At 37.5% G+C, this 115,343-nt stretch carries 115 protein-coding genes, 2 tRNA genes, 1 pseudogene and 1 riboswitch (1 of these 119 running past the window's edge); of the genes and pseudogenes, 57 read left to right on the top strand and 61 right to left on the bottom strand.

Annotated features, from left to right (window positions below; translation table 11 throughout):
- Nucleotides 1-903 carry the start of a PAS domain-containing protein gene (locus GO621_RS11470; protein WP_157567118.1) on the bottom strand. Its footprint begins 1,437 nt before the window's first position, so only the first 903 of its 2,340 coding nucleotides appear in the window; it begins with the start codon at nt 901-903; its stop codon lies off the left edge, out of view.
- A gap of 144 nt (nt 904-1,047) precedes the next feature.
- Here GO621_RS11470 and GO621_RS11465 point away from each other — a divergent pair, with 144 nt between their 5' ends.
- From GO621_RS11465 to GO621_RS11450, 4 genes are all read left to right on the top strand, one after another.
- Nucleotides 1,048-2,550 (top strand): ATP-binding cassette domain-containing protein, encoded by a 1,503-nt coding sequence (locus tag GO621_RS11465; RefSeq protein ID WP_157567116.1) that lies wholly within the window; start codon nt 1,048-1,050, stop codon nt 2,548-2,550.
- A 108-nt stretch (nt 2,551-2,658) separates the two neighbouring features.
- On the top strand, nt 2,659-3,183 hold the full coding sequence (locus GO621_RS11460; RefSeq protein WP_157567114.1) for an acyl-CoA thioesterase: 525 nt from the start codon (nt 2,659-2,661) through the stop codon (nt 3,181-3,183).
- A 138-nt stretch (nt 3,184-3,321) separates the two neighbouring features.
- The gene (locus GO621_RS11455) at nt 3,322-3,840 is read left to right on the top strand and encodes a hypothetical protein (protein WP_157567112.1); all 519 of its coding nucleotides are present in this window, start codon (nt 3,322-3,324) and stop codon (nt 3,838-3,840) included.
- A gap of 161 nt (nt 3,841-4,001) precedes the next feature.
- Nucleotides 4,002-4,208: a hypothetical protein gene (locus GO621_RS11450; protein ID WP_157567110.1), complete on the top strand. Its 207-nt coding sequence runs from the start codon at nt 4,002-4,004 to the stop codon at nt 4,206-4,208.
- A 71-nt stretch (nt 4,209-4,279) separates the two neighbouring features.
- Here the strand turns inward: GO621_RS11450 and GO621_RS11445 are convergent, their stop codons facing one another.
- The 10 genes from GO621_RS11445 to GO621_RS11400 form a co-directional block, all read right to left on the bottom strand.
- The gene (locus GO621_RS11445; RefSeq protein WP_157567108.1) at nt 4,280-5,143 is read right to left on the bottom strand and encodes a nucleoside phosphorylase; all 864 of its coding nucleotides are present in this window, start codon (nt 5,141-5,143) and stop codon (nt 4,280-4,282) included.
- Between the two features lie 156 nt (nt 5,144-5,299).
- Nucleotides 5,300-6,448, bottom strand: a complete 1,149-nt coding sequence (locus GO621_RS11440; RefSeq protein ID WP_157567106.1) for a glycosyltransferase family 4 protein — start codon at nt 6,446-6,448, stop codon at nt 5,300-5,302.
- A 14-nt stretch (nt 6,449-6,462) separates the two neighbouring features.
- Entirely contained in the window at nt 6,463-7,170 is a 708-nt protein-coding gene (locus tag GO621_RS11435) for a polysaccharide deacetylase family protein (RefSeq protein ID WP_157567104.1), read from the bottom strand.
- A gap of 309 nt (nt 7,171-7,479) precedes the next feature.
- Nucleotides 7,480-9,483, bottom strand: a complete 2,004-nt coding sequence (locus tag GO621_RS11430; protein WP_157567102.1) for a M1 family metallopeptidase — start codon at nt 9,481-9,483, stop codon at nt 7,480-7,482.
- A 114-nt stretch (nt 9,484-9,597) separates the two neighbouring features.
- Complete coding sequence (locus tag GO621_RS11425) at nt 9,598-10,923, bottom strand: PQQ-dependent sugar dehydrogenase (protein ID WP_157567100.1); 1,326 nt, start codon at nt 10,921-10,923, stop codon at nt 9,598-9,600.
- Nucleotides 10,924-11,093: 170 nt separating this feature from the next.
- On the bottom strand, nt 11,094-12,296 hold the full coding sequence (locus GO621_RS11420) for a glycosyltransferase family 87 protein (RefSeq protein ID WP_157567099.1): 1,203 nt from the start codon (nt 12,294-12,296) through the stop codon (nt 11,094-11,096).
- A 301-nt stretch (nt 12,297-12,597) separates the two neighbouring features.
- A complete protein-coding gene (locus tag GO621_RS11415; RefSeq protein WP_157567097.1) occupies nt 12,598-14,349 on the bottom strand; it encodes a glycoside hydrolase family 13 protein in 1,752 nt (583 codons plus the stop codon).
- Nucleotides 14,350-14,572: 223 nt separating this feature from the next.
- Nucleotides 14,573-15,457 carry a hypothetical protein gene (locus tag GO621_RS11410; RefSeq protein WP_157567095.1) on the bottom strand — a complete coding sequence of 295 codons (885 nt, stop codon included), beginning with the start codon at nt 15,455-15,457 and terminating at the stop codon, nt 14,573-14,575.
- Between the two features lie 7 nt (nt 15,458-15,464).
- Nucleotides 15,465-16,592: a magnesium/cobalt transporter CorA gene (gene corA, locus GO621_RS11405; protein ID WP_157567093.1), complete on the bottom strand. Its 1,128-nt coding sequence runs from the start codon at nt 16,590-16,592 to the stop codon at nt 15,465-15,467.
- Complete coding sequence (locus tag GO621_RS11400; protein WP_157567091.1) at nt 16,592-17,203, bottom strand: WbqC family protein; 612 nt, start codon at nt 17,201-17,203, stop codon at nt 16,592-16,594. Before GO621_RS11400 ends, corA begins: the two co-directional genes overlap by 1 nt.
- Before the next feature lie 36 nt (nt 17,204-17,239).
- On the opposite strand from GO621_RS11400, the gene GO621_RS11395 reads away from it, so the two are divergent.
- Nucleotides 17,240-18,124 carry a lysophospholipid acyltransferase family protein gene (locus tag GO621_RS11395; RefSeq protein ID WP_157567089.1) on the top strand — a complete coding sequence of 295 codons (885 nt, stop codon included), beginning with the start codon at nt 17,240-17,242 and terminating at the stop codon, nt 18,122-18,124.
- Nucleotides 18,121-19,161: a glycosyltransferase family 2 protein gene (locus tag GO621_RS11390; RefSeq protein WP_157567087.1), complete on the top strand. Its 1,041-nt coding sequence runs from the start codon at nt 18,121-18,123 to the stop codon at nt 19,159-19,161. The genes GO621_RS11395 and GO621_RS11390 overlap by 4 nt, the downstream gene beginning before the upstream one ends.
- Nucleotides 19,162-19,242: 81 nt before the next feature.
- Here GO621_RS11390 and GO621_RS11385 read toward each other — a convergent pair whose 3' ends face one another.
- Together GO621_RS11385 and GO621_RS11380 are read right to left on the bottom strand one after the other, a co-directional pair.
- On the bottom strand, nt 19,243-19,827 hold the full coding sequence (locus GO621_RS11385) for a riboflavin synthase (protein ID WP_157567085.1): 585 nt from the start codon (nt 19,825-19,827) through the stop codon (nt 19,243-19,245).
- A gap of 87 nt (nt 19,828-19,914) precedes the next feature.
- Nucleotides 19,915-20,664 (bottom strand): 3-keto-disaccharide hydrolase, encoded by a 750-nt coding sequence (locus tag GO621_RS11380; RefSeq protein ID WP_157567084.1) that lies wholly within the window; start codon nt 20,662-20,664, stop codon nt 19,915-19,917.
- Nucleotides 20,665-20,855: 191 nt separating this feature from the next.
- On the opposite strand from GO621_RS11380, the gene GO621_RS11375 reads away from it, so the two are divergent.
- The 3 genes from GO621_RS11375 to GO621_RS11365 all read left to right on the top strand — a co-directional run bounded on the left by GO621_RS11375 (nt 20,856) and on the right by GO621_RS11365 (nt 22,450).
- Nucleotides 20,856-21,038: a hypothetical protein gene (locus GO621_RS11375; protein WP_157567082.1), complete on the top strand. Its 183-nt coding sequence runs from the start codon at nt 20,856-20,858 to the stop codon at nt 21,036-21,038.
- 74 nt (nt 21,039-21,112) lie between these two features.
- Nucleotides 21,113-21,274: a hypothetical protein gene (locus tag GO621_RS11370; RefSeq protein ID WP_157567080.1), complete on the top strand. Its 162-nt coding sequence runs from the start codon at nt 21,113-21,115 to the stop codon at nt 21,272-21,274.
- A 561-nt stretch (nt 21,275-21,835) separates the two neighbouring features.
- Nucleotides 21,836-22,450, top strand: coding sequence for a hypothetical protein (locus GO621_RS11365; protein WP_157567078.1), 615 nt, complete (start codon nt 21,836-21,838; stop codon nt 22,448-22,450).
- 112 nt (nt 22,451-22,562) lie between these two features.
- Here GO621_RS11365 and acs read toward each other — a convergent pair whose 3' ends face one another.
- Together acs and GO621_RS11355 are read right to left on the bottom strand one after the other, a co-directional pair.
- Nucleotides 22,563-24,470 carry an acetate--CoA ligase gene (gene acs, locus GO621_RS11360; RefSeq protein ID WP_157567076.1) on the bottom strand — a complete coding sequence of 636 codons (1,908 nt, stop codon included), beginning with the start codon at nt 24,468-24,470 and terminating at the stop codon, nt 22,563-22,565.
- Between the two features lie 75 nt (nt 24,471-24,545).
- Nucleotides 24,546-25,136 carry an acetate uptake transporter gene (locus tag GO621_RS11355; protein WP_157567074.1) on the bottom strand — a complete coding sequence of 197 codons (591 nt, stop codon included), beginning with the start codon at nt 25,134-25,136 and terminating at the stop codon, nt 24,546-24,548.
- A gap of 268 nt (nt 25,137-25,404) precedes the next feature.
- On the opposite strand from GO621_RS11355, the gene rpmB reads away from it, so the two are divergent.
- The 9 genes from rpmB to GO621_RS11310 all read left to right on the top strand — a co-directional run bounded on the left by rpmB (nt 25,405) and on the right by GO621_RS11310 (nt 32,045).
- Nucleotides 25,405-25,638: a 50S ribosomal protein L28 gene (rpmB, locus tag GO621_RS11350; protein ID WP_157567072.1), complete on the top strand. Its 234-nt coding sequence runs from the start codon at nt 25,405-25,407 to the stop codon at nt 25,636-25,638.
- An 87-nt stretch (nt 25,639-25,725) separates the two neighbouring features.
- Complete coding sequence (rpmG, locus tag GO621_RS11345; RefSeq protein ID WP_157567070.1) at nt 25,726-25,908, top strand: 50S ribosomal protein L33; 183 nt, start codon at nt 25,726-25,728, stop codon at nt 25,906-25,908.
- Between the two features lie 92 nt (nt 25,909-26,000).
- Entirely contained in the window at nt 26,001-26,171 is a 171-nt protein-coding gene (locus GO621_RS11340) for a DUF4295 domain-containing protein (RefSeq protein ID WP_157567067.1), read from the top strand.
- A 124-nt stretch (nt 26,172-26,295) separates the two neighbouring features.
- Entirely contained in the window at nt 26,296-27,264 is a 969-nt protein-coding gene (gene ftsY / locus GO621_RS11335) for a signal recognition particle-docking protein FtsY (RefSeq protein ID WP_157567065.1), read from the top strand.
- 87 nt (nt 27,265-27,351) lie between these two features.
- Complete coding sequence (locus GO621_RS11330) at nt 27,352-27,564, top strand: hypothetical protein (RefSeq protein WP_157567063.1); 213 nt, start codon at nt 27,352-27,354, stop codon at nt 27,562-27,564.
- Between the two features lies 1 nt (nt 27,565).
- Nucleotides 27,566-27,838: a type II toxin-antitoxin system RelE family toxin gene (locus tag GO621_RS11325; protein WP_198170224.1), complete on the top strand. Its 273-nt coding sequence runs from the start codon at nt 27,566-27,568 to the stop codon at nt 27,836-27,838.
- 10 nt (nt 27,839-27,848) lie between these two features.
- On the top strand, nt 27,849-29,219 hold the full coding sequence (gene rimO, locus GO621_RS11320; RefSeq protein WP_157567061.1) for a 30S ribosomal protein S12 methylthiotransferase RimO: 1,371 nt from the start codon (nt 27,849-27,851) through the stop codon (nt 29,217-29,219).
- Between the two features lies 1 nt (nt 29,220).
- The gene (gene bshC / locus GO621_RS11315; protein WP_157567059.1) at nt 29,221-30,816 is read left to right on the top strand and encodes a bacillithiol biosynthesis cysteine-adding enzyme BshC; all 1,596 of its coding nucleotides are present in this window, start codon (nt 29,221-29,223) and stop codon (nt 30,814-30,816) included.
- Nucleotides 30,817-30,962: 146 nt separating this feature from the next.
- The gene (locus GO621_RS11310; RefSeq protein ID WP_157567057.1) at nt 30,963-32,045 is read left to right on the top strand and encodes an Ldh family oxidoreductase; all 1,083 of its coding nucleotides are present in this window, start codon (nt 30,963-30,965) and stop codon (nt 32,043-32,045) included.
- 9 nt (nt 32,046-32,054) lie between these two features.
- On the opposite strand, the pseudogene GO621_RS19415 reads toward GO621_RS11310, so the two are convergent.
- Together GO621_RS19415 and GO621_RS11300 are read right to left on the bottom strand one after the other, a co-directional pair.
- Nucleotides 32,055-32,397: pseudogene (locus GO621_RS19415) on the bottom strand (type II toxin-antitoxin system PemK/MazF family toxin).
- Complete coding sequence (locus GO621_RS11300; protein ID WP_157567056.1) at nt 32,384-32,596, bottom strand: hypothetical protein; 213 nt, start codon at nt 32,594-32,596, stop codon at nt 32,384-32,386. The pseudogene GO621_RS19415 and the gene GO621_RS11300 overlap by 14 nt, the downstream one beginning before the upstream one ends.
- 251 nt (nt 32,597-32,847) lie before the next feature.
- On the opposite strand from GO621_RS11300, the gene GO621_RS11295 reads away from it, so the two are divergent.
- Complete coding sequence (locus tag GO621_RS11295) at nt 32,848-33,276, top strand: hypothetical protein (protein ID WP_157567054.1); 429 nt, start codon at nt 32,848-32,850, stop codon at nt 33,274-33,276.
- Nucleotides 33,277-33,386: 110 nt separating this feature from the next.
- Nucleotides 33,387-33,650: a hypothetical protein gene (locus tag GO621_RS11290; protein ID WP_157567052.1), complete on the top strand. Its 264-nt coding sequence runs from the start codon at nt 33,387-33,389 to the stop codon at nt 33,648-33,650.
- Here the strand turns inward: GO621_RS11290 and GO621_RS11285 are convergent.
- The 6 genes from GO621_RS11285 to GO621_RS11260 form a co-directional block, all read right to left on the bottom strand.
- Complete coding sequence (locus GO621_RS11285; protein WP_157567050.1) at nt 33,600-34,721, bottom strand: hypothetical protein; 1,122 nt, start codon at nt 34,719-34,721, stop codon at nt 33,600-33,602. The two genes, GO621_RS11290 and GO621_RS11285, sit on opposite strands and share 51 nt — an antisense overlap.
- Nucleotides 34,722-34,795: 74 nt before the next feature.
- Nucleotides 34,796-35,908: a signal peptidase I gene (lepB, locus tag GO621_RS11280; RefSeq protein ID WP_157567048.1), complete on the bottom strand. Its 1,113-nt coding sequence runs from the start codon at nt 35,906-35,908 to the stop codon at nt 34,796-34,798.
- Nucleotides 35,909-35,940: 32 nt separating this feature from the next.
- Nucleotides 35,941-36,693: a 4-hydroxy-tetrahydrodipicolinate reductase gene (gene dapB / locus GO621_RS11275; RefSeq protein ID WP_157567046.1), complete on the bottom strand. Its 753-nt coding sequence runs from the start codon at nt 36,691-36,693 to the stop codon at nt 35,941-35,943.
- A gap of 115 nt (nt 36,694-36,808) precedes the next feature.
- Nucleotides 36,809-37,456, bottom strand: a complete 648-nt coding sequence (locus tag GO621_RS11270) for a DUF5683 domain-containing protein (RefSeq protein WP_157567045.1) — start codon at nt 37,454-37,456, stop codon at nt 36,809-36,811.
- A 1-nt stretch (nt 37,457) separates the two neighbouring features.
- On the bottom strand, nt 37,458-38,375 hold the full coding sequence (locus GO621_RS11265) for a ParB/RepB/Spo0J family partition protein (RefSeq protein WP_157567043.1): 918 nt from the start codon (nt 38,373-38,375) through the stop codon (nt 37,458-37,460).
- Nucleotides 38,376-39,185 (bottom strand): ParA family protein, encoded by an 810-nt coding sequence (locus GO621_RS11260; RefSeq protein ID WP_157567041.1) that lies wholly within the window; start codon nt 39,183-39,185, stop codon nt 38,376-38,378.
- Between the two features lie 327 nt (nt 39,186-39,512).
- Here GO621_RS11260 and GO621_RS11255 point away from each other — a divergent pair, with 327 nt between their 5' ends.
- The 3 genes from GO621_RS11255 (at nt 39,513) to GO621_RS11245 (ending at nt 40,480) form a co-directional block, all read left to right on the top strand.
- Nucleotides 39,513-39,683 (top strand): hypothetical protein, encoded by a 171-nt coding sequence (locus GO621_RS11255; RefSeq protein WP_157567039.1) that lies wholly within the window; start codon nt 39,513-39,515, stop codon nt 39,681-39,683.
- Between the two features lie 9 nt (nt 39,684-39,692).
- Nucleotides 39,693-39,869 (top strand): hypothetical protein, encoded by a 177-nt coding sequence (locus GO621_RS11250; protein WP_157567037.1) that lies wholly within the window; start codon nt 39,693-39,695, stop codon nt 39,867-39,869.
- Nucleotides 39,870-39,958: 89 nt separating this feature from the next.
- Nucleotides 39,959-40,480, top strand: a complete 522-nt coding sequence (locus GO621_RS11245; protein ID WP_157567035.1) for an NADPH-dependent FMN reductase — start codon at nt 39,959-39,961, stop codon at nt 40,478-40,480.
- A gap of 21 nt (nt 40,481-40,501) precedes the next feature.
- On the opposite strand, the gene GO621_RS11240 is transcribed toward GO621_RS11245, so the two are convergent.
- The gene (locus tag GO621_RS11240) at nt 40,502-41,191 is read right to left on the bottom strand and encodes a VIT1/CCC1 transporter family protein (RefSeq protein WP_157567034.1); all 690 of its coding nucleotides are present in this window, start codon (nt 41,189-41,191) and stop codon (nt 40,502-40,504) included.
- A gap of 145 nt (nt 41,192-41,336) precedes the next feature.
- Between GO621_RS11240 and GO621_RS11235 the strand changes: the two genes are divergently transcribed.
- The gene (locus GO621_RS11235; RefSeq protein ID WP_157567033.1) at nt 41,337-41,891 is read left to right on the top strand and encodes a DUF4142 domain-containing protein; all 555 of its coding nucleotides are present in this window, start codon (nt 41,337-41,339) and stop codon (nt 41,889-41,891) included.
- A gap of 99 nt (nt 41,892-41,990) precedes the next feature.
- On the opposite strand, the gene GO621_RS11230 is transcribed toward GO621_RS11235, so the two are convergent.
- From GO621_RS11230 to GO621_RS11205, 6 genes are all read right to left on the bottom strand, one after another.
- Nucleotides 41,991-42,449: an RES family NAD+ phosphorylase gene (locus tag GO621_RS11230; protein WP_157567032.1), complete on the bottom strand. Its 459-nt coding sequence runs from the start codon at nt 42,447-42,449 to the stop codon at nt 41,991-41,993.
- Between the two features lie 9 nt (nt 42,450-42,458).
- Nucleotides 42,459-43,043 (bottom strand): type II RES/Xre toxin-antitoxin system antitoxin, encoded by a 585-nt coding sequence (gene parS, locus GO621_RS19295; protein WP_198170221.1) that lies wholly within the window; start codon nt 43,041-43,043, stop codon nt 42,459-42,461.
- A gap of 108 nt (nt 43,044-43,151) precedes the next feature.
- Nucleotides 43,152-43,289, bottom strand: a complete 138-nt coding sequence (locus tag GO621_RS11220; protein ID WP_157567031.1) for a hypothetical protein — start codon at nt 43,287-43,289, stop codon at nt 43,152-43,154.
- Nucleotides 43,290-43,393: 104 nt separating this feature from the next.
- A complete protein-coding gene (locus GO621_RS11215; protein ID WP_157567030.1) occupies nt 43,394-43,975 on the bottom strand; it encodes a hypothetical protein in 582 nt (193 codons plus the stop codon).
- The gene (locus GO621_RS11210; protein WP_157567029.1) at nt 43,972-44,310 is read right to left on the bottom strand and encodes a PadR family transcriptional regulator; all 339 of its coding nucleotides are present in this window, start codon (nt 44,308-44,310) and stop codon (nt 43,972-43,974) included. Before GO621_RS11210 ends, GO621_RS11215 begins: the two co-directional genes overlap by 4 nt.
- 310 nt (nt 44,311-44,620) lie before the next feature.
- Complete coding sequence (locus GO621_RS11205; RefSeq protein WP_157567027.1) at nt 44,621-45,517, bottom strand: helix-turn-helix domain-containing protein; 897 nt, start codon at nt 45,515-45,517, stop codon at nt 44,621-44,623.
- A gap of 154 nt (nt 45,518-45,671) precedes the next feature.
- Here GO621_RS11205 and GO621_RS11200 point away from each other — a divergent pair, with 154 nt between their 5' ends.
- A complete protein-coding gene (locus tag GO621_RS11200; protein ID WP_157567025.1) occupies nt 45,672-46,523 on the top strand; it encodes an aldo/keto reductase in 852 nt (283 codons plus the stop codon).
- 119 nt (nt 46,524-46,642) lie between these two features.
- Nucleotides 46,643-47,137 (top strand): nuclear transport factor 2 family protein, encoded by a 495-nt coding sequence (locus GO621_RS11195; protein WP_157567023.1) that lies wholly within the window; start codon nt 46,643-46,645, stop codon nt 47,135-47,137.
- Between the two features lie 268 nt (nt 47,138-47,405).
- On the opposite strand, the gene GO621_RS11190 is transcribed toward GO621_RS11195, so the two are convergent.
- From GO621_RS11190 to GO621_RS11180, 3 genes are read right to left on the bottom strand one after another with little or no spacing between them, the layout of a single operon-like run.
- Nucleotides 47,406-47,648 (bottom strand): hypothetical protein, encoded by a 243-nt coding sequence (locus GO621_RS11190; protein ID WP_157567021.1) that lies wholly within the window; start codon nt 47,646-47,648, stop codon nt 47,406-47,408.
- Nucleotides 47,649-47,694: 46 nt separating this feature from the next.
- Nucleotides 47,695-48,378, bottom strand: a complete 684-nt coding sequence (locus tag GO621_RS11185) for a lipid-binding SYLF domain-containing protein (protein WP_157567019.1) — start codon at nt 48,376-48,378, stop codon at nt 47,695-47,697.
- Between the two features lie 53 nt (nt 48,379-48,431).
- Nucleotides 48,432-49,178, bottom strand: coding sequence for an MBL fold metallo-hydrolase (locus GO621_RS11180; protein ID WP_157567017.1), 747 nt, complete (start codon nt 49,176-49,178; stop codon nt 48,432-48,434).
- Between the two features lie 252 nt (nt 49,179-49,430).
- On the opposite strand from GO621_RS11180, the gene GO621_RS11175 reads away from it, so the two are divergent.
- From GO621_RS11175 to GO621_RS11165, 3 genes are all read left to right on the top strand, one after another.
- Nucleotides 49,431-49,503 (top strand) — tRNA-Lys (locus GO621_RS11175).
- Nucleotides 49,504-49,974: 471 nt separating this feature from the next.
- Entirely contained in the window at nt 49,975-52,737 is a 2,763-nt protein-coding gene (locus GO621_RS11170) for a PAS domain-containing hybrid sensor histidine kinase/response regulator (RefSeq protein ID WP_157567015.1), read from the top strand.
- Between the two features lie 63 nt (nt 52,738-52,800).
- Nucleotides 52,801-52,947: a hypothetical protein gene (locus GO621_RS11165; protein ID WP_157567013.1), complete on the top strand. Its 147-nt coding sequence runs from the start codon at nt 52,801-52,803 to the stop codon at nt 52,945-52,947.
- A 53-nt stretch (nt 52,948-53,000) separates the two neighbouring features.
- Here GO621_RS11165 and GO621_RS11160 read toward each other — a convergent pair whose 3' ends face one another.
- The gene (locus GO621_RS11160; RefSeq protein ID WP_157567011.1) at nt 53,001-54,509 is read right to left on the bottom strand and encodes a DUF6600 domain-containing protein; all 1,509 of its coding nucleotides are present in this window, start codon (nt 54,507-54,509) and stop codon (nt 53,001-53,003) included.
- 199 nt (nt 54,510-54,708) lie between these two features.
- Between GO621_RS11160 and GO621_RS11155 the strand changes: the two genes are divergently transcribed.
- The 4 genes from GO621_RS11155 to GO621_RS11140 all read left to right on the top strand — a co-directional run bounded on the left by GO621_RS11155 (nt 54,709) and on the right by GO621_RS11140 (nt 57,845).
- Nucleotides 54,709-55,671: an isopenicillin N synthase family dioxygenase gene (locus GO621_RS11155; protein ID WP_157567009.1), complete on the top strand. Its 963-nt coding sequence runs from the start codon at nt 54,709-54,711 to the stop codon at nt 55,669-55,671.
- A gap of 99 nt (nt 55,672-55,770) precedes the next feature.
- The gene (locus GO621_RS11150) at nt 55,771-55,992 is read left to right on the top strand and encodes a hypothetical protein (RefSeq protein ID WP_157567007.1); all 222 of its coding nucleotides are present in this window, start codon (nt 55,771-55,773) and stop codon (nt 55,990-55,992) included.
- Complete coding sequence (locus GO621_RS11145) at nt 55,992-56,276, top strand: type II toxin-antitoxin system RelE/ParE family toxin (protein ID WP_157567005.1); 285 nt, start codon at nt 55,992-55,994, stop codon at nt 56,274-56,276. The genes GO621_RS11150 and GO621_RS11145 overlap by 1 nt, the downstream gene beginning before the upstream one ends.
- 87 nt (nt 56,277-56,363) lie before the next feature.
- Nucleotides 56,364-57,845, top strand: coding sequence for a glycosyltransferase family 39 protein (locus GO621_RS11140; protein ID WP_157567003.1), 1,482 nt, complete (start codon nt 56,364-56,366; stop codon nt 57,843-57,845).
- A gap of 137 nt (nt 57,846-57,982) precedes the next feature.
- Here the strand turns inward: GO621_RS11140 and GO621_RS11135 are convergent, their stop codons facing one another.
- The 10 genes from GO621_RS11135 to GO621_RS11090 form a co-directional block, all read right to left on the bottom strand.
- Complete coding sequence (locus GO621_RS11135) at nt 57,983-58,450, bottom strand: PIN domain-containing protein (protein WP_317163436.1); 468 nt, start codon at nt 58,448-58,450, stop codon at nt 57,983-57,985.
- 171 nt (nt 58,451-58,621) lie between these two features.
- Complete coding sequence (locus tag GO621_RS11130; protein ID WP_157567001.1) at nt 58,622-59,089, bottom strand: RrF2 family transcriptional regulator; 468 nt, start codon at nt 59,087-59,089, stop codon at nt 58,622-58,624.
- A gap of 59 nt (nt 59,090-59,148) precedes the next feature.
- A complete protein-coding gene (locus GO621_RS11125; RefSeq protein WP_157566999.1) occupies nt 59,149-60,654 on the bottom strand; it encodes a TSUP family transporter in 1,506 nt (501 codons plus the stop codon).
- 17 nt (nt 60,655-60,671) lie between these two features.
- Entirely contained in the window at nt 60,672-62,780 is a 2,109-nt protein-coding gene (locus GO621_RS11120; protein WP_157566997.1) for a HEPN domain-containing protein, read from the bottom strand.
- A 95-nt stretch (nt 62,781-62,875) separates the two neighbouring features.
- Nucleotides 62,876-64,072 (bottom strand): trans-sulfuration enzyme family protein, encoded by a 1,197-nt coding sequence (locus GO621_RS11115; RefSeq protein WP_157566995.1) that lies wholly within the window; start codon nt 64,070-64,072, stop codon nt 62,876-62,878.
- 5 nt (nt 64,073-64,077) lie between these two features.
- On the bottom strand, nt 64,078-64,539 hold the full coding sequence (locus tag GO621_RS11110) for an OsmC family protein (protein ID WP_232335636.1): 462 nt from the start codon (nt 64,537-64,539) through the stop codon (nt 64,078-64,080).
- Between the two features lie 55 nt (nt 64,540-64,594).
- On the bottom strand, nt 64,595-65,158 hold the full coding sequence (fic, locus tag GO621_RS11105; RefSeq protein WP_157566993.1) for a protein adenylyltransferase Fic: 564 nt from the start codon (nt 65,156-65,158) through the stop codon (nt 64,595-64,597).
- Nucleotides 65,159-65,372: 214 nt separating this feature from the next.
- Complete coding sequence (locus GO621_RS11100; RefSeq protein ID WP_157566991.1) at nt 65,373-66,620, bottom strand: sulfate adenylyltransferase subunit 1; 1,248 nt, start codon at nt 66,618-66,620, stop codon at nt 65,373-65,375.
- Between the two features lie 222 nt (nt 66,621-66,842).
- A complete protein-coding gene (gene cysD, locus GO621_RS11095; RefSeq protein ID WP_157566989.1) occupies nt 66,843-67,739 on the bottom strand; it encodes a sulfate adenylyltransferase subunit CysD in 897 nt (298 codons plus the stop codon).
- A 2-nt stretch (nt 67,740-67,741) separates the two neighbouring features.
- Complete coding sequence (locus GO621_RS11090) at nt 67,742-68,497, bottom strand: phosphoadenylyl-sulfate reductase (RefSeq protein ID WP_157566987.1); 756 nt, start codon at nt 68,495-68,497, stop codon at nt 67,742-67,744.
- Between the two features lie 153 nt (nt 68,498-68,650).
- A riboswitch (SAM riboswitch) is annotated at nt 68,651-68,758 on the bottom strand.
- Nucleotides 68,759-69,036: 278 nt separating this feature from the next.
- Between GO621_RS11090 and GO621_RS11085 the strand changes: the two genes are divergently transcribed.
- From GO621_RS11085 to GO621_RS11070, 4 genes are read left to right on the top strand one after another with little or no spacing between them, the layout of a single operon-like run.
- Nucleotides 69,037-70,413 carry a TolC family protein gene (locus GO621_RS11085; protein WP_157566985.1) on the top strand — a complete coding sequence of 459 codons (1,377 nt, stop codon included), beginning with the start codon at nt 69,037-69,039 and terminating at the stop codon, nt 70,411-70,413.
- A gap of 8 nt (nt 70,414-70,421) precedes the next feature.
- Nucleotides 70,422-71,630, top strand: coding sequence for an efflux RND transporter periplasmic adaptor subunit (locus GO621_RS11080; protein ID WP_198170220.1), 1,209 nt, complete (start codon nt 70,422-70,424; stop codon nt 71,628-71,630).
- A gap of 55 nt (nt 71,631-71,685) precedes the next feature.
- Entirely contained in the window at nt 71,686-74,946 is a 3,261-nt protein-coding gene (locus GO621_RS11075) for an efflux RND transporter permease subunit (RefSeq protein WP_157566983.1), read from the top strand.
- Complete coding sequence (locus GO621_RS11070) at nt 74,943-78,230, top strand: efflux RND transporter permease subunit (protein WP_157566981.1); 3,288 nt, start codon at nt 74,943-74,945, stop codon at nt 78,228-78,230. Before GO621_RS11075 ends, GO621_RS11070 begins: the two co-directional genes overlap by 4 nt.
- A gap of 61 nt (nt 78,231-78,291) precedes the next feature.
- On the opposite strand, the gene GO621_RS11065 is transcribed toward GO621_RS11070, so the two are convergent.
- The 3 genes from GO621_RS11065 to tilS are packed head-to-tail and all read right to left on the bottom strand — an operon-like array spanning nt 78,292 to nt 80,375.
- Nucleotides 78,292-78,501 carry a hypothetical protein gene (locus tag GO621_RS11065; protein WP_157566979.1) on the bottom strand — a complete coding sequence of 70 codons (210 nt, stop codon included), beginning with the start codon at nt 78,499-78,501 and terminating at the stop codon, nt 78,292-78,294.
- 48 nt (nt 78,502-78,549) lie between these two features.
- On the bottom strand, nt 78,550-79,038 hold the full coding sequence (locus GO621_RS11060) for a hypothetical protein (RefSeq protein WP_157566977.1): 489 nt from the start codon (nt 79,036-79,038) through the stop codon (nt 78,550-78,552).
- On the bottom strand, nt 79,035-80,375 hold the full coding sequence (tilS, locus tag GO621_RS11055) for a tRNA lysidine(34) synthetase TilS (protein ID WP_157566975.1): 1,341 nt from the start codon (nt 80,373-80,375) through the stop codon (nt 79,035-79,037). Before tilS ends, GO621_RS11060 begins: the two co-directional genes overlap by 4 nt.
- A gap of 98 nt (nt 80,376-80,473) precedes the next feature.
- Between tilS and GO621_RS11050 the strand changes: the two genes are divergently transcribed.
- Together GO621_RS11050 and GO621_RS11045 are read left to right on the top strand one after the other, a co-directional pair.
- Complete coding sequence (locus GO621_RS11050) at nt 80,474-82,585, top strand: OstA-like protein (protein WP_157566973.1); 2,112 nt, start codon at nt 80,474-80,476, stop codon at nt 82,583-82,585.
- A 64-nt stretch (nt 82,586-82,649) separates the two neighbouring features.
- Nucleotides 82,650-83,927, top strand: a complete 1,278-nt coding sequence (locus tag GO621_RS11045) for an MFS transporter (RefSeq protein ID WP_157566971.1) — start codon at nt 82,650-82,652, stop codon at nt 83,925-83,927.
- Here GO621_RS11045 and GO621_RS11040 read toward each other — a convergent pair.
- The 4 genes from GO621_RS11040 to GO621_RS11025 all read right to left on the bottom strand — a co-directional run bounded on the left by GO621_RS11040 (nt 83,887) and on the right by GO621_RS11025 (nt 86,234).
- Nucleotides 83,887-84,987, bottom strand: coding sequence for an SPL family radical SAM protein (locus GO621_RS11040; RefSeq protein ID WP_198170219.1), 1,101 nt, complete (start codon nt 84,985-84,987; stop codon nt 83,887-83,889). The two genes, GO621_RS11045 and GO621_RS11040, sit on opposite strands and share 41 nt — an antisense overlap.
- 103 nt (nt 84,988-85,090) lie before the next feature.
- Entirely contained in the window at nt 85,091-85,567 is a 477-nt protein-coding gene (locus GO621_RS11035; protein WP_157566969.1) for a DUF4126 family protein, read from the bottom strand.
- A gap of 28 nt (nt 85,568-85,595) precedes the next feature.
- Entirely contained in the window at nt 85,596-85,991 is a 396-nt protein-coding gene (locus GO621_RS11030; protein WP_157566967.1) for a response regulator, read from the bottom strand.
- Between the two features lie 69 nt (nt 85,992-86,060).
- Nucleotides 86,061-86,234 carry a hypothetical protein gene (locus tag GO621_RS11025; RefSeq protein ID WP_157566965.1) on the bottom strand — a complete coding sequence of 58 codons (174 nt, stop codon included), beginning with the start codon at nt 86,232-86,234 and terminating at the stop codon, nt 86,061-86,063.
- 166 nt (nt 86,235-86,400) lie between these two features.
- On the opposite strand from GO621_RS11025, the gene GO621_RS11020 reads away from it, so the two are divergent.
- A complete protein-coding gene (locus GO621_RS11020) occupies nt 86,401-87,987 on the top strand; it encodes a peptide chain release factor 3 (RefSeq protein ID WP_157566963.1) in 1,587 nt (528 codons plus the stop codon).
- A 136-nt stretch (nt 87,988-88,123) separates the two neighbouring features.
- On the opposite strand, the gene GO621_RS11015 is transcribed toward GO621_RS11020, so the two are convergent.
- Both GO621_RS11015 and GO621_RS11010 read right to left on the bottom strand, forming a co-directional pair.
- A complete protein-coding gene (locus GO621_RS11015) occupies nt 88,124-88,357 on the bottom strand; it encodes a DUF2442 domain-containing protein (protein WP_157566961.1) in 234 nt (77 codons plus the stop codon).
- Nucleotides 88,354-88,608, bottom strand: coding sequence for a DUF4160 domain-containing protein (locus GO621_RS11010; protein WP_157566959.1), 255 nt, complete (start codon nt 88,606-88,608; stop codon nt 88,354-88,356). Before GO621_RS11010 ends, GO621_RS11015 begins: the two co-directional genes overlap by 4 nt.
- 143 nt (nt 88,609-88,751) lie before the next feature.
- On the opposite strand from GO621_RS11010, the gene GO621_RS11005 reads away from it, so the two are divergent.
- Nucleotides 88,752-88,895, top strand: coding sequence for a hypothetical protein (locus GO621_RS11005; protein ID WP_157566957.1), 144 nt, complete (start codon nt 88,752-88,754; stop codon nt 88,893-88,895).
- Nucleotides 88,896-89,218: 323 nt separating this feature from the next.
- Here the strand turns inward: GO621_RS11005 and GO621_RS10995 are convergent, their stop codons facing one another.
- From GO621_RS10995 to GO621_RS10985, 3 genes are all read right to left on the bottom strand, one after another.
- Complete coding sequence (locus tag GO621_RS10995; RefSeq protein ID WP_157566955.1) at nt 89,219-89,755, bottom strand: REP-associated tyrosine transposase; 537 nt, start codon at nt 89,753-89,755, stop codon at nt 89,219-89,221.
- Between the two features lie 265 nt (nt 89,756-90,020).
- The gene (locus tag GO621_RS10990) at nt 90,021-90,335 is read right to left on the bottom strand and encodes a ferritin family protein (protein WP_157566953.1); all 315 of its coding nucleotides are present in this window, start codon (nt 90,333-90,335) and stop codon (nt 90,021-90,023) included.
- A 63-nt stretch (nt 90,336-90,398) separates the two neighbouring features.
- The gene (locus GO621_RS10985; RefSeq protein WP_157566951.1) at nt 90,399-91,712 is read right to left on the bottom strand and encodes a gluconate:H+ symporter; all 1,314 of its coding nucleotides are present in this window, start codon (nt 91,710-91,712) and stop codon (nt 90,399-90,401) included.
- Nucleotides 91,713-92,301: 589 nt separating this feature from the next.
- Between GO621_RS10985 and GO621_RS10980 the strand changes: the two genes are divergently transcribed.
- The gene (locus GO621_RS10980; protein ID WP_157566949.1) at nt 92,302-93,123 is read left to right on the top strand and encodes a murein L,D-transpeptidase catalytic domain family protein; all 822 of its coding nucleotides are present in this window, start codon (nt 92,302-92,304) and stop codon (nt 93,121-93,123) included.
- A 9-nt stretch (nt 93,124-93,132) separates the two neighbouring features.
- On the opposite strand, the gene GO621_RS10975 is transcribed toward GO621_RS10980, so the two are convergent.
- From GO621_RS10975 to GO621_RS10965, 3 genes are all read right to left on the bottom strand, one after another.
- A complete protein-coding gene (locus tag GO621_RS10975) occupies nt 93,133-94,665 on the bottom strand; it encodes a L,D-transpeptidase scaffold domain-containing protein (RefSeq protein ID WP_157566947.1) in 1,533 nt (510 codons plus the stop codon).
- Nucleotides 94,666-94,820: 155 nt separating this feature from the next.
- Nucleotides 94,821-96,275 carry a DNA/RNA non-specific endonuclease gene (locus GO621_RS10970; RefSeq protein WP_157566945.1) on the bottom strand — a complete coding sequence of 485 codons (1,455 nt, stop codon included), beginning with the start codon at nt 96,273-96,275 and terminating at the stop codon, nt 94,821-94,823.
- Nucleotides 96,276-96,345: 70 nt separating this feature from the next.
- Nucleotides 96,346-96,522: a hypothetical protein gene (locus GO621_RS10965; protein ID WP_157566943.1), complete on the bottom strand. Its 177-nt coding sequence runs from the start codon at nt 96,520-96,522 to the stop codon at nt 96,346-96,348.
- A 263-nt stretch (nt 96,523-96,785) separates the two neighbouring features.
- On the opposite strand from GO621_RS10965, the gene GO621_RS10960 reads away from it, so the two are divergent.
- Nucleotides 96,786-96,859: transfer RNA gene (locus GO621_RS10960), tRNA-Ala, on the top strand.
- A 127-nt stretch (nt 96,860-96,986) separates the two neighbouring features.
- Here the strand turns inward: GO621_RS10960 and GO621_RS10955 are convergent.
- The gene (locus GO621_RS10955; protein WP_198170218.1) at nt 96,987-98,018 is read right to left on the bottom strand and encodes a PDDEXK nuclease domain-containing protein; all 1,032 of its coding nucleotides are present in this window, start codon (nt 98,016-98,018) and stop codon (nt 96,987-96,989) included.
- Nucleotides 98,019-98,416: 398 nt separating this feature from the next.
- Here GO621_RS10955 and GO621_RS10950 point away from each other — a divergent pair, with 398 nt between their 5' ends.
- The 14 genes from GO621_RS10950 to GO621_RS10885 all read left to right on the top strand — a co-directional run bounded on the left by GO621_RS10950 (nt 98,417) and on the right by GO621_RS10885 (nt 114,120).
- Nucleotides 98,417-99,196, top strand: coding sequence for a polysaccharide biosynthesis/export family protein (locus GO621_RS10950; RefSeq protein ID WP_157566941.1), 780 nt, complete (start codon nt 98,417-98,419; stop codon nt 99,194-99,196).
- 5 nt (nt 99,197-99,201) lie between these two features.
- Entirely contained in the window at nt 99,202-101,565 is a 2,364-nt protein-coding gene (locus tag GO621_RS10945; RefSeq protein ID WP_157566939.1) for a GumC family protein, read from the top strand.
- A 290-nt stretch (nt 101,566-101,855) separates the two neighbouring features.
- The gene (locus GO621_RS10940) at nt 101,856-103,298 is read left to right on the top strand and encodes a flippase (RefSeq protein WP_157566937.1); all 1,443 of its coding nucleotides are present in this window, start codon (nt 101,856-101,858) and stop codon (nt 103,296-103,298) included.
- Nucleotides 103,299-103,489: 191 nt separating this feature from the next.
- Nucleotides 103,490-104,581, top strand: coding sequence for a glycosyltransferase WbsX family protein (locus tag GO621_RS10935; protein ID WP_157566935.1), 1,092 nt, complete (start codon nt 103,490-103,492; stop codon nt 104,579-104,581).
- A gap of 19 nt (nt 104,582-104,600) precedes the next feature.
- Entirely contained in the window at nt 104,601-105,833 is a 1,233-nt protein-coding gene (locus tag GO621_RS10930) for a hypothetical protein (protein ID WP_157566933.1), read from the top strand.
- A 16-nt stretch (nt 105,834-105,849) separates the two neighbouring features.
- Nucleotides 105,850-107,025: an acyltransferase family protein gene (locus GO621_RS10925; protein ID WP_157566931.1), complete on the top strand. Its 1,176-nt coding sequence runs from the start codon at nt 105,850-105,852 to the stop codon at nt 107,023-107,025.
- A gap of 3 nt (nt 107,026-107,028) precedes the next feature.
- Complete coding sequence (locus GO621_RS10920; RefSeq protein ID WP_157566930.1) at nt 107,029-107,997, top strand: glycosyltransferase; 969 nt, start codon at nt 107,029-107,031, stop codon at nt 107,995-107,997.
- A 175-nt stretch (nt 107,998-108,172) separates the two neighbouring features.
- A complete protein-coding gene (locus GO621_RS10915) occupies nt 108,173-109,153 on the top strand; it encodes a glycosyltransferase (RefSeq protein WP_157566928.1) in 981 nt (326 codons plus the stop codon).
- 123 nt (nt 109,154-109,276) lie between these two features.
- Nucleotides 109,277-110,650 carry an MBOAT family O-acyltransferase gene (locus GO621_RS10910; RefSeq protein WP_198170217.1) on the top strand — a complete coding sequence of 458 codons (1,374 nt, stop codon included), beginning with the start codon at nt 109,277-109,279 and terminating at the stop codon, nt 110,648-110,650.
- Between the two features lie 17 nt (nt 110,651-110,667).
- Nucleotides 110,668-111,609 carry a hypothetical protein gene (locus GO621_RS10905; RefSeq protein ID WP_157566924.1) on the top strand — a complete coding sequence of 314 codons (942 nt, stop codon included), beginning with the start codon at nt 110,668-110,670 and terminating at the stop codon, nt 111,607-111,609.
- A gap of 44 nt (nt 111,610-111,653) precedes the next feature.
- Entirely contained in the window at nt 111,654-112,604 is a 951-nt protein-coding gene (locus GO621_RS10900; RefSeq protein WP_157566922.1) for a glycosyltransferase family 4 protein, read from the top strand.
- On the top strand, nt 112,601-113,110 hold the full coding sequence (locus tag GO621_RS19475) for an acyltransferase (protein ID WP_157566920.1): 510 nt from the start codon (nt 112,601-112,603) through the stop codon (nt 113,108-113,110). Before GO621_RS10900 ends, GO621_RS19475 begins: the two co-directional genes overlap by 4 nt.
- A gap of 90 nt (nt 113,111-113,200) precedes the next feature.
- Nucleotides 113,201-113,644, top strand: a complete 444-nt coding sequence (locus tag GO621_RS10890) for a glycosyltransferase family protein (RefSeq protein ID WP_157566918.1) — start codon at nt 113,201-113,203, stop codon at nt 113,642-113,644.
- Nucleotides 113,641-114,120: a glycosyltransferase gene (locus tag GO621_RS10885; protein WP_157566917.1), complete on the top strand. Its 480-nt coding sequence runs from the start codon at nt 113,641-113,643 to the stop codon at nt 114,118-114,120. The genes GO621_RS10890 and GO621_RS10885 overlap by 4 nt, the downstream gene beginning before the upstream one ends.
- Nucleotides 114,121-114,196: 76 nt before the next feature.
- Here the strand turns inward: GO621_RS10885 and GO621_RS10880 are convergent, their stop codons facing one another.
- Nucleotides 114,197-115,111: a polysaccharide deacetylase family protein gene (locus tag GO621_RS10880; protein ID WP_157566915.1), complete on the bottom strand. Its 915-nt coding sequence runs from the start codon at nt 115,109-115,111 to the stop codon at nt 114,197-114,199.
- Nucleotides 115,112-115,343: the final 232 nt, after the last annotated feature.

Genomic DNA, 115,343 nt, shown 5'->3' with positions numbered 1-115,343 from the left:
CAGCATCTTGCCCAAAACTTTAACATATTTAATACTGCCCGTTTTGGTAACAAAACGAAACCCGGTATCTAAATCTTTTCCGTGTTTTAATATGTTTTCTATAGCTTCGTTATAAAGCTGCAAGTCTTCAAAATGTATTGCTTTTAAAATTAAACTGTAATCTACTTTTTCTCCTTCGCGTTCAATATCAAAAATCCGGTACAACTCATCTGCCCATATCAATGTGCCGTCTTCAACATAATATTCCCAGCCAGATACTTTGGCCAGTTTTTCTGTTTCCTGCAGCTTTTGCTTTTCTTCATTTAAGCGTTGGTTAATCAGCTTCAGTTCCTGTTCATATTCTATTCTTTCTGTTGTATCGGTAGCAAATACAATTGCGCACTCTTTTTTTTGATAACGTATTTTTTCCGAAGTAATATTTACATAAATTAACGAACCATCCTTTTTTAAGTGCTGCCAGACACTTGATACATTTTGCTCTTTTTTAACGCTTTTTACATAATTTACAATTTTTTCATGATCTTCCTGCTTGCGGATATCTTTAATCGTCATGCTTAAAAATTCCTCTCTGCTGTAACCGTAAGCTTTAATAGCTGCTTCGTTTACCGTTAGAAATTTTAAGGTTTCCGGTTCATAAATCCAAAAAGGGTTTGGGTTGGCATGATATAACCTTAAAGCATCTTCTTCTTTTTGCGCTATTATTTTATTGTTGAGTTTAACTAATTTAATAATGATTATGCAGTTAATTAAAACAAAGCAAAGCGTTTTAATTAAAACCCATGGCACTTTAGCTTCTGCGCTTAACTGATCTTCTAAGAATATCCCAAAACCAGTATTCAGCAAAAACCAGATTATCCAGAACAACATATAACATGCAATAATTTTAAAAGCGTTCAACTTCATTTCAAGTCCTTTTTTAGCTTTTGCTCTGGCTGATAAAAAAATAGTCTTCTGTTAAAAAGCTTTGTCTGGTCATTTTATTCAATTGTTTTAGGTTGATATAAGTATTATTTAAAGAACTTTGGCACTAATAATTATTACATCATAATGCCGATAAAAGCTATTTTAACACTTGATCATGTTCAGGTCCGTCAAACCACTCATACGTTATTTCAAAATCTAAGTTTTAATATTAATCAGGGCGAAAACTGGGCGCTTGTAGGCGAAAGCGGTTCTGGTAAAAGCGCTTTGCTGCAAACCATTACCGGGCATCTTCCAATTTCGGCTGGCAAAATTATTTACCATTTTTACGAAGAAGTTAAGCAGCAACATACCGGCGATGCTTCTTTTACCGCACAAAAATTGATGGCGATGGTGGCATCCAAACATCATTTCCGTAATTTATCCAACACTAAAGATTTTTACTACCAGCAGCGTTACAACTCCTCGGATAGTGAAGATGCGCCAACCGTTGAAAGTTATCTTCATAAAATCAATCTTAATGCAATTGAAAATCCAATTTGGACTTATGAGAAAACAATTAATGAGCTGAAATTAGAACCGTTGTTGGATAAACAATTGATTAAACTTTCTAACGGCGAAACCAAAAGGCTTTTAATTGCCGCTGCCTTGCTCAAACATCCGGCTTTATTACTGTTGGATAACCCGCTTACAGGTTTAGATGTACAAGCCAGGGCAGCATTTAACCAACTGCTAACAGCAATTACCGAAAGCGGAATTACGGTTGTTATGGCAACTTCCCCGCACGAAATTCCGGACGCTATTACGCATGTTGCCATTCTGCATCAGCAAAAAATAGAAAAAACAGTGCTAAAAGAAGCATTTAAACCGGATGAAATTAAGCAGCAGCAAGTTCCGGTTGATTTAGATGAACTGAAAGCATTGCTGCACTTAACGCCAAATGCTTCTTTTAGCAGTATTATTTCGATGGAAAATGTAAACATTCGTTATGGTGATAAACAGGTTTTAAACAACATTAACTGGAAGGTTTTACCTGGAGAAAGATGGGCTTTGTTAGGGCCAAACGGGGCCGGAAAATCGACTTTGCTAAGTTTGGTCAATGGCGATAACCCGCAAGCTTATGCCAACCACATCATACTTTTTGACCGTAAAAGAGGCACCGGCGAAAGTATCTGGGATATTAAAAAGAAGATCGGTTTTGTTTCGCCAGAATTGCACCAGTATTTCCCGGCAGAAAGTTTTTGCCTGCAAGTTATTGAGTCTGGGTTTTATGATACATTGGGTTTGTTCCGGCCATCCAATCCGCAAAAAGCTGCCATTGCTTTACGTTGGATGAAGCTGTTGCAGATAGAAAATATCGCCCAAACTTTGCTTAAAAATGTAACTGCAAGTACGCAACGTTTATGCTTACTGGCTCGAGCCTTAGTTAAAAATCCGCCTTTGTTAATTTTTGATGAGCCTTGCCAGGGTTTAGACGAACAGCAGCAAAACCATTTTAAGCATCTGCTGGAACTGATTTGCGAAAACAGCAACACCACCTTGATTTACGTTACGCATTATCAGCAGGAAATCCCTGATGTAGTTACAAAGGTTTTAAGGCTGGAGAAAGGAAATGTAGCTGATGGTTAATAGTTGATGGTTTATAGTTCTTTGCTGTTGGTTCATTGCTGCTATCAACCATCAACCAATATCTATCAACCCTAAACACCTATCCTAAATGAATCTTATCTTTGCGATATGAAAGCCAAAAGAGCCTGCGAATCGCACACGATTATGAACGAGCTGATCCTGCCGAACGATACCAATATGTTAAATAACCTGATGGGCGGCCGGATGCTGCACTGGATGGATATTGCGGCGGCAATATCTGCACAAAAGCATTGCAATTGTCTGGCTGTTACCGCTTCTGTGGATAGTGTTTCTTTTAAACACGCTGTAAAACTGGGCGATGTAATTAGCATTGAAGCCCAGGTTACACGTGCTTTTAATACTTCTGTAGAAGTACGGCTGGTGGTATCGGCACAAAACATCCCTTCGGGCACTACTATTAAAAGTAACGAAGCTTTTTACACTTTTGTAGCCATTGATGCCAATAACAAGCCACAGCAAGTACCAGAACTGATAGCCGAAACAGAAGAAGAGATTGCGCTATATGAGGGCGCTATGCAACGCCGGCAACTGCGTTTAATTTTAAGCGGAAAAATGAAAATACACGACGCAACAGAATTAAAAGATTTTTTTTATGGCGTTGGATCGCATTAAACCAATGGCAGTACAATTAGTCTTTACTTGTTAAATTGTGTTAAAGTGCTGCTGCAAATAGTGTTTTAAACCTATAGAAGCTTTATTTTGATACTGATTTAATTTTGGCCACTAAACGCTGTTTTTACCATTTTAGTTATGACTACTTTCCGCTTCCTGGGTTTGTTACTATTCCTTTTTTTTGCCGGTAAAAACAGCATAGCCCAAACACTTAAAACGTATAAAGATGCCACTAATCATTTTGAAATCAGTATTCCTGCCAATTGGTCGGTCACAAAATCTAACCCTCGTTTAAAGTTTATTGCTATCCGCCCGCAAACAGAAGAATATACTTCAGTCCCGGAAAACATCAACCTTAATTTTATCGAAGCGCCTGATGTTAACCTGGATGCTGCTTACGCCATGTCGATAGAATCTAACAGTGCTTTAGACGGGTTTATAGCCGTTACCAAAAAAGGTACAGCAGCAGATGGCCGTTACAAATGGTATGTAAATACACACAAAGACCTGCAAAATAACCTAACCTTGCAAACAATTGTATTTGTATATTATTACAAGCAAAAAGCAATATTGTTAACCTGCACTGCTTTGCCCGAAAGTTTTGAAAAATACAACCCTGTTTTTTTTAAAATTGCAAACTCACTAAAGTTGCAATAAAAGCTGATGCTTCTTTTAGCACCTAAAAATCTATACCAACTTTTCAATCCGTTACTCTTTTTAAAACAAAAGGTTTAATCAAAAAAAGTATATATTTTTTATTTAAACTAACTTGTAAAACACCTACTCTAAAAATCATAATTCAATTAAAAATACAGATTATGAAAATGCTTAGAGTAACCCTGCTTGTATTGCTAACCGTAATTACTTTTGATGCCGCGAATGCGGCTTCTTTCCGCAACTTTGACAGGCGCGACCGTGAAAGACGCCGCCACGAACGTTGGGAAAGACGCCATCACCGCGATCATTTTTACAGAGATCATGGCCCGAGAGATTATCACTACCGGGATTATCGCGGAGGATACTAATTTTATCCAATAAAAAAACCTGCTGAAATTGCAGGTTTTTTTATTTTACTTGGATTGTTTACAAATCCAATTTACAATCGTTCTAAAACCAATTGAATGGCAGCATCCACTGTTTTCTGCGGATTTTTACTAAACTTTAATGCTGCCCGGCTGGCTAAAATTGCATTGACAGATAAAGCTTCGTGTCCTAATACTTTTGCCAAAGCATAAATTCCGGCAGTTTCCATTTCCAGGTTTGTAATCCTTTGATCCTGATATTCAAAAGTTTGCAGCAGATTTAAGAAATCAGGGATTGCATTTTTTGCCCGGACTTGTCGGCCTTGCGGCGCATAAAAACCCGGAGCGGTAGCAGTAATCCCATGAGGCAAACCATAACCAATCTTTGCAATTAAAGCCTTACTCCCGGCAGTTAAATACGGTGATACTGTTTTTATGGCAGAAAAATGTGTGCCCACAATTGTTTTCAATTCCTGTTCAATTGGATCAGGGTGATGCGTATAGTAATTCATCAAAGCATCGAAACCCAAAGCATAATCAGAAACCAAAATGGAATCCATCGGAATATCAGCGTGCAACGAACCAGAAGTTCCAATGCGGATAATATTTAAACTGGTTAGTTTTTCTTTGATTAAACGTGTTTCAAAATCAATATTGACCAAGGCATCCAATTCATTCAAAACTATATCAATATTATCTGTGCCGATACCTGTTGAAATTACGGTAACCCTTTTATTGCCAATCCAACCTGCATGCGTAATAAATTCCCGTTTGCCTTTTTTTAAATCGATGCGGTCAAAGTATTTGCTTACTTCTCCTACCCGATCAGGATCACCAACTGTAATGATGGTTTCAGCTATATCTTCTGGCAGCAGGTTTAGGTGATAAATACTATTATCGGGATTTAGGATGAGATCGGTTTCAGGGATAGGTTGCATTAAACAGCTGTTGTTATTTCTAAAACGAAGTTATATTTTATTTACAGCAATTTTTATAACCGGTTATAGAAGAAATTAAACCAATAATTTTTTTAATTCCCGTTTCAAAATCAAGTATTTAGTTAAAATACTAACCACTCTTACTTAAATACTCTATTATAAAATTACCTTCTGATATATTTTGAGCATTTTATCGGCACTAATTTCAGATGAATACTTTTTCTGATAAGTATTGTATGCGTTCTTGTAATAGTGGTTTTTATCTTCTTCGTCCATGGTTATCCAAAGTTTAATTTTTGTTACCAGATCATGAGAATTGCCTGGTGAAAAAAGCATGCCATTATATTGATCCTGGATGATGGAAGGAATACTTCCTAACGAAGATGCAATAACCGGCGTGCCATTAGCCAGGGCTTCTAAAATTGTCATTGGCATTCCTTCAAAAGATTTAGACGGAAACAACAAAGCACTGGAAGATTTTAAAGCTTCCTGAACCACAAGCCGGTCTTGAAAGCCTAAATATTTTACGCAGTTATTACGGGCAGTAAAATCATCCACTTCTTTTTGCAAGGGCCCGCTGCCAATAATAATCAGATTAAAAGAAAATTTTTCAAACGCCTGAATAATGGTATCGATACCTTTTTCCTCGCTTAAACGGCCAACATAAATAAAATTATTCTTTTTTATGGCGGCATTACTTTCATGGTTATTAACAAAGTTTGCTTTTACAATCATTTGTTTTTCCAAAATGCCAATATCGGACTGAAGGAATATTTTTTTTGAAAACTCGGTTAACAAAATAAATTTTTCTACTTTTTTCCAGGTCCCTAATGCTTTATGCAAACGAATGCTGCATGCAAGCCAGAATGATAATAAAAAAGAATCTTTATATACTTTTTTTATGACTGCTTTCCATGGAAACCCACCTTTTAAACTATCTAAAAACAATTCTCCATTATGGTACAAAATTGCCGAGGGACAAATTAACCGGTAATTATGTAAGGTCATTACAACCGGAACTTTGCAGAAAACTGCAGCCCAGACAACAGCGGGAGAAGCCGCAAAATGTAAATTGTGGATATGAATTAAATCCGGTTTAAAAAGCTTAATTTTTCTAATGATACGATAGTAGGATAACAGGTTGAAGGGCTGGAGGATAATTTTAAACAAAGAATACCGGGCATTATTAAACAAAACTGATGCTACCGTTATGCCATTTAACTGCATTTTAACTTTTTCTGTCTCAAATACTACATCCTCGCCGCCTTTTTCAGTATAATAAGTATGTATGTATAAAACTTTCATTCGTAAAGTTTAAGTCAGATCAGGTCTTTGTTTTGCAGGTATTTAAATTTGCTGATGTTAGATATACGGTTAAAAACCATTTCAAGCTTTTGCCATAAATTATATTTTTCAATTTCCCAGGAATGCCCCCAGAGATGAAAACAACCATCGTTTTTCATCACTCTGTTTATATAAATATCAGTTAATTTTAAAATATCAGTAGTACAAGAAGTTGTTAGCCAGGCAATCAAATTTTTATATTGACTTCTTTTAATTGTATTTTTTAAATAAGCTACTCTTGGATGCTCGAAAACTTGTAAAGTTGTGGGCGATAAATTATAAGTTGAAGCAACGGCGGTAGAAAGAAGCTCTGTTGTTCGGATCATTTTAAACCCTGAATTGTAAACTGCATTGATGGAAGCTTTGTTTAAAACGCCTCCCGGGAAACAGAAAGATGTTGGATTGTAACCTTGTAAGTCTTTTATCCAATTGTAACAACCTTGGATTTCATTTTCTAAAAGCCCTGCCTGCATGTTGCTGTAAAGCCGTACATGGTTTAATGTATGCCCGCCAAGTTCAAATCTTTTTGATAGTGCAACAATTGTTTTTTCATCCATTACAACATGTTCCTGGTTTGTTTTCGGGATATAAAATGTGGCTGGCAAATTGTATTTGTCTAATAAGTCTGCAAGCTTTAAATCCTGCGGGTAACCATCATCCCAACTTGTTGTAATTATTTTCATACGTTTTACAGCTTCTATAAATAAGGTCACCAACGGTAATAATGGTTTTTGAATATTATCTATTAATAGTTTCGTTGATAAATGCTGCTATTAGAGTTTAGCATGAGATGTGTTTGATAAATGGGTATTATTAAAAATTTAAATTGTAACCTTTCAGCTTCTTTTGCTTTCAAATGCAAGTAAGATTTCTTTGAGCCAGGCTTCTGCTTCACATTTATTTCTTACATACGCATCAATCGTAGGTAAATTATCTGTAAAAAAATATTGTATCTCGAATTTATTAAAGATCGGTTCCATTTTAATCTTTGTTTACCTCACCTTAAACAAATTATTCCCCCGATCCATATCCGGCAAAGCACCATCAGGATCAACCTGAACTTGTACCACATCCTGCGTAACTTGCATATCAAAAGTAATCGCTTTGTTTTGCAACCAGGTTTCTACCGGGAAACTTTGGCGTTGTTTGCTGCCATCTTTCAACTTAATTTCTACTGCAAAAGGCATAGCCATTTTTTCCAGGTTGACAACTGTAATCCTGATGCTTCTTTTATCACCTGTTTTTATGTATTGTGCATCATGAACGGCTAAATCTAATCTCCAGTTGTTGTAAAACCAGCCTTTCCAAAACCAAGATAAATCCTCTCCTGCGCCGTTTTCCATCGAACGGAAAAAATCATCAGGCCGCGGATGTTTGTAAGCCCAGTTATGAATGTACTGACGGAAAGCATAATCAAAACGGTCTTTCCCTAAAATCTGCTCGCGTAGTAAAATCATCCCGAAAGCAGGTTTAAAATAAGCAATCGGATGCCGATATTTTTCTTTAATCGCATCCGCAGCAGTCATGATGACTGGCGCATTAGGATCGAGAATGGTAGGCACAATTTCATCTGCCGGATTGCCTCCGCCCGGCGCATATTCGCCATCCCGTTTTGGTGCAAACTCTCCTTTGTTAAAAACATCCGAAGCGTAAACATCAATAAAAGTGTTAAAACCTTCGTCCATCCAGGCAAAACGGCGTTCGTTGCTGCCTACAATCATCGGGAACCAGTTGTGGCCAATTTCATGCGCCGTAACCCAAAACAGTTCCTTGCCTTTATCGGTAATCCCATCAAATACAATTCCCGGATATTCCATTCCGCCTGCTGTTCCAGCTTCGTTTATGGCAACCGGCCACGGATAAACAAACCATTGCTTGGAGAAGTATTCGATGGAACCTTTTAAATATTCTGTTGCCCGCCCCCAAGCTTCATTTCCTGCACTTTCTATTGGATAGACCGACATCGACATGCATTTTTTTCCTTCGGGGAGATTAACACGCGCCGCATCCCAGATATAAGCATTGGAAGCACCAAAAGCAACATCACGTGTATTTTTCATCAAAAAATGCCAGGTTAAAGTTCCTTTTTGAACCGGACGGGAAGATGGATCTTTGAGTTCTGCTGCTGAACGGACCATGATTGTTTGATCACTATTCCTCGCTTTTTCCAGCAAACTGATTTGTTTAGCCGTTAAAACTTCTTTAGGATTTTGCAATTCGCCGGAACCAGCAACGATCATATCCCATGGAACATTTACTTTATAATCTATATCTCCGTATTCCAAATAAAACTCACCTGCACCTAAAAAAGGCAAAGTATCCCAGCCGGTAGAATCATCATAAACACAAAGGCGCGGAAACCATTGCGCAATTTCATAGATCTTGCCGTTCTTGGTTTGCGTATAATCTGTTCTTCCGCCAAAATCACCTGGAATTTGATAATGATATTTGATGAATACATTAATTTTTCCACCGTTTGCTGACAAAGCTTTTGGTAGCCGGATTTGCATCCGCGTATCATTCACCAAATAGTTTACTGTTTGAGCTTTACCATTTACAACTATTTCTACCGATTCAAACTCGTATCCTTTGGTATGTTCGGCAGCAGCGCGGCCAGTTACAAAGTTGGAACGTGCTTCTTTTTTATACGTATTCTGGTCTAACTGCAACCAGAGATAAGGCAAAGCATCAGGACTGTTATTGGTGTAAGTAATATTTTCTGTAGCAGATAAAGTTTTGCTAACCGTATCAATTTTAGCGTTTAACTGGTAATCTACTTTGTTTTGCCAGTATTTTGGCCCGGGCGCTCCGTTTGCTGCATGAAATTCGTTTCCTTTTTCGGTATAAAAAGCCGGAGAAAAAAGTTCTGCCGGATTGTAATTGGAAGCAATAGTATCGTTTGGATTGCTTGCGCGCCGCCTTTGTGCAAATAGGGAAGCGGCCAACAACATGGTTAAAGCTACGGCAGCGGCAAAAGAAGTATAAAACTTGTTCATGGGGGTAAGTACTTGAACAAGCAATATAAGATGTAATATTTAAAGATGCTTCTTTTATGGCATAAAAAAAGCGGCATGTTATTGCCGCTACTTACAAAATAGTTATCGTTGATTTTATTTTGATGCACTTACCCTCCAGATTTTACTGGCGCCATCATCTGCAACCAGTAATGATCCATCCGGCATTTCTTCTACCGCAACCGGCCGCCCGTAAACCTCATTTTTACTTTCATCTGCAATAAACCCGGTTAAAAAATCTTCTATTTTACCAGGTTTGCCATTATCAAAAGGAACAAAAACAACTTTATAACCGGAGAAAACAGAGCGGTTCCAGGAACCATGCTGGCCAACAAAAGCGCCATTATGATATTTTGCCGGAAAAGCATTTTTAGTATAAAAAGTAAGTCCGAGAGAAGCAGTATGCGGCCCTAACGCAACATCTGGCGTGATCGTTTTTTTAACCATTTCAGGGTTTTCACCTTTATGGTTCGGATCTTCATGCTGACCAAAATAAGCGTAAGGCCAGCCGTAAAAACCGCCTTCTTTTACACTGGTCAAGTAATCAGGAACTAAATTATCGCCCAATTCATCGCGTTCGTTTACTGCTGCCCACAAAGTTTTATGATCCGGCGCAAAAGCAATTCCGGCAGGGTTACGCAAACCGCTTGCATAAATTTTTTCGCCTGAACCATCAGGATTGATTTGCAATATATCGGCGCGCCTTTTTTCATTGTCTTTCCCATGCTCGCCATCATTACTGCCCGAACCTACGGAAACATATATTTTAGAACCATCCGTACTGGCAATAATTTTACGTGTCCAATGGTTATTATAACCTCCTGCTGGCAAGTCTAAAATCTTTTGTCCTTTTTCGGTAATAGCCGTTTGTCCGGTTTTATAAGGATAACGCCAAATGCCGTCTGTATTGGCAACATAAAAATAGTTGTTTAAAACCAGCATTCCATACGGCTCTTTTAACCCGCTTAAAAATATCTTTTGCAGTTCCGGTTTACCATCATGGTTTGCATCTCTCAATATTGTAATCCGGTTGGCGCTTGGCCCGTCGTATCCGGATTGTGATTTTCCACTAACTTCATTTGCAACCTTTTTAACACCTTTTGCTTCTGTATTAGCTTCAGAAATAAAAATATCGCCATTAGGGCCGATGTAAATATTACGCGGGCTTTTTAAGTTGGTAGCATACATTTGCACGGTAAAACCTGCTGGTGCAACTGGCTTTTTACCATTTGGCCAGCCAATTATTTTACTAAATTTTTTTACCGATTTGGTAGCATAAGGTGCCGGTAAATTAACCTGCTGGCTATCTGTTGTAGCAATTACATCAGCTTTATCTTTATTTTCTTCTTTCTTTTTTTCTTGGGACTGACATCCGGCAAAGGCAACTGCAAGGGCAGCAATAGTTAAAAGTTTATTTTTCATGAGGGAAATTAGGTTTCATCATCAAAAAATAAACAGCTTTTCTAATTGCTTTGTTTGTAAATAATGAGCTTACAAAACCGGATTATTACGATACTTCTTTTACCACTTAAAAAACAACATCATTTTAGTGGAAGGATTAGCCTTATCAGCATGAGTTAGAAAATGCCTGGTTAGCTTACTAATACCGGAAGCGGGTCCTGGAAATATTTTTCATCCTGAAGTTCTTCTGTAGTAAAATCCTTTAATATTAATTCATAGGAGATCCTCGCCCAAACAAAAATACAAGGCCATGCTTTCATTACATACTTTACTACCCATTCTTCTCTTAAATATTTAGGGCAAGCGTCCGTTAAGCCTAAACCTGTAATTAAAACCAGTAAAACAAGGTAAATGACATTTGCATTTGTAAAAGGCTGCGGTTGCATAAATACCCAGATTACTGCCCCGGTTACAGCAATAATGTAGGTTGGATGTTCTGAACCTGTACTAAACAGCACCACCATTAGCAGCGCAGAACATAAAACCTGCATCCTGAATTTTAAGGAAACATACTGGTTTTTGCGTAACAAAGCAGCGCCAAAGATCAATACAGCCCCGCCTAAAAAAGGAAGATTGGGAAGATCGGGATTATGAAACAATGCCCTGAATACGCCCATTACAGACATATCCTGAGCAGAATTTAAAACCTCATTCATCTGGTTCTTCTCATGCAATGAGATATACCAGTCTTTATAACTCTGCATAATAAAACCACTGCTGGAAATGAGCATGGGCAGTGTTAAAAATATTACCGTCCAAAAAACAGTTGAAAGAATAAATTTTGGTTTATTCTTAGAAAAAAGATAAAAGGTTAACCCTGCTATCGGATACAGTTTTACCAAAGTGCCAAGTACAATAAAAAGCGTTGCCCAGCCGTCCTGCTTTTTTTCTATGAGGATAAAACTTAGTAAAATAAATGCAGTAATAATCGGGTTAAATTGTATATAATGTTCTGCATTGGCAAACTCCATAACACAAAACAAAAGGATTAGCATCTTTCGATTTTCTGCCAATGGTAAAAGATGAATTACCCAAACCAATACAATTGCGTTAACAATGCTCCACAAAAAAAAGCCCCAACTATCAGGTAGAACAGCAAAAGGCGCAACAATTAAACTAAAAACCGGTCCATAATGATTAGAATCGCCATATTCCTTTGGATAATAAGCATAAAGGTTTGTTTGGGCCTTGGTATGATAATAAACACCTTTAAAAATTAAATAATTATTGTAATGTTCTGGCCTGAATTTATAAAAGAAACAAAAAGCAGCTACAGCAATATAGAGTAAACAAACCCACTGGTAATTTGTAATAGAGCGTAATTTTATTGTCATGCAACAAAAATATTACAAATATTAATATTTAGAAATAATTTTAAACTAGGAAGTTGTTTAAACTTTTAGGCTCCGTTTAAATAGGTACAAGGCCCTTCGATATGTTCAGGATCGTGCCCATGCTTCTTTTACTGTATAAAAATTGGTGTTTACATTTAATCACTAAAGACCTATAAGGTTTTGAAAACCTTATAGGTCTTTAGTGATTTTTTAGATGATAAAAGAAGCATCGGCCAGAAAAAAAAGTTTAAACAACTTCTGTATAAGGAAACATTAAAATATCTTTATAAATATTTATAAGCTAATTAGTTATAGAAATAATAACCGACTGATATGGCCTTAAATAAGCTTTCTGCCGATCCAATTTCAACACCTGATAATTGTTGATCAAAACAGCATCATGACTTATGTTGAAAGGCAAATTAAATTCAGCCTCTTTTGTTGAAAAATTAAACATCACTAATAATTGCTGCTTATCTAAACTTCTGATGTAAGCGTAAACCTGCTCATGATCTTTGTCTAATAATTCATATTTGCCATAAATTAAACCGGGGTTTGCCTTTCTTAACTGGATTACCTTGCGGAAATAATTAAGGATAGAATCAGGATCAGCCTGTTGCAATGCTTCGTTTACTGCACTAAAATTGGGGTTGACCTTGATCCAGGGTTTTGCGCTGCTAAAACCTGAGTTGGTTTCACTATTCCACTGGAAAGGTGTACGACTGTTATCCCGTGCTGTAAGTTTCCAACCTTCCAGATATTTTTGCGTGTCTTCGCCGTCCTGTTGCAATTTTTTGTACCAGTTTAAGGTTTCGATGTCTCTGTAATCTCCAATATCATCAAACTTAATATTGCTCATACCAATTTCATCTCCTGCAAAAACATAAGGTGTAGCACGCATAGTTAACAAAAAAGTAAGCAGCAACTTTGCCGATGCTTCACGAAATGCTATGGTATCATTTCCCCAACGGCTTAACATCCTTGGCTGGTCATGATTGCCAAGATAAATACTGCCCCAGCCTTTTTCTTTAAAAATATCGCTCCAGCTGCTGTACAATTTTTTAAAATCGGTAAGTTTCCAGCCAGCAGGGTCAGGTTGTTTGTATCTGCTTTCCGTTAAGCCTAAATTCATTCCATCAAAATGAAAAAACATATCCAGCTCTTTACGGTCAGGATCAACAAAATTCATGGCTTCGTTAATGGTAACACCAGAACCTTCGCCTACAGTCATGATTTCGTATTGGCTTAAAACTTCGCGGTTCATCTGCTGTAAATAATCATGCAGCTTTGGCCCTTTTGCATAGTAAAGGCCCCACTTTCCTTTGTCGTTCTTGTCCAGATATTCCTGGGTAATTACCGGAAAGTTAGTGTCTTTAGAGATATAGGAAATCACATCCATTCGAAAACCATCCACACCTTTATCAAACCAAAAGTGCATCATTTTAAAAATCTCCTTCCGTACAACCGGGTTTTCCCAGTTTAGATCCGGTTGTTTTACAGAGAAATAATGCAGATAATAACTATCCGTTTGTCCATCATACTTCCAGGCACCATCTTCTACATCGAAAAAACTATCGCGATAGGGCGGTTTTCCATTCTCGGCAGGCCACCAGTGGTAATAATTGCGGTAAGGGTTTTGCCTGGAACTTCTGGCCTCTTTAAACCACTTATGTTCATCGCTGGTGTGGTTAACCACCAGGTCCATCACAAGTTTGAGGTTCCGCTGGTGCAAACCTTGCAGCAATTCGTTAAAATCCTGCATCGTACCAAATTCTGGGTTGATTGCTTCATAATCGCTAACATCATAACCATTATCACAATTAGGCGAAGGATAAATCGGGTTCAGCCAAACCACATCTACACCTAAACTTTGAATATAATCCAATTTTGAAATAATGCCCTGCAAATCGCCGATGCCATCGCCATTACTGTCTTTAAAACTACGTGGATAAATTTGATAAACTACGGCTTCTTTCCACCATTTAGGACCTGGAACAGCAGCATAAATATTTGAATGTTGGGAACCGGATTTTTCTTGAGCCGAAGTAAGCATAATTAATTTTGAAAGAAAGTTAAAGACTTAAAAGCGGCATTTAGCATTTTAGTTTGGCCTGGCATACAAAGAGCATGAATTTTTAGCTGGCTTCACTAAAAAGTTACAATTACAAAAATGGATGTTGGGATTTCCTTCCTGCGGTTAATGCTTCTTTTAGCACACTAAAATTGGGGCATTGTTATGGTTAAATACTGTTTTTACCAGCCTAAAACCTGCAGGTTTATTTTGGCGTTTGATAATAGTAAATCGGGGCATTTTTACCTTCGCTGGTTGTATAATAACCTTTTCCATTTAAAGTAAAACCGATGGCTTCGCCTTGTTTTTCTGCTTTGTAGGGCAATTGGGCAGGTTTACGTTCCAGCGTTTTCCAAATTGGTTCTCCGGGCTGGCGTTTCCAGTAAAACACTTTTTGGTAGCTTCTTACCAATATTTTACTGCCGTCTGCAGAAATGTCTCCGGCAGTAATCCATCTAAATAAAGGCAGGCCGGGAAAATACAGCTTAGCTTTTTTTTGTAAAACGGTAGTTTCGTCTAAAGGAGCATTTAGCGGCGCTGTATAAACGCCAACCGAATCTTCCCGTTTTGTAATGATGTAAAATAACCGGTCAACAGGATCAACCATTAACGTTTCTGCATCATGTGCTCCATCGGGATATTTTAAATGGATTGCGTTGGTTTTGATAGAGGATACCGGCGGAGTTCCGGTAACAACAGGTTCATTAAAGCGGTAAATGGTAATGGATTGCCTTTGTGCACCATTATCGCCAATATCACCCAGGTAAACATAACTTTTACCTTTTTCCGGCCCAACACTCACTGCAATATCTTCACAATCAACTACGTTTTTATTAGCTTCATCCGCTTTAAAATAAAAAGTTTCTTTTAACTGGCCGGTTGGTGTAATGGCAAAAAAACGACTGGTATCGCCGCTATCGTTATGCACATAAAGTATATTTTTATTGATATGGGAAGCAGCGATACCTGAAATTTCTTTTAAGGCAGGATCTTTTAACGTATTTTGATTTTGGGCAATTACCATCCTAACGGTAAACAGAATGATAACTGCAGCAGCTATTAAATTTATTTTTTTTTGTTTCAATATCATTTTTAACTTACATTTTGTTAAACCAGCCTTTTCGCCAGAAAAACACAAATTGTATAACCGCAATAATTAACATCACGATCAGTGTATAAATGTAACCATGCGGCTGGTAGAGTTCCGGCAAATTATCGGGCATTACTTTATTTGTTACCGGGTCCAACCGGGCGAAATTCATACCATAAATACCTGCAATAAAGGTTAAAGGAATAAATATGGAAGAGATGATCGTGAGCACTTTCATGATCTCGTTCATACGGTTGCTGATGATCGAAAGGTACATATCTAAAATACTGGCAGTAACTTCTTTATAACTTTCAATCAGATCAATAACCTGAATACAATGATCGTAAGCATCACGCAAATATAATTTATCTGTTTGGGTAAGGAGCGGGCTTTCCGTCCGTATCATGTCATTAATTTTGTCACGTTCCGGCCATACAGCACGGCGCAGTAAAATCATTCCCCGTTTAAGCTGCTGCGATTCATACATAATGCTTCTGTCGGGGTTTTGATACAAACGGTCTTCCAGCAAATCCAATGAATCGCCTACTTTGTTTAGCAGGTCAAAATAACGGTCGATTACCGTATCGGTAAGTGCATAGGCCAGATAACCCGGCCCTGCAGTCCGGATAAAGCCTTTTCCTGCTGCCAAACGTTTTTTTACGCCCTCGAAATACTCCTCATGCGTTTCCTGAAAACTAATAACGATGTTTTCTTTTACCAGGATAGAAAGCTGATAATCCTCAATGGCTTCCTCTTTATGGTAATGCAACAGCCTGCTTGTCATAAATACATACTTATCGTATTCGTCAAACTTAGGCCGTTGCCTTGTGTGTACAATATCTTCCAGCACCAAACTGTTTATTTCTAATTTACTGCCAATTGCTTCGATCAAATCCTGATCGCCCAGGCCTTTTATCAAAATCCAGTGCGTATGCTGGTCGCAGGCTTTCATCTGGTCCAGCACAACAGAAATATTGGTGCCTTTATCTTCTTTTACTTCTGCCTGGTTGTAGGAATAAATTTCAATTATAGGTTTTAACGCATCTTTAGATATGGTAACCGAACCTGGCATTTCGCCAACTACAGCATCATGACTGCTCGCTTTTACCCGGAAACGTTTGTTTTTTTTTGCCATTACAAATAGTTTAACGTGTTCGGGCCCTGGTTAAACAACAGGTCAACTATGCTCAGGTTTTTTAAAAACCCTTTCCGGTCATCAAATACCTGGAAATAGGTTTTTTGCTGAAAATCATAATCCAGTTTTGGGTGGATGCTTTTTCGAAAATCCAAACCTTTTGTGCTGGCTTCGTAAGCTTCTGTAAAATTCAATTCTACCTTCAGCTTCATCAACTTTAAAAGCAAACGCAGCAAAGCCTCATTGTAATCAAACAAAAACATGTATTTTTTTTCCTGGTAAAACGGGGCGAAATCGGCTTCGTAATATTCAAAATAAGCCGAACTGCGGTAACAGCATTCCAGGCTTAACCAGTGCAGCCGTTGCCAGTTAAAATCGTAACTTATTTTAACATCTTTTACTACGCGATGGTTTTTAGAGCCTTTTTCTACCGGCACAACCAAAGTTAAAGCACCATCCGGCGAATAAATTTGCGCCCGGTTACGATAAGTTTGTTTCGGGAAATACTCTTTTTGCTCGATTAAAAAATTGTTTTTATGTTGAAGGAATTCTGTAAAAAAAGAAACCGGAGGCAAGTAAAACAAAGGAAAAATTGCACCGTTATCGGCCATAAATGATATGTTTGTATTCAAAATTCAGCGAAAATAATGATAATTAAGGCGCTTACGAAAGTAGCCATTTTCTTTTTGTACCTGCTCTCGCTGCTGCCCTTTTGGGTTTTGTACCTGTTTGCTGATGCTGTTTTTATCATCCTTTTTTACCTAACGCATTACCGCCGCAAAGTAGTACAGCAAAACCTGCTAAATGCTTTTCCCGAAAAAACCGATAAAGAACGCGCACAGATTGAACGAAAGTTTTACAGTTACCTTGCTGATTTAATGGCAGAAGCGATCAAATTAATCAGTATTTCTGAACGGGATTTGAAAAAGCATTTCACCCTAAATAATCCTGAATTGTTAGATGCTTTTTTTAACGCACAAAAAAGTGTATTAGGCGCTTTAGGCCATTATGGCAACTGGGAAATGTCTGCCCAGATTTTAGGTTTTTCTACCACAAAAAAGAAACTGTTTATTTATAAACCACTTGAAAATGTAGCTGTTGATACTTTTATCAAAAAAATGCGTTCGCGTTTTGGTTCTATTCCGGTTGCCATGAAAGCCACACTCAGAACATTGGTTACTTTAAAAAATGAACCTACTTTTACCGTTTTTGTAAGCGACCAAACACCGGTACGCGAAGAAACGCAATATTTTACATCATTTTTAAACCAGCCTACTGCTGTTTTTTTGGGGATTGAAAAGATGGCGAAAATGACAAACAGCCCGGTAATTTTTTGTGATATACGTGTAGTAAAAAGAGGTTATTATTGCTGTACATTTGTGCCTTTAATAACCGAGCCGAGACTTAGCGCCGAACATGAAATTACAGATACGCATGTTCAATATCTGGAAAAGGTAATTCGGGAAGAGCCGGCTTACTGGCTCTGGTCGCATAAAAGATGGAAATTTAAACCGGAAGATATTCATAGATGAGCCTGCCAAAAGTTGCCGTTGTGATCCTGAACTGGAACGGTTTAAAGTATTTAGAAACGTATTTGCCTTCGGTTATTGCTTCCATCTACCCAAATCTGGAAATCATTTTAGGTGATAACGGTTCTACAGATTGTTCTGTAGAATTTGTAACGGAGAATTATCCGCAGGTAAAAATCCTTTTAAACAATCAGAACTACGGTTTTACCGGCGGTTATAACAAGGTTTTAAACCGTGTTGAAGCTGATTATTTTGTTTTGCTAAATTCTGATGTAGAAGTTCCGCCAAACTGGATTGGACCGGTAATTAGTTTAATGGAAAGCGATGATTTAATTGCGGCTGCGGCACCCAAAATTTTATCATGGCAGGAAAAAAACAAGTTTGAACACGCTGGTGCGGCCGGTGGTTTTATTGATGCGTTTGGTTATCCTTTTTGCCGCGGAAGGATTTTTTACGAGATTGAAGAAGACAACGGCCAGTATAACCAAACCAGCGAAGTGCTTTGGGCTTCGGGCGCTGCTTTGTTTATCAAGCAAAAATACTGGGAACTTTCGGGCGGTTTTGACGAACGTTTTTTTGCACACATGGAAGAAATAGATTTGTGCTGGCGCTTAAAAAATATGGGCTTAAAGGTGATGTATTGTGCCGAATCAGAAGTTTATCATTTGGGCGGAGGCACTTTAGATGTGGAAGACCCTTTTAAAACGTTCCTCAACTTTCGTAATAACCTTTTACTGTTACAAAAGAATTTGTGGCTGCGCAAAAGCTTATTTATTATTCCGATGCGTTTTGTGCTTGATTTTGTAACGATACTTAGGTTTATTAGTGAAGGTAAACGCAAAGATGCCGCAGCCATCAGTAAAGCACATCGAAATTTTCTCCGGCATATATTTAAAAATTCCGGTCAGCGGCAAAAAGTAAAAAGCGAACGCCATGCCGATTATAATTTACAATCAACCGCGGGTTTTTATCCGGGTTGCCTAGCTTGGGATTTTTTTGTGCGGAAGATTCATAAGTTCTCGCAATTAAAAGGGTGGTAAAAGAAGCATTTGTTTTTTACTTCCCGAATCAAAAACAAACAAATTTGCAACCTATGCTTCTTTTATCGGCATAAATTTCACTTACCGCTGCATCAGCCTTGCAACATATTTACCAATAATATCAAATTCCAAGTTCACAATTGAACCTTCTTTTACCTGCTGTAAATTGGTATGTTCGTAAGTGTAAGGAATAATGGCAACAGAAAAACTGTTTGCATGAGAATTTACAACGGTTAAACTAACACCGTTAATACAGATAGAACCTTTTTCTACTGTTACATTTCCTTGCGTTGCATCATGTTCAAAAGTATATTCCCAGCTTCCTTCCAGTTCGCGGTAAATGGTACAAACAGCAGTTTGATCAACATGTCCCTGTACAATATGCCCGTCCAGCCTGCCGTTCATTTGCATGCAACGTTCCAGGTTAACTAAATCGCCCTTTTGCAGGTTACGCAAGTTAGTTTTATTTAAAGTTTCTTCAATTGCGGTTACGGTATGCAAACCATCAGCAATGGCAACAACGGTTAAACAAATACCGTTATGGGCGATGGATTGGTCGATCTTTAATTCGTGTGCAATATTGGAGCCGATGGTTAAATGGAGGTTACCCTGATCTGCAAACAAATCTGTAACGGTCCCTAAAGTTTCTATAATTCCGGTGAACATGTTGATATAAAAGTAACTGGTAAGCTTTGTGTTAACGGCTGTAAAAGTAAGCTAAGCAATTATAATTTTTATGCCATAAAAGAAGCATCAGTTTAATTGCTTCAGCATAAAATCTTTAAATTCAATTTTCATTGGCGGGCCAACATGCACTTGTACGCCAATTAAACCTTTCATTTTTCGGTTTACGGTATCGTTATCTGTTACTTCCGACATTAAAGTACCGTTGATATAATGTTTCAAATTATTGCCTTTTGCAACAATGTGCAATTCATTCCAGCCATCGTAATTGATACTTTTTAACAATTGCGCTTTTGATCCTAAAGAATCAATTAATATGGGTGCTTTTCCGGTTTCGATAACCGTTTTTTGTCCGCGTACGGCTAAAAACTGCCTTCCTCTTTCCTCATAATTTTGTCCGGTATGGCGCGGATAGCCTAAATTGTATTTATCTTTCCCGTCGAGATCAGCCTGATAGCCTTTTAAAGCATAGGGCAAACTATCTACACGGACACTACGGTAATTTACGCCGCTGTTGCCTTTTGCCGAAATTCGGTACTGCACCTTCAATTCAAAATCTCCGGGTCCGCCGCCTTTCCAAATCAGGAAAGTGTTCTGTTTGAGGATTGTTTTTGGTGTTACTTCGCCTGTTAAAACCCCATCTTTTGCCTGCCAGTAAGTGGTGTCGCCTTCCCAGCCTTTTAAAGTTTTGCCATCAAAAATCGGCACAAATCCTCTTTCTGGTAAATTTCTTTTTTGGGCGAAGGCAATTTCCTCCGAAAAAAACAACAGAAAAACAGACGTTAATAAAAGTGCGGTAAAAGAAGTATTGGGTTTCATACAGGTTAATTTAGAAGGTGTAAACATCATTTTCCCTCTTTAAAAGAAGCATGCTTAAAGAGAAATAAATTTTATAAACCACGCAATAAAAAAATTTCAAATAAAGTTAGGTTGAATATTATTAATAATACTACTTTTAGCCGTTCTGCTTAACCAATCAGAAAAAGACCTAATTAAAAAAACTACTAAAAATGAGAAAACCGAATTTATTAAAATTACTATTGCCCGTTGGGTTATTATTGCTGATCTGCTCGTTGTTTATCGGACATTTTACCAAAATTTCTGAACCACTGAACGGTTTTTTTAAAGGCTTGGGAATTACTTTAATTGTTGCTTATTTTTTGAAAGCCAGCTTAACCAAAACGGTTTGGTAAAAGCATTTTCAAAAACAATTATTTTAATTGCCTATTATTACAATCAATATTGACCAGTAACTTAAATCTTAAAAATGAAAAAAACAGCCTTATGCCTATTCGCCTTAGCGGCAACTTTATTAAGCACTTCCTTTGCTCAGGATACTGTAAAACACAGCGCTAAAGCCACTAAAACTACTACTCATAAAGTAGTTAAACATCACAAAGTGGTTAAAAAAACTACACCAAGTATGTAATTAACCTCAATTTTATCAAACAAAAGCCCCGGCAATAAATAATTGTTGGGGCTTTTGTTTGATCTGCGCTGGCAGAATTATGATTAGTCCAGACTAATACTACCTGATAAACTTCTTTTTCGGATTAATTAAATGCTGGCATATTCATTCCATCAGCAGAAATGAAAACTGAGTTTTAATTTTTAAAGAAGCTTTAGTAATTATGAAGTTGTTTAAACTTTTTTTCTGGCCGATGCTTCTTTTATCAGCTAAAAAATCACTAAAGACCTATAAGGTTTTCAAAACCTTATAGGTCTTTAGTGATTAAATGTAAATACCAATTTTTACCCCGTAAAAGAAGCATGCGCACCAAGCCCGGGCACATCAATCCTAAGCATATCCGAAGGGTCTGTACAAACTTAAACAGGCCTTGAAAGTTTAAACAACTTCTATATTTAAACAACTTTATCATTAATTTTAGCAATCAATTGTATTAGGGCGATGGAAACAGAGCGGCCAAGCAAGCCATGTTTTTATGCTTAACCTTTTTGTCCCATTCATTTTTATAAACCTTTTAATGCTATGGTTGACCTATACCTGAAGCTTTTAAATTATTTTAATGATGTACCCATTGGCACACAAAAATCTATTTCGCCTTTTTTAACCGATCATTTTAAAAAACCTACTGCCCATACGCCTTATGCATTTACATCGCAAATGAAAGACCTGAACAATTTTATAAAAGATGTAAAAGAGCAGAAACATTTAGAATTTGGAAGTACACATTTCTGGCCGGAACTATCCAAGACAAACACGTTTGAATGGTTCGACCAGAAAAAAGTTTTAGCAAGCATTACCATTAAAGGGGCAGAATACCTGCATCAAAGGATTTTAAATAATTCTGTTATTGAAGTTAACCATTCCATTGCCGAAAGTAACCGCATTATTTCTAAAAATACGGTTTTACAAACTAAAGCCAGCTCCCGGCAAACTTACCTTTTAATTGCAACTGCTGTTTTTACCCTGGTAAATCTCACAATCTCTGGTTATAATATTTATTCGGATAGATCGAAAGAACAATTACGGCAACAATTGACCGAGCAAACCAAGCAGATCCATGCTTTGCAAATGGAGCAAACGGAGATTTTGTATAAGTCTTTGAAAAAGTTGAATGAGGAGAATACTGTGAGGAAGTAGATTTTTTGTCGATAAAAGAAGTATGGTGAATTAAAAAACATAAAATGCCCTTCTTAAACAGAAAGGCATTTTATGTTTAAAAAATTAAGAACTTTAATTTTGATCAAATCATCTACAATGCTCCAGCCTTAATCTCTTCAACAACAGCAGGATCAAGCAAAGTAGAAGTATCGCCTAAATTTTCGGTATCACCTTCCGCTATTTTTCTTAAAATACGGCGCATAATTTTGCCTGATCGCGTTTTTGGCAGTCCGCTTACAAACTGAATTTTATCAGGTTTGGCAATCGGGCCGATAATCCGGGAAACAGTCATGGTAATATCTTTACGGGTGAGGTTATCATTGCCATGCATATTCGGACAAACTACAAAAGCATAAACGCCCTGGCCTTTAATATCATGCGGGTAACCCACTACGGCTGATTCTACCACATCCGAGTGCATATTAATGGCATTTTCTACTTCGGCCGTACCAATGCGGTGCCCGGAAACGTTTAACACATCATCTACCCTGCCAGTGATCCGGTAATAACCATCTTCATCGCGCAGGCAGCCATCACCGGTAAAATACATGTTTTGGTAAGTGGCAAAATAAGTAGTGCGGCAACGTTCATGGTCGCCATAAGTAGTACGCAGCATTCCAGGCCATGGAAACTTGATGCAGAGGTTTCCGCTTACCCCATTTCCTTCAATTTCCTTTCCGTTCTCATCAACCAAAACCGGCTGGACGCCTGGAAGCGGTAAAGTTGCATAGCCAGGTTTAGTAGGTGTAACGTTTGCGATTGGAGAAATCATTAGCCCGCCGTTTTCTGTTTGCCACCAGGTATCAACAATAGGGCATTTATTATGGCCAATCTTGTCGTCAAACCAATGCCAGGCTTCTTCGTTTATCGGTTCGCCTACAGAACCTAATTTGGTAAGCGAACTCAAATCTTTTCCTGCCACCGGTCCATCACCGTAACCCATTAAAGAGCGGATAGCAGTTGGCGCAGTATATAAAATGTTGACCTTAAACTTCTGTACAATGTTCCATAACCGGCCAGCATCCGGCCATGTTGGGATACCTTCAAACATTAGTGCTGTGGCACCTTGAGAAAGCGGGCCGTAAACAATGTAAGAATGGCCGGTTATCCAGCCAATATCCGCCGTACAAAAATGCACTTCGCCGGTTTGGTACTGAAAAACATTGGCAAAAGTATAACCGGTATAAACCATGTAGCCGCCGCAAGTATGCACTACACCTTTTGGTTTTCCGGTTGAGCCGGAAGTGTAGAGAATGAACAACATATCTTCTGCGTCCATTTCTACCGCCGGAAAATCTGTTAAGCCATTGGTTTCTACTTTACGCACTTCATCTTCCCACCAAACATCGCGGCCTTTTAGCATAGAAACCGGTGTACGGCTCCGGGTTAAAACTATTACTTTTTTTACCGATCTGCATTGTACCAGTGCATCATCGATCACAGATTTCATAGGTGTTTCTTTGTTTCCGCGGAAACCACCATCTGATGTAATTACTAAAGAACATTCTGCATCAACAATCCGGTCGGCAATAGATTGTGCCGAAAATCCACCAAAAACAACCGAATGAATAGCGCCAACACGGGCACAAGCTAAAACGGCAATAGCCAGTTCGGGCACCATGGGCATGTAAATACAAATACGGTCGCCTTTTTTAACCCCGTTATTTTGCAGTACATGCGAAAACTGGCAGACCTTTTGGTGCAATTGTTTATAGGATAATATCCGGTGATCTTCTTCCGGATCATTCGGTTCCCAAATAATAGCAGGTTTATCACCTAAAGTATCCAAATGCCTGTCGATACAGTTTTCGGTAATATTAAGCTTGGCACCTAAAAACCATTTAATTTGGGGTTCTTTAAAATTCCACTCCAAGACCTGGTCCCATTTTTTTCGCCATAAAAAATTCTCAGCAATTTCTGCCCAGAATTTTTCCGGTTCGCTTAAGCTATAATTATAAACATCTTGGTATTCTTCAAAAGATTTTACTTGCAGGTTCATGGGTAGAAATTATATTACTGTTTTTGCCGGTAAAACTAAAAATTCTGTTTAGACAAGAACTATTCAAAATCATAATTATTTTGTTAACGTACCTAAAGGCCAGAAACTTTTGCCATAAACATCATTTAATAAAATTGCGGCACCGGTATAAATAGCAGAAAAGCCGCAAAGTAATCCTTCATATCCGGCAAAATGGGTAATAGATTTATTGCCTGTTGCATCGCCTGCGGCCAATAAAAAGAACAAAATGGTTAGGGTTGCAAAAACGATTTGTAAAGCGCGGTTTAGCCGTAAAGTACCAATAAACAATAATCCCGTAAAAATTCCCCACATTACTAAATACGAAGCCATTGCTGTTTCTGAAGCCGGTGCAATCCAGCCTAACTTTGGCATCACGATCAACCCAACCAATGTTAACCAGAAAAACCCGTAAGAAATAAAGGCCGTCATGCCGAAGGTATTGTTCTTTTTAGATTCTAAAATGCCAGCGATAACTTGTGCTGTCCCTCCGTAAAAAACCCCCATTGCCAGGACCATAGAATTAATTTCGAAAAAACCAGCATTGTGCAGGTTTAGTAAAACAGTGGTCATGCCGAAGCCTAACAAACCAAGCGGGCCTGGATTGGCAGAAGAATCCTTCATTACGAATTCGTTAATTTCTTTCATTACAATAATTTTTAGGTTGATAATTGGTTTAACAATCGTATGATTGAGCAGGTTAAATTAAGGAATCCAGTTAACTATCTACAATTTTTATTAAAATTTTATGCTGGGCAAAAAGAATTGTTAAGTTGCTTTTACATTCATTACAAATGCTTCTTTTACCGCCTAAAAATCATCAAAACTAATTTTAAAAATCTATTGTGTATTTTGTAACAAATGCTGATATTTGCAAACTCTTTTTTAAGGAGAAGAAATAACAAAACATTTCATCATGTCTAGAATTTGCGATTTAACTGGTAAAACTTCTATGAACGGATTCAGCGTTTCTAACTCGAATGCTAAAACCAAACGTAAGTTTCACCCTAACTTGAAACTGAAAAAGTTCTTCATTCCGGAAGAAGATAAATGGATTACTTTAAAAGTTTCCACTTCAGCAATTAAAACAATTAACAAAAACGGTATTTCCGCTTGTATCAATAAATTTGTAAAAAAAGGGTACATTTAAATAAAGTTACCGGTTGCCTGTTGTGAGTTGCCTCTTCGCGGCGCTTAACTTACAACTTACAACCCACAACTTACAACTCCAAATATCATGGCAAAAAAAGGTAACAGGGTTCAGGTGATCTTAGAATGTACAGAGCATAAAACCAGCGGAATGCCGGGCATGTCTCGTTACATCACCACCAAGAACAAAAGAAATACAACAGAAAGACTGGAATTAAAGAAATTTAACCCGGTATTGAGAAAAGTAACGGTTCATAAAGAAATTAAATAGTATTCGGTTGCCGGTTGTGAGTTGCGAGTTGCCTGTTTAGGCTGTTTAAACCCGCAACTGACAACCGGAAACTGACAACTCTAAAACACACAATGGCAAAGAAAGTAGTTGCAACCCTGAAAACCGGAAAAGGCAAAGAATACTCCAAAGTAATTACAATGGTGAAATCTCCTAAAACCGGTGCTTATTCTTTCAAAGAAATTATTGCACATAACGACCACGTTAAAGATGCAATTGCTGTAGCAAAAGCTGCTAATCAGTAATTTTTTCTTTTTAAAATAAGAAAGCCGTTCCGATTTTACCGGAAGGGCTTTTTTTGTTATCATATAAATTTTGTTGCCGTAAAAGAAGCATTTGCTTTTACAGCCAGGCCCTTAGAATAAACTTATGGGATTATTTGACTTTTTTAAGAAGAAAGAAAACACAGTTACAGAGCAACAGGACCTGGAAAAGGGCCTGGAGAAAACCAAGGACAGTTTTTTTTCTAAAATTACCAAAGCCGTTGCCGGTAAATCAACTGTTGATGACGAGGTGCTGGATGACCTGGAAGAAATACTGGTTACTTCTGATGTAGGGGTAAACACGACCTTAAAAATTATTAAACGGATTGAAGAACGGGTTGCAAAGGACAAATACCTGAACACAACCGAACTGAATGGGATTTTAAAGGAAGAAATTCAGGGATTATTAGCCGAAAACAACAGCAACGATTTCCACAATTTTGAATACGGCAACCACAAGCCTTATGTAATAATGGTGGTTGGTGTAAACGGCGTGGGCAAAACAACCACCATTGGCAAACTGGCACATAAATTAAAACAAGCTGGCAGTAAAGTAGTTATAGGCGCAGCCGATACTTTTCGTGCGGCTGCAGTTTCGCAAATACAGCTTTGGGGAGAACGTGTTGGTGTTCGTGTTGTTGCACAGGCCATGGGTTCTGATCCGGCTTCCGTTGCTTATGATACCGTTAAATCTGCTGTTTCCAACGGAGATGATGTCGTAATTATTGATACCGCCGGGCGATTGCATAATAAAGTTGGCTTGATGAACGAGCTGACCAAGATTAAAAATGTGATGCAAAAGGTTATCCCAAATGCACCACATGAAATTTTGTTAGTGCTGGATGCATCAACCGGACAAAACGCCATCGAGCAATGCAAACAGTTTACACAGGCAACAGATGTAAATGCTTTAGCTTTAACCAAACTCGACGGAACAGCAAAAGGCGGCGTGGTCATCGGAATTTCAGATCAGTTTAAAATACCGGTAAAATATATTGGTGTTGGCGAAGCTGCAGATCAATTACAGTTATTTGATCGGAAAGCATTTGTAGATTCATTGTTTAAGGATAGTTAAGTCATCAAATTTTAAAGAGTTCCTGTTTATGGCTTATATGGCGCTTCAACTATAAGTTCTATCATAATTAATCGTAATTTTATGATTATGGAAAGTATCGTTATTCATCCTAACAATAAAAAAGACCTGGATTTATTGCAATACCTGGCTCAAAAGATGGGTCTTGAAACGCATATTTTGACTGAATCAGAGAAAGAAGATTTTGCCTTGATGAAAGCTATGCAAGAAAATGATCCGGCAGAAAATTTAAGTCTGGAAGATGCAACTGCTTATTACCAAACTTTAGAAAAAGCAAAATAAAGTGCCGGTAAATGTAATTTATAACAAGAAATTTCTGAAAGATTTAGCTTTGCTTCCTTCCAAACAACGAATTAAAGTTGAAAAATTAGTGTTTCAGGAAATTCCTGCTTACGAGCATTTATCAGAAATAAAAAACTTAAAGAAACTTCAGGGCTACGAATTATATTTCCGGATCAGGGTTGGCGATTACAGAATTGGTTTAAAAATTGAAAACCAAAATTTAGTTTTTGAACGGATTCTTCATCGCAAAGACATTTACAATTTATTTCCTTAATTACAGATTTTTGAAAACGAAAATATCCACTATAACCAATATTAAAAAACCACGTGTAAACGTAGTTACTTTAGGTTGTTCTAAAAACATATACGATTCCGAACTCTTAATGGGCCAGCTGAAAGGCAATTATTTTGATGTAGTGCATGAGAGTGAAAAAGTTGGCCGCAATGATATTGTGGTGATCAATACCTGCGGTTTTATTGATAATGCCAAGCAGGAATCCATTGATACGATCCTCCAATTTAGTGAACTGAAAGAACAGGGAAAAGTTGGAAAAGTGATTGTTACGGGCTGCCTTTCCGAGCGCTACAAACCTGAACTGGAAGCAGAACTGCCAAATGTTGATGCTTTTTTTGGCACCAATAATCTGCAGGATATTTTGCAAAATATTGGCGCAGATTATAAATACGAATTATTGGGCGAGCGCTTGTTAACCACGCCTTCCCACTTTGCTTATTTTAAAATTGCTGAAGGTTGTAACCGTCCATGCTCCTTTTGTGCCATTCCGTTAATGCGTGGCAAACATGTTTCTACACCAATGGAAGAGCTTGTTTTACAGGCAAAAAAATTGGCTGCAAACGGAACGAAAGAACTGATTATGATTGCACAGGATTTAACCTATTACGGTTTGGACTTGTACGGAAAACGTAACCTCAATGAATTATTACGAAGAATTTCTGATGTAGAAGGTATCGAATGGATCCGTTTGCAATACGCTTATCCTTCTGGTTTCCCGATGGAAATTCTGGATGTAATGAACGAGCGCAGCAATATTTGCAATTACCTCGATATGCCGTTACAACATATTACCGATAATATGCTGCGTTCGATGCGCCGCGGCATCACTAAACAAAAAACAATTGATGTAGTCAATCAAATCCGTGATAAAGTTCCAGGAATTGCTTTGCGAACGACTTTAATTACCGGTTATCCGGGCGAAACGCAGCAGGATTTTGAAGAAATGCAGCAATGGGTGATGGATACCAAATTTGACCGCTTAGGTTGTTTTACATATTCGCATGAAGAAAAAACACATGCTTATGATTTGGTTGACGATGTTCCGGAAGCAATAAAACAGGAACGTTCTGAAGCGATCATGGAAGTGCAGCAGTTAATTTCCCACGAAAAAAATCATCAGAAAGTTGGAGAAACTTTTAAAGTTTTGATCGATAAAATTGAAGGTGAGTTCTTAGTTGGACGGACAGAATTCGATTCGCCGGAAGTAGATAACGAGGTTTTGATCGATGCACGCGAACAATATGCCACTCCGGGAAGTTTTGTACAGGTAAAAATTGATTCGGCAGAAGATTTTGACTTATATGGAAAAATCGTTCAGCAGGAAGCCAGCTTAAGCTTTGCCGGGCCCAACTATCTGTAAAATGGATGCAACTTATATCGATTATCAGTCAACCAATAGTTTTTCTCCAACCGTTATCCTTTACCTAAAAAACGATGCAGCCTTAAAACCTTTTTATAGTTACTGTCCTGATTTTGATGGCTTCCGGCAATTGCTTCAACATAAAAAAAACACCTGTAAAAGAAGCATTTTGACGGAAGCTTTAAATGCACAATACGAAAAACTACCGGTAAAAGAAGTATCAGAATTAACGCTTAACAACCTTTCGCTGCTCAAACAGGAAAACACTTTTACCGTTACAACCGGGCATCAGCTCAATATTTTTACCGGTCCGCTATACTTTATTTTCAAGATTGTTACGGCAATTAACCTCGCAAAAGATTTAAAATCTGAATTTCCCGATAAAAACTTCGTTCCGGTTTACTGGATGGCCTCGGAAGATCATGATTTTGCGGAGATCAACCATACGCAGATCGGCGGCAAAAAAGTTGCCTGGAACGAAGAAGTTTCTGGCGCAACCGGAAGGATTTTAACCAAAGGAATCCGTGAAGCTTTAAATCAATATAAAGGTGTTTTAGGTATCGAAAATCATGCAGAAGAACTTTCAAAATTAGTCGAAACAGCTTATACCAAATTTGAAAAATTAGCTGATGCAACGCGTTATTTGGTTAATTCATTGTTCAGCAAATTTGGATTGGTGATTTTAGATGCTGATGACTCACGTTTGAAACAGGAATTTGCGCCGATTATTGAGGAAGATATAATTAACCAAAATAGCTTCAAAAACATTTCGGCAACAAATAAAAAACTGGAAGAACTGGGCATACACATCCAGGTAAATCCACGGGAAATTAACTTTTTTTACCTGTTAAACGAAGTACGTGAGCGTATCGTTTTTGAAGATAATCAATATAAAGTTTTAAATACAGAAACTGCTTTTTCGGAAGAAGAACTGAAAGCGGAAATTGCAAGTTTTCCAGAAAGATTTAGTCCGAATGTAGTGATGCGGCCGCTTTATCAGGAAGTAATTTTACCAAATATCGCTTACATTGGCGGCGGTGCAGAAGTGGTTTACTGGCTGGAACTGAAAGCAAATTTTGAGTTTTACGGAATTGATTTCCCGATTTTGATTTTACGGAATTCAGGTTTGATTGTGAGCAAAAGAGCGGTGGAAAAAGTGGAAAAAATGGGTTTAACACTTCCAGATTTTTTTCAGGGTACAGATATTTTAAAAACTGATTGGATCAAGGCAAACAGCCAGAACCAACTGCAACTAAAACAGGAATGGCAGGAATTAAGCCAGGTTTTTGAACGGATGAAACTGCAGAACAGCAAGATCGACCCGACATTAGTCCCGTCCACAGAAGCCATTCAAAAAAGATTAGAGCATGCTGTTTTTAACCTGGAAAAAAAGCTGGTTAAAGCCGAGAAACGCAATTACGAAACACGTTTAAACCAAATCGATCAGGTTAAAAATGAATTATTTCCGGGAGGAAATTTGCAGGAACGGAATGAAAATTTTGGCTTGTTTTACGTAAAGCAAGGACCGGAATTAATTAATCAACTTGTGAAGCATTTCAAACCGTTGGATTTTAAATTTACCATTTTAACAGAATAAGTATTGTCATTTCGTTGCCCTGTCATTTCGACCAACGGGAGAAATCTTCATCGAATTATAAATTTAACGCTTTGATGAAGATCCCTCCTATCGTCGGGATGACAAAACAAGCTTAGAAATGACAGCATAATTATAACACCAATTTTATGCTGATAAAAGAAGCATCCCTCCGAACTTTTACGGAACAGATTTTTCTAAAAATAGGTTGCAGCAAACAACATGCAAAGCTGGCTGCTGATATTTTATTAAAATCTGATTTGCGCGGAATTGATTCGCATGGTGTTGCCCGTTTAAGTGGTTACGTGCGTTTATGGGAGAAAAAACGTATCAACCCAACACCAAATATCCAGATTGTCCATGAAACACCAACAACAGCAACCGTAGATGGTGATGCCGGTTTGGGTTTGGTTGTTGCCCCTTTTGCCATGCAAGTTGCAATCGAAAAAGCAGAAAAATATGGTTCAGGCTGGGTTTCTGTTCGTAATTCTAATCATTTTGGTATTGCCGGTTATCATGCTTTAATGGCAGTTGAAAAAGACATGATTGGTTTTGCCATGACTAACGCAAGTCCGCTGGTTGCGCCAACTTTTTCTAATGAAAGAATGCTTGGAACCAATCCGATGTGTTATGCTTTTCCCGCAGGAAAATACCCACCGCTAATTGTAGATATGGCAACTTCAGCAGCAGCAAACGGCAAATTAGAAATAGCACAACGTGCCGGCAAATCGGTACCGGAAGGCTGGATCCAGGATGAAAACGGCGATTTTACAACTGATCCTCATGCTTTAAAGTCCGGCGGTTCTTTGCTTCCTTTAGGCAGCGACCGCGAACATGGCAGCCATAAAGGTTTTGGTTTGAGTGCTACGGTTGATATACTTTCTGCCGTGCTTTCCGGCGCTAATTATGGGCCTTGGGTTCCGCCTTTTGTGGCTTATTTGGATCCTGCCCCAAATCCGGTTGGTACTGGCATTGGTCATTTTTTAGGTGCGATGCGTATAGATGGTTTCCGTCCGGTTAATGATTTTAAACATCATTTGGATAACTGGATTAAACGTTTTAAATCAGCCAATCCTATTCATCCAAATCAAAAAGTAATTATTCCCGGCGAACCTGAACTGGAAGCTGAACGGGATCGTAAAGTAAATGGTATTCCTTTGGTTGATGCTGTTGCTCAGGATTTAAATGAGTTGGCGGAGAAGTTGGGTGTTGAAAAGTTGAATGAAAATTAAATTATCCTGCTAAATTCTAATAGAAAAAACTTTTGTAAAAGCTAACTGAATTTCTGCTAACTGCTTATCAGTAACATTTCCTATGCTTTTAATAAACCGTTCTTCTGCTACACATCTTACCTGAAAACAATCAGCAGCAGAAGTTTTAGACAAATTGTTGCTTGTCAGGATCAATCTTTACCATCCAGGGAGCAATTGCATAACGGTCTTTCCAATCCGTTAAAGGCACAATTATTTTTAAAGGAAGTTTGCTCAATTGGTTATCATTTACAATGATGGCAGGGCGTGTTTTCCTGATTTCAGAACCAATAGTTGGATCAAGGCTGATTAACCAGATTTCACCTTGTTTCATAAAATCCTTCCAAATCTAAATCGGTAAAAGCCGTTAATTCTTTATCAGTGCGATAATCTTGATAAAGGCTTTCTGCAGCTTCCTGCAACAGGTTCTGGTTTCCTGCTTCTTTAATTGAACGTAAGGTTTGTTCAATAATAGTCCACCTGCTTTCGACAGGCAAGGCTTGTATTTCTTTAATGATTTCTGTTGTGCTCATGAAGAAATTTATTTTTTTGTTGTTAAAGGTTTAGAAAATTTAAGTGAAATTTAAAAATAAATTTGGTATCGTTGGATTAAAAATCCGTAGCTCAAAGGTTGGAGTTACAAACCCCGACCAGTAGATTATCTTTCCTGTGCAACAATTCTACAGTTATGCAACGTTATCAATTGGGAGTTGGTGAGATTAGAGTTGAGCTTATACTTATAGTAATTATATTTATAACCAAATTTAAAAAACGGAACTAATCATTGAATCTTTACGAAAGCGACAATAATAATGTGACCAATTTATTGGATGTTTGGAAAAGCAACTTCCCAGGTTACTATTTTAGAATAGATGCCTTGAGTTACGATTTCGACGAAATTAATCTAATCATCCCAGTGATTATGGGAGTAAACACTGACTATAAATTCCATTTTGCTTTTTTGTTCAATAACTTTAGTAAAGACTATACGTCAAGTGTGATTGCTTACGTTAAACAAAGTAGATATAATAGAACAGCTCTATCAAATTCGACAAACAAACCGTTATTTGATCAATTAAAATCATTCTTTGCACCTAGAAAGAAAATAACTTTTTCTAAGCAAGTTTATATTTTTACCAAACAAATGACTTGTAGTAAAAAGAAGATAACGGCAATTTTTAAAAAAGAAGGATTTTTAGTAGAGTTTAGATAGTTCTAACGAAAAATTGAAAACGAAACTTTAATTACTTAAGTACGTTGAAACCATTGTTTATTAAATCGTAATGTTACATTAGCGGATAGTTACTTTTCCGATATATAAGAATGTCAGTAGAAATAGAACCCAAATTCTTAAAAGTAATATCGAAGTTGCCTCATTACTTCGATCCTACCAGATCTGAATCTGTTCCAGAGGGTTTAATAGGAGCTGAAATTATAAATTTTGGTACGACGGAAGAGCCTGAATTATTTGAAGGTGGAGGATTGGTAATAGATTATAAAAAAACTGGAAGCAATGACATTTGGCGACTTATTTTGTCATTTAATGATAGCGGCATGTGGATAGAATTCAATGGCATTAAAGCCTAAAAATCCAGGTAAATCATGCTTCATTTCCCAAAGAATGCGTTTGATAGCAAACAAAAAATCTAATAACGCATAAATTTGCATACGATTTTCATGCACATATCGATAACTAACAACTGAACCTCTTGCAGCATGTAGTACAGTTGGAAGTTTATAATCAGACAAAGGAATGCTTGTTGTTGACCCTATTTTCAAAGTCCTTGGATTAGCTTTAATTAGTTCGTCGTAATATTCGGTAATCTTCAATCGAGTATTTTCATTTAACAAATTGAATAGAAATTCTAAATCGTGTCCTAGACCTGGACCGTTTCCTTCAAGTGTTATTATCATTTTAAGAAATAACTCGATAGCAAATGCATGATTACATATTACAGGTAAACATAAATGCCATTTAACTTCATCAGGGGAATCGGAAAATTTCTGTCGGCCTAATAAAAGGTCTGATGTGTAGCTAAAGCACATTGCATTATAGAAAATGGGGGCTGTTTCTGTTAGGTCGCTAACAACAAGTTGACCATTTGCTAAGTGTCTTAGAAAAACAGCGTCTGGGGTTACTGTACATGTTTCTGGTGAAAGGATTTTACTAAAATGTGTCTTTAATTCTAATATCAATTTATGAAGTGCTCTAGCAAAATCTGAAAGCGTATAATTACTTGAGCCATATTCATGTTCATATCGATGTTTTTGGAATGCGTCTTTACAGTCATTTAAAATTGCTGGTAGCGAGAAATCAATAGTAGGGTGATCTTTTTTTATTATAGGAATTATCGGATTCTCATTAAGAAACTGTTCATAATATAGTGTGACCTTATGCTGATGCTCTTCAGATAAACGTTTGAAAAGTTTTGGATACTCATGCTTCCCGTAATGAGTATTAGAATTCATGTAAATCAGGCATTTTAAATATAACTCGATAGCTATAGCTTCATTCATTATCCCTACATTAAAAAACTTTAATGCAGCAACAGGGTGTACATTTGTAGCCCTAGCTCTTAAAAAAATTACTTGAGCTGCGTCCCTAAATAATTCAGCATTTAAAAAAAGTGCCTCATCATCACTGATATTTGCGTTCATATTTCAACCTTTTCTACAATCAATTTTACGCTTTTTAAATACTATTTTACCCTGATAAAAGAAGCATCGCTTCCTTACTTTATCCCCATAAACAACCTCTCCCACCTAATTTTGTGCATAAAAGAAGCATTTTCATCCCAGCTCATCCAAACAAATAAAGCTTTGCCTACAATGTGGTCTTCGGGAACGAAACCCCAGAAACGGCTATCTAACGAGTTGTGGCGGTTATCGCCCATCATCCAGTAATAATCCATTTTAAAGGTATATTGATTGGTTTTGGTACCGTTGATGTAAATATCGTTTCCGCGTTTTTCCAGCTTGTTGTTTTCGTACAATTTAATGGCGCGTTCGTAAATCATAAAATTGGTAGAATCCAACGTTACCGTCCAGCCTTTTTTAGGGATGATAACCGGACCGTAATTATCGACGTTCCATTTCAGCTTTGGATCGTGCGGGAAAACCTGCAAATCTGCTTGTCCGGCTGGCTGAATATAAGGCGCAATATAAGTGATGTTAGAATAACCTTTTAAAGTAGGCACACTTTCGTGCGGCATAATCCATTCCAGGTCTGTTGCATTTACTTGTCCATGCGAAGGATCGATATGCAGATCGTACAAAACCTGCGGGTTCAGTTCCTGCCCATTTGTACGAACCAGGTAAGAAGTTTGGCTGTTTGGCGGCGTTGCCTCGGGTTTTCCATTGATGTAAACCTGCGTATTAATTAGTTTTAGTGTATCTCCCGGAGTTCCCTGACAACGTTTAATGTAATTCTCACGTTTATCAACCGGGCGATATAAAGGAGAATCCGCATCCATCGGATAATTAAAAACTACGACATCGCCTTTTTTAACATGGCTTAATCCCGGCAAACGGTAATAAGGCAGTTTGATACCATCCCAATAAGATTTTACATCAAACAAAGGCATGGTATGATGGGCGAACGGAAAAGAAATTGGCGTCATGGGCGTACGCGCGCCATAGTTTACCTTGCTTACAAACAGGAAATCGCCAACCAGCAGCGAACATTCCATAGAAGGCGTTGGAATGGTAAACGCTTCGATAAACAAACCACGGATTAAGGTGGCGGCAACAACAGCAAATATGATGGCATCGAACCATTCGCGCGAGGCACTTTTCTTTTTCTTTTTTGGATCAGCAGCAGATTTATTCCAGAATTTCCAACTCATTGTTTTATTTTGAAGGCGTGAAAGTAGTGTTTTTAAGCGTTAAAATTAAACAGATCGGCGGCTGTAAAGAAACCTTTACGGTCTTTAATCCATTCGGCAGCAAGCACAGCGCCTAAAGCAAAACCGGAACGGTTATGCGCAGTATGTTTAAATTCGATGGTATCTACATCAGAACCGTAAATAACGGTGTGCGTTCCCGGTACGTTTTCTATCCTGTGCGATTCGATCAGCAATTGTTGTGGTGCTATTACCGCCGGCGAATCATCATTTAATTGTCCTGAAACTGCATTTACCCATGCTTCTTTTACCGGTATATTTTCTATAATTCCTTCTGCTATCGTAATCGCCGTTCCGCTTGGTGCATCCAATTTTTGGGTGTGGTGGATTTCTTCTACCTGAACTTCGTAATTCGAAAACCGGCCCATTACTTTGGCCAACATTTTATTAATATGGAAGAAAATGTTAACGCCAACGCTAAAGTTAGAAGCATAAATTAAGGCAGCATTGAGTGCTAAACATTCGTTTTTCACATCCTGCAACTGGTTATACCAGCCTGTTGCGCCAACTACAACCGGAACACCGGCATCAAAACAATGCTTAATGTTTGCTAAAACAGTATGCGGCGTACTAAATTCTATTGCTGCATCTGCTTGTTGCAGGTTTTCTGCAGTTAGTTCATGCAAGTTATCGTGATCTATTTTTAAAACGATTTCGTGTTTCCGTTCCAGGGCAACCTGCTCGATTATCTTGCCCATTTTTCCGTATCCTAATAAAGCTATTTTCATTATTTTTAGGTGTCAGCAATCAGGTATCAGCTGTCAGCTTATGCACATTTATTGTATCTGTTATTTTTATCGGTTTAGAGCTGATACCTCTTACCTGATATCCCATAACTTCTTCTCACTTCATTCTTAAAGTTACTTTTAAGCCGGGAATATAGCCACTATAAGCTAAACTTGGTGCATTGATAATAGTTGGGGTAACTTTAAAACCTAAATTGTTATCCATAGTATAAGAATGCTGAAACTTGGCATCAATATAAGCATCAATAGCCTGAATCCCCCAAAAAGCAACGGTAATAATAATGGTTAAACTCCGGTTACGATTATAAAAATCTACATAAGGGGTAATCTGGGCAAGTTGTAAATTTCCAAATTTTACTGTATCTATATTAGCTTTATCGTTACGCGAAAGGGCTGTGGCCTGCTTTAAAAATGCTTTATAATTGGTTTGCGCCACATAATACGAATAACCTAAACCAGCAAAACCACCATAAACTAAAGGTAATTTCCAATAATGATGGTTGTAGATTTGCCCCAATCCCGGTAAGGCTAAGGATTTTAATACGGCTTTATGTGGACTATGTGTACTATCCGGATGATAAACTTTTTCTTTAGGCTGTTCTGATTTTGGTTTAAACGGGACCAAAACCGAAGTGGTATCGCCTCTGCTGTTTATAATATCCTTTTTATTGTTAATCCTTTTCTGTGCCTGAACCGATGCTGCACAAAAAAATACTAATAAAAGAAGTATGGCTGAGATACGCATATTACCAGTCGAGCATTTCCAGTATCCGTCCCAAATCATCTTCTGATATAAATGGAATTTCGATGCTGCCTTTTCCGTTTTGTCCGACTTTAACTTTTACCTGCGAATTAAATTTAGAAGTTAAATCGGCCTGGATTTTTTGTGCATGAAAAGAAGCTGGAGCAGGTTTCGTATCAATGCTTTTTTTAGCAGGCTTTTTTTGCAGTTCGCGCACCAGTTCTTCCACTTTACGTACCGACAAACCTTTTTCTATAATCTGATGATGGATATACAACAGTTTTGCTGCATCTTCTACATTTACCAAAGCACGTGCATGGCCCATTGATATTTGTCCGTCGCGGATAGAAGACTGAACAACGGGCGGCAATTTTAACAAACGAAGGTAATTGGTTACGGTAGAACGGTTTTTACTAACGCGGTCGCCTAACTCTTCCTGCTTCAGGTTGCATTCATCAATCATCCGCTGAAAACTTAAAGCCATTTCTATAGCGTTCAGATTTTCCCGCTGGATATTTTCTATCAACGCCATTTCCAGCATTTGCTGATCGTTGGCAGTACGAACGTAAGCCGGAATTTCTGTTAAACCAGCTAATTTAGAAGCGCGCAAACGGCGTTCACCAGAAATTAACTGGTAAGAACGCGAACCAGTTTTACGAACAGTAACCGGCTGGATCAAGCCTTGCAAAAGGATAGAATCTGCCAGTTCGCGCAAAGCCTGTTCATCAAATTCTGTTCGCGGCTGAAAAGGGTTTACTTCAATCTCACTGATTTTTACCGCATTTACTGCCTTTAACCCTTCTGTTTCTAATTTATCTACATTTCCTTCCGAGGCCTTTTTTGTGGCTGCATTTACATGTACAGAATCATCTAATAACGCACCCAGGCCTCTTCCTAAAGCATTTCTTTTATCGCCACTCATCTATTTTATGCTTACTTTTTTCTGGTTATTGTCTTCCTCTTTTACCATGCCGTTGTTACGCAAAATTTCGCGCGCAAGGTTCAGGTAATTAATGGCGCCTTTACAAGTTGCGTCGTGCATAATTACCGACATACCAAAACTTGGCGCCTCGCTTAACCTTGTGTTTCTTTGGATGATGGTATTAAAAACCAGATTCTCAAAATGGGTACGCACTTCTTCTACCACCTGGTTTGATAAACGTAACCGGACATCATACATCGTCAGCAAAATACCTTCAATATCCAATGCTGGGTTTAAACGGTTTTGTACAATTTTGATGGTATTGAGCAATTTCCCCAAACCTTCCAACGCAAAATACTCGCACTGAACCGGAATGATGACAGAATTAGCAGCCGTTAAAGCATTAATAGTAATTAAACCCAGGGACGGCGAGCAATCCACAATAATAAAATCGTACTGGTCTTTGATCTTGTCCAGCACCGCTTTCATTTTGTATTCCCGGTTGGTGAGGTTGATCATCTCGATCTCCGCTCCAACCAGATCAATATGTGCCGGCAATAAATCCAGGTTTGGTGTTTCCGTTTTCTGGATGGCATCTGCCGGTTCTACATTGTTGATGATACACTCGTAAATACTGTCTTTAATCGTTCTCGGATCAAAACCAATACCTGATGTTGCATTTGCCTGCGGATCTGCATCTACCAGCAGGGTTTTATATTCTAACACCGCTAAACTTGCTGCCAGGTTAATAGAAGAAGTGGTTTTGCCCACGCCACCTTTCTGGTTAGCTAACGCGATTATTTTACTCATTATTAATCCTCAGTATAATTTTGAAAGTAAATTTTTATGCGGTAAAAGAAGTATCAATTAACAACCTCATGCTTCTTTTACACCTAATTTTTACTTAGTTTTTAAAGGTGCAAGATACCTACATTTTTACAATAAGTATTCAACCAGATTTTCCACAAGTTTATATTAATATCAACAACACAATTCCTCTTAAAACCTTTATAAATACTAACGTAATTTCTGCGGGTTCTATTTTTAACGATTGTTTTTTCTGAACTTTAAAATCACATTCTTTTAAACTATTGATTAAAAGCAATGTTACCTAAACAAAATAAAAATCTAAAGATTATGACTAACGGCGTATTTGAAGCAGGCGAAAGAGTAATTACCAAAGATGGTGAAGGTGTAGTGAACAAAAATCAGGAGAAAAAACAAGATCAGATTGAAGTAAAACTCAATACCGGCGAAATTAAAACTTACGCACCTACAGAAGTTTCGGATGATTCTGATGCAGGTTAATTACAAAAAATGAACGGTGATAACGATAACCCAGCCTTTTTAAAACGTTACCGGCTTTTAATTACGCTGGTTATTATCCTGCTGGTTTTAGCTGTAGGTTGCTGGCTGGTAAAAAAACGTGGCGCAAACAGGACTGATGAACGGAAGGATAGAGTGTTGCAGCAATTAGATCAGCGTAAAAAGTAATTTAATTTTAACCGAAAGCCGATTTAAGGTTAGATTTGAAAAATTTGTTTCGCATTTTTATCCATTCATCTTAAAATAAAGCCTTACACATGCTTACCATAATTGCCGGCACCAACAGGCCTGGCAGCAGCACTTTAAAATTAGCTGTTTATTATCAGAAAAAACTAAACGAAAAAGGCGTTGAAGCAAAGGTTTTATCTTTGGAAGAATTGCCTGACAACCTGCTTAAAACTGATCTTTACGGAAAACGCAGCGAAGGGTTTAAGCCATTGCAGAAATTGGTCAATGCTTCAGAAAAATTCATTTTTATTATTCCTGAATACAACGGCAGTTTTCCAGGCGTTTTAAAAGCCTTTGTGGATGCCTGTGATTTTCCCGGAAGTTTTTATGATAAAAAAGCAGCTTTGGTTGGCATTTCTTCAGGAAAGTATGGAAACATTCGTGGCGTTGATCATTTTACCGGAGTTTGCAATTATGTAAACATGCACGTTCTTTCGCTCAAATTGCATATTCCTTTCATTAGAAAAGAAATAGATACAAACGGAAATCTAACAGAAACAGATACAATTGGGTTTACCAATGAGCAAATGGACAGGTTTATTAAATTTTAAACGAAAGATTTCAGAATAATATCATTTGCCGTTAATTAATTTGGCCACTGCAAATGCAGCAGCAGCAGCCAATGCACCAATAACTACTACTTTTAAGGCATCAGAAACAGGAGCCTGGCCGGTAACTTTACTTTTAAAATAACCAAAAACAAACAGGCAAATTAGGGTTATGGCACAGGAATAATATAAAGCTGTACCAGACTCAGCAATAAAAAAATAAGGCGATAAAGGAATTATACCGCCAATAATATAAGAAAACCCGATGGTTAAAGCGCTTTGTGTTGCCCGGTTTGCTTCAGGTTTTTCTAAGCCGAGTTCATAGCGCATCATAAAATCGACCCATTTATCGGTATCTTTTGCCATTTCATCAGCCACCTGGTTTTGTAATTGTGTTGATAATCCGAAACCTGCAAATACTTCTTTTACCTCTGCTTTTTCCTGTTCGGGCACGCGCGCTACTTCATCATATTCACGTTTTAGTTCTGATGCATAATGGTCGGCTTCTGTTTTTCCGGCTAAAAATCCGCCTAAACCCATCGCAATAGAACCGGCAACAATTTCGGCAATTCCGGCAGTGATGATGATAGAAGATGAATTAACGGCTCCGCTTAAACCGGCAGCCAGGGCAAAAGGTACGGTTAAACCATCAGACATGCCAATAACAATATCGCGAATGGTATCAGAGCTGCGTAAATGGTGTTCGTGGTGCATCTGCTAAAATTAAGAACGTTTAAAGAAGATGCACAAAAATGTTGTAATTTGGGATTAGTCTGATTAATTAAAGCAATTAAATTTGACCAGTTAAAAGCTGATAAAAATCGATAATTTTACTTTATTAATCCATCAACAACACAAAATGAAATACAAACTCCATCTATTTTCGGCTTTCCTTATTTCAATTGGTTTTTATGCCTGCTCCGGTTCCGGAAAAAATGCTTCTGCTGATAGTACTGCACAAAACGCATCAACAAAACAACCGATGGACACAGCAGATACAAGGTTGGCCAATGATCTTTCCTTGTTTTGCACCAACCAGGTTAACGAAGCACAGTTAGCCACAACCAAAGCCTCAACCCAAAAAGTAAAGGAATTTGCGAAACAAGCGATAGAATTATACAACGGCTTAAACAAAAACTTAAACCATGTTTCGGAAGATTATGCTGTAAAATTACCTGCAGCAGCAACACCTGCTATTACAGAAAGCCTGCAAAAATTAAGTGCAGTAAAAGGAGCATCTTTCGATCATGCTTACCTGCTGCAAACCCTGAAACAGCATAACGCCATGATCCGCGAATACAATGCTGCAAAAAATATTCAATGCATACCTTTAAAAATGTTTGTAGGCAGCAACCAGGCAGCAATTATTAAACAGGCGTATGCAATTTCTGCTTTGAAGGATGAGACGCCTTAAAGCATTTTAATTATTCATACTGTTACTGCTTATGTTTTTTCGGGTTCTGCCGGTTTTCTATAAAAGAAATTAATTCCATCACCTGGCCAACCCCAATATTTAAACAGTTTTTATCCTGACATCGTATATAAAATCACTTAGATCAATAATCCTGAATTTCTTGCTTTCCGGATGTAGAGGGTTTAATAAATAATTATATTCATCAGGGATTACTATTGACGGAACTCTGATAACAGGTTCTACTGCGGCCAGCAATAAGCTAGATCCAAATTGTTTGGTTGAAGATGGAGCCGGCGAATGTTTCCAATTTCCAGGTAAATCTGCTTCTTTCAAAATACGGATAGAATGATCCGGGATTTCTATTATGGTAATGCTTAAAGCCCGCGGAATATCATCTATATTAACATTAACGGTATATTCCAGTAAAGCTAAAGCCCTGCTTTCTGAAGTATAAAGGCAGCCGATCATTTTGTTATTCCACCTCCCGCCAAAAAGCTTAGCACCTTCTCCTGTTAAATCGTTCGCATATCTTGTTCTTCCAAGCCGGTAAACTATCATGCAAGTGTTTTAAGAGTAAACACCATAATCTATTCTACCGATCAAATTTTTTATTTCTTCTCTCCCAAATTGGTTGTCCAACAGTTCAAAAGGCTGTTTTCCTCCTAATGCCCGGTTCGGCTTAAAAACCCATTCATTAAACTTGGTTACATCTTCAAACACTTCAAAGCCATAAGAGTATATATCTGCTATACTTACAATCCGTTCGCTAAGGGCAACGCTGAAATGTTCTGTTCCTTTCTTGTTAATCAAGGTTGCCCTGGTTGTAGAAAGTAAAGTGGAGAGTTTATCATAATCAAGATTGGTTTTACTTTTAAGGCTCTCCAGGTCTCTTTTGCTCAAACCATTGCGTGCCATATTCATTTTTTCCACAGCGGTCATTTGCCATTCGGCTTTGTCTGTTTTTCCTACAATTATTGAAGTAGTATGCAGATAACTATCATCGTTTTTTATCTCGGCAATACGTTCTTCACCAACTTCCTGAACTTCTAATGCAGCTATTTGCGAGCGTGTATATGCTTCGGTTTTTTCTGAAACGATATTTTGCCCGGCTTTTGCCTCTGCTTTTTTACTATATTTTTGGCTTGGTTTCACAGTGTAATTTTTTACGATTATGAGTATAAATTTATACTTTTATATTCGAATAAAAAAAATTAAAATAAAATTTATTACGATGCCGTTAGTGGAGTACCTGGAAGGTTCTTAACAAATCATTCCTTTATCAAATCCTCGTTTTTTAAGAAATACCTTTTTAAAAAGCAAGCTGATACGGAAGATCTCTTTCCCGGAAGTTACAAATGCGTTTTTAACTTCTTCCAGCAATCCTTTTCTTAAATTCATTTTTATAGAGACGTAAAACAGCGATGGCATAAAACGTCACAAACAGAAAGATGGCACTTCCAATTAAATGTGCAATTTCTACTGGAATAATAAAATGAGTAAAATTAAACTTTAGTGGTGTTAATCCGATTAAAAAAACTAATGGCGTTTAATAAAAAACTAATGATCTGTAATCTAACGATAAATCTAAATATCATAACTGCCGCCGAGTATAAGGCATCATCATTTATCGATTTCTTGTTTTCCTTCTCTTTCTTCTTTAATCCTATAAAAAAATTACCGATACTTAGAAAGAAGAAAGGCAAAACGGTCATGAGGCCAGTAATACAGAATAACCAGTAGGCAAAGTGTTTGATGTGAAAACCATAATAACAAAAAACGCCTGCTGAAAGGGAAACAATAATTCCAGGGCCTTTAAAAAATTCACGGAAAAAATTCCATTTTCTTTGCGTGATCTCTTTCCTGATTAGCCTTTCACGGATTTCCTCGAGTTTTTCGATACCGCTGTGGCCTCCAAAATCTTCCTCTAATACCTCAGCATACGCCTTTTGGAAATCATTTATCGAATCCCTTGTCTCCAAAGTGCTCATGATGTGGTCGTACACTTCCAGGTAAGTTTCCTGGTAGCAAACCTCGTTACTAACAAGCGTTCTTATGATTGATTTTTGTTCTTCATTTAAAATCATCTTACAGCTGGTTTAATGTTTAACAATGCCTGCAACTGTTCCATAAAAAGTCGAGCCTCATCCAGTTTACCGATAACTTCCTTACCTCCCTGTTCGGTTAATCGGTAGTATTTTCGCCCCCGGCCATCAACAATCTCCGTGCTCGTTTCAAGTAAACCATCTGCTTCCAGTTTATGTAAGGCAGGGTAGAGCGCACCTTCTGTCAGTTTTATCTCACCTGCTGTTATCTCCTTCACCTTTTGAGAGATTTCATAACCGTACATTCTGTCATTATCCTCCAATAGTTTGAGGATAATCGTTTGAAGTGTTCCTTTTAAAAACGAATTAGAACTCATTCACTAAAGGTATGATTAGATACATAAGAAAGCAAGGTATAAAAAAGTTTTTTCTTAACCATTATGCTTATCAAAAGCTTTTTTAAAGAACCTTTTTAAATTTTGTTCTAATTATTTGGGATGCTTCTTTTACCACCTAAAAATCTGCAAGACAATAATTTTCTGTATCAGCAGAAAGTGGTAAATGCAATTTTATAGTGCTAAAAGAAGCACCATCATCCATTTGAAATCACAACCGGTTTATTAAGACAATTGCAGAACAACTGCTAATTTCTGAGACAATTCCCGCAAAAGCCTTTTTTTATTATATTCAATTGAGCGACCGGAATTCTAAAGGTGAGTAACCCACGCGTTGCTTAAATAGCCGGGCGAAATGCTGGGGATATTTGAAGCCCAGTTCAGACGAAACCTGACTAACTGTTTTACTCGTATCGAACATCTTTTCCTTAGCAATATCAATCAGTTTGGCTTGTATATAATCCTGGGCTGTTTTGCCTGTTTCTTTTTTAACCAAGTCACCGAAATAGTTTGGAGATAAATTGAGTTCATCAGCGCAGTAAGCTACAGAAGGCAATCCGATAGTTTGCGGTTTTTCAGACCTCAAATAATCATTCAACAGATTTTCAAACCTCTCTAAAATGCCGGCGTGTACAGTATCCCGGGTGATGAACTGCCGGTCGTAAAAACGGACACAGTAGTCCAAAAACAGTTCGATATTGGACACAATCAGCCTTTTACTATGCTTGTCGATGGCATGTTCCAGTTCATACTCAATTTTTGAAAAATAATCCAGTACAATTTTCCTTTCACTTTCTGATAAATGAAGCGCTTCGTTGGATTGATAGCCAAAAAACGTATAATCTTGAATATGCCGCCCAAGCGAAGTACCATGTATCAGATCAGGATGAAATACCAAACCATGCCCTTTCGGTTGGTAAGTTTCTCCATTGCTGTTAACACCTGCTACCTGGCCCGGCGCAAGAAAAACTAAGGTACCTTCCTGGTAATCGTACGTGTTTCTTCCATACACCAGATCACCGCACTTCACATCTTTTAGAAAAATGGTGTAAAAGCCAAAATACATGCGGGAGCCTTCCCTGGGGGCTGCCTTTGAGAAATCGATCACACTTACAAGCGGGTGCAAGGTTTTAGTATTGTTAAAGGCGTTGTAATCGCTGATTGTCTCAAATCGTCTCCTGTTATCCATATCACTATCGTTTTATCTCATTCAAAATTACCGCTTTATTCAGTTCTTAACCATATAAATTCGTTAATCAGTAATAATGGTATAAACATCCGTAATCTGTATCCTGTTTAACCAAAAAGAATCGCAGATCTTTGCATTGTTAAAAACAAAAAACATGCAAAAAGTTAAATTAAATAACGGCGTTGAAATGCCCATCTTAGGATTTGGTGTTTTCCAGGTAACAGACCTGGCAGAATGTGAAAGAAGCGTAGTGGATGCAATTGAAACTGGCTATCGTTTGATCGATACTGCAGCTTCTTATATGAATGAAGAAGCGGTAGGCAGAGCCATCAAAAGCAGCGGTGTACCGAGAGAAGAATTGTTTATCACCACCAAACTCTGGATACAGTCTGACGGATATGAAGGAACAAAAAAGGCTTTTGAAAATTCACTAAAAAAGCTGCAACTGGATTACCTGGACCTTTATCTGATCCATCAACCCTACGGCGATGTTTATGGCGAATGGCGCGCTATGCAGGATTTGTATAAAGAAGGAAGGGTTAGGGCAATCGGTGTAAGCAACTTACATCCTGACCGTTTTATGGACTTAATTGTTCATAACGAAATTGTTCCGGCGGTCAATCAAATTGAAACACATCCCTTCCATCAGCAACTCGAATCGCAAAAGTTCTTAGTGGAAAATAAGGTTCAGATCGAATCCTGGGGGCCGTTTGCTGAAGGCAAGAACAACATCTTTTCCAATGAGACCTTGCTTTCCATCGGAAACAAATATAATAAATCAATTGCCCAGGTGATCCTTCGCTGGCTTACACAAAGAGGCGTGGTTGCTATCCCAAAATCAGTCCGCAAAGAACGAATGGAAGAAAACTTAAACAGCGTCGATTTTAAATTGAGCAGTGAGGATATGGAAGCCATCAAAACTTTGGACACCAAAGCAAGCAGCTTCTTTGACCACCGCGACCCGGCAATGGTGAAATGGTTAGGCGAAAGAAAACTGAACAACTAATAAGGCAACGTAATTAATGTGCTTCGGCGTGCTACACTGGCATAACGCCAAATAGCAGTTTTTATCTATGTCCAAGATCGCTAAAAATCAAACCAACATAAATACTTAAACCTAAGATGATGAAAAAAGCTATTATCGGAATGTTCCTGTGTATAGTCACTGTGCAGCTATCAAATGCTCAGGCTAAACTGCCAAACTCAGCAACTACAATAGTTACGAAAGAAGAACAGGAAATACTTGATCTTTCCAGAACAAAATGGGCATGGATGGCAGACAAAAACGTAGAAACCTTAAACGGACTATTTGATGAAAAATGTGTCTTTGTTCATATGGGCGGAAGCTGGGGCAAGACCCAGGAGCTAAATACCATTAAAAGCGGCGGAATTTGGTATAAGAAAGCAGCAGTCTATGCTGCATCCGTAAATATTTTCGGTAACACGGCCATCCTACTGAATGATATCGATTTGTTAGCAGTAGTCGGCGGAAACGAAGTTACACATGCTTTTATGGTGACTGAGGTATATCTTAAAGATAACGGCAAATGGAAAATGGGTTCACTCACCTTCTCAACATTGCTTAGGCCGGTTAAAGCGGTAAAACCGATAACAAACTGACAAAAAATTATCCGTAACAACTTCTGCCTTTAAAGCTGTTTAAACTTGATGCCATGCTTCTTTTACCAGGTAAAAATTGGTGTTGGCATCCGTTTAAGTAAATCAAAAACCCGATGACCGGCATTTTTAGGCGATAAAAGAAGCATCGGCCCTATTATGTTGTTGGTTCATTACTTTAAAGTTAGATTTTGTTCTGGTACTTACCCCATATCTATTTTACAAGGTAATTTTTTTATCAAAACCCATCATCAAACCAATGCCTTTCTACTTACATTTTTTTGCTGTTGGCAATATAAAACTCCAGCGCCAGTTCTTTGATGCGTTCATTCTTTTCGCCCAAAATTTCTTCGGTGGTTTTATCCTGGAGCAATGCAAGGATTTCTACCTGCATCCGGAAGATCATTTCAACCTTGGCACTGTTGATCCCTAATTCTTTAATCAGGATCGTATTAATATCAAACTCGCTGGCAGCGCTTGTATCCTGATGGTTTTTTCCGGTAGTTTCGTTCATGGCAATGCTGTTTTTATCGGTATAAAATTGGTGTGCTGTACCCTAATTACTTCCGGTACAAATTAGTTAAAGTTTGTTTAAGGGTTTTAACTGCCGGCACTGTCGAGGCTTTTTTATTAGCAAACAAAGCAGCCGCACCATCTTCATCGCCATAAAAAGAACTGTTGGCTTTTTGGTCAATATCCAGCGAAGAACCGCTTAAACTAATGCCCGCAAAAAGCCCTTTGCTGCGCGAATAAGAATAAACTTCTGATTCCATTTTGTAATCTGTTCCGGCAGAAGAATTACGGCCAACCGGACCAGCGGCAACAGAAATATCCCCGCCTAAAGTAAAGCTGCTTTTACCGATATTTTGCAGGGAAGTTTTATCAAGGAAAACCAGCACCAGATCAACTGATTGAATTCCTGCCTGAAAACCTAAACTTCCGCCAGTCATGGTTAAAAAAACAGGATTGCTCCAGGTCCCATCTGCGTTTTTTATCATTGCAATACCTTTTCCCCGTTTACCGCCAACTACAAATCCGGCATTGATCAATCCCGGGATAATGATGATTCCTTCTGTTTTTTGCATCAATTGTTTCGGGATACTTTCGCGAAGTTTTCCAAATTCCTGGATCACTTTTGTAGAAGCATCGAGCTTTTGCTGCTGCTTGTCCTGCGCCTGAATAGTCGTTACAAATAAAATTAACGGTAAAAGAAGTACGTGTTTTAATGAAGTTATTAATTTCATGGTTTAAGTTTAAATAAATAGATAACCGATGCAAACCTACTTTATTGCATTAACTACATTTGCCTGTACCAGTTGCGCAAACGTACATCAATTTTCGGGTCTTTATCGTTCACTAATTTTTTAAACAATTCAATATCACTCAGCTTATTTCCCGGCTGGCGATAATGGTAAGGATAAATTACTGCGGGTTTAAAAGCTAAAACGGCATCGGCAGCAGGCGTTACATCCATAGTATAAGGCGGGTTCATGCAAACAAAAGCAACATCAATATTTTTTAAAGCACGCATTTCTGGTGTTCCGTCTGTATCCCCGGAAATGTAAACCCTTTTCCCGCCAAAATTTAACACATAACCGTTGCCCACCCCTTTTTTGTGCCTTGCGGTTTCTTCGGGAATATTGTAAGCGCCAACTGCTTCTATTTTGATGTTTTTAAAAGTTGTATTTTGTCCGTTGCCTAAAACTGTAATTTTTGCAAACGTTTTATTTTTAAGCTGATCAACCACTTTTTGCGGTGCAATCAATTCTGTTTTAGTTAGATCGAGGCCGCTTAAAGTAGCTTCATCTAAATGGTCTCCATGTTCATGAGTGATTAAAACAACATCAGGCGCTTTCATTCCTTTATATCTTTCTGCACCGCCATAAGGATCAGCATAAACCGTAACGCCATTCCATTGCATTACCAAAGCCGCATGAAAAATGGGCGTAATTTCGAGATTGCCTTTTTTAGTTGGAAAAACATCAGCTTGCGCAAAAGCCAAAGAAAAAGGCAGTAAAAACAGTATCAGGAAAAAGTATTTCATGGTAATTTTTTTTGTGGTTAACATTCTGCAGGGTTTTTGGTTTATACTTCTATAGTGGCGGCTGCATTATTACAGGTAATAACTAGATTAACTAAGGTACTGAAAATAGTTTTTATTAAACACTTTTACTATAAGGCCAAGGTTTGGGTGCCGCGTTTGCAGATACTGTTTTTATCAGGTAAAAATCGTTAAAAAAGCTTTTTATTTTGAAGCAGTACAATACATAAATGCTTATTATTGCATTATTATTCCGACTTCGTAGCTCAGCTGGTAGAGCAAGTGACTCTTAATCACTGGGTCCAGGGTTCGATCCCCTGCGGGGTCACATAAAAGCCTTTTATTAAGGCTTTTATTATTAAAAAAATTCAAAGATGGCTGGTTTAATTATCAGCCCTCTTTTTATGTAAAAGAAGTATCAGGGTGAATATTTGTAAGAAAACTGTTTAAAATTTTTCTACTGGTATTTTATAAATGCTTCTTTTATCACCTAAAAACTGTTATTCGCCTTTTACATTTCAAGGGCAGAAGTTGCAACTTTATTTAAATAAAAATCATAAGCTTGCTTTACAGGCATTATAATCAGGGGGAACTAAAACCTGAAATTACTAAACCAGGTTTTAATATAATATTTTACCTGGTAAAAGAAGTATCGTGCTTTTTAAATTAAGCAAGAAACCCCTCAGCATGAAATTGTTTTTACAGGCTCTATTTTAATAACCTTAGCTTATGCAATACGTAATAGTTTAACTTATAAAGTTACTATTACAATTATGTTGGTAAATCAGGTCCTGGTGCAATGGTAATAACCAATGAAAAAGAGAGGTTAAAAGCATTATTCAGCTATAATATAATGGATACGGATGCCGAAAAGCATTACGATTCAATTACTAAGCTTGCTACCTACATCTGCAAAACTTCTATGGCGGCCATCAACCTGATTGGTGATAACCGTTTATGGATTAAATCAAAGGTTGGAATTGATGTATGCGAAGTTGCCCAAGAGATTTCTTTTTGCAAATACACCATCCAATCAGAAGCTATCCTGGAAATAAAAGATACTACGCTGGATAGCCGTTTTAAAAACAATCCTTTTGTTACCGGTGATGCTGGTATCCGGTATTATGCCGGCATTCCGCTTATTGACCCCGATGGTTATATTTTAGGTGCCTTATGTGTATTTGATACAGTAACACGCGAATTAGATGAAAAACAAAAAGAAGCCTTAAAGTTTTTGGCCAACGAGGTGGTTTTGCATTTTGAAGCAGCAAAAAAAAATCATGAGCTACAGCTTTTGTTAAAAGAACAACAGAAATTTCAGGCGTTGTTTAATAATTCTATAGAACTTCATTTTGTATTAAACCAAAATGGTAAGATCGAATTTGTTAATGAATCTGTAGAAAAACAGCTTGGCTATACTAAAGAAGAAATAACCGGACGAAATATCTGGGACTTTTGTAATCCTGAAGACCGTGCAAACGTTCTGCAAAAACTCAAACAAACCCTAAACCGTGGCGAAAAGCAGATTATTGTTGATACCCGAATGATTGCCAAAAACGGCGAAAGCAAATGGTTTTCGTGGAGCAATGTAACTGCAAACGGTAAATGGTTGATTAACGGCCGTGATGTAACCAGCCAAATGGCAATTCAGCAGGAGTTGCAGCAGCTATCACTGGTTGCCAGCCATGTAAATAACGGCGTAGCAATTAACGATGCCGACAACAACATTTTATGGGTAAACAAAGCATTTGAAAAAATTACAGGTTATGAATTAAAAGATATAAAAGGCCGCAAACTAAGAAATATTATTATTGGAAAAGACAGCGATAAACAAATCCTGGAATATGCAATAGCACAAACAGCCAGTAAAAATTCTTTTTCTATCGAAATCCTTGCTTATCATCAGGAACAAAAACCAATCTGGCTTTCTATCATGAACTCTGTTATTTTAGATGAACAGGGTGAAATGAACAGAAGCGTTGAGATTATTACAGATATTACCGAGCAGAAAAAGACAGAACTGGAACTGCAAACGCTTTCTTTTGCCGTAAAAAAATCAGAAGCAGGCGTGTTAATCAGAAACGGAAAAGAGCAGGTAATTTGGATGAACGAAGCGCTGGAAAAAATTTGGGGATGGAAGCTGAGCGAACTTCAGGGCTTAACCATAGAACACCAGTTTACAGGTAAAGAAACGAACATTGCAGAATACCAGAAAGCCAGAAAAGCTGTACTGCACAAAAAACCTTATGATATAGAAATTGCACTTTATAGAAAAGACGGAACGCTTGTTTGGCTTTCCATCTACAACAACCCTTTGTTCGACCACGAAGGAAATGTAATCCGCCAGCTAAGTATTATTACCGATATAACTATCCGTAAAAAGGCAGAACAGGAACTGGTGCGTACCCGGGAAGAAGCTTTACAACTAAGCCGGGCAAAACAAACTTTTCTTTCTGTAATGAGCCACGAAATCCGTACGCCTATTAATGCCATTATCGGCATGAGTCGGTTTTTGCTTGATGAACATCCTGCTCCGCATCAACTTGATAACCTGAACACATTACAGTTCTCGTCCGAAAATTTATTAAAACTGGTTAACGATATTTTAGATTTTACCAAGATAGAAACAGGTAACATGGCGCTGGAAGCAATACCAGTTAACCTGGAAGAACTTGCCCGACGTACCTTGCACACTTTAACGTTTAAACTGGATGGGAAAAAAATAAATTTAAATTTAGCTACAGATGCTAAAATTCCTGAGTTTGTTCTGGCTGATAGTACCAGATTGTACCAGATCATGATCAACCTGTTAGGAAATGCGGTTAAATTTACAAGTGAAGGAGAAGTAAAGCTTGTTTTAACACTCGAAAAAGAAGACCAGGAAACCGTTACTATTAAATTCTGTATTTCCGATACCGGAATTGGCATTCCTCCGGATAAATTAGATTCTATTTTTGAAGCTTATACCCAGGCCAGCACGGATACTGCCCGAAAATATGGCGGCACTGGTTTAGGCTTAACCATCACTAAAAAGTTAATAGAACTTCATCAGTCAACTATACAAGTTACAAGCACATTTGGCTTTGGTTCTAAATTTAGCTTTACCATTAATTTTAACCGCACAACTGATAATATGCAAGCAATCATCCCAAATCAAGAACAAGAAAACGGGCCATCACTGGTACTGGTTGCTGATGATGACATGATTAACCGAACGCTGGCAAAAAAAGTGCTTTCTAAACTAAATATCCAGGCAGATATTGCAGAAAACGGACTGGTGGCGCTTGAAATGGCCATGCAAAAAGATTATGATTTAATTTTGATGGATATGCAAATGCCCGTAATGGATGGCTTGGAAGCGACTAAAAAAATACGCGAGTTACCTGAAGAAAAATACCAAACGCTGCCTATTATTGCTTTAACCGGAAGTGTTTTTGGGATAGATTTAGAAGTGATGTATAAAGACGGCCTCACCGACCACTTTTTAAAACCTTACACGCCCGAAGGCCTTTACAATAAAATTAAGCCCTATTTAAAAAAACAGTTAGTAACAAGCGATTAAAAAGCAAATGATTACTCCAACCAATAAACCAGTAAAGCTAATACTGTTTTTATCGGTTAAAAATTGAGGTTAATTTATAAATATACCAGTAATTTAATCAGCATAAATATTCAGGCTTTTGCTGCCACTACACCAATTTTTTTTACCGATAAAAGAAGCATCAAATGTGTGTTGATTGCTTCTCGTTTACACAAACCTGCTTCAACCTAAAAAAGCTTCCCGGTTACCTCGGGAAGCTTTTTTAGTAATCATACTGAGAAGATTTAACCTCTGTTGTTTTGTCGTTCTGGCGGGTTTTGTCTTTCCGGCGGATTTTGGCGCGCAGGCCGCTCCTGCTGTTGTGGCCTTTGTTGTTGGTTTTGCTGTTGCTGGCGTTGCTGCTGCATCTGCTGCTGGCGTTGTTGCATCTGTTGCTGGCGCTGTTGCATTTCTTGCTGATGTTGCTGCATTTGCTGCGGATTTACCTGATTTTGCTGCTGGTTACGCTGCTGCCATTGTTGTTGCGCCTGGTTTTGCTGAGGTTGGTTTTGCCGCGGATTTACCTGATTTTGCTGCAACTGGTTATCGGTACGGTTTCTGTTTATATCGAAATTTCCTGAAGGACGGCCATAATTACCTTGCTGAATAGTTGGATTTGTATTGGTCGGGGGCAGAGTAGTAGCAGGCTGCGTTGCAATAGGCTGATTATTCCTTGAAGGCCTGTTTCCGGAACTTACAGGATTATTGCCATTAACATTTGTACCATTCTGCCCGTTGCCCGTATTGTTATTATAGGTGGGGTTTGAACCGGAACGTTGCGGAAATTGGTTAACATTTACCGGGTTATTATTAGATGTTCCCCTGTTTCTGCCAAAACCATTATTGGTATTTCCGGGATAACCGTTCCCTTGTACCGCTGTATTTCCCTGATTGCCAGGTTGCCTTGGATTACCGTAAGCGTTATTGCTGCTTCCATTGTTCCTGAACCTGCCATTAACGTTTGCCGGATCAATGATACGGCTTGGCCTGCCACCATTATTTCTGTTATCTGCAATTTGCGGCCGGTAAATATTAAAGGTATTATTACGGATAACAGCTACGCCGGGGCGGTTTCTGTTCCCAACATTATAAATAGTTACAGGCGTATTGGTATATCGTCGGATTTCATCCGGCCTCGGGCCGAAAATATATCTGCGGTTATTATTAGCATAAATATTATTAATAATAATTGTATTACGAATGATATTGATATTACGCCCTGCCGGAACATAGTATTGGTAAACATTAGGTGCGTAAATATATCTTCTCGGCGCAAAAACCCAATAATTATCAGGTTCATAATAACCGGCACCGATAGAAACATCAATATCAACACCAGGGCCAAGCGGTGCCCATCCATAATAATCATCCCCTGTGCGCCAGTTTACCCATGCCGGGCCCCATTCTGTTCCCGGAATCCATTCCCAACCGTAATTCTCATCAAAACGCCATCTGCCATAATGGAAAGCCGCCCATCCCCAGTCATAATCTGAAACCCAGGTATTGCCATATTCTGTAGCAATCCAATGGCCATTAGTAGCATAAGGTTTAAAATTCTGGTTTACATCAGGCAACCAAACATAACCATAATCAGGGTCTTCTATCCATTGTCCGTAAGGCTCCAGTTCATCATAAAAAGTCTGAAAAGTAACAGATACGCCCGGCTGCGCTTTGGCGGCCTCAATATTAAGGCAACAACTTATTGCTAAAACCAGCGTTAGGCCAGCTATTGCTTTTCCAAACATTTTTATCATGATAGGATTCTTCAGGTTATTTTGGTAATATTTATTCGACTGATTATAAACCTTATCGTTTAATCATCAGGCGTATATAATATAATAAAGATGCTTCTTTTAACCATCATTTTTAGATAACAACTTCAGTATATATTTTGTTAACATCGCCGTTACAATTACAACAGAATAAGTATTTTTATCAGCAAATTGTTCCATCATGAAAACAGTAAATATTCCGCGTGTTGATTTAAACACGTATATAAATGGTCCGGCAGAAGACAAAAAACGTTTTTCTGACGAAGTGGGCAAAGCTTTTAACGATACCGGCTTTATCACCGTTAGCAATCACGGTTTAAGTAAAGAGCTCATTGCCAAATTGTATGAGCAGGTGCAAAAGCTATTTTCGTTGCCAGATGAGGTTAAACTAAGTTACGAAAAACCGGAACTGGCCGGTCAGCGCGGTTACACCAGCAAAGGCCGCGAAAAAGCAAAAGACGCTAAAACACCGGATTTGAAAGAGTTTTGGCAGATAGGGCAAACGGTTACGGATAACGATCCGGTAAAAGAACTGTACCCGGATAATTTGGTGGTAAAAGAACTACCGGAATTTAACCGGGTTACCCGCGAAGTTTACCAAAAATTAGAACAAGCCGGAGAACATTTGCTTCGTGCCATTGCTGTTTATCTGGATTTGCCGGAGAATTATTTTGACGATAAAGTGCATAACGGCAATTCTATTTTGCGTGGCATCCATTATTTTCCAATTGAAGACCCTTCAAAAGTTCCGGATGATGCTGTTCGTGCCGGTGCGCATGAAGATATCAATTTAATCACCTTGTTAATTGGTGCAAGTGCCGACGGACTGGAAGTGTTAACGCGTGAAGGCGAATGGTACCCGGTAAAAGCACATGGCGAAGATATTGTAGTGAACGTAGGCGATATGCTGCAGCGTTTAACCAATAATAAACTGCGTTCTACTACACACCGTGTGGTAAATCCGCCAAGGGAACTGATGAAAACCTCCCGCTATTCTGTTCCGTTTTTTCTTCATCCAAAATCTACCGTTAGCCTGGCTTGTCTGGATACTTGTATTGATGAAGCACATCCGAAAGCTTATCCTGATGCAACCGCAGGCGAATACCTGGATGAACGTTTAAGGGAGATTGGCTTAAAGATGTAGATTTTAGGGTGGTAAAAGAAGCATCAGGAAAGCGTCTGCCAAGCTTCTTTTATAATCCCTGCCAAAGTGAACAAGTAAAAACAATCTTAAATTTGTAACATGATTTCAGTAAACCTTTCCATTAACCAATTAATTGAGATTATTCAAAACTTAAACGAAAATGAAAAACAGCAGGTGCGCAATGTTTTGGATAATGAGGACATGCTGTTGACTGACGAACAAAAACAGGAAATTTTGAATCGAGAAAGCGAATATAAGTCCGGACACATGAAAACCTATTCTATAGAAGAGGTGAAATCTTCTTTGAACTTTCAGGATTGATGTACAATCTTGAGATAAGTACAGCCGCAAGAAATGATCTTGCTGATACTTTTGCATGGTATGATAAACAGCAAAAAGGCTTAGGAAGCGAATTTCTTCAGGAAGTTTTTCAAAGTTTGAATACGATTGCAGAAAACCCTTTTTTGTTTGCCATCCGTTTTTCCGGAAAATTTCGTTTTGGTAAACTAAACAGGTTTCCTTATCTGATCGTTTACGAAATCATTGGCGATCAAATTATCATCAATGCTGTATTTCACACAAGCAGGAATTCTACTCGATTTTAAAAGAATATAAACTCATTTTTAGATTTGAGAGGTTAATAAACGTTGCTTAGTTAACCAGTTTATTATTCTAAATTGCATCATCTAAAAATGAATTTCATCAACAACTTCTACAAGCAATACCCTTTTTTAGCCATTCTGCTTGCTTTCCAGCTTTTCCGCCTGCTATTGCTGCCTTTTTTCGGGTTGATGCCGCAGGATGCTTACTACGATTTTTACGGAGAACATTTAGCACTTTCCTACTTTGATCATCCCGGGATGATTGGTTATTTGCTCCGGCTTTTTACCACGATTTTTGGCAAATCTGTTTTTGTAATTAAGCTTGCCGATTTTACTGTAACCAGCATTACTTTACTTGCATTTTACAAACTGGCAGGTTGTTTCTTGTCAAAACAAAAACAAAATATAGCTATTGGATTGCTCGGTTCTACTTTTCTGATCTCCGTTTTATCCACCATTTCCACGCCGGATGTTCCGCTTTTACTGTTCTGGAGCTTATCCTTAATTGCACTTTACCATGCTGTTTTTATGCAGCAAAAAATGTACTGGCTGCTTGCCGGACTTTTAATGGGTTTGGCTTTTGATAGTAAATACACAGCTGTGTTGCTGCAAATCGGATTGATCCTGTTCCTGATCTTTTCCCGGAAATACCGGAAATTATTGCTTTCCGGCTGGTTTTGGTTAAGTTTGATTATCTCTGTACTGGTTACTTTCCCGGTTTTTTATTGGAACTATCAGCATCATTTCGTTTCTTTCCTGTTCCAGTCGTCGGGCAGGACCGGTGATATTGTCAAATTTCAGCTTAAACCAAAATTATTTCTGGGAACTGTAGGAACACAAATGTTCCTTTTACTGCCTGTGGTTTTCTGCGGATTGGTACTTTTAACTTTTAAGATCATCAAAAAAGTATTCACAAAATGGCGTTTGCCAAATAACGAGATACTGTTTTTACTATGCTTTTTTCTGCCTGCGTTTTTGGGTTTCTTCTTTATCAGCCTTTTTTATTGGGTGAAGATCAACTGGATGATGCCCGCTTATCTTACCGGTTTTATCTTTCTTGCTGTTTTTATCTCCCAAAAATCAGCAAAGATCAATATCCTGATCGCCGCCATTTTGCACCTCGCTTTTGCTGTTGAAGTTATTTTTTATCCCGTTCCCATAAAAAGCGATGATACCTGGTTTGGCTGGAAACAATTAGCCAACCAGGTGGAAATCCTTCAAAAAAACTATCCCGATACATTCATTTTTTCTGCCGATGGTTATAAAACCAGCGCCGAACTGCGTTTTTTCCTGCCGCAAAAAATATACGCACAAAACATTTTCCATCAGTCGGCTTTGCAGTTTGATTATGTTGGCGATAACGTGCTTCTTTTAGCAGGTAAAAATGCGCTTTTTATAGATTCTGACCCGGGTTTTAAAAACACTGCTAAAAACGGAAATATTCCGGCGGAGTTAAAAACCTATTTTAAACATGTACAGGAGCTGGAGCCGATCATCATTAAAAACGGCAGTAAAAACGCCCGGAAGTTTTGGGTTTATTATTGTTTAGAGTACCGGCCGGTGAAGCAATAATTTATGCGGAAGGCTTCACGGTATTCTCAAGTCTTTTTCGCTTAAAATAAGCTACTATTTCTTCTTTTGTCATATTAGCTAACTTTTCGCTTAGCTTTTCTCTTTGCTCCCGCATATATTTTACCGAATCAAATTTCTTAACTTTTGCCTTCATATGTCATTAAATCTCTTGGTGAACGAATTTCTAAATGTTTATATCCGCTTTTAATATTAATTGCATTATAACCTATGATTCTTTGAACATTAACTATGTGTTTAAAATTCCAACTTACTAAAAAATCTGCATCACAAACGGTGGCTAAAGCGATATGCAAACAATCGGCAAAACTTGTTTTTCCAACCACTTTTTCATCAATATATCGAGTTGCTAATTCAACTGCCGCTTCAGTTTCTTCAACAAATTCTGTGTTTTCAGCTTTTAAGCTTCCAACTAAATTCCGAACATTAGATGGTGCATTTTCTAATTCATCCTGTGTTACAGTAGAAAATAGTAATACAAAATCACCTTTTGATATTCTTACAAAAAGCGGCTTCGTAAATTCTTCAAATTCATCGTCAAAATATCCTCCAAAAACAGAAGTATCTATATAAAGCCTTTGTCTCACTAAATAAAAATACGAAATTTATTATTAAATTAAAAGCCGCGTACTAGCTAATCTCCTTGCCATTCACTTCCTGCTGTGGTTCACAACTTGCAAAAAGGAAATCCCGTTTGAAAAACTAAAATAAGGGCCGCCATCACATGCATAAAATTGTATTATTCCGTTTACTTCAACTCAAGCCAGCAAACTATCATCCGCAACTTTTCCTTCTGCCTTAGCCAAAGTATCTTCCCGGTGCACCATATCTGCAATACTGGTATCGCCTAAAATTTTTAAAGTAGCATCCCGAACATTGGCCATTACATCGCGGATACCGCAATAATGTTCATCTACACACTCGGCACACTTTTCGTAAAAGTTCAGGCTTACACAAGGCAGTAAAGCAATCGGGCCGTCAATTACGCGGATAATAGCAGAAAGTTTGATCTCATCTGCTGTTTTTAGCAGGTAATAGCCGCCGCCCGCCCCTTTTTTACTACTTAAAAATCCACCGCGTTTTAATTCCAATAAAATTGCTTCCAGAAATTTTTTAGGCAACTGGTCACCTTTAGCAATATCAGCAATCAACATCGGCTTGTTATCCGTATTTCTGGCCAGCGCCATCAGGGCTTTTACCGCGTATTTGGTTTTTTTGGTAAGCAATGGAATTCGTGTTTAAATCAGGAACGATTAAACAAATGTAAAAAATTTTTGCGGGCCGGTTATTTGAAAAATAAACCGGAAACGATGCGCAGGGAAACTAAAATCACTACGATACCAACAAAAATCATGAGTGTTTTTACGGGCAATTTATTGGAGATACGAACTGCAATCGGTGCCGCAATCATTCCGCCTAAAACCAAACCCAGAATTACCTGGAAATGGTGCAAACCAATCAGCAAAATAAAAGTAACGGCACTGGTAAAAGCCACACAGCCTTTGGTTAAAGTGGAAGTTCCGATGGTGTAGCGTACATTTCGCCCGCCTGCGATTAAGCCGGTAGTAACAATTGGCCCCCAGCCGCCGCCGCCAATCGCATCCAGCAAACCACCAATACCTGCTAATAAGCCTATTCTTTTAATTTTTTTAGCCGGCCGGGTTTTATTTAACGCTTTACGGATAATCAGTACGCCCAGGAAAAGCGTATAACAACCAACTAAAGGCTTTAAATACTGGCTGTATTGATGCAAAGACGATAAAATAGTTGCACCGGCAACGGCACCAATAATGCCTGGAATAAGTAGTTTTTTAAAGAGTTTAAAGTTAACATTGCCAGATTTCCAATGCATTAAACCGGAAGCGCCATTGTTAAACACTTCGGAAGCATGAACACTTGCACTTGCCGCAGCAGGCGGAATGCCCAAAGAAAGCAGGAAAGTAGTGGAAGTAACACCATAAGCCATACCACAGGCGCCATCAATCAGCGAAGCGATAAAACCGCCTAACATGTATAACAACAACTGTTGGTTAAACTGCGCTGTTAACCAATCCTGGGCGTTAATAATACGCTGGTAACTTAAATAAGTAAAAAGCACATGGCCTAAAATCATTAGCCCGATGGCTGATAAAACAGCAAAAGTGATGGCAACCGGACGTGTAATTTTAACTTTTGCAGGTTGCTGCTCGTTTACCAGGCCAGAAGTGATTTCGTTCAACTGTTTTACCTTGTCCGAAAAATCCCCGTTTAATTTTTTGCGGATTTGTGTCATGTTGTTTAACACGTCATCGATCTCCGCAGGAAAAGTTTCGTTTAAAACTTCTTTTACGCGCTTGGCTACTGTTGGCGATTTTCCGTTAGTCGAAATCGCAATTTTAAGGTTTCCTTTTTGTACAACAGAACTCAGGTAGAAATCGCATAGGTCTGGCGTGTCTGCAACATTAACCAGTAAATTCCTGGCTTTACAAAGCTGGTAGATCTGCCGGCTTACCTGTTTGTCATCTATCGCAACAATCACCAAATCTTTTTCAAAAAGATCAGCTTCGGCAAAAGCGCGCTCCTCAAACAAGATGCTTCTTTTACCGGCAAATTCTTTGATCTCTTCGGAAATTTCCCTGCCAACAACTTTGACTTTTGCATCCGGACAGTTTCCAAAAATTGCCTGTAACTTCTCCATGGCCACATAGCCGCCGCCAACCAGCAAAGTATCCAGCTTCTCGGGTTTTAAAAAAACCGGGAAAAGTGTATTGACTGCTGCTGCTTTAATAGTTGCTACTTCTTCCGTTGCCATGCTTCTTTTAAGGCCTATTATTTAATAACGTTTTCTGCAAGTTGTGCTTCGCGATAATCTGCAGCTTTTTGCTTAATCATCCGTGATTGCTCGATATAATATTTAGCAAATTCTTGGCTTGGTTCCTGCTGATTGATCTGATAAACCAGTTCTTCAAAAATGATCGGCAGCTCGATTTTACCAGTTGCAACAAAGTTGGTATCAAAATCAGTGATGATGCCAGCCTGTGTATTGGTTTTGATATTTTCAGAAATCAACATCGCTTTAGCTGTATGAACGAAAGCCGTATAAGCGTAATAGATCGCATCTGCATAATCTCCTGCCTTAAAAGAAGTATCAGCGTTTTCTAATTTTTCATCAGATTCAAACAACAGTGTTGCTACCAGATCAATCATTACACCGGCACACTCGCCAACACCGATTTCGGTTTTGTAAGGCGCGCTTTGTTCCCAGTCGATAAAATCATCCGGAGTTACTGTTTTAGTATCGCCCAGCGGATTCAACAAATCGTAGAAGTAAATTTTACCCTGGCGGTTGTAATACTGATTAAAAAGTTCGCCTTCGATTGAATTGGTTTGATAATCATACAATAATTCACGCAATACCTGCGGACCGCGTTTACTGGGCACTTTAATTACTTTATCCGCAGCAACTCCAGCACCATTTCCGGTTGGGCCGCCGCCTAAAAGTACTTGCAAAGCCGGAGCAACCATTTTATCAATCTTCATACTTGATCCATGAAAACCAATACTGGCCATCGCATGCTGTGCACACGAATTGATACAACCACTGATCTTGATTTTAATATCTGTATTGTAAATCAAATCAGGAAACTCGTTTTTAATTACTTTTTCCAGCTCACGGGTAATACCGGTACTGTTGGAAATTCCCAGGTTACAGGTATCTGTTCCGGGGCAGGAAGTAATATCGGCCATGCTTTCAAAACCCGGTTCTGCTAAAGTCAACCGGTTCAGTTCCTCAAAAACGTAAGGTAGGTTTTCTTCGCGGACAAACTTTAACAGCATGCCCTGTGTATTGGTTAAACGGATATCGTCTGCCGCTGCTGTTTTTACCAATGAAATTAACTGGCGTGCAATTGGTGTTTTAATATCTCCGTTCTGGATACGTAAACCGATAGCTACAAATCCTGCTTGTTTCTGCGGAAAAACGTTGGTTTTAAGCCATTGTTCGTATTTTAACGGATCAGTAATCTCGGCGTTAAAAATTCCATTTTCAGGAATACTTGTTTCATATTCCGAAGTATTGATCTCGTAAGTTTTATTTTTAAGCGCCAAACGTTCGGCTTCCGCTAAACGGATCAATTCTTCTGCGCCAATATCCTGCACCAGATATTTCATCCGTGCTTTGTGGCGTTTGTTGCGTTCGCCGTAACGGTCGAAAACACGCAGAACAGATTCTGCAAAAGGAATGATCTGGTTTACGGGCATAAAATCTGTAACCGGATCGGCCATGTAAGGCTGAGAACCTAAACCTCCGCCTAAAACCACTTTAAATCCTCTTGTTTCAACACCGTTTTCGATTTTTACCTTCGGGATAAAACCCAGATCGTGCATAAAGGCAAATGCAGTATCATCTTCGGAAGAAGAAAAAGCAATTTTAAACTTCCTTCCCATTTCCTGGCAGATCGGGTTACGTAAAAAGTAGGCAAAAGCAGCATGGGCATAAGGCGAAACATCAAAAGGTTCTTTCGGGTCGATGCCAGCCATTGCAGATGCGGTTACATTTCTAACCGTATTTCCGCAAGCTTCGCGCAAGGTGATATCATCTTCTTCCAGTTCTGCCCATAATTGCGGTGTGCGGTCGAGGCTTACAAAGTGGATTTGAATATCCTGACGGGTAGTAATATGCAGATTTCCTGTTGCATATTCATCAGAAACATCACTGATTTTATTCAGTTGCTGCGTCGTAACTTTCCCATAAGGCAATTTGATGCGTACCATTTGCACGCCTTGCTGCCGCTGTCCGTAAACGCCGCGGGCCAAACGCAGGCTGCGGAACTTCTCATCATCTATTTTTCCTTCGCGGAACAAACGGATTTTCTTTTCTAAATCCAGAATGTCTTTTTCTACAACAGGGTTCTCTAACTCAGTTCTGAAACTTTGCATTATACTCTATAGAATTAATATACAATAGTAATATATATTTTGTACCGATAAAAGAAGCATTTGCTGAATACTTCTTTTACCGGTATATTTTTACCTTATTTTGAGGTTTCCTCTGGTTCTAAAACCGAAGCTTTCAGGGCTTGCTCTATATCGGCCAGAATATCATCCACATGTTCCAGCCCGATTGATAAACGAATAGTTCCCTGCTCAATGCCCACTTCATTGCGCTGCTCTTCGGTTAATTTAGAATGCGTACTGGTTGCCGGATGCGTGGCGATAGAACGTGTATCTCCCAAATTGGCCGAAATGGAAAACATCTTTAAAGCGTCCAAAAACCTTGCCGCTCTTTCCAATCCTCCTTTTGGCACAAACGTAATGATACCGCCGCCTGCTTTCATTTGCTTTTTGGCGATTTCGTACTGCGGATGTGAAGGCAGGAACGGATATTTTACCAGTTCCACTTCCGGATTTGCTTCTAAGGCTGTTGCAACTTTTAACGCGCTTTCGCAATGGCGGTCCATCCTTACGGCTAAAGTTTCCAGGCTTTTACTTAAAATCCAGGAATTAAAAGGCGATAAAGCCGGACCGGAATGGCGCGCAAAACCTTCAATTTCTCTGATCAATTCATTTCTGCCTAAAATAATTCCGCCTAAAGCACGGCCTTGTCCGTCGATATATTTGGTAGCTGAATGAATAGATAAATCGGTTCCATACTTAATCGGCTGCTGCAAATAAGGTGTAGCAAAACAATTATCAACTACCAGCATTGCACCATGTTTTTTAGAGAAATTGCCCAACCATTCCAAATCTATAATATCAATTCCGGGATTGGAAGGTGTTTCTACAAAAATCATTTTGGTGTTCGGCTGGATAAGTTTTTCCCATTCTTCCGTTTTATCCAGATCAGCATACGAATAGGTAATGCCCCATTTTGGCAGAATATTATGCAGCAACTGGTGCGTAGAACCAAAAACCGAACGGCTGGAAAGTATATGATCGCCTTGCTTTAAAAACGCAGCGAAAGTGGTAAAAATAGCAGCCATTCCGGTTGCAGTTGCCCAGCCATCATCCGTACCTTCCAATATTGCCATTTTAGTGATGAACTCGTCAACATTTGGATTGGCATAGCGGCTGTAAATATTCCCTTCCTGCTCGCCGGTAAACAACGCACGCATTTCTTCCGCATCATCAAACTTGTAGCTGGAAGTCATGTAAATAGGTGCCGAATGTTCTTTATGCTGACTGCGTTCCATTTGTGTACGAACGGCTTGGGTTTCGAAATGCTGACTCATGGATATTAGTTGAGCTTATAGGAAAAATTAATTTTTGCTGTTTTATTCAGGATCATGGCAACAGAACAATACTTTTCGAAAGTAAGTTCGAGTGCACGTTGTATTTTTGCTTCGTTTACGGCACCAAAAACATGAAATTCAATGTCGATGGTTTCAAACAAAGATGGCTCCTGGCCTTCAAAACGTTTACCGTTAATGCTGATCTTTAAATCTTCAATCGGTTCTTTTTGTTTTTTCAGGATCGATACCATATCGATTGCGCTGCATCCGCCTAAACCGGCCAGCAAAGTTTCCATCGGCCGGAAGCCTTGATTTTCTCCGCCAATTGCCGGGTTGGCATCCATATCTAAAGTATTTCCCTGTTCATTTTCCGCTTCGAAATGGTAAGCTTTATTTTTTCTGCTGAGGTTGATTTTCATTTCAGTTGTAAGTTTTGAGTTGCCGGTTGTCAGTTCAGGTTTTGTCATTTGCCGTTTTTGTTATTCCAGCGTGCTGCCCTTCTATTATTAGAAGTATAAAGTGTCAGCTTTGTTCGTCATCATCTTCTTTTTGATATCCTTCATAATAGTAAGATTGTTCGATACCTTTAAAAATAATTTCTCTATTGTTTATGTCTCCAGTTAGATTAGCAACAAGTAGCGTTCGTAATTCCAAGTCGTTAATTGGACTGCGTTCCATGGCCTGTAAATAAAGCGTTTTATCTACAAACTGCCAGTTTACTACTTTTTTTAGTCTCTTTTTCAAAAGCATATCCAACCATATCCGCATCGTCCTGCCGTTGCCTTCCATAAAAGGATGCGCTATATTCATTTCCACATACTTTTCAATGATTTCTTCAAAAGTGTTCTCTGGCATTTGTTCCACTTTTTGCAAAATTTCCTTCAGATACAATGCTGTTGCAAACCTGAAACCACCTTTTGAGATATTCCGGGCACGAAGCTTACCGGCAAAATCATAAAGTCCGTCAAACAAATATTGGTGTATTTGCTGTAATCCATGAGTTGTTCCTATCTCTATTCGGTCAATATCACCGGTATCAAACAATCTATAAGCTTTCTCTAAGCTTTTCCTGTCAATATTTTTCATTTAAAGTTTGAAAAGTTTGTCATTGCGGTTTGCTTGCCGCTTTGTCATTTCGACCGTAGGGAGAAATCTTCTTCAAATATCAATGCTTCTTTTATCAACATAAATTCTCTTTTGCTTCGATGAATCCTTTGACAGGCTCAGGATGACAAAGCGTCGTCTTTCCATCGTCGTCTGGCCAAGCACTGATTGCTGAAAGCTGATACCTCTCACCTTTCTACACAATTATTCCCGCCGCAACCGTATTTTTTGTTTGTTCGTTAATTAAAATGAAAGAACCGTTTGCCTGATTTTGCTCATAAGCATCAAAAAAAAGCGGTTGAGCCATTTTAATTTTCACACGCGCAATATCATTCAGTTTGATGGTTTTGGTTTCGGTATCTTTATTTAAAGTGCTGGTGTGCACAATGTAATCCACTTCGCGTACAATTGCCTTGATCAGATTATGACTATGCTCGATCAGATATTTTCCGCCGGGAACCAAGGACTGCGTATCCATCCAGCAAATATCTGCAGTAATTTCTTTGTCTATCTGCGGCAGGTTTGCTGTTTTTACCAGCATATTTCCGCGGGTAATATCCACTTCGTCTTCCAACAATAAAGTAACGGAAGAATGGGTTTCGGCAGTTTTCAGGTCGCCATCAAATGTAACCACCTGTTTGATGGTTGATTTTTGCTGCGAAGGCAGAACGGTAACTTCCTCTCCTACTGTAAACTCCCCGCTGATCACCCTTCCGGCATAACCGCGGTAATCATGAAATTCTTCTGAGTGCGGACGGATGACATACTGCACCGGAAAACGCGCATCGGTTTTGTTTATACTGCTGCTTACATCAACATTTTCAAGGTAATGCAGTAAAGATTTCCCCTGGTACCAGGGCATGTTTTCAGACTCGTTCACCACATTATCGCCTTTTAAAGAAGAAATAGGAATGAAGGTAATGTTTTGTTTAAACTTCGGAAAACCTTCTGCAAACTGCAGGAATGCTTCTTTTATCGCATTAAATTTCTCTTCCTCAAAACCCACCAGGTCCATTTTATTTACAGCTACTACAATTTCCGGGATCTGCAATAAATTGGCGATAAAAAAGTGTCGCTGCGTTTGCTCGATCACGCCTTTTCGCGCATCAATTAAAATAATAGAAAGCTGCGAATGCGAAGCGCCGGTAACCATATTTCGCGTATATTCCACGTGTCCGGGCGTATCCGCAATAATAAATTTGCGGTTTGCCGTGGCAAAATAAATATGCGCTACATCAATGGTGATGCCTTGCTCGCGTTCGGCACTTAAACCATCTGTAAGCAAAGAAAGGTCGAGGTAATCAAAACCTTTGCGTTTGCTTGCTGCTTCTACCGCTTCTAATTGATCTTCTGTTAATGAGCCGGTATCGTACAACAACCTGCCGATCAGCGTGCTTTTGCCATCGTCCACACTGCCGGCGGTTGAAAATTTTAAAAGTTCCATGTTAATTTTTTGGTGATAAAAACAGTATTAGTATTTGGTTGAATGCTGTTTTTATCGATGTTTTTTATGTGAAGAAGGACACACCCCTAACCCCTCTCAAGAGGGGAAATCGCTCGCATACCTTTCTAAACCATAAAAGTAGCAAACTTTGCTTCCCCTCTTGAGAGGGGTTAGGGGTGTGTTTCTTCCAATTTGTCTTAAAAATGTCTGCTAAAAACAGTATTAAAAATATCCCGCCAATTTCCTTTTTTCCATCGCAGCTTCAGAACGTTTATCATCCATCCTCGCTCCGCGCTCTGATATTCGGGAAGATTTAATTTCTTCAATAATATCATCCAAAGTTCCGGCGGTTGAAGAAACAGCAGCAGTACAAGTCATATCGCCAACGGTGCGGAAACGAACATCTTGTGTAAAAACTTCTTCGCCATCCATATTCAAAAATTCTGAATATGGGAAAAGCTGGCCATCTCTCACTAAAACTTCACGAGGATGGGTAAAATAAATACTTGGCAAATCCAGTTTTTCCTGTTTAATGTAATTCCAAACGTCCAGTTCCGTCCAGTTACTGATCGGGAAACAACGCACATTTTCACCGTAATTGATCATGCCGTTTAAATGTCCCCACAATTCCGGGCGCTGGCGTTTTGGTTCCCAGGAACCGAACTCATCACGAACAGAGAAAATACGTTCTTTGGCACGTGCTTTTTCTTCATCACGACGGGCGCCGCCAATACAGGCATCAAACTTAAATTCTTCGATCGTATCTAATAAAGTTACCGTTTGCAAGCTGTTTCTGCTGGCATATTTTCCGGTTTCTTCGGTTGCTTTTTTCTGGTTGATACTATCTTGCACATAACGTACAATTAGTTGTGCACCAATTTTTTCCACCAGATGATCTCGAAATTCAATCGTTTCCGGGAAGTTATGGCCAGTATCAATATGGACCAAAGGGAACGGAAATTTAGCCGGATAAAAAGCTTTACGTGCCAGGTGGACCAGCGTGATCGAGTCTTTTCCGCCTGAAAACAATAAAGCCGGCCGCTCGAATTGTGCAGCCACTTCGCGCATGATATAAATGGATTCTTCTTCCAGTTCTTTTAAATGATTGGATATGCTCATTATTAATGAATGTCTGTTGATTGTGTTAATTCAGGATCGGTAATATCAGCTAATACTTTGGTTTGGTGCAGCCCGCATTCTTTTTTAGAATCTTCCCACCACCATCTTCCGGCACGGGCATCTTCTCCAAACTGAACGGCACGTGTACAAGGTGCGCAGCCGATACTTAAAAAACCCTGATCATGTAACTGATTATAAGGTGTGTGGTTTTGGTGGATAAAATCAGCCACGTCCTGATCGCTCCAGTGCAGCAGTGGATTAAATTTGATGAGCTGGAAAGCCTCGTCCCACTCAAACATTTTAAAATTCTGTCGATTAACAGACTGCGCCGCACGAACGCCGGTAACCCAAACCGCTATGCCCTTTAATGCCCTTTTTAAAGGTTCAATTTTACGGATGCGGCAGCATTCTTTGCGGTTATCCACGGATAGGTACATGCTGTTGATACCGCGCTCGTTAACGAAGTTTTGGATTTCCTGTGCATCAGGATAAAAAGGATCAATCGCTAAATCAAAGATATTTGCTGTGGACGACCAAACTTCGTACGTTTCATTAAACATACGGCCGGTATCTAAAGTAAAAACCTTCAGTGGGATTTTATTTTTGCCGATGATATGTGTAATCACCTGGTCTTCCATTCCGAAGGAAGTTGAAAAAGCAACCTGACCTGGAAAGCGTGACGCAATTAATTGCAATGCTTCTTTTAGCGGTATATTTTCAAATTCTTTTTCGAGTTCTGTCAACTGATTAGCTTCCATGATAATCTATCGGTTTTGTAGGTTTCTTGTTTCAATCATTGGTTGATGGCTTCATGCTTCTTTTATCAGCAAAAATTAATGATATAAATTTGCTTCCGGCATTTATACAGCGCCAAACCTATCATTGCAGTAAGAATATTTTTTTTCATATTCAATTTATAGTTCTCCTTGCGGAGCAGGATTTGGCACCTTGCATCAAAAATTGTAAGCGGGTTGCCAGAGGGTTATGGAGCCTGATCTCTCACCTCTTCTGTATAAACCAAACTATTTTTAGTGTGGAATGCTGCAAAGATAAAAGTTTTAGAGGTAGCTGCAAGGAGAAGTTGTGTGAGTAAGGTAAATTTTTCCTTCTTTTTAGCCGTACAAATTTAAGGAATGTGTAACAAGACTGTTATTGGCTTTAGTGAAACCCTTTGTTTATCAGTATTGTTACTATCACAACCAACTTGAATTTCTCAATTTTACATAGTCCTATTTGAAAATGTTTGATATGATCTTACATGGGTTAACAAAGCTGAAATGAATACGACTAATACAATATGATACATTATACCAGGCTTGCATTTTTTTATATTGAAAAGCTGAAAAAAATACTATTCCTGACGCTTGGCCTTTGTATTGGCCAGGCTTCCGATGCGCAAAATCGTGTTGTTAATGATACCACTACCAACTTAACATTACAACAATGTATTGATTATGCATTGCAGCATCAGCCTTTTCTGCAGCAATCGTTAATCAATGTATCGATTGCAAGGACAACCAATCGTATTAATTTAGCTGCTTGGTTACCACAAGTTAATGTGGCGGGTAACCTAACACATTATAACGAATTACCTACTACTTATGTAACTACTACCGCCGGCGGAACTCCTGTACGGCAACAGACCGGAGTAACTAACAGTTTTGTACCAGGCTTGGCCGCCTCACAAGCTTTGTTTAGCCCTAATCTTTTATTTGTTGCCAAAAGTGCGCCGCTTTATATTAAAGAAGCAAAACAGGTTACTGATAGTACTAAAATAAATGTTGTGGCATCGGTTAGTAAATCCTTTTACAATTTACTGCTCACACTTGAACAGATCAATGTTTTGAAAGAAGATACAGCGCGATTGGGCAAAAACGTGAGAGACGCCTACCACCAATATGTAGGCGGTATTGTTGATGAAACGGATTATGAGCAGGCTACTATCACGCTCAGCAACTCTAAAGTCCAGTTAAAACAGGCAACAGAAAATGTAGTTCCGCAGTATGCCAGTTTAAAACAATTAATGGGTTATCAGCCAGAAAAACAATTTAACGTCAGTTTTGATACGCTGAAAATGATACAAGCGGTTAATCTGGATACTACCCAACAGTTGCAATATGAAAAGCGGATAGAATATCAGATTATTAACACGCAGAAAAGTATTCAGGACCAAACCATTAATTATTACCGTTTTGCTTTTTTACCGAGCTTATCCGCTTTTTACAATTACAATTTAGCTTTTTATAACAACAGCTTTGCTGACCTTTTCAGTAGCTCCTATCCCAATTCTACAGTAGGATTATCAATCGGCATACCCATTTTCACTGGATTTTCGAGATTAAATAATCTTCGCAGGGCAAAGCTACAGCAACAGCAGATTGGTTTAAGTGAAGTAAACCTTAGATCACAGATATATACGGAGTACACCACCGCTTTGGCAAATTATAAAAGCAATTTGTACAACCTGCGCGAGCTGCAAAAAAATGTTGTTCTGGCAAAACGGGTATATTTTGTGGTTACGCTTCAATATCAACAGGGAGTAGTAGCGTACCTGAATGTGATTACTGCTGAATCAAATTTAATAAACTCAGAAATCGGCTACTTAAATGCCTTATTCCAGCTACTGTCAAGCAAAATTGACCTGGAAAAAGCGATGGGAAATATAACCTACTAATCTATAAAATGCTTAACCTAACCTTTATGAATAGGGCAATATCGAATATAATTATCATCAGCTGTTTTGCTTTATTTTCCTGCAAGAAGAAGCAGGCGCCTTCTGATCCTTCGGTCCCGGTTAATTTAATGAAAGCAAAAGCAGAAAACGTTCTATATTATGATAAATATCCTTCCACTACAGCAGCTTTAAGTCAGGTAAACTTGCTTCCGCAAGTTCCTGGCGCTATTACCGGAATATTTTTTAAGGAAGGCAGCCATGTAAAAAAAGGACAAAAGCTTTATGAAATTGACAAACGTTTATACCAGCAAAATTATGCTGCAGCAGTAGCTAACCTACAGGTGCAGCAGGGAAACCAGGTACAGGCAAAACAGGATGAAGACAGATATGCCTATTTGAACAAGTACAACGCAGTTGCCAAACAACTATATGATCATGCAGTAATTGCCTATCAAAATGCTAAAAATACGGTTAAATCTGCAGAAGAAGCGGTAAGAACAGCACGTACCAATTTAGGTTATGCCGTTATTTATGCGCCTTTTAGCGGAACAATAGGTTTCAGTCAGGTTAAATTAGGTAACGTGGTAACCGCTGGCTCTACTGTTTTAAACACCATTTCTACCGATAATCCGATGGCTGTTGATTTTTTGATCAATGAAAAACAGATTGCCCGGTTTGACGCGCTTAAAAACAGCAGGCATCTCATGGATTCTTTGTTCACCCTCCTGCTACCGAACAATTCCCTTTATCCGCATACCGGAAAAATTTCGGTGATAGACCGAGCAGTTGATCCGCAGACGGGAGCAGTACGTATCCGTCTGGTTTTTGATAATCCGACAAACGCTTTGATAGCTGGCATGAGTTGTATCGTGAGGGTCCATAACGAGGAAACAAAGCCTCAGATTTTAATACCCAACAAAGCTGTTACCGAGCAAATGGGCGAATATTTCGTTTTTACTGCAAAAGACAGCTTAGTAACCGATTCTGCTGGCCAGAAAAATAAATCCGGCAAGATGCCAAAGCGCCGGAAACTGATGGCATTACAAAGAAAGGTACAGGTTGGACAAACCATCGGCCCTGATATCATTGTTAAAAAAGGTATCAATGAGGGAGATAAAATTGTGGTTGACGGTGTGCAATCCCTGCATGACGGCTCACCCATAACTACAGCTAACAAAGTTGCCCCTTCGCAAGGCGGTAAAGGCGGCAAGCAATGATTAGCTAGGCTGAAGGAAAAATTCAACGTTTATTTATTTCGGGTAAGAATAATTTATGATTGCTAATACGTTTATCAAAAGGCCGGTTACCGCCATCGTTATCTCCATTGTACTGGTTTTAACTGGGGCCATTTGCATTCTCAATCTTCCCATCGATCAATATCCTGATATAACACCTCCAATTGTACAGGTAAACGGCCAGTTTACCGGTGCCGATGCCCAAACTGTTGAGCAAACGGTAGCTACTCCCATCGAGAGCCAGGTAAACGGTACACCGGGCATGGAATACATGCAAAGCAACAGTACCAATAACGGGCTGATGACCATGAACGTTACGTTTAAAATAGGTACTAATATTGATGTTGCCGCATTAGATGTTCAAAACCGGGTAAGTATTGCCACGCCATTATTACCTGCTGTAGTTAGCAGATTGGGGTTAACCGTCCGCGCGGTAAATCCAAGTATGCTGATGATGGTTGCCATCTATGCCCCAAAAGGCACACACAATATCACCTTCCTGGATAACTACACCAACATTTTCGTGCAGGATGCTTTGTTACGTGTGCCGGGAGTGGGAAGCATCAATCGTTTTACAGATGATTTTAGCATGCGCATCTGGATGAACCCGGATAAAATGGCTGCCTATAGTTTAACACCGGCAGATGTAATCAATGCACTAAATGCACAAAACGTACAGGTAGCTGCAGGAACTGCCGGTGTACCGCCGCAAGCTTCCACCCAGACTTACGAATTAGGCATACTGGTAAACGGGCGTTTAAGCAAAGCAAGCGAGTTCGAAAATATCATTGTAAAAACAGTACCGGCAAGCGGCGAGCTGGTTTACCTTAAAGATGTGGCCCGGGTAGAACTGGGTAAATTCACGTTTTCCAGCAATTCTTTTGTGGATGGAAAACGGGCGTCATACCTGCAGATATACCAGGCGCCCGGCAGTAATGCATTAGAAACAGCAAAAGGAGTTTATGAAACTTTAGCTAAACTGAAGCAAACGTTTCCTTCGGATGTATCCTACAGCGTTCCTTTTGAATCGGTTACGGTCGTAAAAGTTTCTATGGATGATGTGGTCTGGACCTTGTTGAAAACATTAGGACTTGTTGCTGTTGTAGTATTTTTATTCCTGCAAAACTGGCGCTCTACGCTCATACCTGTTTTGGCCATCCCGGTATCCATATTTGGTACTTTCTGCTTTTTTATTCCGCTTGGCTTTACCATTAATACATTAACCATGTTCGGTTTTGTACTGGCTATTGGTATTGTGGTTGATGACGCCATCATTGTTGTGGAAGCAGTACAGCATTACATCGATCATGATAATATGTCGGCAAAAGAAGCAACATATCAAGCCATGAAAGATATTTCGGCGCCCGTAATTGCTATTGCGCTTATTCTTGCAGCAGTGTTTGTTCCGGTGGGATTTATTCCGGGAATTGTAGGCAGATTATACCAGCAATTTGCCATCACTATAGCTATCTCCGTAATTATATCTGCTTTTATCGCCTTGTCTTTAACACCTGCTTTGTGTTCGTTGCTACTGAAGCGTACTGATCCTGATAAACAGGCAAAAGGTTTGAATAAATGGTTTGGTAGATTTAATGCCTGGTTTGACCGCGTGACAGCTAAATACACCAATGGCGTAAAAAAGAGTATTCAGGGCACTCGATATGTCGTTATTTTGCTGGTAGTTGTTTGCATAGGTACATATTTTATGTTTCAGGGAAAAGCATCAGGATTTATCCCTTCAGAAGATGACGGAAACTTATACGTTACTTTTCAACTACCACCGGCATCTTCAACAGCTCAATCTGTAGAGGTGATGTCCAGAGTGATGAAAGTAGTAGGCTCTACGCCGGGTGTGGCTCATTATGCGGCGTTATCAGGTTTAAATGTGATAACCAATGCGAGCAATTCAAATAACGGTACCATTTATTGCCAGTTGGCGCCGTGGGACCAACGCAGTAAATCAAGCGAACAAGTACCAGGTATCATCGGTGTGATGCAGAAACGTATAGCAGATGCCGGAATAAAAAATGCCGATATTGAAGTAATCCAGCCTTCGCCATTGCCCGGAGTAGGTACAACTGTTGGTTTTAGTTTGCAGATAGAGCAGCGCAGTACAACGGATGATATTCATCAATTTGAAAAAGTGGTAAACCGGTTTGTGGCCGAAGCAAATAAAAATCCGGCAATAACCAAAGCTTACAGCTTTTTTACAGCTCATACACCTAATTATAATTTAACAGTTGACCGGCAGAAATGCGAGAAGCTTGGGGTTAACGTTTCAGATGTATTTACAACCATACAAGCTTTTATGGGCAGTTTGTACATAAATGATTTTACAACTTACAACCGTACTTTTCACGTAGTTGTGCAAGCCGATACTGCTTTTAGGGCTAATATTTCTGCAATGAATAAATATTATGTACGAAATCAGGCGGGTGCAATGGTTCCGTTAGGTACACTAATCAGTTATTCGCCTACGGAAGCAGCACCGCTTATTTCGCACTTCAATATATTCCGTACTGCCGAAATTGACGGATCTTCTGCGCCCGGTTATAGCAGCAACGATGCTTTAACAGCTTTACAAAGCCTTGCTGCAAAAAATCTTCCCGAAGGCTACACCTTTGAATTTTCAGGTTTGAGTTATGAAGAAGTAAAAGCAGGCTCGACCACGATTTATATTTTCCTATTTTCCCTGACCTTCGTATTTCTATTCCTGGCAGCATTATACGAAAGCTGGTCTGTTCCGCTTTCGGTACTGCTGGCTGTGCCCATCGGAGCTTTCGGTGCCATACTGGCATTGGTGCTTGTGCCCAGCCTCACCAATAATGTTTATGCCCAAATAGGTTTAATTACCCTGATCGGCCTTGCAGCTAAAAATGCTATTTTGATTGTAGAATTTGCTAAAGTCCGGGTTGATCGCGGCGAAGATCTGTTACAATCCACTCTTGATGCAGTCAGCTTGCGTTTACGTCCGATCATTATGACTTCCCTGGCATTTATCCTGGGTGTATTGCCGCTCGTGCTGGCAACAGGTGCAGGTGCAGTTGCCCGCAGAACAATTGGATTTACTGTTCTGGGCGGTATGCTTGCTGCTTCTACCATCGCCATATTTGTTGTTCCTGTGCTTTACGTGCTGATCACCAGGTTTTCTTACGGAAAGGAAAAACTGGAGTACTTAAAAGCGCATCATGACGAGTTGATGGAAAAGGAGAAAAAAGTGGAAGAGCAAAACATTGATCCGGAACTGGAATATGAGATCAGAAAATCCCGTGAACTGAGTAATTTAGATCAGGCATGATTTCGAATACATTTATCAAAAGGCCGGTAACGGCGATTGTTATTTCATTAGTATTGATGATTTCAGGAACGATATGCCTCCTTAACCTTGCTGTTGACCAATACCCGAACATTTCGCCGCCCAGCGTTTCTGTAAACGGATCTTATACCGGCGCCGATGCACAAACGGTGGAACAAACAGTTGCCATTCCGATTGAAGAACAGGTAAACGGAACACCAGGCATGGAATACATGCAAAGCACCAATACCAACAGCGGCGGGATGGGCATCAGGGTAACTTTTAAAATCGGCACCAATGTTCAGATTGCGGCATTGAACGTGCAGAACCGCGTTGGTATCGCTTCTCCGTTATTGCCTTCTGTCGTCAGTAAAATTGGTTTAACCGTCCGGGCCAGCAACCCAGATCAGTTAATGCTGATTGGCATTTATTCTCCAAAACATACCCACAATATTACCTTTCTCGATAATTATACCAACACGTTTATTGAGGATGCCATCTTACGTGTTCCGGGTGTGGGCGATGTTTCTGCCCGCACCGATAACTTTAGTATGCGTATCTGGATGGACCCGGATAAAATGGCTTCCTACAGTTTAACACCATCAGATATTACGGCCGCTTTAAATGCCCAAAACGTTTATGTTGCTGCAGGTTCTGTAGGTTCTCCGCCACAGGAATCGTCTCAAACAAAAGAAGTTGGCATTTTGGTGAATGGTATGCTGAACAAAGCAAAGGATTACGAAAATATAGTGGTAAAAACAGTACCGGCTACCGGGGAACTGGTTTACCTGAAAGACGTGGCAAGGGTTGAGCTGGGTAAATTTACTTTCTCCAGCAATGCTTTTGTTGATGGCAACCGGGCGTCCACCATCCAGGTTTACCAGTCGCCGGGAAGCAACGCTTTACAGACGGCCGAAAATGTATATGCAGCACTGGCAAAGCTTAAAAAATCTTTCCCGGCCGATGTGGATTATAAAGTTCCTTTTGAATCGGTAACCATTATCAAAGTTTCTATTCAGGAAGTAGTGGGCACTTTGCTGAAAGCACTTGGTTTAGTTGCCCTGGTAGTGTTTCTTTTCCTGCAAAACTGGCGTTCTACCCTCATCCCTATTTTAGCTATCCCGGTATCTATCCTGGCTACTTTCTGCTTTTTTATTCCGCTTGGCTTTACCATAAATACCTTAACCATGTTTGGTTTTGTGCTGGCTATTGGCATTGTGGTAGATGATGCCATTATTGTGGTGGAAGCCGTACAGCATTATATTGATCAACAGAAAATGTCTGCAAAAGAAGCTACCTATCATGCCATGAAAGAAATTTCGGCGCCGGTGATCGCTATTGCCCTCATTCTGGCCGCTGTATTTGTTCCGGTGGGTTTTATTCCGGGAATTGTAGGACGATTATATCAGCAGTTTGCTATCACTATTGCCATATCCGTTATTATTTCAGCCTTTATTGCCTTGTCTTTAACGCCGGCTCTTTGCACCTTGCTTTTAAAACCTACTGCCCCTTATACCGATAAATCAAATTTTGTTGTCAGGTTCTTCCATCATTTCAATGGCTTTTTTGAAAGACTGACCGTAAAATATACCGGCGCTGTTGATAAAAGTATTAAACGTTCCAGGTTCATCATTATCCTGTTGGTTTGCATTTGTGCCGGCGCTTATCTTCTCTTTAAAAGCAAGCCCTCCGGCTTTGTGCCTTTAGATGACAGTGGCCGTTTGTACATTACCTACCAGTTACCCGAAGCTTCTGCAACCGTACAGTCTGTTAACGTGATGACCAAACTGATGAAAGTAGTGGGATCAACGCCCGGGATATTGCACTATACAGCCATATCCGGTTTTAACATTCTTAACGGAGGCGCTAACTCTAATAACGGCTCGATGTTTTGTATGCTTCAGCCCTGGGACCAGCGCACAACGCCGAAAACAAAAATCCAGGGACTGACCACGGAGATTAAAAAAAGAATTGCTAAGGCGGGCATTAAAAATGCGAATGTGGTGGTGATCCAGCCGCCACCGATCAGAGGGATTGGCCTGGCAGCAGGTTTTAGCATGCAGCTCGAACAAGGCAGCTCGCAGGATGATGTACATGCTTTTGAAAAAGTGGTTAAAAAATTTGTTGCGGCAGCACAAAAGAATCCGGCAACCTCAACTGCTTTCAGTTATTTTTCTGCCCATACGCCAAGTTATAACCTTACCGTTGACCGGGAAAAATGCGAAAAATTAGGCGTTAACATCACAGATGTATTTTCTACAATGCAGGCTTTTATGGGCAGCCTGTTTGTAAACAATTTTACGCTTTACAACCGTACTTATCACGTAGTTATCCAGGCTGATACCAGTTATCGCGCACTCGTATCCGATATCAATAAATATTATGTACGTAACCAGGCCGGGCAAATGCTGCCGCTTAGTACTTTAATCAGTTATAAACCCATTGTGACTGCACCGCTAATTTCACATTTTAACATTTTCCGCTCTGCTGAAGTGGATGGCTCCATTCCGCCGGGATACAGTTCAGGGCAGGCCATTGATGAACTGAAAGCATTAGCTGCCAAAACGCTGCCCCGAGGCTATACGTATGAGTTTTCCGGCCTGAGCTATGAAGAATTAAAGGCCGGCTCTACAACCATTTATATTTTTATCTTATCCATTACCTTCGTTTTTCTTTTTCTGGCCGCCTTATATGAAAGTTGGTCGGTGCCGTTTTCTGTGATGCTGGCCGTTCCGGTAAGCGCTTTTGGCGCCGTGCTGGCCTTAACGCTTGATCCGAAGCTTACCAACAATGTTTATGCACAAATCGGCCTGATCACTTTGATCGGCTTATCTGCAAAAAATGCGATCCTAATCGTTGAATTTGCTAAAGTGAGGGTTGACCGCGGAGAAGAATTGATCCAATCTACATTAGATGCCGTGCGCCTGCGTTTGCGGCCAATCATCATGACTTCCATGGCTTTTATCCTCGGTGTGTTACCGCTTGCTTTGGCCACCGGCGCCGGCGCAGAATCCAGGAATACCATAGGTTTTACTGTTTTAGGCGGCATGATCGCCTCTTCAACCATTTCCATATTTATCGTTCCGGTGCTTTTTGTGCTGTTCACACGCCTTTCTTATGGCAAAAAACAGCTCGACTGGCTCCTTGCCCATCATGACGAACTGATGGAAAAAGCTAAAAAAGTGGAAGAACAGAATATCGACCCAGAACTGGAGTATGAGATTGCGCAAGCCAGTGCTTCCCATAAAGCTGATCTGGAAAATAAGCAGAAAGAAGGCCCTGAATAAAATTGTCTTTTGGAGCCCGTTTAAGTTTTGTTTTGATGTTTGATATGCTTCTTTTATCGCCTCAAAATCTCGATGCTCTTTGTTTTTTTACCGGTACATTGGCATCAAGTTGAGATTTTGCCAAATCAATAGCTTGTTTTACTTCTATTGGCAGATCATGCCAAAAATCTTCTTCTGATAAGCCTACTAATGCTTTTATCTCATTAAGTAAAATATCATCGTTGCTTTGAACAATCTTTTCTACGATTTTATATTTTAATTCAATATCCATAAATTCATTTATAATTATAAAGATACTAATTTACATCTGCTAAACTGATCATTCCCGCTTCCCCATCTCCTGCAAAATTGCCCGCTCCAGTTCATCAGGATGAAGCGAACCAATAATGTAAACCAAACCATCACGGTCTGTTAAGTGAATGGCGCAATTGCCTGTGGTGTAAAAGCGGATAGTCCCTTTTTTATGGAGATTATAAACCGGATTATTTAAAAAATACCGGCTGTAAGGTTTTTGTTCTACCTGGGTGATACTGTTTAAGTCGATTTTAACCAGTTGTGTGGTCCATAAACCGTCTATCAGCACGCTTTTGTTCATTACCCTGATCCGGAAATGCAGTATAAAGCCCATCAGGATAGAAATCCCCAGGATCCCAAAACCAACAATTAGCAGCAAGTCGCCTTTGCGCTCCCGCTCAACGGTAAAAAAATAAACGGCAAAACAAACGATAGATAAAGCCAGACGGATAGTAATCGGGATAAACTCGCGGCCGAGGTATTGCTTTTCGGTAAAAGCTGGTTTGGTACTCATATTATTTGGTTGGACAATTCGAAGATAATAACTTTTTTGGTGCCTTTTTGCACTTTGTAACGGTCGTCTAAACGGTAACCAGCTATCCAGATAATTTCCTGGTTGCCATTTACAAGTACCGGGATCACGGATTTTTGATGCAGCGGCACTTTTTGATGTATAAAAAAATCGCTCAATTTCTGCTTGTTTTGCATCCCCAGCGGAAAAAAATAATCTCCGGCTTGCCAGTTGCGCAGGGTTAGCGGAAAGATCAGTTTTTCGGCAGCTACAGAAGTCGCCATCGGATTATTTTTTACAATTAAGGCTGTTTCATCATGCAAAAGCTTTAGTTTAAAACCTTGAAAATTTACTTCGTTTTGATTTTCTGCAATCAGCAATACTTCTTTTATCGGTGTTTTTTTAGGTTGAATAATGATTTCTGTTCTATCCAAAACCAATTGATGCGAAGGCGATTCAAAGATTTTTCCGGAATGTTTTTCTAACGAAAGCAGCAAATCATTTACAATTTGTTCGCTGAAATTAAATTCGCGTAGCAAACCAAAAAGCAATAATTTCTGCGGATTCAGGTTTTTCAAATCAGAAATCCTAATTCTTAACTCCAATTTTTGCCTGATAAAAACAGTATCACGCAAATGCTGCAACTGGTTTTCCAGCAATTGTTCTAATTGCCGGAAATGCTCCAAATTCTGTTCAAAAGTTTTTTCGAGGTTTGGGTTGAGTTCTTTCAGCTTTGGCACCACTTCCAGCCTGATTTTATTTCGGGCATACTTTACAGAAGCGTTGGAACTGTCTTCCACAAAATCAAGCTTTTCTTCGGCACAAATTTCATCTATATTTTCTCTCGATAAAAACAGCATTGGCCGAACTAATTTTCCATTTTTTGACAGGATTCCGTGCATTCCTGCAATTCCGGTCCCTCTCGTCAGGTTCAATAAAATTGTTTCAACCGAATCATTTTGGTGATGCGCTAAAGCGATTACATCAAAATTTTCTTCGGCACAAATCTTTTCAAACCAATTATAACGTAATTCTCTTGCTGCCATTTGTGTGGAAATATGGTTTTTAGCGGCGTAAGCATTCGTGTTAAATTCTGTTAAAAAAAACGGAACTTGGAGCTGATCAGCTAAATTTGAGGTGAAATCCTGGTCACGTTTAGCTTCTGCGCCGCGCAATTGGAAATTACAATGGGCAATGGCAAAATCAAATCCCGAACTTTTAAGCAGGTGCGCCAGTAAAACAGAATCTTTGCCGCCGCTAACCGCAGCAAGCACTTTTTTTTGTTTGGTAAAAAGAGCATGCCGGGCAATAAATTCCTGAAATGGTAAAACGGGCAGCATTTTTCAAACGTACATAAAATTTCAATTTACTGTTTTGTAAAATTTACAGATGAAATTGAAATGATTTAATAAACCATTCAAAAAGTTAATTTTGCAACGTGCATAAATTATTGATTTCGTTTTGTTTACTCCTGCTTACAATTTCTGTTTCGGCGCAGAAAAAACCAACTAAAGTTATACTGGTTTCGTCTGAAAAAACTTTGTTTGCCAAAGTTAACGGCGTAGATGTGGTAAAAGTTTACAGAGGGACTTTTCAGCATGAAAACGCAACCTTACAATCAGACAGCGCCTATTTTTACCAGCAACGAAACGCTTTTGATGCTTTTGGCCATGTGGTTATCCATCAGGCAGATACTTTAAATATCTATTCTGATTTATTAAATTATAATGGCAATACGCATATTGCCATCCTGACCAATAACGTTCGTTTGGTTGACAAAGACGCTACTTTAAGCACTAATCATTTAAATTACAATACTTTAACCCGTTACGGAACTTATACCGATGGCGGCACGCTCAGCCAAAATGAAAATACTTTGGTGAGCCGTAATGGCTATTATTTTGGTTTTTCGAGAGATTCTTACTTTCGTTATGATGTTGTTTTAACCGGAAAAGATGCGCTGGTAAAATCGGATACAATGCGCTATAACTCCAATTCTAAAATAGCTTATTTCTATGGGCCGACACACATCTATCAAAAAACGGATACGCTGTACACGGAATGGGGAACTTACAATACCAACAACCGGCAAGCTTTAGGCACAAAAAATAACCGTTACCAGCAAGGTTCAAAAACGATGGTAGGCGACACTTTATTTTTTGATGATATAGCTGGTTTTGGCCGCGCCAACAATCATATTGTTTTCAATGATACTCAGCAAAAAATAAAGTTATTTGGCGATTTAGCGAATTATTATCAAAAACAAGAACGAACGGTTGTTACCAAAAACGCTTATGTAATTTTTGTTACAGAACAGCGCGATTCTGTTAACCGGGATTCTGTTAACCATCCTGAAAAGTATGCGGTAAAAAAAGCATCAGCCAAAACCACTACTGCTGCTTCCGCAGAAAAAAGTGCGGTAAAAACAGCATTGCCTCCCAAACAATCACCAAAACTTGCTGCTACGGAAAAAACTCGCCCACCTTTGCTAAAAGATACCGTCATTATTAAAAGGGATTCTATTTATTTAACTGCGGATACTTTAGAAAGCTATGTTTCAACTTATAAAGCTGAAAAAATAAAGCGTGAACAGATGTTTTTAGCAGGTTTACGTGATACATCTGTTAAAGCCAGGCCAAAACCTAAACCAAAAATTAAAGGCAAAAACGATTTAGAAGCCATACAAGTTGATTTACGGAATTTAACAGATACCACTTACTTACACCGTGAGTTTTTTGGTAAGATGATTTTGCCTAAACCAGAAAAAAAACGGGTGGTAGATACGATGGCCATCAGGAAAGCAAGGCAGGATTCTATCCGGAAAAGCATGGAAAAAGATCCCGTTTATGCTACCAGAAAGGTTGTTTTGAGCGATACTTCCCGTGTCCGGGTTATCAATTCCTGGCATCACGCTAAAATATTCAAATCTGATTTACAGGCTGTTGCTGATTCGATCACTTTCAGCAATAGTGATTCGCTTGTCCGTTTATATGTCAAGCCAATTATCTGGACGGAAGGTTCGCAGTTAACCGGCGATACCATTTATCTTCAGCTTAAAAACAAAAAGCTGGACAATATGGATTTGATCAGGCATTCTTTTGTGGTTAATACGCAAGGCGATTCTACTAATTTTAACCAGATTTCCGGTAAAAAAATCCGTGGCATTTTTAATAATAACAGGTTGAGTACGCTTTTTGTGGATGGCAATGCAGAAAGCATCTATTTTGATTACGAAAATAACAAGGCCACCAAATTAAACCATTCCCTTAGCAGCCGCATCCGCATCCAGTTAAAGGAAAACAAACCCAGCCTTATCGCTTTTTTAAGCAAAGTAGATGCACAGCTTTATCCGGCAGAAGGTTTAAAAGACGATCAGAAAATTTTAAAAGGGTTTATCTGGAAACCCAAAGACAGGCCTGTTTCTAAAGAATCCATTATTCCGGGGCTTGCCGGTAAACCGAAAAAGGCAGCACCTCCGCCTAAATCAAAAACAACACCGGCACTAAAGGTAAAACCAGACTTGGCAAAAGGAAGTTTACCTATAAAATAAAATGCTTCTTTTAAGGCAGATTTTTATGCGGTAAAAGAAGCATCGCTAAATTATTTCTATTGATATGAATTTAACTGCTGTCCGTGCCTTAAAATATCCTAATTTCAGGTTATACTTTTCCGGCCAGGCTATTTCCCTAATTGGTACCTGGATGCAGCGGATGGCAGTAAGCTGGCTGGTTTTCAAACTTACCCATTCTGAATTTATGCTGGGCCTGGTTGTTTTTGCCGGACAAATTCCCATCATGCTGTTATCTCCTTATGGCGGCGCCTTGACCGACAGGCATAGCCGTTACAAAGTTTTGCTGTTTACCCAAATTTCTTCTATGCTGCAGGCCGGCCTCCTTGCTGCTGTTGTGCTTACCGGACATTACGATGTAACAATTATTATTATCCTGAGTGTTGTTTTGGGGATCATCAACGCTTTTGATACGCCTGCAAGGCAATCTTTAATGATAAATTTAGTAGATGATAAAAAAGATTTGCCAAATGCTATTGCGCTAAATTCATCGATGGTTACGCTTGCCCGTTTATTAGGCCCGGTTGCAGCAGGCATTATTTTGAGCAATTTTGGCGAAGGTGTTTGTTTTGCTGCCAACTTCATCAGTTTTGTGGCCGTAATTGCTTCGCTTTTGCTAATGAAAATACAACCGGAACAAAGAAAACCCAACAAGCAGGATATTTGGGAAGGCTTGCGGGATGGGTACGGTTATTTACAGAAAAATGCAGGCATCCGTTCGGTTATCCTGCTGATGGCTTGTACCAGCTTTTTTGTCATGCCTTATTCTACTTTGCTGCCAGTTTTTGCTACCGATATCTTTCATGGCAACGTTACTACTTTTAGCTGGTTAAATTCTATATCCGGTTTGGGCGCTTTAGGCGGCGCTGTTTATATGGCAACTTTAAAACCGGGTAAAAGCCTGTTAAAAATAATTGCTTACTGTAGTGCGCAATTTTCCCTCAGCCTGATTTTATTTGCTTTAACCGGATTTTTCCCGCTGGCTTTATGCTTTATCATGGCTGCCGAGTTTGGTATGCTATCACAAATTGCTGCTTCCAACACTTACATTCAAACGCATGTAGATGAAAACATGCGCGGCCGCGTTATCAGTTATTATGTAATGGCTTTTCAAGGTATGTCGCCAATTGGTAGTTTACTGATCGGTTTTTTAGCTCATTATTTTGGTGCTTCGCTGATTGTTTGTGCCGAAGGTGTTGCCGGTGTTATTGCTGTAATTTGTTTTATCCCTTATTTTAAAAAAGCAGGGACAGAAAACCTGCATGGCCTTCGTGAAAAAATTCTCAGGTCCAGTACAAAATTGAAGCCTTCGGAAAACGCCTAACAATTTGCTGCTCAAAAAAGGTTTTAAGCTGTTTCATTACTTCTTTTGTATAGACAAATTTTCTTCCGCCAAATTTATTGGTTTTTGTTGATCGTGTTGCTTCGTCCATTTCCAAACTTGTATTTGGATACCATTCCAGCAAAACATCTTTAGAACCTGGTGTAAAACGATGGCTGATCAGCTCGAAAGTTAAATCACAAGGAAAATCTAAATGTTGCTCCAACTGCTCAAATAACGCATTATAATGTTCTTCCCAATTCGGAATAGGCATAATTGGTGCTAATACAATTCCAATAGGATAATTTCCACCGCCCTGCTCTCTTGGCAAAGCTAATTTTCTTAAAGCTTTAATCCGTGCAGAGACAGAAGCTGTACCGCCTTCCAAACGTCTGGCAACAGGTTCTGCATTTAAACTGATCCGGAAACGGGAATGGCCATTATGCGGAATATTCAACAAAGGTTGTATCGCATCAAACTTGGTAACAAAACGTAAATAGCTATTTTCTCTTTCCCCAAAAAACTTAATCGTTTTTTCCAGTCCGCCGGTTAAATGTTCTAAACTTAGTGGATCAGTATAACAACTGGCTTCAAAAGTGGTAGGTTGATTTAAACGTTCAAATCGATACAAACTATCAAGAATAGCAGGCAAATTTGCAAAAACACGGATAGCAGGCGGACCGGATAAACTACCAGCCAGATAGCAATACTGACAATGTGCAGGGCAACCTTCAGCCAGATGGAATTGCCAATCAGCAGAAGGCGGTATCGGGCGTAAATTAAATGAACTCGGCGGTGCGTTTACAATAGCCAAAGTATTTTTGGCAATTTTATAAGTTTCGCGTTCGGTTGTACCGCGCAAACCTGTAATGCGGTTATTTTTTAAAATTTCTACAGCTAAACCCTGATTAGTAATGCGTTCATACAACTCCTGTCCGTACGGCTCTTTTAAAGCATCAGGCGTAATAACTACCCGTTTGGGCATCCATAATTTGTAGGGTTTGTATTCTTCTTCCGGAAGGAATGCTTCTTTTACCTGCTCAAAATCTGCTGTTAACTGCATATATAAAAATACGCAGAAAGGAACTATCTAAAGTAGCAGCGGGACAATATGACGCTTGTTTAACACATCCAAAAACTGCTTAAATCACTATAAAAAATCCTTTTTACAGGATTAAAGAAGCGGTTTGCAAGGCCACAATATCTTCCAGTCCACCAATAGTTGGGTCGTTAACGTTTGAAGATTTTACCAGTTTTTTACGCAAATAATAAGCGCCGTAAGTAGCGGCAACGGCAACCGTTCCTCCAAGTATAGCTCCGGCAAGGGCACTTCCGTTTCTCGACTTGTACAATGCTGCACCGGCTAATGCACCGCTAAGCCCTCGCCCAATTAAACCTGCCTTCACAATCCGGTCCGGCGCATCGGGCAGTTTATCGCCGGCCATTTCTGCAAGTGTTAAAGCTTTTAACCCGATAGCAACGTATCTTTTTTGCAAAAAACCAAAAGGAAACCCGGTTAATAAAGGCGAAGGGGCTTTAGAAAGATAACCGCTAAGCGCAGATATTGAAGCTAATGACCGCATACCGGATACAATAGCAAGTCCGGTTGTTGGCCAGAAACGGTTTAATGGTTTTGGTTCCATAAATATGATGATTGAGGTTTTGTTGAAATTATGCCTTATCAGGCTTATTTAAAGAAACAGTTACCTGGCTTACAATGTTTTCCAGCTCTTCCAAATCAAAAGGTTTAGCCAGAAAAGAATCTGCGCCAGCCTGTTGTGCTAAAGTTTTGATATCATTATTTGCCGAAAAATAAACCACTGGTATGTTCTTTAAATGTTCCTGTTGTTTAATGGTTTGCGTTGCAATAATGCCGCCCGAATCTGGTATCCAGTTGTCCATCAATATTACATCCGGCATAATACTTTCTACTTTTTCTATAATATTATTGCAGTTAGAAAAGGTACTCACTTCCCATCCTTGTTCTTCTAATATATAGGTACAAATAGCAAGTATATCTTCATCATCATCAAAAATCAGCACTTTTTTAGCCATAGTAGTGTTCATCGTTATTAAATCAGCATAAATAAAAAAGCCTTACTGCAATTGGCTTTCTATTTAAACGACTGTTGGTTGTTAGCTTTGTATTTTAAGTTTTGTATCAGCAAATATTGCACCGCGATACCGATCACCGTTTTTATGCATTATTCTAAACTCAGATTTTGTTTGGTGAACAGTATTTTTAAAAAAAAGTTTAGGCATTATTGCTGTTTTTTCATTTTCAAATAACCAGAATGCTTCTTTTATCACCTAAAAATCTTCATTGTATTTAGCCGTTTTCAATCCCCGAACAATTATTTATCTTTGCACTTTATATGAAGCATTTGCATAACACCCTGTTTTCCTGCTGCTTCTTTCAAAAAAACTTTAAAACACAAAAACTGACCTGCCGAATTTTGTGCAGCAGCAATGAGATATGGATTATCCTGAAATTGAAAAAAGAAAAACCTTCGCCATTATTAGCCACCCCGATGCCGGTAAAACTACTTTAACCGAAAAATTTTTGCTGTTTGGCGGAGCCATCAATACCGCCGGGACCATTAAACGGAACAAAGCCAGCCAAAGCAATACTTCTGATTTTATGGAGATTGAAAAGCAGCGCGGTATTTCTGTGGCCACGTCTGTAATGGGATTTGAATATAAAGACAAGCGCATCAATATTTTAGATACACCCGGCCACAAGGATTTTGCAGAAGATACTTACCGTACGCTTTCTGCTGTGGATAGTGTGATTTTAGTTGTGGACAGCGTAAAAGGTGTGGAAGAGCAAACCGAAAAACTGATGGCGGTTTGCCGGATGCGAAATACGCCGGTGATTATTTTCATCAATAAAATGGACCGTGAAGGGAAAGATCCTTTTGATTTGCTGGACGAGATTGAGAAAAAACTGAGTTTAAGCTTGTGCCCACTTTCCTGGCCGATTGGTCAGGGTTATACTTTTAAAGGCGTTTATAATATTTTTGATAAACAACTTAACCTGTTTCAGCCGGATAAATCTAAAGTAACAAAACCGATTATTCAGGCAGAAAATCTGGATGATGAAACGTTAACAGAGTTTCTTCAACCCAAAGAAATAAGCGGATTAAAAGATGATCTGGAATTGATTCACGGTGTTTACGGTAAGTTAGACGAAGAATTATACTTAGACGGATTATTGGCTCCTGTATTTTTTGGAAGCGCCGTAAATAATTTTGGAATCCGCGAATTGCTGGATACTTTCATCAACATTGCTCCAAGTCCGAAAAGCCGCGAAGCGATAGAACGCGAAGTTTTAGCAACGGAAAAACCTTTTACCGGATTTGTTTTTAAAATTCATGCTAACCTCGACCCAAACCATCGCGACCGGATTGCTTTTTTAAGGATTTGTTCCGGGAAGTTTGAACGGAACAAGTTTTATTACCACACGCGTTTGGGCAAGAAATTAAAGTTTAGCAACCCAATGGATTTTATGGCCAACGAAAAAAGCCTGGTAGAAGAAGCATGGCCAGGCGATGTAGTTGGTTTGTACGACAGCGGTAACTTTAAAATTGGCGATACTTTAACGGAAGGTGAAATACTGCAATTTAAAGGTATTCCAAGCTTTTCTCCGGAGATTTTTAAGGAAGTAGAAAATGCTGACCCAATGAAAACCAAACAATTGGAAAAAGGAATCCAGCAATTAACGGAAGAAGGCGTGGCGCAGCTTTTTATCCAGCAGCCTGGAAACCGCAAAATTGTGGGAACAGTTGGCGAGCTGCAGTTTGAAGTGATCAGCTTCCGTTTGGAGCACGAATATGGTGCAAAATGCCATTTCCGTCCGTTAACTTTTCGTCGTTCCAGTTGGTTAACTTCTAAAGACAAAAAGAAAATGGAGGAAATTATGTACCGCAAGCAACACCAAATCAGTACCGATAAAGATGGGAATACTGTTTTTTTAGCTGATAACGATTATATGATCAATCTGGCAAAACGTGATTTTCCTGAAATTGAATTTCATACAACTTCGGAGTTTACTAAGAATTAGGTGGTAAAAGAAGTATTAGGTTGATTATAACAGGATTGAAAATCCGTAGCTAGAAGGACGGGATTACAAATCCCGACCAGTAGAATTAGGTGCTAAAAGAAGTATGGGTTGTTTGTTGGTAGCGACGGCAAAGAAGCTATTTTGCAAAATCCCTAAGAATACCATTAATAGAAAGATCTTCGTCTATTAAAGGCCAATGTATGCCATAACCCGAAGGAGAAATTCTGTACATTGCCCTTTCTACATCAGTTGCAGCTTGAAGTTTAGCAGATAACTTATCTAAAGGTATGGTAAGTTCATTACCATCAATAGTTAGCATAATAAAATCTTTATTGAAATGAATGGCCTCTATTTTATGTGTAGCTATCATGTTGTCTTTTTAAAAAAATTATTCCAGGAATCTGCTATCGTATCAAAGTTTTGAAATATGATCTTCCTTATTTCTCGTTTATCTTTTGGCGACATGTTATAACTAAACTCTTCTTTTATATCCATTTCATCAACTAAAATCCAATATTTGCAATCCATATCGCCTTTCTCAGCATGGATATAAATTGGCTCCTTGTTTTCATTTGCGTAAAAATAAAGCCTCCATCCCCAAATAAATAAAACTGTTGGCATACAACTCAAAAGTAATAATTATCGTTCTAATCTGTACATAAGCTCTATTAGATTTATTCTTTCTAATACCCTTAGTTACAAATTCGGATTTTTTGGTTCCAATTGGTAACCTCCTCTACCGATAAAAAGAAAATGGAAGAGAAGTGTATCGCAAACAATACCAGATCAGCACCGATAAAGACGGCAATACTGTTTTTTTAGCTGATAATGATTACATGATTAATTTAGCTAAACGTGATTTCCCGGAAATTGAGTTTCATACTACTTCTGAGTTTACTAAAAATTAGGTGGTAAAAGAAGTATGAGTTGTTTTATAAATAGAATTAGAAATCCGTTACTGGAAGGACGTATTTACAAACCCCTGCTGGTCGGGATTTGCAATCCCGTCCTCAGAGCTAAGGATTTCTAATCCTACTATTCCATCAACAAAACATCAATCAACCCCTGTTGCCCGGCATAATTAATAGCCGAACTATAAACGTAATGTTCTGGTTCGTAAACAATACCGGCCGCCACCGGATTATAATGCAAATAATCCAGCTTTTGTCCCTGCTGGTCGGGATTTGCAATCCCGATCCTTGAGCTAAGGATTTCTAATCCTACTATTCCATCAACAAAACATAATCAACCCCTGTTGCCCGGCATAATTAATAGCCGAACTATAAACGTAATGTTCTGGTTCGTAAACAATACCAGCCGCCACCGGATTATAATGCAAATAATCCAGCTTTTGTCCCATCATCGCATTGGTGTCTAATTCTATCGGGTGAAAGCCATCCTGCCAGAATTTATATTCCTTGTTTTTAAAATTGGTCCTTCCGGCAAATTCAAATTTATCCAATAACCATTCTTTCCGGCTTTCATTAATTTCTTTGATTACAGCAACAATACTTTTAGAAGTAAACTTTTTAAAGTCGCGCAGGATATCAGAAAGCTTTGTATTTTCCTCTGCAGAAGCAATTAAATGCAAATGGCTGGGCATTAAACACCAAGCGTATAACACCAGGCCTTTTTCTTTCTGGCAGTATTTTAAACTTTCTATTACAATTTCTGCCAGTTCTTTACGGGTAAAAACATCAATCCAGTCAATAACGGTAACTGTCATAAAATAAATTCCGTTGTTGCTGACTTTGTATTTAAAACCCATGTTTAAAATTTATAAAATTGGATTACAAATCCGTGGCTCAAAGATCGGGATTACAAATCCCGACCAGTTTAAATTGCAAATCCCGACCAGAAGCATGATCCAACAAAAATGTACAAAGCTCCTTAAGCTCTTTCGTACAATAGTGATTAGAAATCCCCAGCTCAAAGATCGGGATTGCAAATCCCGACCAGTTTAATACTTTCTGCGTTTAGTTGGTTTTTCTTTTTTAAACAGGCAACAGGCAACCCAGAACCGGCAACTCTTTTTAATCCGTCGCTTCTTCGCCTTTTTCTCCCAATTCAACAATATCTCCATCTTTAAATAATATTGCCTGAATCGTTTCCCGCCAAATTGGTTTTTGCCTCAACAGAAATTCCAAATCCATTCCAAAATGCTTAAATTCTTCTTTTTGCGCATTTTTCATGATGGCTTTTGCCTGCTCGTCTTTTTCTACTGCAATGCGTTGTTCGTACCAGTTGATCGCTTCGGCTTCTTCGGTTAAAGAAGCAATCATCCGGGCAAAAGTCCTTGTTTTTTCCGGTAGCTCGTGCGCTGGCTCGTGATATTGATCGAATCCCATAAATAGTTTTAATTTAAATTATTGAAGCGTAAGTTGAACATTTTATACCGGTAAAAGAAGCATCTATACAAAAATGTTCAGGATCAATACGCCGGCTAAGCCAATAAAAGCAACCAGCGTTTCCATAATTGACCACGACAATAACGTATTTTTAATGCTAAGGTTGAAGTATTCTTTATACAACCAAAAACCAGAATCATTCACGTGCGAAAACATCAGGCTGCCCGCACCAATGGATAAAACCATGAGGTTAGGGTTGGTATGTGTAGCAACCATCAGCGGCATAATAATGCCGGCAGCGGTTAAACCGGCAACCGTTGCAGAACCAATACAAACCCGGATAATGGCCGCAATCAGCCAGCCTAAAAGCAAAGGTTGCAGGTTAAAGCCTTGTAGCAAGGCGGCAATATCGTTGCTGGCGCCGCTATCGGTAAGCACTTGTTTTAATGCTCCGGAACCGCCGATAATAAGCAAAATAGAAGCAATGTCTTTAATGGCATCACCGTAAATGTCCATCAGTTTTCCTATATTTTTTTTCTGGAAAACACCAAGCGAAAAAGTAGCAAATATCAAAGCGATCAGCAGTACAATAGATGGTGCAGCCAGAAAAGAAAACAGGTTTTTAACAGCAGGGCCAAGCTGAAAGGCAAGCGGAAGCAAGGTTAAAGCCATCAGTAAAATAACGGGTAAAAGTGCCGTTAAAAAGCTGTTTGCCGTTCCGGGCAACTGGTTTTCCGGCAGTTCTACGGCTACAAAAGCTTGTAAGGGTTGCGAAGATATTTTCTTTAAAAATCCCGAAAAAAACAAACCTGAAATAACGACTGCCGGAATGGCAATCACAATTCCATACAATAAAGTAATGCCCATATCTGCATGAAACTGAAAAACCATTGCCGTTGGCGATGGATGCGGCGGTAAAAAACCATGTGTTACGGATAACGATGCCAGCATGGGCAAACCCAGATAAACCGCAGGCAGTTTGTATTTATAAGCGATAGAAAAGATCAGCGGGACCATCAGCACAAAACCAACGCCGTAAAACAAAGGCATGCCGATAATTAATCCGGTTAACATCAAAGCTAAACGAATGTATCTGGTACCGAAAACCTGCATCATTACGGCTGCTATTTTTTGTGCTGCGCCACTGTCTGCAACCAGCTTGCCCAACATTGCCCCAAGCGTAATGATGATGGCGATAGAGCCAAGCATGTCGCCAATTCCTTTTTCTATCGAAGCCGCTACTTTATTTAACGGGATGCCCAGCAACAAAGCCGCAAGTACCGAAACCAGCAGAAATGCAAGGAAAGGATGGATTTTGAGCCAGCCGATCAGCACAATGAGCGCTAAAATGAGGAGGCTGATGATAAAAAAAGTCATGCGTAAATTTTTATAAACATACATTTAAGATGCTTCTTTTAGGCAGTAAAAATTGGTTTGTGATTTTTTTGAAAAACAGGTCCATAAAAAAACCCCTTTATCAGGGGTTTTTCAGGTAAAACCAATTGCAAAGCTATTTTTTCTTTTTGCTGCTTGCTAAATCTTTGCCTGCCTTGCTTTTTTCGTCTTTAGATGCTTTAGGATCCTTTAATGTTTTTGCATCCTCAGATTTTGATTTTTCTTTAGTAGCCATAATTTAAAGATTTTAAGGTAAACGGTTAATAAACATTGGTAAACTTATAACAGTAAAAATAACGGTAGGTTTTTAAAAAATTGCAGGAACAAAAGACTTTTACATCAGAAAATTTATTGGGACCAAGTACAAAACTATTGCTGCAATAAAGCTTAAAGTAATAAAATTATTTTAAGCTTTTAAACAATAAAAATAAAGTATCAGCGTATAATATAAAATACATTTTACTGTAAAAAAGTACAATTAGTGCAGCATTTAAACTACATTAATTTAATTATATAAACCAAGTACCTTATATTTACGTATAGTAATCCAACGCCTAAAACAAGAAAATACATGAATCAAAATTTTTTTAAAAAATCAATTTTACTTTCTGTTGCCCTTTCTGTTACTATATTGGGTTCAAGCCCTAAATCATTCTTAAATTTTAAAACCAAAAACACTTCTGTAAATGCCCGCGGTAAAAAGGCATTCTCTCCTTCAGAAGTTTTATATTCTGCTTACTTAACCAATATTTATCAAACTGCCAACCTGTATGCTTCCGGTTTAGATGCCAGTGTTTTTGCAAAGGCCGTTACCGGGTATTATAACCTTAAAAAAGCAGGCAACTTAAATGATGATAAATCCATTATTACCATTGTAGATTTTAATAAGCCAAGCCATACCAAGCGGATGTGGATCATCAACCTGCAGGATGCAACTTTGCTGATGAATACCTGGGTTGCACACGGACAAGGTAGTGGTGATGATATGGCCAATCAATTTTCTAACATTGACAGTTCACACCAAAGCAGTTTAGGCTTTTACTTAACCGGCGAAATTTATACTGGCAAACACGGCCGTTCACTTCGTTTGGATGGAATGGATGCCAATTTTAACTCTAATGCCCGCCAGCGTGATATTGTAGTACATGCTGCTGATTATGTTAGTCAGCAAACCATTAATTCGATGGGCCGTTTAGGCAGAAGTTTTGGCTGCCCTGCTGTTGCGCCTGAACTTGCTTCTACCATTATCAACACCATTCAAAATAAAACAGTGTTATTTATTAATGGCTCCGACAGTAAATATCATTCTAAATATTTAGACCAGAGCTTTGTAGCCAACTACTTATTTCCGGGGGCAAACAATACGCATGGCCCGTTACAGGCCATGCTGTAAATACTTCTTTTACGACAACATTTTTTGGATATGCGTATAAAGTACAATATCCAAACCGTAAACATCCGGCCGGTAAACTAACTTTCCGTTTTCTGCCCAACACGTAACATAAGTAATGTAAACAGGAACTTTTTTAGGTAAAGAAATATTAGTGGCCGTTGGGTCAGTTTCCTGCATATCGTTTTCTATTTGCTCGTATTTTTTCCCGTCGCCAAATAAAACGTGAGCTAATTCGAGTGGTTTTTCCAGCCTAACACAACCGTGGCTTACTGCCCGCATAGATTGTTTAAAAGCTGCTTGTGCAGGCGTATCGTGCAGGTAAACACTGCTTTTATTGGGGAATAAAAATTTGATTTTCCCCAGGGCATTTCCCTCGCCGGATTGCTGTTTGAAACTGTAAGGCATATTATTTTTAGAAACAGAAGCCCAGTTGATCGTTTCGGGATTTTCTACCTTTTTGCCATTCTCGTACACATCAATATTTTTGTTCGATAAATAATAAGGATCGGCGGCAGCATCTTTTATAATCTCGTTTGAGGCAATACTTTCCGGAATATTCCAAACCGGATTCACCTGAACACTGTAAATTTCACTATTTAATTGAGGCGTTTCGCGACTGAAAGGAACATCGCGTACTTTATCATCTTCGCTGTATTCTTCGAGTTTATTTGTATAAGATTTGTTCCTTCCTTCGCCCACACAAACTTTCATGCTTAAAATTGATGAGTCGTGGTCTATCACATTTAAACCAAAATTGGCAATGTTTACCAGCACATAACGGTCTTCTTTCGGTTTGTTCTTCCAGCGTAAACGTTCCAGGTTCACTTTTAAAATGCGTTCTGTTTCAATCTTAGTCATTCCCGGTGCGGTTTCGCCCATCGCCAATGCTTTTTGCAAAGCTATATACTGCGGATTTTTAGGCTGAATGCTATCCAAAAAAGCCTTTAAATCTTTTACTTCAAAAACATGGTTCATGCTTAAACTATCCGGCCTTTTGGTTTCGGTAAAGTAACGCGCATAAATTTTCTTTGGGCTGATGACACCAAACTGCAACGCATTGCTGTAATTAATTAAAGAATTAGCTGTTACTATTTCCAGTTCTGCCAATGTTTTGTAGGCTTCTTCTTTTGTTTTGATGCTGTTTTTATCGGCTATTTTTTTTAATAGCGAATCGATTTGTGCTGCCTGAAACATTTTAGGGTCCAAACCATGTTCTGCTGCATGCTGATAATAATTTTCTACTACCTCAAGTTCATCTTTGGGCAGATGCTGCAGTACAAAAACCGGCTCATAATCATTCTGCTGATAAAAAGCAGAAATAAGCTGAGGATTGGTCATCAATGATTTTTTCTCGATCAGCATCTGCTGAAAAACCGGTGAAAACTCGTCGGGAACGAGTTGTTTATAAACCTTATTATTTTTATACTTATTACCAATAATTTTTGCCATTTCGGAATGCGGCTTTTTCTTGCATCCGTTTATCACCAGCAAAACCAATAAAGAAAACAAGACAAATTGGGTATAACGGCTAATTTTATTCATACTTTTTGTTTAAGTTTAAGTGTAGTAAATACATTGTTTAGAATTATATGTTTTAACTGCTGTTGGCTTTGCTTCTGTAGTAATTATATTTTAGGTCGATAATTTTATGTCGATGCTTCTTTTACCGGATAAAAATTATGCTGATAAAAGAAGCATTAAGGATAATACGTATTTCGTTTTGGTGTTCCGGTAAAACGGATAACTTCTATCGCATCCTGAACTGGCTTTGGCAAACTGGAAAGCAGGTTATAACCGGTGTTTTTTTCGATATCCCTTATGGTACAAACATACTGCATCCAGTTTGGGCCTATGCCGTTATCATTCGGTGTATCAACCGCAATAACGGTAGTATTTCGATTAATCCTTTTTAAATCATTGTTTCCGTTTGGAATAATTACTGCAACTTTCCAGATCCGGGCAGGTACATTAATCCTGCCTTCATCAATTGTTGTAGCATAACCTTTAGAACCCGTTCCGCCCGTACCATAACTGCCCATCATCACGTAAACCTCCTTGCCTTGTTGCACCTGCGTCCGGCAATAATCCTCCAGGTGCTCCCAGGTGCGCTGGTTATTGTACGGCGCCTGCGGTACAATGTTATCCATCAGGAAAGTGGCCGAATTGGCATCAGTTGTATTTGTCCGGTCGCCCGAAGGGCAATTGTGGCCTTTATCAAAACCAGAATTTTTATAGCTGTAATCCTGCGCCTCGTACCAATCGGCAGGCAATTTGGTATCTGGCCGAAAATTATTTAAACGGTTGGTGCTGCCCAGATCTGCGGCATCCAAATGCCAGCAAACCCAGTTCGGCCCGCACCTGTCGCGGCTGTAACTTTCCGTATAATATTTTTGGTTGATAAGGTAGTTGTTATAATTGCTTAAATCAGCCGTTGCACCGCTCGGGTTACCGCATAACAAATTATTATTATCGTTAGCAGCAACAGAATCTGTACCTGTTGGCTTGGTGTAAACAATGGTATCGCCGGTGCTAACCGACGTGCCTGCCTCGCTTTTAATATCCTGCGTACCGGTAATGGTAAAATCATCCAGATTGATCCGGTTTTTACCGCCCGTAAGCTTTCTGATCTCGAACCGGAGCCTTCCCGTTTTATGAATGTTAAAAGTAACGGTTTTTAAGGTATGTCTGCTGCTGGTTATCGTGGCACCGGTTTGCTTATAGGTTTTATCTCCGTTTACTACAACAAACAAAGCCCAGGAAGAAGCGCCGTCGTTTCCGTAAGCAGCATGTTTTAGGGTTACCGAAGCAGCGCCTTCCACCTCAAAAAGCATACTGATTTTACCGTTGTTTTTTATACGGACAGCCTGACTGCCTGTTTTGAAATCTGCTTCGCTGTTGGCAATCAGTGCATCTGCAAAAAACCATTTACCGGTTTTTAAATTAACGGTACCGTTTGCATAAGCAGCTTTATGCCCCTGCTCAAAATCTTCGTTAATAGTTTGTACAGTATGATAATTCCCTCCATAACTTACCGAAGTTGAGTTTACAGGCAGACTGGAAGTATTGCTACTGTTGCCTCCGCAGGAACTTAACAGGGCAAAAGTTATAAAAATAAACGCAAGGCAATAGTATTTAGCAATAACTGGGTACATCTGCTGGTAAAATTTCGGCTAAAATTACTGCTAAAAATTTTATCAACAGCAGAAAATTTATCAGAAATTGCTACATATAAAGGCAATCTTCACACAAGCATAAACCGAAACTGGTATGGCGGACATCGTTACTAACCGTCAGCTCAATTTTACAATTGGTGCAATATTTAACTTCAGGTACGATGTAAGGATGAACAGGGACTGCTGTATCCTCATTAATTGGATTGTTGTTAATAGCTGTGCTCATACTCGAGATTTATAATTGGATTTATACCCTTTTACAAAATCCGGTCCTATAAATTTTCTTGCGGCAAAACCAGTTATTTAGTAGAATGATGTAGAAAACCTTCCTTAAAAGAAGTATGGCATTGATTTTTTAGGGGAGAATTTTCAACAGTAATACTCCGGATAAAAGTTTGTGCTGTACCTGAAATTGAATTCTGCTGATGCTTCTTTTACCCTATTAAAATTTGCGAACGATAAACTTTTTATTAAGTTTGCAACCCAAACGGGGGATTAGCTCAGCTGGCTAGAGCGCTTGCATGGCATGCAAGAGGTCATCGGTTCGACTCCGATATTCTCCACTTTAATGATCAGGCTTTTGGGTGATGAACTTGAAGGCCTGATTTTTTTTAGTTTAATATTAGCTCAATATGTTTTTACGCCCGCAGAACAAATTTTGTAGATACTGGCATCATATAAGTTCATTTTTTATTTCATCAATTCAGCTACTTTTCTTTGTAATTCTTCTTTATCCGGTAGGTAAAGCTGGTATTTAGAAACGAAAATATTATTGGTAATTCCACCTGTCGCATACTCCACTAATATTTCATCTTTATCTGCTGATAGAATTATTCCTATAGGTTCATTATCACCTTCTACATTTTCTTCTTTTTTAAAATAATTCAGGTAAAGGTTCATTTGTCCAATATCATTATGTTGTACTTTTCTTATTTTAAGATCGATAAGTACAAAGCATTTTAATATCCGATGGTAAAATACCAGATCAATATAAAAATGATTATTACGCAATGAGATTTTATACTGCCTGGCAATAAATGCAAATCCTTTACCTAATTCTAAAAGGAACAATTGCAAGTTTTCGATGATCTTTTGTTCAAGTTGTTTTTCAGTTATTCTGTAGGCCTGGGTTATTTGTAAAAAGTCCAATATGTAAGGATCTTTAGTAATATCCTTTGGATTCGTTACTGCATGGCCTTTTTCAGCCAGCTCAAGTATGCTGGCCTTATTTCTACTTATTAATGCAAGTCGCTCAAATAACGCAGCATCCACTTGTCTTTCTAGTTCACGTGTCCCCCAATTTTCTTTTACAGATTGAATTTCATAAAACTTACGTGCGGTAACATCAGAAACGCCAAGCAAAATAACTATATGTGTCCAGCTCAATTTGGCAGGCACTGCCTGCCATTTCTGATAGCTCAAATAAAACCTACGCATATCCAGAACGTTTCGCCTGCCAAATCCCTTGCCATATCTCAACTTCAAATCTTTAGAAAGAATTGACAGTAAATCGCTTCCGTATTCGGCCCGCTCACTCCCGTCCTGCTCATATTCTACGATGTGCCTGCCGATTTCCCAGTTAGCCTTTACTAAATGAGTATTGATAGCTTTAATAGCTTCTATTCTTGCATGCTGAATAGTATTGCCAATGTTATCGAGTAATAGGAAATAATTGTTTTGATCTGAAGCGGTTAAACCCAGTTTAAAATTATAAACCAGCACGTTAATTTGTCGGGCTAAAAAAGTCAGTCCAACATTTCTTGTATAGACAAACTTAAAAAAAGTTATGTAAGTAGCTTATAATGACAATAATATATTTAATAGAATTTAAAAAATGTTTATATAGTTCAGATTAGGCATGGCATGCAAGAGGTCATCGGTTCGACTCCGATATTCTCCACTTTAATGATCAGGCTTTTGAGTGACAAATTTAAAGGCCTGATTTTTTTTAGTCTCCGATTAGCCAAATACCTTTTATTAAATTTTTATTATTTTCTCAGAATCTTTCCATAAAAATTATAGTACAAAAATTTGCACAAATTTTTGTTATAATTTCTTTTTTTAAAAGAATTATATATCTTTATCATACACTATCTTCTTAAAAAAGAACACTTTACTTTATGAATAAAAAACTTACTTTTTTTAATATAATTTTAATAATATTGCTTAGTTCTTGTGGGTCTTATAAAAACATCCCTTACTTTCAGGACCTAAACCATACAACAGCTTCTAAAGAGGAGGTACAAAATTATTCTCCCCTAACTATACAACCAGCAGATATTTTAGGGGTTAATGTGAGCAGCAGAAACCCGGAGTCTTCTAACATATTCAATTACAACCTAAACCGTGTAAATGGCAACAATTACGATATATCCCAGGAAAACCCAATTACTGGTTATCTGGTAGATCAAAAAGGCGATATTCATTTGCCTCTCGTTGGCAATCTGAAAGCTGCAGGCCTTACTACTTCAGAGTTAAGGGAAAAACTCCAGCAAATGCTCCTTACCTATTTTAAGGACCCCGTTGTTAATATCCGGATCATCAATTTTAAAGTTTCTGTTTTTGGTGATGTCCAGAAACCTGGCATTTATACTCTAACAAACGAACGGACAACCATTACACAAGCATTAAGCTTAGCGGGAGATTTAAACATTACCGCAATGCGTACCAATATAACGCTGATCAGGGAACAGGATGGCAAAAGGAACTTTATCCCGATTGACCTTACTTCCAAGAAGCTGTTTGAGTCGCCTTACTTCTATCTAAAGAACAACGACGAAATTTATGTGCAGCCAGACCGCACCAAGTATGCAACCGTTGACCGTGGTTACCGTACTGCAACCTTAGTGCTTTCCGGGCTTTCTATTATTGCCATTGTTCTTTCCAACTTATACCGGTAATTATCATGAGTACACAACCTGTTCAGTTCACGACGTTTACCATTCCTGAAAAAAAAGCTCAGGCTACTGATATCAAAAGTGCCTTCAACCGGTATCTGTATCACTGGCCTCTTTTTATCCTGGGGTTAATTATAGCAATGGCTGGGTTATTCTTTTACCTGAAAATAGCTAAACCGGTTTATGAAATTAAAGCGTCACTACAGATTAAAGACGAAAAGAAAACACCGGACCAACAGCTAGCGCTGGAGAAACTGGACCTGGTAAACAATGCAAAAATTATAGAAAACGAAATCGAAGTTTTAAAATCGAAACAACTTATCGGCCAAGTGGTGCAGGATTTAAAGTTGTGGGTTTCCTATCAAAAAAAAGAAGGCTTTTTAGCGGAGCAAGATTTATATAAATCTACCCCTATCATATTTAATTTACTGGAATCAAATGGTAATTTTAATAATAAGAAATTCAATATTGTTATTAAAGACAAAAATTCATTTTATCTCCAGTTATCAAACGGAAAACTAAAGGAGCTTTCTTTTAAGGACCATTTTACCAACAGTTTCGGTACCTGGAAACTGGAACCAACAGCAACACTTCCTCAATACCAAGGCGAAACAATTGTCATAACACTTACCGATCCTGATAATACTGCTCTACAGTATCAGAAAGCAATTGACGTAAGTTTATCCAATAAGTTAGCAACAACTTTGGCTTTATCCCTTAATGATGCCGTACCGCAAAGGGGAAAAGATATTTTAAACCGCTTAATCTATAATTATAACCTTTCAGGTAAAACCGAAAAAAACCGGGAAACAAAAAGCACATTAGATTTTATAGACCAAAGGCTAAGTTCTTTAAGCAGCGAATTAGCGCAGGCAGAAAAAGAAATAGAGGACTTTAAAAGCAGCAGGGGCTTAACAGACATCAGCTCTGATTCGAAGATTAGCCTGGAAAATATGCAGGCCAATGATACACGTTTGAATGAGGTAAATGTACAACTAAGTGTAATTGATGGGATTGAAAATTATATCAATTCTTCCAAAAATACAGGCAGGGCCCCGGCTACTTTAGGCATTACCGATCCGGCATTAACTGTAATGATTGGCAAGTTATCAGAGCTGCAATTGCAACACGACAAACTGCTGGCTACGACGCCGGAAACCAACCCGGATTTTGAAGCTATAAATAACCAGATCCAAACTACCCGCAATGCGATCAGGGAAAGTGTTAGAAACATCCGGGCATCTTTATTAAGTTCCCGGCAAAAGCTGCAAGGCTTTAATGCCAAATTTGAGTCTTCCATTAAAGGTATCCCGACCCAGGAACGCGAATATGTAAGCATGAAAAGGCAGCAGGAGATTAAAGAAAATTTATATACTTATCTCCTGCAGAAACGGGAAGAAGTAGCGGTAAGTTATGCTTCTACGATAGCTGATGACCGTATTGTTGACTATGCTTATTCCACTCCGGCTAAATCAAATCAATCGTTAGCCTTTGCTGCTGCTTTAGCTTTAGGGCTTGGTTTACCAGCAGGCTTAATTTATGCAAGAAATAGCCTGAGCAATAAAATTACCTCTTTACAGGAAATAAAAGACCAGGTTACTGTACCTGTGATAGCCGAACTGCCTTTTGAAGCCTCAAAAAACCCAATTGTGATTAACAGCGGCGCAACTGCCATTAGTGAGCAGTTTAGAGCTTTACGCACCAAGATGCATTACTTATACGGCGAGAAAGAAAGCGGAAGGGTTACTTTATTAACTTCAAGTATCCCAAGTGAGGGAAAAAGTTTTGTGAGTAGCAATCTTGCACTTGCACTTGCTTATTCTGGCAGAAAAACGATTGTTCTGGAACTGGATTTACGCAAGCCTCAGTTAACTAAAACCTTTAACTTGTTCGGAAACCGTCCCGGCATTACAGATTATATTTTAGGGAAAGCAGACTTATCAGCTATTATACAAGCTTCTGGTTTAGATCAAAATTTAGATTTGATAGGTAGCGGGATAAACACCAATAATCCTTCTGAACTACTGGAAAGAAAACAACTGAAGGACTTAATTCTAAGTTTGCAGAATATTTATGATGATATTATTATAGATAGTCCTCCTGTACACTTGGTTCCGGATGCCATGATTCTTTCCCGTTTAACAGATCAAACTTTGTATATGGTTCGACAGGGTTTCACGGAGAAATCGGAATTAAACTTTATCAAGGAATTAAACGATCAAAAACAGCTGACAAATTTGAACCTGATTTTTAATGGTATTGAAAGGATTAAGTATGGTTATGGTTATAAGTTTAATAATAAATACTATAGTCAGGGTAAAAAAAGCAAAATTTACAATTCTATGTTCAGCAACTTTTTTAATCGATTTTAATTAAATTCACAACCATTAAACTTTAAACAGAATAGAAATAAAGTTATTGAAATATATAATAGTCCATAAATAGTGGTGCTTTTCTACCAAATCATAACTAAAGCCTATTTAAATTTTAGTTTAATAATTAACATAAGTAATAACTTCAAAAAAATAAAATGATTAACGTTTTACTTTAGTTCACATCACTTAGTTAGTTTCATTTTAATTCCTGTTGCTTAGTAAGATCATTTATATATGCATTCTAAACTTTGATTTCAAAGTTTAGAATTTGAGTTAATAAACAGTTTATGAGTTTAAAAAGGAATTTTCTATATAATAGCATATTAACAGCATCAAATTATGTTTTCCCATTGATAACTTTCCCTTATGTTTCTAGGGTATTAGGAGTAACTAACATTGGGATATGTAATTTTGTTGATAGCATCATTAATTATTATATTTTGTTTTCAATGATGGGCATATCTATAATCGGTACAAGAGAAATAGCTAAAGATGCAAACAACTCAACAGAATTAAACAAAACGTTCACTAATTTATTTTTCTTAAATGCCACAACTACATTTTGTGTCTTAATATTGTTTGTTATTTCTATACACATTGTTCCACAGTTGAATCAGTATAAAGAGTTAATGTATATCAGTGCGATGAAAATATTCTTTAGCTTATTTTTGATTGAATGGTTTTATAAAGGCATTGAAAATTTTCGTTACATAACAGTTAGAAATTTAGTAATTAGATGTTTATATGTTATAGCCATCTTCATATTTATTCAAAATCGAGATAATTATGTGACCTATTATTCAATCTCTGTTTGCACTGTAATTTTAGAAGCAGTTATAAATTGGCAGTATAAAAAAAGGTTTGTTAAGTTGGACATTAGAGGGATTTTATTTAAACGTTATATAAAATCTTTTTTTTCTAACGGACTATACTTTATTTTAACATCAATGTATTTAACATTTAATATTGCTTATCTAGGTTTTGTTTCAGGAAAAGCGGAGGTAGGCTACTACACAACAGCGACAAAACTTTACGGACTATTCTTAGCGATATTTACTGCATTTACAGGAGTAATGTTACCTCGTATGAGTTCATTAGTAGCCGATGGAGATATAGAAAAAATGGTGCAGTTAGTCGAAAAATCATTTGATATACTATATTCTATTTGTATTCCATTAGTTATAATTATAATGATGCTTTCTCCAGAAATTATAATGATTATAGGAGGCAAAGGATTTGAAGGCGCAATAATACCAATGAGAATAATTACGCCCTTACTACTTATAGTAGGGATAGCACAAATTCTTGTTTTTCAAATTTTAACACCTTTAAAAAATGATAAAATTATACTCATTAATTCTATTATAGGAGCCTGTGTTGGTTTAACTTTGAATATTCTTCTTGTTAAACGATTAGGAAGTATTGGATCAGCCTTAACAATGGTAACAGCAGAATTATTTGTTCTGATCTCAGCTGCTTATTTCGTAAAAAGGCAAGTTAAAATTAAAGTGCCGCTCGGGAAATTAATAAAAATTGCTTTTTATTCAATTCCATATATTATTATTTGCTCTTTAAGTAAATTATATTTTGTTCATCCTATCGTTATATGCTTAGTGGCACTTACTCTTTCGGGAATGTACTTTATTCTATGTCAGCTCCTACTTTTAAAAAATAAAGAATTAGTAAAAATGTTTACAATGATAAGAATTAGTAAAAATTATACAAACTGAATTTGAAACTAAGCGAATTTTTAAAAAGTTTTATTAAACAATTTGTTCTTTTCTGTTTAGCACTTAATTATCATACCCTGTATACAGGAATAGCTGTACTTTAAGAAATATCGATATTTGTTATTTGAAAAAGCATTCTCAAAATAACAATTATTTTATATTTTATTAAAAAGATGTGTATAACGACTACTATGAAAAATAAAGTTAAATTAATAGCAATTTATTTACCACAATTTCATCCAATACCCGAAAATGATAAATGGTGGGGTAAAGGTTTTACTGAGTGGACTAATGTAACTAAGGCAAAGCCCCAATTCAAAGGCCACTATCAACCTCACCTTCCATCAGATTTAGGCTTTTATGATCTCCGTATCAATGAGGTTAAAGAGCAACAAGCTTCAATGGCAAAAGAAAACGGAATTTATGGCTTTTGTTATTATCATTACTGGTTTAATGGAAGAAGAATATTAGAAAGACCTTTCAATGAGATATTAGAAAGTGGGAAACCTGATTTTCCTTTCATGTTATGCTGGGCTAACGAAAATTGGACCCGTGTATGGGATGGTGGAGAAAAACAAGTTTTACTTGAACAAAAATATTCTGAAGAAGACGATAGAGAGCATATAAAGTATTTGATCAATTCTGTATTCAAAGACTCTCGTTATATTCGAGTAAAAGGCAAACCTGTATTTTGTATTTATCGTTCCGATATATTTCCTAATATTCAAAAGACTATTAAGATTTGGAGAGAAGAGGCTGCAGAACAAGGAATGGAATTATATTTATGTAGAATGGAAGGTTTTTCAAAAAACGGGGCTGAATACTTACAGCAAGGATTTGATGCCGCAGTAGATTTTCAACCAGATTCAAAGTCAATGGAAATATTTAAAAAGAAAAATCCGCGAAAACTATTCACAAGAATAATCACCAGGGTATTTAAGAGGCCAATAATTACTAAAATAGATTATAACAGATTTGTAAATTTTATGCGTGATTATCCACTTCCAAATTACAAACAATTTCCTTGTGTTACTCCAATGTGGGATAATACTTCAAGAAGAAAAACAGGAATTTTTATAATGCTAAATAGTTCTCCTAAATCTTATAAAACTTGGCTTGTTAATACTATAAAAAGCTTCTCTCCTTTCAGTGAGGATGAAAATTTTATATTCATTAATGCTTGGAATGAATGGGCTGAGGGAAATCATTTGGAACCAGATCAAAAATGGGGAAGTGCTTTTTTAGAAGCTACAAAAGAAGCGATAATGGAAACTGAAAATTAAGCCACTTATTGTTACCTGGATGAATAGTAAAATAAAATTAAATGATGTTTTCATTTTCCTTTTGGTAATATTTTCTCTAAGGTTTTTTGATGCGACTATTGCTCAAACAGGCATACTGAAAAATATTACTTATGCTTTTATACTTTTGTCTATTATAATCTCTTTACCTTATTTTTTTAGGGAAAGTGGCGGTTTTATTTTACCAGTTCAACTAATAGCTTTTTCAATATCAATATCTATATTTTTTGCTCAATACACCTGGGGACAGTCATTAAAATACAGCCCAACTATAATTCCATTTTTAATTTGGTTTGTCTTTTTTTACTTACTAAATTCAGGTACAACGATTAAGGCAATAGAAAACATAGTACTGTTTTACGGAATAATTTATATCATTCTGTTTCTTTTTCAATTTACTCACAATAATGTAGTTTACTTTGGCTTTTATAAAGAATTTAAAGTGGATCGTGGTATAATCCGCATTAATTTCCCTGGTGGCGGGGTTTTCTTTTTATCGTGCTTTATTGCTGTAAATAAAGCAACTAATGGTGGTTCTAAATATAGGTATTTATGGCTATTATATGCCTTATTAGGCATTGTAATTGTTGTACTGCAAAGCACTAGGCAAGCAATCTCCGTTATGCTGTTGCTTTACTTGATACATTTTTTGAGAACTGTAAAGGCGGTTTACAAAATTGCTACTATTGTCTTATTTGTTGTGGCTGGTTACGCTTTCCTTAATTCTAATACTGAATTAAGTAAGGGTTTAGCTAATCAGCAAAAAGAAGATGCCTCAGCCGGTAAAGATTATATTCGTATACGGGCGGCAGAATATTATCTTACACAATTTACTCCTAATACCGCTAGTAGAATCTTCGGTAATGGATTTGCAAATGATACCTCTATTTATGGAAAGGTGATGTTATCGCTAGAGGATGATTATGGGTACTATTTATCAGATGTAGGATTGGTTGAGGTTTACGTGTTCTTTGGACTTTTCGCTATTTTGGGGTATGTTATGATTTTTATAAAAAGTTTTTTTATACCGCTTCCAATGAATTATTATTACCTTAAATATTATTTATGGATGATAATGTTAACATGTTTCACATCTGATAGTTTAATAAATGATGGTTTTTTAATTACTACTGTTCTTGTTCTTTATTGTTATCAGCGCTTAAAGGACAATCAGACAATATTAAATAGGGTTTTTCAGAAATCAATTGATGTTGGATATATTAATAATTCTTAATACAGAATATTGAGTAATGAACGATGTGATTAAAAGCCAAAAGGATCTATTAAAAAATAGATTAATAGGTTTAGATATTATTAGAGCAATTGCTATACTTTTAGTTGTTTGGTATCATTCATTTTCTATCTTATCCCCTCTGATTAAATTACCTTATATTGGTAAAGCTATCAATAAAATTCGCGTACTTTTGGATTGGATTGGACCATTAGGAGTTGATCTATTTTTTGTATTAAGTGGATTTTTAATAGGGACTATTTTGATAAAATCATTTATCAAAAACAAAGTATTTAAATTTAGCGAAATAAAACAATTTTGGATAAGAAGGTGGTTTCGAACCATTCCTAATTATTATTTTTTTTTAACTATAGCTTTTACTTTATATCATTTCAAGTATAATACAGATTTCGATTGGAGATATTATCTTTTTCTTCAAAATTTAATTAGCATACATCCACAATTCTTTGGCGAGGCATGGAGCTTAGCGGTTGAAGAATGGTTTTATTTGACACTTCCAATTTTTCTTTTTTTTGCAAATATGTTGTTAAAGAATAAAAAGAAACAGGTTATATTAAAAGTAACGTTTCTACTCTATTTATCCATTTTCATAATTTTAAGGTTTGTTAAAGCATACAGCACCACACAGTTAGATTTTGATTCAGAAATAAGAAAAATTGTAGTTTATAGACTTGATTCTGTAATGTACGGAGTGATAATATCTTATGCAATGTTTTTTGAAAAGGAATTTTTATTTAAACGCCGAAGGTGGCTATTTTGGATAGGGATGATAATGTTTTCAGTATTAGTTTTGATGTTTTTTCTAGCTTCTGAGCATACTGAGATTTATAAAACAAATATGATTTTTCGAATTTTTATTCATAGTTGCTATTTTATTTTTATTCCGTTTTCCTTTTCACTTTTTATCCCTTCAGCATACTTTTTCAGAGACATTAGACACCGTATGATAAAAAAAGTAATTTTGAATATTAGCCTAGCATCATACTCTCTGTATCTTATTCATTATTCCATAATTTACATTCCTTATTTTCAGGATAAAAATGCTGTAACTATACAGGTAGTTATGAACTATTGTCTTTATTGGCTGATTGTTATAAGTCTTTCAACGATCAATTATAAATATTTTGAAAAGCCGATTATAAAATTTAGAGAAATATTTGTCAATGCTGAATGAAATATGCAAGGAACTAAAAATACATATTCAAATCTTGCCATAGTCATACCAGCATATAAAGGATTTTTTTTTGTCGAAACGATAGAGTCTATTGCTAATCAAACTTGTAAAGACTTTACCCTTTATATCGGAAATGATAACAGTCCAGATGACTTACATAGTATTATAAAAAAATACGAAAATAGAATTTCTATAGTTTACAAAGCTTTCGATGAAAATATAGGTAATAGAAATTTAATTGCACATTGGAATCGTTGCATTGAAATGGTTAAAGATGAAGGTTGGATATGGTTGTTTTCTGACGACGATATAATGGGGTTAAACTGTGTAGAACGATTTTACGGCTTTATAAACAATCAGTTTGATGTCGATTTATTGCACTTTGATATAAATATTATAGATAAAAATGGACATAAAATAAAGAAAATAAAGCCCTTTCCTTTTCATACTTCAATTACCGACTTTTTCTTAAAAAGAATAAAACATGAAATAAATAGTACAGTTGTGGAATATATTTTTAAAAAAGACAAATATTCAGAACATGGTGGTTTTGAATATTATGATCTTGCATGGTGTTCCGATGATGCAACATGGATAAAAATAGGTAAAGATAAAGGAATAGTAACAATTCCTGGAGCGACAATAGAATATAGGTATAGCGAAATCAATATATCTGCCATAGTTAAGGACAAATTAATAATTCTAAGAAAATTAAAATCAAATGTAGCTTACCTCAAATGGGTTAAAAACTATTTTGAAAAAAATCACATTATTGATAACAGTACCCAATTTGATAAACTTAAATGGGGAATTTATCCTCTTTTGCTTACAAGTAATTTTAGATTAAAAGAAAAAATTAAATTTTCTTTCGAAGTAATTAAAGAATTAAAATATACTAATAAAAAAATATTAATTTTAATATATATACTTTATTTACAAATGAAAATGAACCTATTAGGTAACAAGTCTTAACACAAAAGAATTACAATAGATATTATCTTTCATTTTTATTAATTTAAAAAAAGCGATTAAAGATTTCTAAAAAAAATCTTTAAATAAAATTTAGATATTAATAGATATTCAATGTATGTCTAAATTTAAATGTCTATTCAGCTAACGAAATATAAACATTTAAATATAAATTAAAATGAAACTGTCTATAATAGTACCTGTGTATAACAAGTCAAAGTATATAAATCGCTGTATACAATCTATTTTATCGCAAACCTTTACTGATTTTGAGCTTATCCTAGTTAATGATGGATCTACAGATGATAGTGGTGATCGATGCAACTTTTATGCTATATTAGATAGTAGAGTGGTAGTTATACATCAGAATAATCATGGTGTATCAGCAGCTAGGAATGCAGGTTTAAATATTGCAAGGGGAACTTATATAGGATTTGTCGATTGTGACGATGAGATTGACCCTGACATGTACTCAACATTAATAAACACAGCAAAACATTACGATGCCGATATTTCAATTTGTGGAGTCCGTAAAGTCTTCCCATACAAAGTAGAATTGTATTATGGGACAAATGCAATTAAAGTGTACAATAAAATTGAAGCTATAGGAGGACTATTTAAAAAAAAATTTTCACGTAGTGTTTGTGATAAAATATACAAAGCAGAAATAGCCAAAAAGATAAAATTTGAAGGCTATATGAATGAAGATACTTTTTATAATTTTTTGATATTTATTGAAACAAATAAAATAGTTTTTAACGATGTAATAAAATATAATTATCTCATAAGAGACAATTCTGTAACTATGACTAAGTTTAGCAAAAAGGATCTTGATACTATTTTCTTTTCAGAAAGAATGATCAAAATTTGTGAAGAAAAGCTACCAGAACTTATATATAACGCTAAATATTATGATTTGGTTAACAATATTTCTCTTCTTAACCTTATTTTGATGTCTAAAAAGGAATTGCATTTAAATGAATATAATCATGTAGTAAGAAATTTAGATAATTATTCAAATTATGTTAATAAAAATTCAATCAAGAGTAAACATAAGTATGCTTACAATATATTTAAACTGAATCCTACAATCTATGAATTTTTAATGAAAACATATTGTAAGATCACTAATGCAGATGTATCAAAAAAAAATAATTAAATTTTCCATAGCTAATCAAAACATAGTCACAAATAATCCTAACATATGCTATTTACTTCTGATACATTCATAATATTCTTTGCTATAGTATTTGTATTATATTGGTTTATATTAAACCGAAATTTGAGATTGCAGAATTTATTTCTGTTAGTAGCAGGATATGTGTTTTATGGCTGGTGGGATTGGCGATTTTTATTCCTGTTAATTTTTAGCTCAGCAAACGATTTTTTACTTGGTAAAAAAATTTATAATGCTAAAAATACTAAAGTTAGAAAAAGATGGCTAATGGTAAGTTTATTTGTAAATCTCGGGCTACTTGGTCTTTTTAAATATTTCAATTTTTTTACTGATAGTTTTACCTCCTTAGCGTCAAAAATAGGCATATCAGTTAATTGGCCAACCCTTCATATAATATTACCTGTAGGTCTAAGCTTTTATACCTTTCAATCATTAACCTACACAATTGATATTTACAAAAAAAAGATGGAGCCGACAAAGGATATTTTGATTTTTTTCACCTTCGTTGGTTTTTTTCCTCAAATGGTTGCCGGTCCTATTGAAAGAGCGAGATTATTCCTACCACAATTTTTTCTAAAAAGAACATTTACTTATGAAATGGCTAAAATTGGTGGCCGCTTAATCTTAATTGGCTTTTTTAAAAAGATAGTAATAGCCGATAGCCTTTCAATTTTAGTTAATGCCGTTTATAATAGCCCTAAAAGTTATACTGGATTTCCGACGGTAGTAGCTACAATATTCTTTGCATTTCAAATATACTGCGACTTTTCTGGATACTCAGATATTGCAATAGGAACTGCTAAGCTGTTAGGGTTTGATTTGACTACAAACTTTAAAATGCCTTACTTATCAACATCTTTAACAGAATTTTGGCATCGATGGCATATATCACTATCAACCTGGTTTAGAGATTATGTTTACATACCATTAGGCGGTAATCGTACAAGTAACCTAAAAGCTAATTTTAATATTTTTATAACTTTTGTTTTAAGTGGGTTTTGGCATGGAGCAAACTGGACTTTTATAATTTGGGGAGCAATACACGGGTTTGTTCTGATTGTTGAAAAAATGCTCACTATAAAAGGCCAAAAAAATGAAAATACTTTTAATAAATTGATAAGTACTTTGCTATCTTTTATTATCGTTTGTTTTGCATGGATATTTTTTAGAAGCAATAGCTTATCTGATGCGTTTATTATTATAACCAAAATGTTTTCTGATGTTAATGAATACTCCAATTTTCTTAATATGTCATTAAAATTTAGGGGAATGGGGTTACAAATATCGGATATTTTTATCTCCTTATTCTTTCTGTGTGTACTGCTTACAATGGAGTTACAATACAACAACGAAAAACTTAGATATGCATTACGCTCCTATCGTTTTCTGAGATGGTCTGTCTATTACTTCCTTATAATTTCGATTGTTTTTAGCGCCACAAAAAATCCTGCTGGAAATTTTATATACTTTCAGTTTTAGATAGTACACTATATCATATGAAACGCTTTATAATAAATATTTTATTACTGGCACTTCCTATAATTGTATGGGGGTTAATAGTTGTTATTGTTGACCCTTTTAACTACTTCAATTTTGGGATTTTCAATAAGGATACAAAAAAGAGTGCTGAAAGCTTAAATCAATTGATGTATAGAACTATTGATTACATTCACTTTCCTTGTGAAAATATGCTTATTGGAGATTCAAGAACAGAGCTGCTACCAATAGACTTAATAGAAAAAATTTCTAAACAAAAATATAAAAAGTTAAATACAAATGCAGCTAAATTAAATGAAATATTCGAACTTTTTTACTTAGCTTACAAACGAAAGCCTATAAAACGGATTGTAATAGGAATTAATTTTAATATGTTTAATAAATACGGTTATCAAAATAGGATTTCAGGATTAAAAAAGGTATTAGATGATCCCTTAATGTATATTTATAATAAAGATGTTGCCAGCGCCACTTATGTCACAATAGAGCAAATACTTAAAAAAAAAAATGTTGACTCTAAGCCACCGATGACAAGAGAAGAATTTTGGAAATGGAGTATTTCAACCAAGGCTTCTGATTGGTACGGTAAATATGAATTTCCAAATCTGTTATATTCGGAACTATTAAATTTTGATAGGTTTACTAAAAAGAAAGGTATAGAGGTGATTTTTATTATAGTACCACATAGTGAAGAATTTCACAAAAGGCTAATTGAGTTTGGTTTAGGAGAAGAGGAAAAAAAGTTTAAAAAAATCATGTCATCTTTAAATGCCAAAGTTTACGATTTCGATTACTTAAATTCAATTACTACAAATAAAAATAATTTTAGAGATCCTGTACATTACAATGATTCTATTGGAAATTTAATTGTACGAGAAATATGGACTAATAATCTACAGTTTGGAAAAGAATTAGATAAAAATAAAAAATATATAAGATAGATATTAACTGTAGGATATCGTTTGATTAATATATAATATAAAAGATGAAAATTTTATTCATAACAAATATGTATCCTGTTCGGGATTACATTTATTTTGGGATACATGTAAAGGAACAAATAGAGGCTATAGAAAACATATTCGATATTAAAAAGGAAATTTACTTTATTAATGGGCGTGCTAGCAAATGGAATTATTTAAAAAGTATTTTCAAAATAAATTCATTAATTAGAGCTAATAATTATGATATTGTACACATTCATTTTGGCTTATCTGGCTTATTTTTATTGTTCAATCCATTCCTAAAAATTCCAGTGGTACTAACCATTCATGGAACTGATATCAATTCAAATAAAGGATTAGGAATGTTACGTTTTATAACAAAACTTGTTGTAAAAAGAGTGCATAACGTGATTGCAATGAATGATAGCATGGTTTCCAAGTTAACTATGTATAGAAAAAAGATTGTAAAAATACCTTGCGGTATTGATATAAATCAATTTAAAGAAATTTTTGTCCAAAAAAATCCCTTAAAGATAATAATAGGCTTTCCTGGAAACAAAAAAAGACAAGAAAAGAATTTTCAACTATTTTTAAAAATAGTTGAAAAAATGAAGGATATAACAGAAATAGAAGTTATAGAATTTCACGATATGACTCGCGAAGAAGTTGTCAAAAATTTAAATAAAATAGATTTATTACTATTGACTTCTACTAGTGAGGGTTCTCCGCAAATTATTAAAGAAGCGATGGCATGTAATAAACCTATAGTATCTACCGATGTCGGTGATATAAGATATTTATTAAAAGATGTAAAAAAAACATTTGTTATAAATTCTTTTGACCCTAAAAATTTTATATCTCCAATAGAAGAAATTATAAAGCTTTCTATGGAAAAAAGAAAAACTAATGGTAGAAATGAATTATTAAAAATGCATCTTGATGCTGAAAATGTTGCAAAATCAATATATAGATTATATGAAAAATTAATATGAGACAATTTTTACTTTTCCTGTATTATTTCATATTCAAAAATTTGCCTTCAAGTTACTTTCCACTGGGATATATATTTAACTTTTTAAGAGTTGGGATACTCAAAAGAATAATAATAATAGGACAAAACAACTATATTCAATCAGGATTTCGATTTGGAATGAAAGATGTTTTAACAATTGGTAATAACTGTCAAATAAATGAAAATGTTTATATACAATCTGCTATAATAGGTAACCATGTTTTGATTGCACAAAATGTCGCCATATTAGCTGTGACTCATGTCTTTGATTCTACATATATGCCAATTATAAAACAAGGGTCAACAAAAGCTAATCCCGTTGTTATCGATGATGATGTTTGGATTGGAAGAAATTCAGTAATTATGCCAGGAATAAAGTTAGGAAAAGGGTCTATTATAGGAGCAGGAGCTATTGTGACAAAAAATGTGCCTTCTTATGCAATCGTTGGTGGTATACCTGCAAAAATTATAAGGTATCGCAAATAATATATTTATGAAAAAATAATTATAAAAAATTTGATAATGATTTATTTATGATTTATTTTTAAATTTATTTTTAAATAAATTCCATTAGAAATGAAAGTATTAGCGATAGCTTCTGCCGGTGGACATTGGATACAACTATTACGGTTAAAACCGGCTTTTGAAGGGCATAGTTTGGTATTTATGTCAACAAAATTATGCTTTGCGGAAACAGTTAAAGGCTATAATTTCTATCGTATCCCTGATGCAAACCGTCGAGAAAAACTACGCCTTTTTTATTCAATGTTTTGTATAACCAAAAGAATCATTTTGTTACAACCAGACTTAGTTATTACTACAGGAGCAGCACCGGGTTTATTAGGTATTATAGCTGGTAAAATTTGTGGCGCTAAAACTGTTTGGATTGATAGTATTGCTAATGTAGAAAAGATTTCTATGAGTTGCAAAATAGCATCATCGTTTGCAGACAGAACTTATACTCAATGGCCGGAACTAACCACTGAAAAAATAATATTTAACGGTAATGTACTATCATGATTTTTGTAACTACTGGTACGCAAGAACCATTTGATAGACTTATTAAGGCTATTGATGAAATTGCTCCAATGTTATCAGGAGATACTATTATAGCACAAGCTACTTTACAAACATATTCAGTTTTAAACATTAAAATATTCGATTTTATTAATCCATCAAAATTTAATGACTTATTTAAACAGGCTGACTTGATTGTAAGTCATGCAGGAATGGGTACAATTATATCAGCATTACAAATAGAAAAACCTATAATTATAATGCCCAGACTTTTAAAATATGGAGAACATAGAAATGGACACCAATTAGCAACAGCTAAAAAATTTAAAGAATTGAATTATTTACATGTTGCAGATAATGAAAAGGAATTACAACAAATATTATTGAATACAACGAGAGAGAAGCTAACATCAATGCATAAACTAGGAACGTTTGCCTCCGAAAGTTTAATTAATTCTTTAAGTAATTATATTAAATGACAATAGTTTATTGAATGTATATTTAACTCTAAAGTGTATTAGTTTAACTAATTTTTAATTCAATTACTGATACCATTTATAATTTCTTAAATAAGGATGTTTTAATTTGCCAGACGCCTAACATTCTACAAATTGCTTCGTTTTTTGATATATTTTCAAATATACTAAATCTTGGGAGCTCATAAAGATTTTGTAACGCAATTTCAGTTAAGGGAAGAGGCTTTGTATTATAGGCTAAAGTATAACTTAATTTCTTAAGATAATTTATTTCCCTTTCACTATAGTCGCCATTAGGATATGCAAAATACTTTACTTTTTTATTTATCCAATTTTCAATTACAATTTTTGATTCTTTTAATTCCTTAAAGACTTCATCATCATTACAATTAGTAAGAATTGGATGGTTAATAGTATGGCTGCCTATTGTAATAAAATCAGATTTTGAAATTCTTTTGATTTGATCAACTGTCATAGCTAGCCTATCTAATTGTACCAACTGCTTAATTTCCTTTACTATGTTTTCCCTCTCTTTATTAGATATAGTTTTCAAAAACCTAATTGAATGATTAGTAATGTTCATTTTGTTTGCATAATCAATATAGGGCCACCAAAACTCCCCACTATCAATTGGATGGGTAGAAACAAAAATTGTAACAGGGATTCTATATCTATCAGCGATTACAACTATATTCTCTTCATTTGTTTGCCAGCCATCATCTACTGTAATAACTACTGAAGCAGTTGGAAAGGGTTTGCTCTTATTAGATATTCTCAAAATGTCCTCTTGTGAAAGGAAATTAAAATTATTTCTTATCAACCACTTTATACAAAATTCAAAAAGTTCTCGACTTGGAGAGTGAAAATAAATAGATAAAATAAATTCTCCATTAATAGCCCTTTGTTTCATCCTTTTTGTAAACCCAAGCCCAATTAATAAAAAGGCTATAAACGATGCACCAAGATAGCGTATTTTTCTTTTTGCTAATAACATGTAATTAGTGATATTATACATATCGATGAAGTGAGCTAGTTGTAAATATTATAATGTAAAATCTATTATTTATTTTTTAAACTTAATATAGTTTCTAATCATTATCAACTCAATTTTCTACATTTTTATAAAACTATTTATGAGTTAATTTAATTACTTTCAATTTACAAGCAGTTAATCTTACTTCCCTAAAAATTTCAAAAAATTGTAGGCCTTATTTAAAAATTAGACA

Origin of the sequence: Mucilaginibacter arboris (genome assembly GCF_009754915.1) — a bacterium.
GTDB lineage: Bacteria > Bacteroidota > Bacteroidia > Sphingobacteriales > Sphingobacteriaceae > Mucilaginibacter_A > Mucilaginibacter_A arboris.
This window is presented reverse-complemented; position numbering and strand designations above follow the sequence as displayed.

What these genes read in the sequence shown, in the direction of transcription:
- GO621_RS10950 (WP_157566941.1), top strand. Translation starts at nt 98,417, where the DNA reads ATGAATAAAAAACTTACTTTTTTTAATATAATTTTAATAATATTGCTT.
- GO621_RS11090 (WP_157566987.1), bottom strand. Translation starts at nt 68,497, where the DNA reads ATGGAAGCTAATCAGTTGACAGAACTCGAAAAAGAATTTGAAAATATA.
- GO621_RS10915 (WP_157566928.1), top strand. Translation starts at nt 108,173, where the DNA reads ATGAAACTGTCTATAATAGTACCTGTGTATAACAAGTCAAAGTATATA.
- GO621_RS11330 (WP_157567063.1), top strand. Translation starts at nt 27,352, where the DNA reads ATGGAAAGTATCGTTATTCATCCTAACAATAAAAAAGACCTGGATTTA.
- GO621_RS10975 (WP_157566947.1), bottom strand. Translation starts at nt 94,665, where the DNA reads ATGAATAAAATTAGCCGTTATACCCAATTTGTCTTGTTTTCTTTATTG.
- GO621_RS11270 (WP_157567045.1), bottom strand. Translation starts at nt 37,456, where the DNA reads ATGCGTATCTCAGCCATACTTCTTTTATTAGTATTTTTTTGTGCAGCA.
- GO621_RS11465 (WP_157567116.1), top strand. Translation starts at nt 1,048, where the DNA reads ATGCCGATAAAAGCTATTTTAACACTTGATCATGTTCAGGTCCGTCAA.
- GO621_RS11460 (WP_157567114.1), top strand. Translation starts at nt 2,659, where the DNA reads ATGAAAGCCAAAAGAGCCTGCGAATCGCACACGATTATGAACGAGCTG.
- GO621_RS11240 (WP_157567034.1), bottom strand. Translation starts at nt 41,191, where the DNA reads ATGCACCACGAACACCATTTACGCAGCTCTGATACCATTCGCGATATT.
- GO621_RS11140 (WP_157567003.1), top strand. Translation starts at nt 56,364, where the DNA reads ATGAATTTCATCAACAACTTCTACAAGCAATACCCTTTTTTAGCCATT.
- GO621_RS11300 (WP_157567056.1), bottom strand. Translation starts at nt 32,596, where the DNA reads ATGAGCACAACAGAAATCATTAAAGAAATACAAGCCTTGCCTGTCGAA.
- GO621_RS11435 (WP_157567104.1), bottom strand. Translation starts at nt 7,170, where the DNA reads ATGAAAATAATTACAACAAGTTGGGATGATGGTTACCCGCAGGATTTA.
- GO621_RS11410 (WP_157567095.1), bottom strand. Translation starts at nt 15,457, where the DNA reads ATGATATTGAAACAAAAAAAAATAAATTTAATAGCTGCTGCAGTTATC.
- GO621_RS10890 (WP_157566918.1), top strand. Translation starts at nt 113,201, where the DNA reads ATGAAAGTATTAGCGATAGCTTCTGCCGGTGGACATTGGATACAACTA.
- bshC (WP_157567059.1), top strand. Translation starts at nt 29,221, where the DNA reads ATGGATGCAACTTATATCGATTATCAGTCAACCAATAGTTTTTCTCCA.
- GO621_RS11035 (WP_157566969.1), bottom strand. Translation starts at nt 85,567, where the DNA reads ATGGAACCAAAACCATTAAACCGTTTCTGGCCAACAACCGGACTTGCT.
- GO621_RS11355 (WP_157567074.1), bottom strand. Translation starts at nt 25,136, where the DNA reads ATGAAAGAAATTAACGAATTCGTAATGAAGGATTCTTCTGCCAATCCA.
- GO621_RS11310 (WP_157567057.1), top strand. Translation starts at nt 30,963, where the DNA reads ATGCTGATAAAAGAAGCATCCCTCCGAACTTTTACGGAACAGATTTTT.
- GO621_RS10995 (WP_157566955.1), bottom strand. Translation starts at nt 89,755, where the DNA reads ATGGGTTTTAAATACAAAGTCAGCAACAACGGAATTTATTTTATGACA.
- GO621_RS10935 (WP_157566935.1), top strand. Translation starts at nt 103,490, where the DNA reads ATGAAAAATAAAGTTAAATTAATAGCAATTTATTTACCACAATTTCAT.
- GO621_RS11430 (WP_157567102.1), bottom strand. Translation starts at nt 9,483, where the DNA reads ATGAACAAGTTTTATACTTCTTTTGCCGCTGCCGTAGCTTTAACCATG.
- GO621_RS11155 (WP_157567009.1), top strand. Translation starts at nt 54,709, where the DNA reads ATGAAAACAGTAAATATTCCGCGTGTTGATTTAAACACGTATATAAAT.
- GO621_RS11070 (WP_157566981.1), top strand. Translation starts at nt 74,943, where the DNA reads ATGATTTCGAATACATTTATCAAAAGGCCGGTAACGGCGATTGTTATT.
- GO621_RS11455 (WP_157567112.1), top strand. Translation starts at nt 3,322, where the DNA reads ATGACTACTTTCCGCTTCCTGGGTTTGTTACTATTCCTTTTTTTTGCC.
- GO621_RS11190 (WP_157567021.1), bottom strand. Translation starts at nt 47,648, where the DNA reads ATGAACGAAACTACCGGAAAAAACCATCAGGATACAAGCGCTGCCAGC.
- GO621_RS10920 (WP_157566930.1), top strand. Translation starts at nt 107,029, where the DNA reads ATGCAAGGAACTAAAAATACATATTCAAATCTTGCCATAGTCATACCA.
- GO621_RS11120 (WP_157566997.1), bottom strand. Translation starts at nt 62,780, where the DNA reads ATGCAAAGTTTCAGAACTGAGTTAGAGAACCCTGTTGTAGAAAAAGAC.
- GO621_RS10985 (WP_157566951.1), bottom strand. Translation starts at nt 91,712, where the DNA reads ATGACTTTTTTTATCATCAGCCTCCTCATTTTAGCGCTCATTGTGCTG.
- GO621_RS10945 (WP_157566939.1), top strand. Translation starts at nt 99,202, where the DNA reads ATGAGTACACAACCTGTTCAGTTCACGACGTTTACCATTCCTGAAAAA.
- GO621_RS11255 (WP_157567039.1), top strand. Translation starts at nt 39,513, where the DNA reads ATGACTAACGGCGTATTTGAAGCAGGCGAAAGAGTAATTACCAAAGAT.
- GO621_RS10880 (WP_157566915.1), bottom strand. Translation starts at nt 115,111, where the DNA reads ATGTTATTAGCAAAAAGAAAAATACGCTATCTTGGTGCATCGTTTATA.
- GO621_RS11205 (WP_157567027.1), bottom strand. Translation starts at nt 45,517, where the DNA reads ATGGATAACAGGAGACGATTTGAGACAATCAGCGATTACAACGCCTTT.
- GO621_RS11145 (WP_157567005.1), top strand. Translation starts at nt 55,992, where the DNA reads ATGTACAATCTTGAGATAAGTACAGCCGCAAGAAATGATCTTGCTGAT.
- GO621_RS10990 (WP_157566953.1), bottom strand. Translation starts at nt 90,335, where the DNA reads ATGGGATTCGATCAATATCACGAGCCAGCGCACGAGCTACCGGAAAAA.
- GO621_RS10930 (WP_157566933.1), top strand. Translation starts at nt 104,601, where the DNA reads ATGAATAGTAAAATAAAATTAAATGATGTTTTCATTTTCCTTTTGGTA.
- GO621_RS11340 (WP_157567067.1), top strand. Translation starts at nt 26,001, where the DNA reads ATGGCAAAGAAAGTAGTTGCAACCCTGAAAACCGGAAAAGGCAAAGAA.
- GO621_RS11085 (WP_157566985.1), top strand. Translation starts at nt 69,037, where the DNA reads ATGATACATTATACCAGGCTTGCATTTTTTTATATTGAAAAGCTGAAA.
- GO621_RS10980 (WP_157566949.1), top strand. Translation starts at nt 92,302, where the DNA reads ATGAATCAAAATTTTTTTAAAAAATCAATTTTACTTTCTGTTGCCCTT.
- rpmG (WP_157567070.1), top strand. Translation starts at nt 25,726, where the DNA reads ATGGCAAAAAAAGGTAACAGGGTTCAGGTGATCTTAGAATGTACAGAG.
- fic (WP_157566993.1), bottom strand. Translation starts at nt 65,158, where the DNA reads ATGAAAAATATTGACAGGAAAAGCTTAGAGAAAGCTTATAGATTGTTT.
- tilS (WP_157566975.1), bottom strand. Translation starts at nt 80,375, where the DNA reads ATGCTGCCCGTTTTACCATTTCAGGAATTTATTGCCCGGCATGCTCTT.
- GO621_RS11080 (WP_198170220.1), top strand. Translation starts at nt 70,422, where the DNA reads ATGCTTAACCTAACCTTTATGAATAGGGCAATATCGAATATAATTATC.
- GO621_RS11110 (WP_232335636.1), bottom strand. Translation starts at nt 64,539, where the DNA reads ATGACAAAACCTGAACTGACAACCGGCAACTCAAAACTTACAACTGAA.
- ftsY (WP_157567065.1), top strand. Translation starts at nt 26,296, where the DNA reads ATGGGATTATTTGACTTTTTTAAGAAGAAAGAAAACACAGTTACAGAG.
- GO621_RS11015 (WP_157566961.1), bottom strand. Translation starts at nt 88,357, where the DNA reads ATGATAGCTACACATAAAATAGAGGCCATTCATTTCAATAAAGATTTT.
- GO621_RS11100 (WP_157566991.1), bottom strand. Translation starts at nt 66,620, where the DNA reads ATGGAACTTTTAAAATTTTCAACCGCCGGCAGTGTGGACGATGGCAAA.
- GO621_RS11390 (WP_157567087.1), top strand. Translation starts at nt 18,121, where the DNA reads ATGAGCCTGCCAAAAGTTGCCGTTGTGATCCTGAACTGGAACGGTTTA.
- GO621_RS10905 (WP_157566924.1), top strand. Translation starts at nt 110,668, where the DNA reads ATGAAACGCTTTATAATAAATATTTTATTACTGGCACTTCCTATAATT.
- acs (WP_157567076.1), bottom strand. Translation starts at nt 24,470, where the DNA reads ATGAACCTGCAAGTAAAATCTTTTGAAGAATACCAAGATGTTTATAAT.
- GO621_RS11375 (WP_157567082.1), top strand. Translation starts at nt 20,856, where the DNA reads ATGAGAAAACCGAATTTATTAAAATTACTATTGCCCGTTGGGTTATTA.
- GO621_RS11445 (WP_157567108.1), bottom strand. Translation starts at nt 5,143, where the DNA reads ATGCAACCTATCCCTGAAACCGATCTCATCCTAAATCCCGATAATAGT.
- GO621_RS11260 (WP_157567041.1), bottom strand. Translation starts at nt 39,185, where the DNA reads ATGAGTAAAATAATCGCGTTAGCTAACCAGAAAGGTGGCGTGGGCAAA.
- GO621_RS19475 (WP_157566920.1), top strand. Translation starts at nt 112,601, where the DNA reads ATGAGACAATTTTTACTTTTCCTGTATTATTTCATATTCAAAAATTTG.
- GO621_RS11075 (WP_157566983.1), top strand. Translation starts at nt 71,686, where the DNA reads ATGATTGCTAATACGTTTATCAAAAGGCCGGTTACCGCCATCGTTATC.
- GO621_RS11045 (WP_157566971.1), top strand. Translation starts at nt 82,650, where the DNA reads ATGAATTTAACTGCTGTCCGTGCCTTAAAATATCCTAATTTCAGGTTA.
- GO621_RS11245 (WP_157567035.1), top strand. Translation starts at nt 39,959, where the DNA reads ATGCTTACCATAATTGCCGGCACCAACAGGCCTGGCAGCAGCACTTTA.
- GO621_RS11160 (WP_157567011.1), bottom strand. Translation starts at nt 54,509, where the DNA reads ATGATAAAAATGTTTGGAAAAGCAATAGCTGGCCTAACGCTGGTTTTA.
- GO621_RS11440 (WP_157567106.1), bottom strand. Translation starts at nt 6,448, where the DNA reads ATGAAAGTTTTATACATACATACTTATTATACTGAAAAAGGCGGCGAG.
- GO621_RS11425 (WP_157567100.1), bottom strand. Translation starts at nt 10,923, where the DNA reads ATGAAAAATAAACTTTTAACTATTGCTGCCCTTGCAGTTGCCTTTGCC.
- GO621_RS11250 (WP_157567037.1), top strand. Translation starts at nt 39,693, where the DNA reads ATGAACGGTGATAACGATAACCCAGCCTTTTTAAAACGTTACCGGCTT.
- GO621_RS11215 (WP_157567030.1), bottom strand. Translation starts at nt 43,975, where the DNA reads ATGATTTTAAATGAAGAACAAAAATCAATCATAAGAACGCTTGTTAGT.
- GO621_RS11065 (WP_157566979.1), bottom strand. Translation starts at nt 78,501, where the DNA reads ATGGATATTGAATTAAAATATAAAATCGTAGAAAAGATTGTTCAAAGC.
- GO621_RS11115 (WP_157566995.1), bottom strand. Translation starts at nt 64,072, where the DNA reads ATGAGTCAGCATTTCGAAACCCAAGCCGTTCGTACACAAATGGAACGC.
- corA (WP_157567093.1), bottom strand. Translation starts at nt 16,592, where the DNA reads ATGGCAAAAAAAAACAAACGTTTCCGGGTAAAAGCGAGCAGTCATGAT.
- GO621_RS11030 (WP_157566967.1), bottom strand. Translation starts at nt 85,991, where the DNA reads ATGAACACTACTATGGCTAAAAAAGTGCTGATTTTTGATGATGATGAA.
- GO621_RS10965 (WP_157566943.1), bottom strand. Translation starts at nt 96,522, where the DNA reads ATGAGCACAGCTATTAACAACAATCCAATTAATGAGGATACAGCAGTC.
- GO621_RS11040 (WP_198170219.1), bottom strand. Translation starts at nt 84,987, where the DNA reads ATGCAGTTAACAGCAGATTTTGAGCAGGTAAAAGAAGCATTCCTTCCG.
- GO621_RS11265 (WP_157567043.1), bottom strand. Translation starts at nt 38,375, where the DNA reads ATGAGTGGCGATAAAAGAAATGCTTTAGGAAGAGGCCTGGGTGCGTTA.
- lepB (WP_157567048.1), bottom strand. Translation starts at nt 35,908, where the DNA reads ATGAGTTGGAAATTCTGGAATAAATCTGCTGCTGATCCAAAAAAGAAA.
- GO621_RS11290 (WP_157567052.1), top strand. Translation starts at nt 33,387, where the DNA reads ATGTCAGTAGAAATAGAACCCAAATTCTTAAAAGTAATATCGAAGTTG.
- GO621_RS11235 (WP_157567033.1), top strand. Translation starts at nt 41,337, where the DNA reads ATGAAATACAAACTCCATCTATTTTCGGCTTTCCTTATTTCAATTGGT.
- GO621_RS11400 (WP_157567091.1), bottom strand. Translation starts at nt 17,203, where the DNA reads ATGGCCGATAACGGTGCAATTTTTCCTTTGTTTTACTTGCCTCCGGTT.
- GO621_RS11060 (WP_157566977.1), bottom strand. Translation starts at nt 79,038, where the DNA reads ATGAGTACCAAACCAGCTTTTACCGAAAAGCAATACCTCGGCCGCGAG.
- GO621_RS11125 (WP_157566999.1), bottom strand. Translation starts at nt 60,654, where the DNA reads ATGGCAACGGAAGAAGTAGCAACTATTAAAGCAGCAGCAGTCAATACA.
- dapB (WP_157567046.1), bottom strand. Translation starts at nt 36,693, where the DNA reads ATGAAAATAGCTTTATTAGGATACGGAAAAATGGGCAAGATAATCGAG.
- GO621_RS11415 (WP_157567097.1), bottom strand. Translation starts at nt 14,349, where the DNA reads ATGCTTACTTCGGCTCAAGAAAAATCCGGTTCCCAACATTCAAATATT.
- GO621_RS11285 (WP_157567050.1), bottom strand. Translation starts at nt 34,721, where the DNA reads ATGAACGCAAATATCAGTGATGATGAGGCACTTTTTTTAAATGCTGAA.
- GO621_RS11170 (WP_157567015.1), top strand. Translation starts at nt 49,975, where the DNA reads ATGGTAATAACCAATGAAAAAGAGAGGTTAAAAGCATTATTCAGCTAT.
- GO621_RS11380 (WP_157567084.1), bottom strand. Translation starts at nt 20,664, where the DNA reads ATGAAACCCAATACTTCTTTTACCGCACTTTTATTAACGTCTGTTTTT.
- GO621_RS10885 (WP_157566917.1), top strand. Translation starts at nt 113,641, where the DNA reads ATGATTTTTGTAACTACTGGTACGCAAGAACCATTTGATAGACTTATT.
- GO621_RS10900 (WP_157566922.1), top strand. Translation starts at nt 111,654, where the DNA reads ATGAAAATTTTATTCATAACAAATATGTATCCTGTTCGGGATTACATT.
- GO621_RS10925 (WP_157566931.1), top strand. Translation starts at nt 105,850, where the DNA reads ATGAACGATGTGATTAAAAGCCAAAAGGATCTATTAAAAAATAGATTA.
- GO621_RS11180 (WP_157567017.1), bottom strand. Translation starts at nt 49,178, where the DNA reads ATGAAATACTTTTTCCTGATACTGTTTTTACTGCCTTTTTCTTTGGCT.
- GO621_RS11420 (WP_157567099.1), bottom strand. Translation starts at nt 12,296, where the DNA reads ATGACAATAAAATTACGCTCTATTACAAATTACCAGTGGGTTTGTTTA.
- GO621_RS11210 (WP_157567029.1), bottom strand. Translation starts at nt 44,310, where the DNA reads ATGAGTTCTAATTCGTTTTTAAAAGGAACACTTCAAACGATTATCCTC.
- GO621_RS11200 (WP_157567025.1), top strand. Translation starts at nt 45,672, where the DNA reads ATGCAAAAAGTTAAATTAAATAACGGCGTTGAAATGCCCATCTTAGGA.
- GO621_RS11195 (WP_157567023.1), top strand. Translation starts at nt 46,643, where the DNA reads ATGAAAAAAGCTATTATCGGAATGTTCCTGTGTATAGTCACTGTGCAG.
- cysD (WP_157566989.1), bottom strand. Translation starts at nt 67,739, where the DNA reads ATGAGCATATCCAATCATTTAAAAGAACTGGAAGAAGAATCCATTTAT.
- GO621_RS11370 (WP_157567080.1), top strand. Translation starts at nt 21,113, where the DNA reads ATGAAAAAAACAGCCTTATGCCTATTCGCCTTAGCGGCAACTTTATTA.
- GO621_RS11185 (WP_157567019.1), bottom strand. Translation starts at nt 48,378, where the DNA reads ATGAAATTAATAACTTCATTAAAACACGTACTTCTTTTACCGTTAATT.
- GO621_RS10970 (WP_157566945.1), bottom strand. Translation starts at nt 96,275, where the DNA reads ATGTACCCAGTTATTGCTAAATACTATTGCCTTGCGTTTATTTTTATA.
- GO621_RS11365 (WP_157567078.1), top strand. Translation starts at nt 21,836, where the DNA reads ATGGTTGACCTATACCTGAAGCTTTTAAATTATTTTAATGATGTACCC.
- GO621_RS11395 (WP_157567089.1), top strand. Translation starts at nt 17,240, where the DNA reads ATGATAATTAAGGCGCTTACGAAAGTAGCCATTTTCTTTTTGTACCTG.
- GO621_RS11230 (WP_157567032.1), bottom strand. Translation starts at nt 42,449, where the DNA reads ATGATAGTTTACCGGCTTGGAAGAACAAGATATGCGAACGATTTAACA.
- GO621_RS11220 (WP_157567031.1), bottom strand. Translation starts at nt 43,289, where the DNA reads ATGAATTTAAGAAAAGGATTGCTGGAAGAAGTTAAAAACGCATTTGTA.
- GO621_RS10940 (WP_157566937.1), top strand. Translation starts at nt 101,856, where the DNA reads ATGAGTTTAAAAAGGAATTTTCTATATAATAGCATATTAACAGCATCA.
- GO621_RS11020 (WP_157566963.1), top strand. Translation starts at nt 86,401, where the DNA reads ATGGATTATCCTGAAATTGAAAAAAGAAAAACCTTCGCCATTATTAGC.
- GO621_RS11450 (WP_157567110.1), top strand. Translation starts at nt 4,002, where the DNA reads ATGAAAATGCTTAGAGTAACCCTGCTTGTATTGCTAACCGTAATTACT.
- GO621_RS11010 (WP_157566959.1), bottom strand. Translation starts at nt 88,608, where the DNA reads ATGCCAACAGTTTTATTTATTTGGGGATGGAGGCTTTATTTTTACGCA.
- GO621_RS11385 (WP_157567085.1), bottom strand. Translation starts at nt 19,827, where the DNA reads ATGTTCACCGGAATTATAGAAACTTTAGGGACCGTTACAGATTTGTTT.
- GO621_RS11150 (WP_157567007.1), top strand. Translation starts at nt 55,771, where the DNA reads ATGATTTCAGTAAACCTTTCCATTAACCAATTAATTGAGATTATTCAA.
- rpmB (WP_157567072.1), top strand. Translation starts at nt 25,405, where the DNA reads ATGTCTAGAATTTGCGATTTAACTGGTAAAACTTCTATGAACGGATTC.